Origin of the sequence: Akkermansia sp. N21116 (genome assembly GCF_029854705.2) — a bacterium.
Lineage (GTDB): Bacteria > Verrucomicrobiota > Verrucomicrobiia > Verrucomicrobiales > Akkermansiaceae > Akkermansia.
In genome coordinates this window covers 1,440,872-1,556,214 of sequence record NZ_CP139035.1, presented here as the reverse complement: position 1 = coordinate 1,556,214, position 115,343 = coordinate 1,440,872, and the positions used below count along the sequence as shown (strand labels likewise).

85 protein-coding genes, 3 tRNA genes and 3 rRNA genes (2 of these 91 running past the window's edge) are annotated in these 115,343 nt (G+C 51.1%); 40 read left to right on the top strand and 51 right to left on the bottom strand.

Annotated elements, in window-relative coordinates; genetic code table 11:
* The 8 genes from QET93_RS05965 to QET93_RS05930 form a co-directional block, all read left to right on the top strand.
* Nucleotides 1-3,578 carry the 3' portion of an RHS repeat-associated core domain-containing protein gene (locus QET93_RS05965; protein ID WP_322190145.1) on the top strand. The gene continues 2,437 nt to the left of window position 1, outside the view, so only the last 3,578 of its 6,015 coding nucleotides appear in the window; its start codon lies off the left edge, out of view; the stop codon is at nt 3,576-3,578.
* Between the two features lies 1 nt (nt 3,579).
* Nucleotides 3,580-4,239 (top strand): hypothetical protein, encoded by a 660-nt coding sequence (locus tag QET93_RS05960; RefSeq protein WP_280131501.1) that lies wholly within the window; start codon nt 3,580-3,582, stop codon nt 4,237-4,239.
* Nucleotides 4,240-4,427: 188 nt separating this feature from the next.
* The gene (locus tag QET93_RS05955; protein WP_322190144.1) at nt 4,428-5,264 is read left to right on the top strand and encodes a hypothetical protein; all 837 of its coding nucleotides are present in this window, start codon (nt 4,428-4,430) and stop codon (nt 5,262-5,264) included.
* Between the two features lie 40 nt (nt 5,265-5,304).
* Complete coding sequence (locus tag QET93_RS05950; protein ID WP_280131503.1) at nt 5,305-6,117, top strand: hypothetical protein; 813 nt, start codon at nt 5,305-5,307, stop codon at nt 6,115-6,117.
* Nucleotides 6,118-6,472: 355 nt separating this feature from the next.
* A complete protein-coding gene (locus QET93_RS05945) occupies nt 6,473-7,063 on the top strand; it encodes a hypothetical protein (protein ID WP_280131504.1) in 591 nt (196 codons plus the stop codon).
* 98 nt (nt 7,064-7,161) lie between these two features.
* On the top strand, nt 7,162-7,950 hold the full coding sequence (locus QET93_RS05940) for an ankyrin repeat domain-containing protein (RefSeq protein WP_280131505.1): 789 nt from the start codon (nt 7,162-7,164) through the stop codon (nt 7,948-7,950).
* 199 nt (nt 7,951-8,149) lie between these two features.
* A complete protein-coding gene (locus QET93_RS05935) occupies nt 8,150-8,443 on the top strand; it encodes a hypothetical protein (protein WP_280131506.1) in 294 nt (97 codons plus the stop codon).
* Between the two features lie 1,439 nt (nt 8,444-9,882).
* Nucleotides 9,883-10,833 carry an SEL1-like repeat protein gene (locus tag QET93_RS05930; protein ID WP_322190143.1) on the top strand — a complete coding sequence of 317 codons (951 nt, stop codon included), beginning with the start codon at nt 9,883-9,885 and terminating at the stop codon, nt 10,831-10,833.
* A gap of 5 nt (nt 10,834-10,838) precedes the next feature.
* On the opposite strand, the gene tyrS is transcribed toward QET93_RS05930, so the two are convergent.
* From tyrS to tdh, 5 genes are all read right to left on the bottom strand, one after another.
* Nucleotides 10,839-12,023, bottom strand: a complete 1,185-nt coding sequence (gene tyrS, locus QET93_RS05925) for a tyrosine--tRNA ligase (protein ID WP_280125310.1) — start codon at nt 12,021-12,023, stop codon at nt 10,839-10,841.
* A 73-nt stretch (nt 12,024-12,096) separates the two neighbouring features.
* A complete protein-coding gene (locus QET93_RS05920) occupies nt 12,097-13,413 on the bottom strand; it encodes a tetratricopeptide repeat protein (protein ID WP_322190142.1) in 1,317 nt (438 codons plus the stop codon).
* A gap of 81 nt (nt 13,414-13,494) precedes the next feature.
* Nucleotides 13,495-15,198 (bottom strand): pseudouridine synthase, encoded by a 1,704-nt coding sequence (locus QET93_RS05915; RefSeq protein WP_322190141.1) that lies wholly within the window; start codon nt 15,196-15,198, stop codon nt 13,495-13,497.
* A 237-nt stretch (nt 15,199-15,435) separates the two neighbouring features.
* Nucleotides 15,436-15,591, bottom strand: coding sequence for a small basic protein (locus QET93_RS05910; protein WP_280125307.1), 156 nt, complete (start codon nt 15,589-15,591; stop codon nt 15,436-15,438).
* A gap of 102 nt (nt 15,592-15,693) precedes the next feature.
* Nucleotides 15,694-16,725 (bottom strand): L-threonine 3-dehydrogenase, encoded by a 1,032-nt coding sequence (tdh, locus tag QET93_RS05905; protein WP_322190140.1) that lies wholly within the window; start codon nt 16,723-16,725, stop codon nt 15,694-15,696.
* A gap of 204 nt (nt 16,726-16,929) precedes the next feature.
* Between tdh and glgP the strand changes: the two genes are divergently transcribed.
* Entirely contained in the window at nt 16,930-18,597 is a 1,668-nt protein-coding gene (gene glgP, locus QET93_RS05900) for an alpha-glucan family phosphorylase (protein ID WP_280125305.1), read from the top strand.
* Between the two features lie 233 nt (nt 18,598-18,830).
* Here glgP and QET93_RS05895 read toward each other — a convergent pair whose 3' ends face one another.
* From QET93_RS05895 to QET93_RS05860, 8 genes are all read right to left on the bottom strand, one after another.
* A complete protein-coding gene (locus QET93_RS05895) occupies nt 18,831-20,414 on the bottom strand; it encodes a trehalase family glycosidase (RefSeq protein WP_280131510.1) in 1,584 nt (527 codons plus the stop codon).
* 493 nt (nt 20,415-20,907) lie between these two features.
* Nucleotides 20,908-22,800: a membrane protein insertase YidC gene (yidC, locus tag QET93_RS05890; protein WP_280131511.1), complete on the bottom strand. Its 1,893-nt coding sequence runs from the start codon at nt 22,798-22,800 to the stop codon at nt 20,908-20,910.
* Nucleotides 22,801-22,850: 50 nt separating this feature from the next.
* Nucleotides 22,851-23,132, bottom strand: a complete 282-nt coding sequence (gene yidD / locus QET93_RS05885) for a membrane protein insertion efficiency factor YidD (RefSeq protein ID WP_280125302.1) — start codon at nt 23,130-23,132, stop codon at nt 22,851-22,853.
* Entirely contained in the window at nt 23,129-23,521 is a 393-nt protein-coding gene (rnpA, locus tag QET93_RS05880) for a ribonuclease P protein component (RefSeq protein WP_280125301.1), read from the bottom strand. The genes yidD and rnpA overlap by 4 nt, the downstream gene beginning before the upstream one ends.
* A gap of 63 nt (nt 23,522-23,584) precedes the next feature.
* Nucleotides 23,585-23,770 (bottom strand): 50S ribosomal protein L34, encoded by a 186-nt coding sequence (rpmH, locus tag QET93_RS05875; RefSeq protein WP_280125300.1) that lies wholly within the window; start codon nt 23,768-23,770, stop codon nt 23,585-23,587.
* A gap of 194 nt (nt 23,771-23,964) precedes the next feature.
* Nucleotides 23,965-25,074 (bottom strand): DNA adenine methylase, encoded by a 1,110-nt coding sequence (locus QET93_RS05870; protein WP_280125299.1) that lies wholly within the window; start codon nt 25,072-25,074, stop codon nt 23,965-23,967.
* A gap of 97 nt (nt 25,075-25,171) precedes the next feature.
* On the bottom strand, nt 25,172-26,488 hold the full coding sequence (locus tag QET93_RS05865; protein WP_280125298.1) for a bifunctional UDP-3-O-[3-hydroxymyristoyl] N-acetylglucosamine deacetylase/3-hydroxyacyl-ACP dehydratase: 1,317 nt from the start codon (nt 26,486-26,488) through the stop codon (nt 25,172-25,174).
* A gap of 64 nt (nt 26,489-26,552) precedes the next feature.
* Nucleotides 26,553-27,311, bottom strand: coding sequence for a hypothetical protein (locus QET93_RS05860; RefSeq protein ID WP_280125297.1), 759 nt, complete (start codon nt 27,309-27,311; stop codon nt 26,553-26,555).
* A gap of 158 nt (nt 27,312-27,469) precedes the next feature.
* On the opposite strand from QET93_RS05860, the gene QET93_RS05855 reads away from it, so the two are divergent.
* Together QET93_RS05855 and QET93_RS05850 are read left to right on the top strand one after the other, a co-directional pair.
* On the top strand, nt 27,470-28,483 hold the full coding sequence (locus QET93_RS05855) for a phage capsid protein (RefSeq protein ID WP_280125296.1): 1,014 nt from the start codon (nt 27,470-27,472) through the stop codon (nt 28,481-28,483).
* 14 nt (nt 28,484-28,497) lie between these two features.
* A complete protein-coding gene (locus tag QET93_RS05850) occupies nt 28,498-28,947 on the top strand; it encodes a hypothetical protein (protein WP_280131512.1) in 450 nt (149 codons plus the stop codon).
* Between the two features lie 92 nt (nt 28,948-29,039).
* Here the strand turns inward: QET93_RS05850 and QET93_RS05845 are convergent, their stop codons facing one another.
* From QET93_RS05845 to QET93_RS05805, 9 genes are all read right to left on the bottom strand, one after another.
* Nucleotides 29,040-29,975 (bottom strand): hypothetical protein, encoded by a 936-nt coding sequence (locus QET93_RS05845; RefSeq protein WP_322190139.1) that lies wholly within the window; start codon nt 29,973-29,975, stop codon nt 29,040-29,042.
* A 326-nt stretch (nt 29,976-30,301) separates the two neighbouring features.
* A 5S ribosomal RNA gene (rrf, locus tag QET93_RS05840) occupies nt 30,302-30,417 on the bottom strand.
* 267 nt (nt 30,418-30,684) lie between these two features.
* A 23S ribosomal RNA gene (locus tag QET93_RS05835) occupies nt 30,685-33,523 on the bottom strand.
* A 231-nt stretch (nt 33,524-33,754) separates the two neighbouring features.
* Nucleotides 33,755-33,831: transfer RNA gene (locus QET93_RS05830), tRNA-Ile, on the bottom strand.
* Between the two features lie 84 nt (nt 33,832-33,915).
* A tRNA-Ala gene (locus tag QET93_RS05825) sits at nt 33,916-33,991 on the bottom strand.
* Nucleotides 33,992-34,190: 199 nt separating this feature from the next.
* A 16S ribosomal RNA gene (locus QET93_RS05820) occupies nt 34,191-35,701 on the bottom strand.
* Together the 16S, 23S and 5S rRNA genes with 2 tRNA genes alongside form the textbook arrangement of a ribosomal RNA operon.
* A 647-nt stretch (nt 35,702-36,348) precedes the next feature.
* Nucleotides 36,349-37,656 carry a GTPase HflX gene (gene hflX / locus QET93_RS05815; RefSeq protein WP_280131912.1) on the bottom strand — a complete coding sequence of 436 codons (1,308 nt, stop codon included), beginning with the start codon at nt 37,654-37,656 and terminating at the stop codon, nt 36,349-36,351.
* Between the two features lie 25 nt (nt 37,657-37,681).
* On the bottom strand, nt 37,682-37,813 hold the full coding sequence (locus tag QET93_RS05810; protein WP_322190138.1) for a hypothetical protein: 132 nt from the start codon (nt 37,811-37,813) through the stop codon (nt 37,682-37,684).
* A 144-nt stretch (nt 37,814-37,957) separates the two neighbouring features.
* Nucleotides 37,958-41,467, bottom strand: a complete 3,510-nt coding sequence (locus QET93_RS05805; protein ID WP_280125796.1) for a DEAD/DEAH box helicase — start codon at nt 41,465-41,467, stop codon at nt 37,958-37,960.
* A gap of 291 nt (nt 41,468-41,758) precedes the next feature.
* Between QET93_RS05805 and QET93_RS05800 the strand changes: the two genes are divergently transcribed.
* From QET93_RS05800 to QET93_RS05785, 4 genes are all read left to right on the top strand, one after another.
* Nucleotides 41,759-42,244 (top strand): Lrp/AsnC family transcriptional regulator, encoded by a 486-nt coding sequence (locus QET93_RS05800; RefSeq protein WP_280125795.1) that lies wholly within the window; start codon nt 41,759-41,761, stop codon nt 42,242-42,244.
* A 21-nt stretch (nt 42,245-42,265) separates the two neighbouring features.
* Nucleotides 42,266-43,438 (top strand): aminotransferase class I/II-fold pyridoxal phosphate-dependent enzyme, encoded by a 1,173-nt coding sequence (locus tag QET93_RS05795; RefSeq protein WP_280125794.1) that lies wholly within the window; start codon nt 42,266-42,268, stop codon nt 43,436-43,438.
* 11 nt (nt 43,439-43,449) lie between these two features.
* The gene (locus tag QET93_RS05790) at nt 43,450-44,103 is read left to right on the top strand and encodes a YdcF family protein (protein WP_280131914.1); all 654 of its coding nucleotides are present in this window, start codon (nt 43,450-43,452) and stop codon (nt 44,101-44,103) included.
* Nucleotides 44,104-44,183: 80 nt separating this feature from the next.
* Nucleotides 44,184-45,761 carry a glycine--tRNA ligase gene (locus QET93_RS05785; protein ID WP_280131915.1) on the top strand — a complete coding sequence of 526 codons (1,578 nt, stop codon included), beginning with the start codon at nt 44,184-44,186 and terminating at the stop codon, nt 45,759-45,761.
* Between the two features lie 73 nt (nt 45,762-45,834).
* Here QET93_RS05785 and QET93_RS05780 read toward each other — a convergent pair whose 3' ends face one another.
* Together QET93_RS05780 and QET93_RS05775 are read right to left on the bottom strand one after the other, a co-directional pair.
* Nucleotides 45,835-48,027: a hypothetical protein gene (locus QET93_RS05780; protein ID WP_322190137.1), complete on the bottom strand. Its 2,193-nt coding sequence runs from the start codon at nt 48,025-48,027 to the stop codon at nt 45,835-45,837.
* Nucleotides 48,028-48,122: 95 nt separating this feature from the next.
* A complete protein-coding gene (locus tag QET93_RS05775; RefSeq protein ID WP_280131917.1) occupies nt 48,123-48,833 on the bottom strand; it encodes a pirin family protein in 711 nt (236 codons plus the stop codon).
* 166 nt (nt 48,834-48,999) lie between these two features.
* On the opposite strand from QET93_RS05775, the gene QET93_RS05770 reads away from it, so the two are divergent.
* Both QET93_RS05770 and QET93_RS05765 read left to right on the top strand, forming a co-directional pair.
* Nucleotides 49,000-51,483 carry a two-component regulator propeller domain-containing protein gene (locus QET93_RS05770; RefSeq protein WP_280131918.1) on the top strand — a complete coding sequence of 828 codons (2,484 nt, stop codon included), beginning with the start codon at nt 49,000-49,002 and terminating at the stop codon, nt 51,481-51,483.
* Between the two features lies 1 nt (nt 51,484).
* Nucleotides 51,485-51,982 (top strand): hypothetical protein, encoded by a 498-nt coding sequence (locus QET93_RS05765; protein ID WP_280131919.1) that lies wholly within the window; start codon nt 51,485-51,487, stop codon nt 51,980-51,982.
* 29 nt (nt 51,983-52,011) lie between these two features.
* Here QET93_RS05765 and QET93_RS05760 read toward each other — a convergent pair whose 3' ends face one another.
* Nucleotides 52,012-52,827, bottom strand: a complete 816-nt coding sequence (locus QET93_RS05760) for a MerR family transcriptional regulator (protein ID WP_280131920.1) — start codon at nt 52,825-52,827, stop codon at nt 52,012-52,014.
* Between the two features lie 274 nt (nt 52,828-53,101).
* Here QET93_RS05760 and QET93_RS05755 point away from each other — a divergent pair, with 274 nt between their 5' ends.
* Nucleotides 53,102-54,253, top strand: coding sequence for an efflux RND transporter periplasmic adaptor subunit (locus QET93_RS05755; RefSeq protein WP_280125788.1), 1,152 nt, complete (start codon nt 53,102-53,104; stop codon nt 54,251-54,253).
* A gap of 22 nt (nt 54,254-54,275) precedes the next feature.
* A complete protein-coding gene (locus QET93_RS05750; RefSeq protein WP_280131921.1) occupies nt 54,276-57,374 on the top strand; it encodes an efflux RND transporter permease subunit in 3,099 nt (1,032 codons plus the stop codon).
* A gap of 156 nt (nt 57,375-57,530) precedes the next feature.
* Here QET93_RS05750 and QET93_RS05745 read toward each other — a convergent pair whose 3' ends face one another.
* The 20 genes from QET93_RS05745 to ispE form a co-directional block, all read right to left on the bottom strand.
* A complete protein-coding gene (locus QET93_RS05745) occupies nt 57,531-58,316 on the bottom strand; it encodes a hypothetical protein (protein ID WP_280131922.1) in 786 nt (261 codons plus the stop codon).
* Nucleotides 58,317-58,471: 155 nt separating this feature from the next.
* Nucleotides 58,472-60,682 carry a glycoside hydrolase family 3 C-terminal domain-containing protein gene (locus tag QET93_RS05740; protein WP_280131923.1) on the bottom strand — a complete coding sequence of 737 codons (2,211 nt, stop codon included), beginning with the start codon at nt 60,680-60,682 and terminating at the stop codon, nt 58,472-58,474.
* A 426-nt stretch (nt 60,683-61,108) separates the two neighbouring features.
* Nucleotides 61,109-61,618, bottom strand: a complete 510-nt coding sequence (locus tag QET93_RS05735; RefSeq protein WP_280131924.1) for a flavin reductase — start codon at nt 61,616-61,618, stop codon at nt 61,109-61,111.
* A 29-nt stretch (nt 61,619-61,647) separates the two neighbouring features.
* Complete coding sequence (locus QET93_RS05730; RefSeq protein ID WP_280131925.1) at nt 61,648-63,018, bottom strand: MFS transporter; 1,371 nt, start codon at nt 63,016-63,018, stop codon at nt 61,648-61,650.
* A 31-nt stretch (nt 63,019-63,049) separates the two neighbouring features.
* Nucleotides 63,050-63,125: transfer RNA gene (locus QET93_RS05725), tRNA-Glu, on the bottom strand.
* 13 nt (nt 63,126-63,138) lie between these two features.
* Entirely contained in the window at nt 63,139-63,324 is a 186-nt protein-coding gene (locus QET93_RS05720) for a hypothetical protein (protein ID WP_322190136.1), read from the bottom strand.
* A 4-nt stretch (nt 63,325-63,328) separates the two neighbouring features.
* The gene (locus tag QET93_RS05715) at nt 63,329-65,308 is read right to left on the bottom strand and encodes a hypothetical protein (protein WP_280131926.1); all 1,980 of its coding nucleotides are present in this window, start codon (nt 65,306-65,308) and stop codon (nt 63,329-63,331) included.
* On the bottom strand, nt 65,305-67,308 hold the full coding sequence (locus QET93_RS05710; protein WP_280131927.1) for a hypothetical protein: 2,004 nt from the start codon (nt 67,306-67,308) through the stop codon (nt 65,305-65,307). The genes QET93_RS05715 and QET93_RS05710 overlap by 4 nt, the downstream gene beginning before the upstream one ends.
* 3 nt (nt 67,309-67,311) lie before the next feature.
* A complete protein-coding gene (locus QET93_RS05705; RefSeq protein ID WP_280131928.1) occupies nt 67,312-69,303 on the bottom strand; it encodes a hypothetical protein in 1,992 nt (663 codons plus the stop codon).
* Nucleotides 69,304-71,283: a hypothetical protein gene (locus QET93_RS05700; protein ID WP_280131929.1), complete on the bottom strand. Its 1,980-nt coding sequence runs from the start codon at nt 71,281-71,283 to the stop codon at nt 69,304-69,306.
* Between the two features lie 15 nt (nt 71,284-71,298).
* Nucleotides 71,299-72,855: a hypothetical protein gene (locus QET93_RS05695; RefSeq protein WP_322190135.1), complete on the bottom strand. Its 1,557-nt coding sequence runs from the start codon at nt 72,853-72,855 to the stop codon at nt 71,299-71,301.
* 443 nt (nt 72,856-73,298) lie between these two features.
* Nucleotides 73,299-75,269, bottom strand: a complete 1,971-nt coding sequence (locus tag QET93_RS05690; RefSeq protein WP_280131931.1) for a hypothetical protein — start codon at nt 75,267-75,269, stop codon at nt 73,299-73,301.
* Complete coding sequence (locus QET93_RS05685; protein WP_322190134.1) at nt 75,266-76,120, bottom strand: hypothetical protein; 855 nt, start codon at nt 76,118-76,120, stop codon at nt 75,266-75,268. The genes QET93_RS05690 and QET93_RS05685 overlap by 4 nt, the downstream gene beginning before the upstream one ends.
* 542 nt (nt 76,121-76,662) lie before the next feature.
* The gene (locus QET93_RS05680) at nt 76,663-77,253 is read right to left on the bottom strand and encodes a hypothetical protein (RefSeq protein ID WP_280131933.1); all 591 of its coding nucleotides are present in this window, start codon (nt 77,251-77,253) and stop codon (nt 76,663-76,665) included.
* A 19-nt stretch (nt 77,254-77,272) separates the two neighbouring features.
* Entirely contained in the window at nt 77,273-79,333 is a 2,061-nt protein-coding gene (locus tag QET93_RS05675; RefSeq protein WP_280131934.1) for a hypothetical protein, read from the bottom strand.
* A 137-nt stretch (nt 79,334-79,470) separates the two neighbouring features.
* On the bottom strand, nt 79,471-80,559 hold the full coding sequence (locus tag QET93_RS05670) for a hypothetical protein (RefSeq protein ID WP_322190133.1): 1,089 nt from the start codon (nt 80,557-80,559) through the stop codon (nt 79,471-79,473).
* A 1,041-nt stretch (nt 80,560-81,600) separates the two neighbouring features.
* Nucleotides 81,601-82,530, bottom strand: a complete 930-nt coding sequence (locus QET93_RS05665) for an alpha-1,2-fucosyltransferase (protein WP_322190132.1) — start codon at nt 82,528-82,530, stop codon at nt 81,601-81,603.
* 166 nt (nt 82,531-82,696) lie between these two features.
* Nucleotides 82,697-84,688 (bottom strand): helicase C-terminal domain-containing protein, encoded by a 1,992-nt coding sequence (locus QET93_RS05660; RefSeq protein WP_280131937.1) that lies wholly within the window; start codon nt 84,686-84,688, stop codon nt 82,697-82,699.
* Between the two features lie 14 nt (nt 84,689-84,702).
* A complete protein-coding gene (locus QET93_RS05655) occupies nt 84,703-85,239 on the bottom strand; it encodes a hypothetical protein (protein WP_280131938.1) in 537 nt (178 codons plus the stop codon).
* 11 nt (nt 85,240-85,250) lie between these two features.
* Nucleotides 85,251-86,126 (bottom strand): 4-(cytidine 5'-diphospho)-2-C-methyl-D-erythritol kinase, encoded by an 876-nt coding sequence (gene ispE, locus QET93_RS05650; RefSeq protein ID WP_280131939.1) that lies wholly within the window; start codon nt 86,124-86,126, stop codon nt 85,251-85,253.
* Between the two features lie 334 nt (nt 86,127-86,460).
* Here ispE and gmd point away from each other — a divergent pair, with 334 nt between their 5' ends.
* The 18 genes from gmd (at nt 86,461) to QET93_RS05560 (ending at nt 102,533) form a co-directional block, all read left to right on the top strand.
* On the top strand, nt 86,461-87,528 hold the full coding sequence (gene gmd, locus QET93_RS05645) for a GDP-mannose 4,6-dehydratase (protein WP_280131940.1): 1,068 nt from the start codon (nt 86,461-86,463) through the stop codon (nt 87,526-87,528).
* Nucleotides 87,529-87,540: 12 nt separating this feature from the next.
* Nucleotides 87,541-88,611, top strand: a complete 1,071-nt coding sequence (locus QET93_RS05640; RefSeq protein ID WP_280131941.1) for a GDP-L-fucose synthase — start codon at nt 87,541-87,543, stop codon at nt 88,609-88,611.
* A 128-nt stretch (nt 88,612-88,739) separates the two neighbouring features.
* A complete protein-coding gene (locus QET93_RS05635) occupies nt 88,740-90,581 on the top strand; it encodes a DNA topoisomerase IV subunit B (RefSeq protein ID WP_280125767.1) in 1,842 nt (613 codons plus the stop codon).
* Nucleotides 90,582-90,619: 38 nt separating this feature from the next.
* Nucleotides 90,620-91,342: an isoprenyl transferase gene (locus QET93_RS05630; RefSeq protein WP_280131942.1), complete on the top strand. Its 723-nt coding sequence runs from the start codon at nt 90,620-90,622 to the stop codon at nt 91,340-91,342.
* A 27-nt stretch (nt 91,343-91,369) separates the two neighbouring features.
* Nucleotides 91,370-92,431: a sugar phosphate nucleotidyltransferase gene (locus QET93_RS05625; protein ID WP_280131943.1), complete on the top strand. Its 1,062-nt coding sequence runs from the start codon at nt 91,370-91,372 to the stop codon at nt 92,429-92,431.
* Between the two features lie 9 nt (nt 92,432-92,440).
* Nucleotides 92,441-92,851 carry a Holliday junction resolvase RuvX gene (ruvX, locus tag QET93_RS05620; protein WP_280125764.1) on the top strand — a complete coding sequence of 137 codons (411 nt, stop codon included), beginning with the start codon at nt 92,441-92,443 and terminating at the stop codon, nt 92,849-92,851.
* Nucleotides 92,852-92,928: 77 nt separating this feature from the next.
* A complete protein-coding gene (locus QET93_RS05615) occupies nt 92,929-93,285 on the top strand; it encodes an arsenate reductase family protein (protein ID WP_322190131.1) in 357 nt (118 codons plus the stop codon).
* Nucleotides 93,286-93,308: 23 nt separating this feature from the next.
* The gene (gene truA / locus QET93_RS05610) at nt 93,309-94,076 is read left to right on the top strand and encodes a tRNA pseudouridine(38-40) synthase TruA (RefSeq protein WP_280125762.1); all 768 of its coding nucleotides are present in this window, start codon (nt 93,309-93,311) and stop codon (nt 94,074-94,076) included.
* Nucleotides 94,077-94,149: 73 nt separating this feature from the next.
* The gene (locus QET93_RS05605) at nt 94,150-94,821 is read left to right on the top strand and encodes a M23 family metallopeptidase (RefSeq protein ID WP_280131945.1); all 672 of its coding nucleotides are present in this window, start codon (nt 94,150-94,152) and stop codon (nt 94,819-94,821) included.
* A 12-nt stretch (nt 94,822-94,833) separates the two neighbouring features.
* Nucleotides 94,834-95,406: a nicotinate (nicotinamide) nucleotide adenylyltransferase gene (nadD, locus tag QET93_RS05600; RefSeq protein ID WP_280131946.1), complete on the top strand. Its 573-nt coding sequence runs from the start codon at nt 94,834-94,836 to the stop codon at nt 95,404-95,406.
* Between the two features lie 55 nt (nt 95,407-95,461).
* Complete coding sequence (gene hisA, locus QET93_RS05595) at nt 95,462-96,235, top strand: phosphoribosylformimino-5-aminoimidazole carboxamide ribotide isomerase (RefSeq protein WP_280131947.1); 774 nt, start codon at nt 95,462-95,464, stop codon at nt 96,233-96,235.
* Nucleotides 96,232-96,507 carry a DUF167 domain-containing protein gene (locus QET93_RS05590; protein WP_280131948.1) on the top strand — a complete coding sequence of 92 codons (276 nt, stop codon included), beginning with the start codon at nt 96,232-96,234 and terminating at the stop codon, nt 96,505-96,507. Before hisA ends, QET93_RS05590 begins: the two co-directional genes overlap by 4 nt.
* 68 nt (nt 96,508-96,575) lie before the next feature.
* Nucleotides 96,576-97,142: a nucleotide exchange factor GrpE gene (locus tag QET93_RS05585; RefSeq protein WP_280125757.1), complete on the top strand. Its 567-nt coding sequence runs from the start codon at nt 96,576-96,578 to the stop codon at nt 97,140-97,142.
* Nucleotides 97,143-97,157: 15 nt separating this feature from the next.
* Complete coding sequence (dnaJ, locus tag QET93_RS05580) at nt 97,158-98,321, top strand: molecular chaperone DnaJ (RefSeq protein WP_280125756.1); 1,164 nt, start codon at nt 97,158-97,160, stop codon at nt 98,319-98,321.
* A 31-nt stretch (nt 98,322-98,352) separates the two neighbouring features.
* The gene (locus QET93_RS05575; protein WP_280131949.1) at nt 98,353-99,090 is read left to right on the top strand and encodes a 16S rRNA (uracil(1498)-N(3))-methyltransferase; all 738 of its coding nucleotides are present in this window, start codon (nt 98,353-98,355) and stop codon (nt 99,088-99,090) included.
* Nucleotides 99,091-99,104: 14 nt separating this feature from the next.
* Entirely contained in the window at nt 99,105-100,094 is a 990-nt protein-coding gene (locus QET93_RS05570; protein ID WP_280125754.1) for an HAD hydrolase-like protein, read from the top strand.
* Between the two features lie 109 nt (nt 100,095-100,203).
* Nucleotides 100,204-101,670, top strand: a complete 1,467-nt coding sequence (gene gatB, locus QET93_RS05565) for an Asp-tRNA(Asn)/Glu-tRNA(Gln) amidotransferase subunit GatB (RefSeq protein ID WP_280131950.1) — start codon at nt 100,204-100,206, stop codon at nt 101,668-101,670.
* Nucleotides 101,671-101,780: 110 nt separating this feature from the next.
* Nucleotides 101,781-102,533 carry a class I SAM-dependent methyltransferase gene (locus QET93_RS05560; protein ID WP_280131951.1) on the top strand — a complete coding sequence of 251 codons (753 nt, stop codon included), beginning with the start codon at nt 101,781-101,783 and terminating at the stop codon, nt 102,531-102,533.
* Nucleotides 102,534-102,597: 64 nt separating this feature from the next.
* On the opposite strand, the gene QET93_RS05555 is transcribed toward QET93_RS05560, so the two are convergent.
* The 3 genes from QET93_RS05555 to QET93_RS05545 all read right to left on the bottom strand — a co-directional run bounded on the left by QET93_RS05555 (nt 102,598) and on the right by QET93_RS05545 (nt 105,691).
* A complete protein-coding gene (locus QET93_RS05555) occupies nt 102,598-103,191 on the bottom strand; it encodes a DUF417 family protein (protein WP_280131952.1) in 594 nt (197 codons plus the stop codon).
* A gap of 73 nt (nt 103,192-103,264) precedes the next feature.
* Nucleotides 103,265-104,293 carry a cytochrome d ubiquinol oxidase subunit II gene (gene cydB, locus QET93_RS05550; RefSeq protein WP_280125750.1) on the bottom strand — a complete coding sequence of 343 codons (1,029 nt, stop codon included), beginning with the start codon at nt 104,291-104,293 and terminating at the stop codon, nt 103,265-103,267.
* Nucleotides 104,294-104,314: 21 nt separating this feature from the next.
* Nucleotides 104,315-105,691 carry a cytochrome ubiquinol oxidase subunit I gene (locus tag QET93_RS05545; protein WP_280131953.1) on the bottom strand — a complete coding sequence of 459 codons (1,377 nt, stop codon included), beginning with the start codon at nt 105,689-105,691 and terminating at the stop codon, nt 104,315-104,317.
* A gap of 184 nt (nt 105,692-105,875) precedes the next feature.
* Between QET93_RS05545 and QET93_RS05540 the strand changes: the two genes are divergently transcribed.
* From QET93_RS05540 to QET93_RS05530, 3 genes are all read left to right on the top strand, one after another.
* Entirely contained in the window at nt 105,876-106,760 is an 885-nt protein-coding gene (locus QET93_RS05540; protein WP_280131954.1) for an SDR family oxidoreductase, read from the top strand.
* A gap of 33 nt (nt 106,761-106,793) precedes the next feature.
* A complete protein-coding gene (locus tag QET93_RS05535) occupies nt 106,794-108,077 on the top strand; it encodes a class I SAM-dependent rRNA methyltransferase (RefSeq protein WP_280131955.1) in 1,284 nt (427 codons plus the stop codon).
* 129 nt (nt 108,078-108,206) lie between these two features.
* Nucleotides 108,207-110,675: a hypothetical protein gene (locus QET93_RS05530; RefSeq protein ID WP_280131956.1), complete on the top strand. Its 2,469-nt coding sequence runs from the start codon at nt 108,207-108,209 to the stop codon at nt 110,673-110,675.
* Here QET93_RS05530 and QET93_RS05525 read toward each other — a convergent pair.
* The 3 genes in view from QET93_RS05525 to QET93_RS05515 are tightly spaced (at most 17 nt apart) and all read right to left on the bottom strand, a layout consistent with a single transcriptional unit that may run on beyond the window.
* A complete protein-coding gene (locus QET93_RS05525; RefSeq protein ID WP_280131957.1) occupies nt 110,672-113,638 on the bottom strand; it encodes an ABC transporter permease in 2,967 nt (988 codons plus the stop codon). The two genes, QET93_RS05530 and QET93_RS05525, sit on opposite strands and share 4 nt — an antisense overlap.
* Nucleotides 113,635-114,393, bottom strand: a complete 759-nt coding sequence (locus tag QET93_RS05520) for an ABC transporter ATP-binding protein (RefSeq protein WP_280131958.1) — start codon at nt 114,391-114,393, stop codon at nt 113,635-113,637. The genes QET93_RS05525 and QET93_RS05520 overlap by 4 nt, the downstream gene beginning before the upstream one ends.
* A 17-nt stretch (nt 114,394-114,410) precedes the next feature.
* A protein-coding gene (locus tag QET93_RS05515) for a TonB-dependent receptor plug domain-containing protein (RefSeq protein WP_280131959.1) crosses the window boundary here: on the bottom strand, nt 114,411-115,343 show its 3' end. Its footprint extends 1,134 nt past the window's final position; 933 of the gene's 2,067 nt are visible here — the last part of the coding sequence; its start codon lies off the right edge, out of view; its stop codon occupies nt 114,411-114,413.

The window sequence follows — 115,343 nt, the reverse complement described above, 5'->3', positions numbered from 1 at the left end:
CGGAATGGATGTGCTGCGGCCCCCGCCGACAGGTGGATGAAGACGGCGTCGTCACCGAGTTCGAGTACGACTCCGCACGCAAGCTGGTCGCCATCACCCGCTCCGCAACGGAAACCATGCCGGAAACGATCACGAGCTTCATCCGGGACGGACTCGGCAGAGCCATCACGACACGTATTGATGCCGGGCCGATGACCACCACCACATCCCGTACCTACGATATCCTCGGACGCCTGACGACGGAAACGGACGAACTGGGCCGCACCACCCGCTACTCCTATAGCAAGGATGACCTGACAATCACCAAAACGCTGCCTTCGGGAGCCACGGAAATCACGGTCAAAAACTCCGACGGAACTCTCCGTGAAGAGCGCGGTACCGGCCGCCGGGCCATTTCCTATTCGTATTATCCAAGCTCGGACGGAATAATCCAGGAAGTGTATGCCATGACGCCTTCAAGAGAATGCTTGAAGCGGACCGTGGTCAATACCTTCGGCGACACCACCAGGGAAGAATTGCCCACGACACAGGTCAACGTAACGCTGGACTCCGTCTACTCCTACAACGCCGCCGGGCAAATCGTCCAAACTCGGGTCGGCAGCATGGCCCCCACCCTGTACGAATACGATGACATGGGGACTCTGGCAAAGAAAACACTGGCTCTCGGCGACCAGCCGACAGTCCGGAATTCCGCCATCACGGAAACCTCTCGGCAGTACAAACTCATCGACGGTGAGGTTTACCGGGAAATGACGCAAGTCAGCTGGGATGCGGACGGAAACTCGTTGACGGAGGTTCAACGCGAGCTAATATCGCAAATGAGTCCAACTTTGGACAGCAAAGTAATCATGATCGATGCTCGTGGAAATTCTTCGGAAACATGGACGGAATTCTCCGCCCCGCGGAAGCGTACCCGCTTCTCCCGGATCCCGGCTTCCGACAACACCGCCTGTGAAATCATCAAGGATGGATTCGTCGTCGAAAGCACCGACTTCGCCGGAATCACAACCTCACAGAACAGGCAATACACCGCCAACGGCATTACCCACGTCGCATGCGATGGCAGGCACAATCTGACTGTCACCGATTACGACCTCGCCAAACGCGTCGTCAAAGTCGCGGATAGCGGCGGTTCCTCCACCACAACCGAGTATTCACGGCTCTTCGACCTGCCCGTCAAAATCACCGACACCCTCGGCAAAACCATCTGCTACGCCTACGACAATCGCGGTCGCAAAATCGCGGAGTTCGGCACCGGCATTCAACCCGCTCGCTTCGACTACGACGATGCGGACAGGCTCACGTCCCTGACGACCTTCCGCGCCGCCGACGGCGATATCGTCACCAACCCCGCCGCCCGCTCCGACGGCGACACCACCACATGGACCTACCACAACGCCTCCGGCCTCGTCACCCGCAAGACCTACGCAGACGGCACCCATGAGGACTTCACCTACGACGCCCACAACCGCGCCGTCACGAAGACCGATGCCCGCGGTATTGTCACCACATGGGCCTACGCTCCGATGACCGGGCTCCTCACCGGAGTCTCCTTCAGCGATGCCACCCCGCCGCAGGGCTTCACCTGGAACCACCTCGGGCAAATGGTATCCGCCACCGACGCCTCCGGTACCCGCAGCTTCAGCTACAACACCTATGGCGCACTTGCCGCGAACAGCTTGAAGGATTTCCAGAACGTCGTTCACTCCGTCACGGAAACCTACGACTCCATCGGACGCAGCGCAGGATACACCTGCACCACGGGCAACACCGCCATCCAGCAGGTGTCATGGGCTTACGGCACGGATGCCCGCCTCTCCCAAACGGTCCTGATGCACAACGGACAGGAAAAAGCCTTCACCTACGGTTACCTCGACGGCACCCATCTGCTCCGGACGCAAACCATGCCCAACGGTCTGACCATGGAAAGGGACTTCGAAACGACCCGGGATCTGATCTCGGAAATCACCGTCAAACGAGGCAACGGCGCCGTTCTCACGTCGAAGGCACACACCTACGACGCCCTCGGCCGCCCCGGCACCCGGACCTTCACCCGCCATTCCACGACGCATACCGACTACATCGGGCACAACAGCCGCGATGAACTCGCCATCGCGGAATTCAACAGCAAACTGTTCCAATACTCCTACGACAACATTGGCAACAGGAAGCAGGCGCAGGAACCCGCCGGGACGACCGCCTACACGGCCAACCAACTCAACCAGTACTCGGCCATCACCGTCCCCGGCTCCGCCTTCCTACCCTTGCACGACAACTCGGGCAACCAGACGAAGATCAAGACGGGTACGGGCATCTGGACAGTCGCCTACAACGCGGAAAACCGCCCCGTGCTCTTCACCAGCGAGAACGGCAGCGTCACCGTCGCGTGCGAATACGACTACCAGGGCCGCCGCATCTGGAAGAAGGTCACCCGCAACGGCACCGTGACCCTCCATCACCAGTACCTCTACCGGGACTTCCTCCAGATCGCCGCCCTCGACCTGCTCAACAACCGCGAGGTTGTCCGCACGATCGCCTGGGATCCCCTCGAAGACGTAGCCACGCGCCCCCTGGCTCTCGTGCAAGGCGGCCAACTCTACACCTACGGCCTCGAACTCCCGAAGAACATCACCGAAGTGTACGACGAGTCGGGCAACCTGGTCACCAGCTACGACTACACCCCATTCGGCGCCGTCACCTCAACCGGTTCCCTCAACCAGCCCATCCAGTGGAGCAGCGAAATCTACGATGAAGAACTCGCCCTGGTCTACTACAACTACCGCCACTACAACCCGGCTGATGGAAGATGGATCGCAAGAGATAAATTGCAGGAAGTTTCTTCATACAATTTATATCGAATCCTGGACAACAGGTGTGTAGATCAATTTGATAGACTGGGGTTGGAGAATGGTGAAATACCGTTATCCACTCCAAGGACATCAAAAGACTGTAAGTCAGAAACGTATATATTCATTGGAGGTGCGTGGGATAGTTCAACTGGCGCAATGAAACAATGTTACAATAAAAACCGCGACCAAACACAAACCAACTCCTATTACCCATGGACCGTCAATGCCAAAGAAATGGCGAAGACGATTCAGGATTACCAAAAGAAATGCCCAAAGACGAAAATAATACTAGTTGGGCACAGTTATGGAGGAGATACAGCTATGGATATTGCTGAAGCCCTTGAAGGAACTGGGCAAAAAGTTACATTAGTAACATTAGATCCAGTCAGTTCATTCGATTCACATAACCTATCTTCAGGAAGACCCGAAAGTGTTGATTATTGGATTAACGCCTATGTAGGCAAAGGAGTATTTGATATGGCCGGAGTCGTACCTATTGCTGGTCAACTTGTTGCTGGCGTAGGGACCTTGATAACCGGAGGAGGACGAAACAATACAGTGGCTTCACTTGGAGGAAAATGGGGACATGAATCAGGAGCAGATGTAAATATCAAGTTCCCTTTTTACGGTAAAATTGATCACGGCTACGCTTCGTCTCTATTTTCGGAAATTGCTCCTCGACACACTAAATCAGCCCAACAATACCTCCAAGACTATATAAGACAATAATATGAAAATATTACTAGCAACATCTATCATAACATGTACACTCTTAACAGGATGTTGGTCGGTAAGAACACAAAAAGAGTTATTAATAACTGACGATTTGAATCAACCTGTTGAAAATGCGGAAATTTATATAATATGGCATGGTGCACCAATATTATTTGGCGAGACAGATGGAGAAAAGAGAGATAAAAAAGAAGTTCTATCATACTCATTCCGATCAAATAAAGATGGAATCATCCATACCGATTTCAAATTGGTTTGGCCAAGAGACTATAATTTCTTCATCACAAAAAAAGGGTATTACCCAACAGTTTTGCCTGTCAAGACAAAGCAAAAAAACATAACACTACTCAACAAGAAAAGAATAAATTGCAAAATAATTGACCAAAATCGTCGCATAACAACATTCTTCAACTCTTATATATCATTATCAGGAATAACTTATGAAGGATTCAGGCTAAAACACTTTTATGATTTCGCGAACAGAATGGACAAAATAGACCCATTAAATTTATCTCAAAATCTTAGCAAACAAAGAAATAAATACATTAAACTAGATAAATACAATTGCTATAATATCTACAAATCACAATCCGAAAGTGATGGCGTATTCATACAAAACGACCCTCAAAATGCTTATTTCATAAAAAACAAGCAATAATCATCCTACACATCTCTAACTAATTCGTCATTGTTTAATCCAAGGGCTACCTCTTCAAACCGAGGTAGCTCTTTTTGTGTTCCCATCAAATGACGCAAGTCAGTTGGGATGCGGACGGAAACTCGTTGACGGAGGTTCAACGCGAGCTAATATCGCAAATGAGTCCAACTTTGGACAGCAAAGTAATCATGATCGATGCTCGTGGAAATTCTTCGGAAACATGGACGGAATTCTCCGCCCCGCGGAAGCGTACCCGCTTCTCCCGGATCCCGGCTTCCGACAACACCGCCTGTGAAATCATCAAGGATGGATTCGTCGTCGAAAGCACCGACTTCGCCGGAATCACAACCTCACAGAACAGGCAATACACCGCCAACGGCATTACCCACGTCGCATGCGATGGCAGGCACAATCTGACTGTCACCGATTACGACCTCGCCAAACGCGTCGTCAAAGTCGCGGATAGCGGCGGTTCCTCCACCACAACCGAGTATTCACGGCTCTTCGACCTGCCCGTCAAAATCACCGACACCCTCGGCAAAACCATCTGCTACGCCTACGACAATCGCGGTCACAAAATCGCGGAGTTCGGCACCGGCATTCAACCCGCTCGCTTCGACTACGACGATGCAGACAGGCTCACGTCCCTGACGACTTTCCGCGCCGCCGACGGCGATATCGTCACCAACCCCACCGCCCGCTCCGACGGCGACACCACCACATGGACCTACCACAACGCCTCCGGCCTTGTCACTCGCAAGACCTACGCTGACGGCTCCCATGAGGACTTCACCTACGACGCCCACAACCGCGCCATCACGAAGACCGATGCCCGCGGCATTGTCACCACATGGGCCTACGCTCCGATGACCGGGCTCCTCACCGGAGTCTCCTTCAGCGATGCCACCCCGCCGCAGGGCTTCACCTGGAACCACCTCGGGCAAATGGTATCCGCCACCGACGCCTCCGGGACGCATAGCTTCAGCGACAACGTTATTTTAATTCCAATAAACTATTTATATTAAATGAAAATATAAATTAAAATTTTCAACACAGCAAAAAAACATGACAAACACTAATTTACAAATATGGTTGCTTGGGGATAATTTTATCCCAAAACAATTAAGCAAAGATATAATAAAACAACTTGGAATTACATATTGCTCAAGAAAAAGCGACACAGATCACATTATGAATAATTATAATAATTTCGGATATGCGACAATTGACACAGGATTCAAACCAATCACTTTAGTAAAATCTTGTGATATCATAAAAAAATTAAATTCTCATTACGAATATCTAAAAAAAATGAATGTTTCGACAATACGCATTATATTAAATATTGATGAAATTAATCAGTCATCACTTACATTTGACCCTGAAGATATTGAACACATTGATAATATAAACGCAGAATTAATAACAACAGCACTAATTAGAGAAAAAAGCGAAAACGAATTTTCGTACCAAGATCTGCACACATCCGCAATCATGACTCTCTATGGAGAGAATTTCTTTCCTTCTGAAATCGATCATGTACTATCAAAAATATTTCACAAAGGAAAATCACATAATCCAAATGACATAAACATTAGAACACACAAACCATATGATTTTGGCTTTATAAGCTTTAAATTTTCCAAGGAGACATTCCCCTGGAATAAACTAATTGATTATATTGATTTGATCTGCGATAATCATGAACAAATACAATCTGCCGGAGTAGATGAAATATTCATCTATATCGACACTTTTGACTCTCCTCCGCATTACATTAAATGGGATCCTGAAGTAATCCATAAATTAGCATTAATGAAAATAGGGATCGGGTTGAGTTGTTATGGATATAAAAACACACCCCAGAAAACCATTTAACCTTGATGCCTCATAGCCTTCATAGCAATCGAAACACAATCCCTTGCTTATCGTTTTCCGGGATTGCCCCCCCTTAGGAGACATTCACCGCAACCGTCCCTCTTCACCAAATGCAACAACGTCAGATACGACCTGACCATCATCAAGCACTCAAAAAAGAAAACATAAGAAAATCAACAATAATAAGGTTTCATTAAAGGATATCTTTCATCACAATAATACAAAAAGACAGAGCGGAAAAGTAAAACATTGAATGACAAGCAAGATCTCGAATGACAAATCAAGGGACAAAAACATTGTTAAAATTCCATTTTCAAGAGCAATTGTAAAAAACCGAATAATTATATACTAAAATATGTTAATACCAATATTAATATCCATCATTCAATTATGTATTTTAGAAAGCACCGAAACAAAAGAAAAATCAATCAATATAATTATATCTGAAAAATCAAAATTCACTCACCCTGAATTTATAAAAACCAAAAAAACTCCTGATTACATGCCTTCCTTTATGTCATATAAAGGAAATGAAAAAGAAGCAAAAGAAAATCATTATAAAAAAAAACAGATATTCAACGGAATCATTCTCATAATAGGGATTAAAAGAAACGGAGAATACGAAATACTAGAAAGAAAAGAGCCATTTAAAATCGATAATATATTAGCAGATTTACTCTTCCACCCAAATAGTTCAAAATACTATCCACAAGGCAGCCCCGAAGATTTTAAATACAATCTCACTGGATGTGATAAAATAGAAATCATATTTGCCCCATGGCAAACAAAAACAAAAAATGTATATTCACGCACAATAAAAACAATACCAAAAAATGATATTTTTGTGTTTGTAGATGATATAGATAAAGAAAAAAAAGCAGACAAACAATTAATAGAATTTATTAATAAAAAAATAAACACAAAAGGCTCATCGTTAAAACCATAGATATCATCGATATATAATTAGAATATCATCTTGCTTTGATCCACTGACTACTTCTATCATCTCCTTATCTCTTTTTATACTAAAATTAATCGGCAATTATGGAAACTAAAAAAACAACTAAACATCAAATACTTCCTTTAAAAGATCCATACAAATTACGATTCATCCGGAAATATGGAAATAAAATTGATTCATGTGATGAAGAAAACAAAACACTTCTGATCAATATTATTGAATGTGGATGTTCTACATCTAAGGAATTCCATGATTTATTCTATGCTCTCAATCATGGTTGGGATATTAATCGACAGGATGTTTATGGAAACACAGCTCTGGATCATGCAATAGACATGGGAAATCTGGACATCCTATACATTCTCTTGAAATACAATCCTTCGTATTTTTCTCTCCAAAAAGCAACAAAAACAATATTGCAAAATTATAGCAGAGATAATATTGAATATTGTAAAGCTATGATTCATCTAATTCATATCCTTGATGGCATATCAAAACAACAAAATCCAGACCTCATGAAATACGCTATTGAAGGATCGGCCTACCCAATGATCATACCCTTATTGAAAGCAGGGTATTCATTACCGGAAAATATGGAAAATCATGTTCCCATGTATTTATACGGCCATCATGAATTCGAGCGTTTCTTTCAATTCTATGCAAATGTTAATAAATGGGCGGATGAATTCGATTTTGCCGAAAACAGTCCTCTCTATGTAAAAGATGGAATATTAAAATCGCGACCCCAATATGCGCAATTATTAGTACCACATTTTTCTCGTAAATATAAAATACGAATCAAAAGAAATAACTATACATTGTCATACATGCATGCCATGGCAACAAATTCATTAGTCCGTATAAATCAATAAAATGCTGTTACAAAATGTAATATTGATTATATGAAATAACCCTATGTGAAAATTTTATCTTAACAAAACTTTAGAATAAACGATCAGAAAAGTAGCAATTAATATGAAATATGTATGGATCTATATCCTGATCATAATCAACATTATCTTGTTCTATGTATCTTACAATAGATTTAAAATAAGATCAAATTTTGAATACATGTTAGGATCTACAGAATTAATCGATGCAAAATTGTATGAGCAAGGTAATTTTTCAATCATCTTATCAAAAGGTAAAAATTACCAGCAAGAGAACACTGAATATTATAGAATTATTATTCATACAAAAGCAAACCCTGTTATCCCATTATCCGTATCGTTAGATTCAGACTACAATCCAATGCATTTTCTTATACCTCGAAAAGAGGAAACACGTGAAATGCTCGTAGACAAGAATGGCGACGGCATCATTGATGGCATATTAAACAATAATTCTCATTCATTTAAAAAATAATGATAAAAATACGCATTAACCCAAGAACAATAATCATAGGCTTATCAATCCTATTATGCACTCAAATCATATTTATCAGCTATAATATCTATTGTGTCGAAAAAAAATTGTCCAATAACGGATCCATCAAATTCACAGTGAAAAAGATCAAACACGATGACATCTTCTCCATTGATTGTTATACGAAAAAAATCCAATCTTTTCCATCACACTAAAAGACAGGAACTTGCTTGACATTACACTCAACGGTCACTACTACACCAGAAGCGACCTGGAGATACCTGGACACCAAAAATAATCTAACACCCTTTCCTATTGATTGTCTCTATTTTATAAACTATTTTCCATATTCCAATAGATTCAATAATGACAAGTTATAAAAAAATAATGTAAAAATGAAGACAAGAGAAAAAACAGTTTTTTATTTTTGGATCTTGAGCTTATTTTTATATTTCCCATTTTTTATTGCGATAAATAACATAGGATCTGACAAATCGATTCCCATATTATATACATTTTATATTATCACAAATTTTTCATTATTCCTATATTCTTTTTCCAAACGGCATTATTTCTACCGCAAGACAACAATAAAATTTAAATACATTTACTGGATTTCCTGTATTCTAAATTCAATAATTTTTATTTATTTTATCACTGCTATTCTATTGGTTCTATCGGGCATTAGCTAGAATCCGAATTGAATCAATAATCCGCAATGATGTCCTTTTCAAATCAACAAGATACGATAGTCATATCTACCCCTGAAATGAGATAGCATTATAATGCAAGATGAAAAATCATTCATTATGAAATTAAAATATATAACAGGTATATCCCATTAAATAAAATAACCTCATTTCATACACATATAATATGCAATATATTGACTCCAAATAACCCAATATATTTTTTAAGATTCATTCCGATCAATACTGAGTATTGTTTCATATCGAACCGGCAGGCAATTACAATTCAACATGTTGAAAGTTTTACTTTTCCTCACAATCTTCCTCTCCACAGAACAATCTTTGGAGATAAATAAGAATCTCAGCTCTTATGAGATCAGAAGGGCCGTCTCCGAAATCCGGATGGACGCGACAACTACACACGATGTATTCGAACAAATCAGGGTGTATGCTGAAACAGGTGACCCTGTTTCTCAATATAAAATGTGGCTTTTCAATGATGAAGGAACATTAATCCCTAAAAATCAACAAATGGCTCTTGCCTGGCTTACGCTTTCCGCAGAACAGGGGTACCCTCCCGCTATGTATCGTTTAGGAAGATATTGTCATGACAAGGGAAAAAACCAGGAAGCCTTTTTGTGGTTTCTGAAAGCAGCGCTTCTGGGAAACACGGATGCACAAGTGTGCACCGCGATTTGTTATCGCAGTAACACAGGAACATTTACAAATGACAAAATTGCCCAGCAATGGATGATAAAAGCCGCACACCAGGGTAATGCTCAGGCGCAGTATGATGTGGCAGTCGGTTATCAATCTGGAAAAGGGGGAAGTGAACTCAATATCGACAAGGCAATTTACTGGTATTCCAAGTCTGCAGATCAAAATTATCCTGACGCATGCACAACTTTAGGAGAATGTTATCTGAAGGGAATCGGAGTCGAAAAAAATCCACAAAAAGCACGCGAATTGTATCTCAAGGCTGCCGAACAAAACGACTCTCTCGCCATGTGCAATCTAGGAATTCTCTACTATCAAGGAATCTTCGAAAAAGTAAACCCGCAAGAAGCCGCCAAATGGTTTGAACAAGCCGCAAAACTTGGACACCCCGATGCCCAATTTGCCTTCGCCGCTCTACTGGAATCCGGAGAAGACGGTATCGAACAAGACCAGCCCCGAGCTTTCGAATTGTTTCAGAAAGCTGCAGATCAGGGCCATATCCAGGCTCAATTCCACCTGGCTACCTGCTATGCTTCGGGAAGCGGTACTTCGCAAGACAACGAAATGGCTTTTCGTTGGTATAAGAAGGCCGCAGATCAAGGATTCAGTGAAGCAGAATATATGACGGGAGTCTTCTACCTCGCAGGAAAGGGTGTAGAAAACAACCCTCAACTCGCCTTGGAGTACCTCACCAAAGCAGCTGCCCAGGACATGAAAAAGCACAGGAAACACTCGATAAAATCCGTGAAGAAGAAGCAGCGAACTCTGATCAACCATCTGCAACCCAAGATTCACCGGAACAACAAACTATGCACAAAGAAGATTAACTTCACCCCTCTTCGTCCACGCACAATATCCGTGCCATTCCCCGAATCAATGAATCGGACGCAACCGAGCCCTTGCAACAGGGGAATCGGGTTGCGTCCGGAAAGTATTGAGGCTAGCTCGCTCGCAGAAAGCCAGAAGAACAAGAGCTCCCCCTAGCCGTGTCAGCCGATGAAGCGTACAGCGTGTTTTTTGCTGAGACGGAGGATATCGCCTTCCTTCAGCTCAAGAGTGGCATTCGGGTCGGTGACCTTTTCATCGTTCACTTGAATGGCTCCGGGTATGAAGTGTTCTTTGCGGAGGACACCGTTGGACTTCTGCACGTTGAAGGACGTCTGGAAGACGTAAGCTACGAGCCCGATGGCATTCAATCCGGCAGGAAGAGCGGCGAGTGAAAGTTCCGGCAGTTCAGCAGCGGCAAGATCTCGCTTGGAAAAGCGTGTTTCCCAGTCGTTGCGTGCGGCATCCGCTGCCTCTGGGGAGTGGTAACGGGCAACGATCTTCCAGGCGAGAAGCTTCTTGGCTTCCATAGGGTGCAAGGAAGCATCGCGGTGCTCGCCAAGGAGGACGGTATAATAGCGATCCATCAGTTCATCGCTGACGCTCATCATCTTGCCGAACATGGTTTCAGCGGCTTCGTCAACGCCAACGTAATTGCCATAGGATTTGGACATTTTGCGAACGCCGTCAAGGCCTTCCAGCAAGGGAAGAGTCATGGCGATCTGGGGCAGCAAGCCTTCTTCCTTCTGCAGGTCGCGGCCGACGAGAATATTGAACAACTGGTCGGTGCCACCCAACTCGACATCGGCCTGGATCATGACGGAGTCCCAACCCTGCATCAGGGGATACTGCAATTCATGCAACCGTACTTCCTTGCCGCTATCCACGCGGGCGCGAAAGTCTTCCCGGGCCAGCATTTGCTGCATGGTTGCACGGGAATTCAGCTTGAGAACATCATCGTAGCTCATCTTGCGGAACCAGTCGCCGTTGTACACGATTTCGGTCTTGGCGCGATCGAGAATCTTAAAAGCCTGCTGGGTATAGGTTTCCGCATTGGCGAGAACCTGTTCGCGACTCAGGGGGGGGCGGGTTACGGATCGTCCTGTAGGATCGCCGATCATCGCCGTAAAGTCGCCGATCAACAGGATGGCCTGGTGGCCCAGTTGCTGGAACTGGCGGAGCTTTTCAATTGCCACCGTATGGCCGAGGTGGATGTCCGGAGCCGTCGGATCAACGCCCAGTTTTACTCTCAGAGGGCGCCCCAGAGAGAGGCGTTCCTTCAATTCTTCCCTTCCGATCACCTTGGCGGTGCCGGCCATCAGGAAATCCAATTGTTCATCAATGGTCATCGTTGGGAGTTAGACTGCCCGCGACGACTCCGGAGTTCAAGCCAGATTAACGCGAATATGCGCCATATCCCGCTCATTTCTCTTCGACAGCCCATTTCCGGTTGATCCAGCGGTTCATCCAAATAAGGAAAGTCCCCACCGCTATCAGAAGAAATCCCCCGCCTCCCCATAGAAGCCAGTTCGCCCGGAACCGGGCAGGAGCATTCCCGCCTTGGGCGGCAGCATCCCACCACTGCCATGCGGCAACGGGGTTCCACGTCACTCCGCTGAAGGGAATAAGGGAAAGGGTACCCATACGAGCCATGGCAGGAGCATAGCCCCCCATGGCTGCCGTACGAATCCAATACACACCGGATTCCTTGTCGCCGTGTTTCCAATCAAAAAGCCCCAATTCATATTGCCCCAGCGGAGAACGGAAACGATCCGCTGCGGCAAACAGAATTTCGCGAGCTTTTTTGACATCATCGTCACTAGCATTCTCGTCGTCCGCCAGCATGCGGGAGGCTTCGACAGCCGATAAAGGTTCCCCATAAGAAGCAGCCTGGATATAGTAGGCTCGCGCCTGGGGGATATCTTTTTCTCCCCCCTCGCCAGCCCTCATCATCCCGGCCAATTCGCGCAGGGCATAAGGGTTTTTGAGATTGGCAGCCTTGGAAAACCAATGACGCGCCTGGGCGAGATCGCGTTCCACGCCAATCGCGTTTTTGTAAGCGAGGGCGGTTTCCATCATGGCATCACCCTGCCCCTGCTCCGCCGCCTTGAGAAACCACCTGAAAGCTTCCCCTTCATTCCGCTCCGTCCCCAGGCCCTCACGATACATCCTGGCCAGCAAAACGGCCGCCATTTTGAACCCGAGTTTTGCCGACTTCTCCATCCACTGCAGGGCCAGTTTTTTATCTTCCGGCGTCCCCTCACCCTTGAAATGCATAATTCCGACCCAGAAAGCCGCCTCTCCGTCACCTCCGGCAGCACGAGCTTCCATATTCTTCCGGGATTCGGCATACCACTTGGCAGACAAAGCCTCATCCTTGTTTCCACCCAGCCCATTCCGGTACATAAAGGCCAGCTGGTACTGGGAATCCGCCTGGCCGGCCTGGGCAGCCTTTTCAAACCAGGCGCGGGCCTGTTCCAAATTTCTAGGATATGAAGGAGTCCCCCGGTACATCAACTTTCCCAATTCGACCATGGCTTCCGCATCGCCCTGATCCGCATGGCTCTGCAATGCCTGGACGTATTGTTCACAATACCGGCGGGAATCTGCTAGTTGGCCGGCAGCTTCCGCCTTCTTCCAGGCCTCCCGAAGCACGGCAGGAGAAGAGGATACCGGATCAAGCGTCGACAACGCCTCCAGGCCGGCAGCTTCATCTGCAAAAACAGGAAGGGCTGCCATAGACAGCCCTCCCACTCCGGCTATTACAAACCAAAGGTTCAGCAACTTCATACCGGATTGTAGAATATTGTGGATCGGAAATCAACGGTCTCCACCACGACTGCCACGGAAGCCACCATCACGGTTGCCACGGAATCCGCCTTCACGGCGTTCCCCGAAACCTCCTTCGCGACGGCCTCCAAAGCCTCCTTCGCGGTTGCCACGGAATCCGCCTTCACGGCGTTCCCCGAAACCTCCTTCGCGACGGCCTCCAAAGCCTCCTTCGCGGTTGCCACGGAACCCGCCTTCACGGCGTTCTCCGAAACCTCCTTCGCGACGGCCTCCAAAACCACCTTCGCGGTTGCCACGGAACCCGCCTTCACGGCGTTCTCCGAAACCTCCTTCGCGACGGCCTCCAAAACCACCTTCGCGGTTACCACGGAACCCGCCTTCACGGCGTTCTCCGAAACCTCCTTCGCGACGGCCTCCAAAGCCTCCCTCGCGGTTGCCACGGAACCCGCCTTCACGGCGTTCTCCGAAACCTCCTTCGCGACGGCCTCCAAAGCCTCCCTCGCGGTTGCCACGGAACCCGCCTTCACGGCGTTCTCCGAAACCTCCTTCGCGACGACCTCCAAAGCCACCTTCGCGGTTGCCACGGAACCCGCCTTCACGGCGTTCCCCGAAACCTCCTTCGCGACGGCCTCCAAAGCCTCCTTCGCGGTTGCCACGGAATCCGCCTTCACGGCGTTCTCCAAAGCCTCCTTCACGACGGCCTCCAAAGCTACTTTCGCGGCGAGCAAAAGGCCTGTCCGAACGTCCTTCAAAAGAATTATTTCTAGGTTTCCGTTCCGGAATTTCCTGATCGGAGAATCTCGTCTTCATTTCCGGAGACAATTCATACGTATCCTCGTCCAGATCAACTCCTTCAAAGTCTGCCGGATTAAATTCGTAGTTTTCGTCGCCATCATTGGTTTCCGAAGCACGGAACGTAAAGGGAGCCCCAGCACCCTGTTTGCGGGATGTTCCCTTATAAGCGGCCAATTCCTTTGCACCCAAATATTTGCGAGGACGCTTGGGATTGACTGAGGCAAGAGCCACTTCTGCCGGATCCATGAATTTCCAACTTCCCGGTTCCAAATCTCCTCCCCAGAGGGAACCGATACGCACGCGTACCAGTTTCCTGACACGCAATCCCAGGCAGGCGAACATCTGGCGGATCTGTCTCTTCAATCCCTGTTCCAGGACAATATATGCCCGGCGTGCAGATGCACGGCAGACATACTTGGCCTTGGCCTGGCCTTCCGCAATGCGAACGCCCTTCAGCAACTGCATCAGCACACTGTTGTCAAAGTTCTGATCCAAAGTCACCCAGTATTCCTTTTCCACTCCTTCGGAGGGATGGCTCAATTGCTGGACGAGTTCTCCATCATTAGTCATGATAAGCAAGCCTTCCGAATCGGCGTCAAGGCGTCCCACATAGTTCAAGTGGCGCAACTTGGGAGGCAGGAGATCATAAACCGTACCTTCCGCCCCCTGAGCCTCGCGGCTGCATACAAAACCACGCGGCTTGTTGAGCAGGACAACGGAATGTTCTTTGGGAACCATGTGGTGTCCGTCCAGTTTTACAAAATCTTCGGAGGAAACCCTTATGCCGGGCGTTTCAACAACCTGGCCATTCACTTCCACTCTACCTTCTACGATCAGCTGATCCGCTGCACGGCGGGAATCAACTCCGCATGATGCCAGAAACTTATTCAATCTGATTTTACCGGCATTGTCATCAGAGGCACCTACGGCCTCATTCATATCTTCATTCATATTATTTTATTATTGTCTATTTGGGAACCGCTTCACAGCGGCATCGCGCCACCGCCCTGTCACTAAGGAAAGAACGACGGCAATCTGTATGGTTCCTCCCGGACAATACCTCGCGGCGTCATCCGGGAGAAAAAAAGCCCCTCGGACAAACCAAGGGGCCTTTCCTTAAAGGAAATCTGTTAAAATCCCGCTCCTGCCAGGCAGGGACAGAGATGAGAAGACGGATCAGTCTTCGTGTTTGGTCTTGGGGAGACCGATGGGGCTCTGCCCCTTCTTCCACTGACCGCGTTCCTTCATCAGTTTAACGCGTTCAAATCTTTTGAGAACGGAGCGCTTGCCGCCCACAGTGCCGGTAGCTTTGAGACTGGAATGCTTGGACATAATCTTATGTGTGTAAAAAAGGTTCGCCTATCCGCTCATGCGGGGTGAGGGCGGAGCTTTATACACACCCGCCCTCACTTTGGCAATACCTATTTTAAAAAATTATAGAATCCAGTCCATAACGACCTTGCCGGAATTGCCGGAAGCCATTGCTTCGAAGCCTTTGGCAAAGTCCGTATACGGGATACGGTGAGTGATAATCGGGCTGATATCCATGCCGCCGCGAACCATCTTGCTCATCTTGTGCCAGGTTTCAAACATTTCACGGCCATAAATCCCTTTCAGCATCAATCCCTTGAAGATTATTTTATCCCAACTGACGGCAACCTGGTCGGGCATAATGCCAAGCAGAGACACCTTGGCGCCGTTACAAGCATTATCCAGAATATCGTTCAATCCGGAGGGATTGCCGCTCATTTCCAACCCGACATCGAAACCTTCTTCCATATCCAGCTCATTGCGCCAGACATCGGTTACTTTTTCGCGAGTTACATTGATAGCGCGCGTCGCCCCCAGGCGGAGAGCAATCTCCAAGCGGTAGTCATTGACGTCGGTGACGACAATGTTCTTGGCACCGGCATGCTTGCAAACTGCAGCAGCCAAGCTACCGATCAGGCCTGCCCCTGTAATCAGAACGTCTTCCCCGACGAGATCCCATGACAGGGCCGTATGAACGGCATTGCCAAGAGGATCGAAAATCGAAGCAATTTCCATCGGGATTTCCGCGGGAATACGATACACGTTTTCCTGAGGAATGCTGAGATATTCGGCAAAACAACCGGGACGGTTCACGCCTACCCCTTGGGTGTTGGGGCACAAATGGCGGCGTCCGGCCTTGCAATTGCGGCATGTTCCGCAAACGATATGGCCTTCGCCGGAAACGATTTCCCCGGGCTTGTAACTCTTCACGGCACTGCCTACTTTTTCGATGATTCCGCAGAATTCATGTCCGACCTGCATCCCAACCGGAATCGTCCTTTGAGCCCAGGAATCCCACTTCCAAATGTGGAGATCGGTACCGCAAATGGCGGTCTTGTAAATGCGAATCAAAACATCGTTCGGTCCAACTTCGGGCATGGGAATGTCAATCAATTCCAAGCCCGGTGCAGCTTGAGTTTTCACCAGTGCTTTCATGGTGATATTCATGCTCGCAGCAGGATGCAAAGGCAAGCCAAAAGCTCGCACGCCGGACAATTTCCGTACCAGAATATTCCCAATGAAAACGGCCTCTGAAGGCAAACATTACGTCAAATGATCATTTTCGGCTTCCATAAATGGATTTGAGGTGATATTGCCAGAAGACATTCCATAAGCTTTTCCGATAAACACCACACAAATATGGCAACTTCATTTCTCCCGAAACTGTTCGAACATCCCTACGAAATCGATCCGAAATACGCCAAAAGCGTTGCATACTTTTCCATGGAATTCGCAATCGACAACGCCTTCAAGATCTACTCAGGCGGTCTCGGCTATCTCTCCGGCTCCCATATGAGGAGTGCGCACGACCTGAGACAGAACCTCGTCGGCGTCGGCATCCTTTGGAGTTACGGCTACTATAATCAGATCCGTGCGGAAGACGGTTCCATGGCCACTCAGTACGTCCATAAAAACTACTCCTTCCTGGAAGATCACAACATCAAGTTCCTCATTCGCGTCTGCGGGGCGCCCGTCTGGGTCAAAGCCTATTTCCTGCGCCCGGAAACCTTCGGTTCCGCTCCGATGTTCTTCCTCTCCACGGATCTGGAAGAAAACGACGAAGAAAGCCGTAACATTTCCCGCCGCCTGTATGATGCCAACGGTTTCACCCGCATTGCGCAATATGTCCTGCTCGGCAAGGGTGGAGCCCGCCTCTTTGAAGAACTCGGCGTCGAACCCGAAATCTACCACCTTAACGAAGCTCACGGCCTGGCTGCCGCCTTCCACTTACTCGCCAAAACCAAGAGTGTGGAAGAAGTCCGCAAGCATCTTGTTTTCACCACTCATACTCCGGAAGAAGCCGGCAATGAAAAGATGGACATCAACACGATGAATACCTTTTCCTTCTTTGATGGCCTTTCTCTGGACGAAGTACGTTCTGCCATTCAGCTGGACGGCAACGACAACACCTTCAACTACACACTCTCGGCCTTGCGGCTCAGCCACAAAGCCAACGGAGTCTCCAAGCTACACGGCGATGTCTCCATCGACATGTGGAAGGGTTACGACAACATCTGTCCGATCACCTCAATCACTAATGCTCAGAACCAGAAATACTGGCAGGACCACGAACTTGCCGAAGCCTTCCACTCACGGGACAAGGAAGCCTTCCGGCGCCGTAAACGCGCTCTGAAAAAAGACCTCTTCCGCATCGTTGGCGAACAAACTGGTCGTGTCTTCGATCCGAACTGCCTCACCATCGTCTGGGCTCGCCGTTTCGCCGCCTATAAACGTCCCGAACTTATCACGGGCAATCCCACCTGTTTTGAGCGCATGCTGCAACGCACGAACCGCCCGGTTCAATTCATCTGGGCCGGCAAACCCTACCCCACCGATCATAAAGCTATTGAAATTTTCAACAACCTCAACAAGCTTTCCGCCAAATATCCCCGTTCCGCCGTCCTCGTCGGATACGAAATGGGATTGAGCCGCGTGCTGAAAAATGGCTCCGATATGTGGCTTAACAACCCCGTTGTCACTCGTGAAGCCTCTGGAACCTCCGGCATGTCCGCCGCCATGAACGGCAGCGTCTCTATCTCCACCTTCGACGGTTGGATCTGCGAGTTTGCCAAAGACGGAGAAAACAGCTTCGTCATCCCCACCGCAGCCCCCAACCTCTCCCCGGAAGCCCGCGACCGTTCCGACCGCGACAACTTCTACAACATCCTCGAAGACAAAGTCCTTCCTACCTATTACGAAAACAACGACGCATGGATGGACATCGTCTTCAATGCCATGAACGATATCTATCCCTATTTCGACGCAGATCGCATGGCCGACGAATACTACGTCAAACTCTACAATTAACCCCACCCAGGAGCCATCTTCCAGAAATCGGGGTTCATCCACCCTTTCCGGATTGATGTAGGACATCCCTCCAGATCAAACCGCTGCTTCCCACCACAGGAGCAGCGGTTTAAGTTTACCCGGAATCATGCGGCCTGCCGAGCACATACAGAATATCCATCTATTAACAACCTTCTCTCAGCTCATTAGGACAACAAAGAATAAAACTATCCATACTCATTAGATAACACGCATTATTCATCTGTCTCCGCTTTGACGGCAATTTCTTCAGAACCACCTCCCCAAATCACTTTAAGCGTAAAATCCCGATTAGACTTAACTGTTATTTCTGGTTTTTGGAGTCCATTGGGGCGCAAAGCACAATAAAGGTCCAAAAGGCCATCTTTGCCAAAAGGATATTGTTTAACGCCAAAAGAATCCGTAAGACGTATGTCCCAAATCAGAGTATTGTGAGGAACATCCGCCCGGAGACCGAAAACATATTCAAAAAGGACGGCAATGGGAACCAGACCAGTCCAGCCTACCATCCCGGGACGGCACCGTCCCTTGGTAATTTCAGGATCATAATTTTCAAAAAATGTTCCCGTTTCTTGAAAGACCTGTGTAACGTTATTCAAATGGTTCAAGCCTATATCAAAAGCTATTTTGTCTTCCCCTATTCTGGAAAGGCCTCGCAAAACCATGTAATTTGTAGGAGCCCAAACGGCACCACACCAGTATCCTCCCCCATTTTTAACATACGCGGGATCATCGGCCGAAAGAGTCGGCACCCGATGAGGTCGCTTGAATTTGGTTGGATTTTCCAAATGAGAAACAAAAGATTTTATACGGTCTGCGGGAATGACATCAGCTAAAAGCGCCCAATAGGCACCTATGGTTTGCACGCCGGAAATACTGCCATCACGAAAACGGTCTGCGTAACATTTTTTATCCGAATTCCACATTTTTTCGTTCACGAATCTACTAAGAAAATCAACTTCCTTCTGTATGTCTTTCACATCCGCTTCGCGCCCAAGTTCCCGTGCCATGGACACAAGAATTTTACCGGACAATATTTGTTGCATGTTGGCGTCTATCCACGACATATGACCATGGCTGAATTCTCGATGGTAATTGCCGCGTAATCTCGGTTGATTATCCATTCCGCATCCCCAACCGCTAAGATAGTAAGATCCGTCCTGCCAAGTTCGGTTAAGGTTCATCCACTGGTAATAGGCAAGTAACGGAGGAAATACCTTCTCCAAACGCTTCCTGTCATTAAAATTGAGATAATATTCCCACTCGGCCCACGGCATAATATTGGGGCCTGTACTGGAAGGATCATATTTTTCAAAACAGTTTTTCCCGCTGGTACCATATATTTCCCGGCAGATAAAACCGTCAGGTAACTGTTTGCAGTAGAAATTGTCCAAGGTCCCCTGAAAATGAAAAGCATGAGCACCATACTTTCCGAACATTGTCATAAAACTGCAGTCCCACATGAAAATATTACCGTTGAATACCGGATCAATATATGGGGAAATAAAACCGTTCTGAGGAGTCGCCGCCTTAATATTGCTAAATCCCATTTCCCATGCTTTCCAGTAACTCGAAATAACATCCGGTCGGGCATCCCATTCAGGACGAGGTAATTTTTCTTTAATTTTCGCAAATTGGGGAGGATGCATCAGATTTTGATGTTCCTTGAGAAATCCGTTTTCTTGAACGTATTTATTCGGAACATAGAAAGAAGTGTAGGGTTCCTGGTCTGAGGCAACTCCTTTTGAAAGAGAAATAATCGAAAGAAACAATATACAATTCAATACCCTGGAAATCATACTACATGGTTTCCAGAAACATTCAATATGTCAATATCATTCTAAAAATATTTTTTAAATATCAAGACTTATCATCCTAAAAGCATATAACCATAAATACAAAAAACATTATAAATAATAATCTTATATAAAACTTATCGTTTCATTTTTTATTTGAATTTATATTCTGTTCCGGATCTGATTTTCCTCAAAACAATCTTCTGACGAATCCTTCTCCATACGAAACCATGCGGGAATCCGACATGGCACATGCAAGCCACCCGACGACAAAATCAGGTCAGGCTTGGAAGAAAAAACAAACCTGAAAAATGAAATCATTCCGCTGCTATGTCGAAGAGGGCAAACAAACAATTGACTAGAACATCTTCCTAAACTCTCCTAGTCCCTACCCCGCCTCAACAACAAGCAAATGCCAGAGCTCTTTATTATTTGGGGCTATCTCTCTAATCCGAGATAGCCCCTTGAAAAATTATACGTTATAGCAAGACTCTGCCTATTTCTTCCTCCTTCCGGGAGTTACGTTACGCATACCTCCTCCCTGTTGCTTTTGCTGTTCGGCAAGAATACGTTGCTGCTCCATCATGCGTTGCAAAAAACCGGCTTTCTTTTTCTTTGTCTTGGTCAGTTCCGGCTGGGGCAAACGACGGATCAACAAGGTTTGTCCCATATTAATCAAGTTCTGAGCCGTCCAGTACAAAGCCAAAGCCGATGCAAAGTTGTAGCAGAAGAAAAAGAAAATCAGAGGCATAAACGCCATAATCCGGCGTTGCATCTTATCCCCGGCCTGCGGCGTCATCTTCATCTGGATTACCATCGTTACCGCCATAATCAGAGGAAGAATGTTAACCGGAAGAGTCGGAAACGAGCTAAAGGGAAGCGGGATTTCATACACCGTATCCGGCAATGACAAATCCTTAACCCACCAGAAAAAAGGCTGACCGCGCAACTCCGCCGAGTACTGCAGAACACGGTAGAAGGCAAAGAAGATCGGGATTTGAATCAGCATTGGCAGACACCCGCTGGCAGGATTGATGCCGTATTCCTGATACATCTTCATCATCTCCACATTGACCTTTTGCGGATCATTCGGGTACTTTTCCTTCAATTCCTGCATCTTGGGCTGGACGAGCGACATACGCTTCATCGCCATGTAGGACTTCTTGTAAAGAGGCCAGATGACAATGCGCACCACAATCGTCATGCAGATAATGGCAATACCCCAGTTACCGACAAGGCCGAAGAAAAAGTTGAGCAACCAGTTCATCGGAGCACTCAGGATAGTTAGCCATCCGTATGCCATGACTTCATCCAGTTTATAGGGCAACTCGTTGAGAACCTGGTTCTTCTTCGGGCCCGCATAGATCTCATACGAAAGCACCTTCTCGGCCTTGGGCTGAAGATCCACCACCGGAGCCCCCATCGCCAAAATGACCCCGGGTACTTCATGGTCTCCTTCATGTTTCAGATGGAACAACTGACGCTGGGCGTAAATCATCGAACCGCGGGAATCCTCCGCCGGTATCAGTATACTGGCATAATACTGACTCATCACCCCACCATAGGTCAGGTTAACCAGATTAGCCACCTCGCGCGGCTTGGCAGATGATATAAAGCCCCCTGTAAAATACGATGGCGTTTCCTGAACGAATTTACCATCCGTCATATAGAAAAAGTGAGTGAACGCCTCGGCCATTTCACTCTTGGCAATTGGGTATCCCGCACCGGCAAAAACGCCCATATCCGGAAGACGCACGGCATGATCCATGGGATTAAAAAGCGTTATCTTCAGTTTCAGCATATATTTGCTGCCTGCCAAAAGAGCGCCGTTCTCGTCCTTTAACGGATCAAACGTATATTCCTTCTTCACGGCAAGTCCATTGGCAAGCCGTGCAACAAGGGTCAGTTTCTCATCGTTGCTCTCAGAATCAACCTTCGAATAAACGGACGTATCGTAACTGGGATCCGCCGCGGGAGTAATCCCGAACACGAGTGTACCGATCCCGTACGTGCCATTCTCATTGATCTTCACGTCGACATCCGGTACATGGCGACTATCGACCAGATCTCCCTCCATCTCCACATTGCGGATTGAACCGCCAATATTGGCAATCGAATACGTCGCTACCGGCTTTCTATCCTTTCCTTCTCCGGCATAAGAGACCATCGGCCAGGTTTCCAGCTTGCTTTCGTCAACAGGCGGAACAACCGCCATATCCCCCGGAAGAGCAGGAGAGTTTGACGCCGCATCGGCAGAAGCCGTTTTCGTTGCGGGTTGAGATACAGACTGAGGTGCTACGGGAGGCTTGGGCTGAGTACTTGAGTAGTAGTAGTCAGCACCCAGCAATACCGCGCAAAGGGCTATAATAATCCATGATTTGCGATCCATAGTAGTTGATTGGGAAAATGTAGATAAAAAGTAATGTGTTGAAATGGGTCTTATTTGGAAGCGTCACCATCCCCAGGAAAATGAGAACTGCCGGACGAACAACGCGGAGGCACGGGATCGAACCCGGAGCCACCCCAGGGATTGCAGCGCAAAATCCTCCAGATACCTAACGTTGTTCCCTTCCATATTCCATGTATTTCTACGGCTTCAATAAAATATTGCGAACAAGTCGGGGAAAAACGGCATCCACTCATCGGTCCGCCAAGAAAATGCAAAGGCCGGCTGACAAAGCGTTGGTAAAACCGCACGCACGCAATAACCAGCTTCTTCATACGGGCGCCTCCTCCTGTTCAGCAGAGTCTCCCTTCATCCTTTCCAGCTCCCGTAACAGTCGGGAAAGAGTCTTAAGCCAGTCTTTTTCCAAAGCTGAGAAAGGAGCCGTAGCTGCACGCCACCTCAAGACACAGACGACATGCAAACCGCATGCAAGGGAATCCCCGTGCATGCGAATAAGCTCCCGAATACGTCTCTTCAACGTATTACGGAGAACGGCACCACCGACCTTCTTGGTACAAATAATGCCAAATGCGGAAGGCTCATCCGCGTGATCCAAAGGACATGCGCTCAAAACAAGAAGCCGACCTGCAGTAGATGCACCCTGACTACGCACACGGGCAAATTGGAACGCCCGATTCATGCTTTGTTGACGAGTCAAACGCATCTCCCCGCGGGGCGGCCCGTGAAAAGAAATCGTAATATGGCCAGCCTCTCCGGCCACAGCCGATTAACGACCGTGCTGGATCGTGTGGCGCTTGTACTGAATTTCAGCACCCTTCGGAAGAAGGCGCTTACGGCCCTTAGCACGACGACGACGCAAAATTTCGCGTCCATTCTTGGTAGCCATACGGGCACGGAAACCAAACTGGTTCTTGCGGCAACGCTTGGAAGGTTGATAGGTCCTCTTGCTCATAATAAAAAGGTAACTGTTTGGTGAATGAAATGTCCCGCGCCTCTTTCGGACTGCACGCAGGGAAGTGTGTGGGGAAGTAGAATAATATTTATCGCAGCTTTGTCAACACGTCTGATGCGTTTTTTTCATTTTTCCGGTTCAGCAACGTAATATATGCTTCGTATTCCACGTTTCCGACAATAATCTCCGTTCCACTAGAACCTCTCCAAAAGATAGAGATATTCATTCACAACCAATGATCGATTACGTAAGTTACGGCTTCCGCGGAATGTCAGATACGGGATTTCATACGTTTCCAATCTGCCCTGAGATTGCAAGAATGCCGCAAACTCATCCTGGGAAACAAACCCCTCGGAATTGTAAGAAATCAGAATATGGGATGCCTTGCAGGCAGATACCAGAGAAAAAAGATTCTCCTTAGCTTTTCCCGACGAATTATAGGCCGAACGAGTCCAATCCCCGGGAATGCCAGAGACATCGCTAATCTTCTCCGGCCGTCTGTAATCCGCAATCAAGTTCAACATAAAATAGTTGGAGCCATAGGGGTGCTGGTTGTAGGGAGGATCAAGATACACCAGATCCACCGGATCCAACCTATGCACCAGAGTATTGGCATCCTCGCGGTAAACCGTCGCCGGACACGAAAAACGCGACCAGACGGGCATGGACAAATAAATCGGACTCGTAATCCGAGACAAGGCATCTCCCTTCCTGCCGCCAAAACTCCCAATCCCTGCCGCATCCTTGTAAAATCCCTTGAAAACTCCGGACGTATTGGCATGAATCGAAGCCTCCGACAACAAAGGTCCCAGTAAAAACGGCCTCATCCATTCCGGACGCCGGCCAATGGCACGACAGGCGGCATCCAGATACAGCGCATTGCGACGCGTATAAAAAACACGTTCCCCAGGCTGGATATTCTCATCGTCGGCCGGAGCGTACAACTCGGAAATAAACCCTCCCTCCCGGTCTGAGGCAACCTCGGGCAAAAGCTCGGTCAAAGCCTCTTCGAGAGCCCGGATATTCACCTCGCGGGCATTAGTCAGGTAACATTTCCCGAGAATGCGGGCATATTCCTCAAGATCATTGGAAATCAAGCGTGTCGCATGAGCCTTGAAATACCGGGAAACAATTCCGCTCCCGGCAAAGAGATCGGCAATATCCAAAGCATGCTTGCCCAGGCGTTGCTTAACCCGGCGCAACGGCGTATCAATAAATCCGAGCAACGCCCGCTTATTGCCGATACAAGTAATCAGCTGGTTGGCCAAATAGTCCGGATTCTCTCCTGAATCACCTGCCGGCATAGATCTATTCCAATCTCGTAAGCACTTTGCAACAGGCAGCTCCTTTCCGTTACCCCGCCTAACGGGAAAACCGGAAAGGAGCTATCCTAAAAAGGCATCAGCCGTCCAGAAGACCGAACTTCAATTCAGCCTCGGAAACAACCTGACCATTAACCAGACACTGCCCGATCGCCTGACCGATATTACCTCGCATCTTAACCATTTCAGCCTCGATAATCAGGGAGTCGCCAGGGAATACGGGACGGCGGAACTTCACCTTGTCGGCACTCATGAAATAACCGATCTTGCCGACATTACCCGGCATGCGCAGCATCAAAATCGATGCCAGCTGCGCCATCGCTTCCACCTGAAGCACTCCAGGCATCACGGGATGCCCCGGAAAATGTCCTTGGAAAAACGGTTCGTTGATCGTCACATTCTTCATGCCGCGGCACTTCGTTTCGCCTTCAAAACCGATAATGCGGTCAATCATCAGGAACGGATAGCGATGGGGAAGCAGCTTCATCACTTCCTTCGTCTCAAGTACGGCATCTCCATAGGGAATATCCGTACTCTGAGGCTTCATCTGCTGCATCCTCGTATATTCTTTCTTCAATCGGGAGGCCAGTTCCGTATTCGGACCATGCCCCGGCTTGACAGCAATCACATGACCGAGAATCCTCTTACCGGCCAAAGTCAAATCTCCGATCAGATCCATGGCCTTGTGCCGGGCAAACTCATTGTTAAAACGCATCGGCTCCTTGCTGAGGAGTTCCTCTCCGCGGATAACGACGGCATTCTCCAGACTCCCACCCTTGATCAGTCCCTTTTCCAAAAGAGGCTTAATATCTTCGTAAAACGTAAAGGTACGGGCGGGAGCCAGTTCCTTTTCGTATGTCTCCGGCGTAATAACCGAATCGAAATACTGAGTAATGCGGCCTTCCGGTCCAACACACGTCACGGAAAGCCTGTAAGTTTTGGAAGGAAGAATCGTCAGGATAGAACCGCTCTTCGTTTCCACCGTCACCGGTTCACGGACTTCCCATACACGGACGGGAGCATCCTGTTCCACGATTCCGGCACTCTTGATCAGCTCCACATAAGGTTTGGAAGAACCGTCCGCAATGGGAGGTTCATTGGCATTCATCTCAATCACCACATTATCAATCCCCATCCCAGTCAAAGCAGAAAGAATATGCTCTACCGTATGGACTTTGACCGACCCCTCGGCCAGAGACGTTGCTCGTTCAACAGTCTGCACCTTCTCCACATCAGCCGAAATAAAAGGCTGATCGGGCAGATCAACCCGGCGGAATTTAATGCCGTAATCAATCGGTGCAGGTTTCAATGTCAAGGTGACGGCCTGCCCGGTATGGAGAGATGTTCCTTCAAGCGTTGCCGGGCTGGCGACTGTTCTCTGATTTCCAAAAGCCATAGGTGAATTCTAGAAGAATTCATCTTCCTTGGAAAGCACAAATCCATGAGTTTCTCTCCCAATTTCAGGAAACTCCCATTCCTTCTTCCACAAGGACAGGATTAATGCCAAACGCCGATAAAAGCATCCGGAAACAATCCGTACATCTCTTGCGTATCGTCGTATCAGTCTCCATGTCGGCAACGACTTTTTGGTAGAGCTGGTTTCTGGCTTCTCTAGCAATAGCAGCCCGTTCCTCTGGCAATAAATTATCAACCTCGCGGCCCTCTGCATCCGTAATCCGTCCAGGCAATACCAGCAACCCGGCAACCTTCAGCTTAGGTACCGACACCTGAAGTTCCGATGTCATCGGATAATACTCCCAAATCCGTATCGAAGAAGCCACAATCCCATACGACGCGACATAAGCTCCACTCACCTGCAACGTCGCAGACTGAGCTTCAGAGCCATCACCCCCCTTCCGGGAACAAGTCACCGTAATTCCTTGAAAACTCTTGCCATCATCGATTCTAACAGCTTCGCAAATCTTTTCCTTCTGCACATTCAGCCTCACCGAAGAAGGCTCTTCCTGTTGCAACGTACGCGGCAGCCACCCCAATTCCTGGAAATAGGCATAACCGAACGCACCACAGAACAGACATGCCAGGCACATGAATGCAGCAAGCACCACAATCACACATCCGGCACGCCTTCTACGTGTAGCACGCATCTTTTCCCTGTTCGGAAGAGGCGTATTCACTTGTTCCAACCGCTTGGGAACCGGGGACGGTTCCAAGTCTGGCAGTGTAATCGACGGATCGTCCGGAGAGAGAGGCTCGTTCATGACTCCGCAATCTACATGCAATTCTCTCCAAAGAAAAGATCATTTCCCTGTCCCGTCCACCATCACGTATCGGAATGGATGCGAGAAATACAGTTCACTCCATAATGGCACAGCAACCGTGACACGGACAAATCCGGCAACACCGGATCCCGCATCCCATGGAGCGACAGGACCACCTGCTCGCTACCCAATCCCGGGCAGAAACCAGGTTCAATCCAACAGCCGCAGCAATCATCTACAACACCATTTCAATTATGGCTACAACAATCAACGAAAACTATCAGATTAAATACACCAACAAATGGGGGACCCTCCTCCAGCAGCAAACTTCCCGGCTGGAAGATTACGTCTCCGTTGCCAGGGACCTCAGCGGAAAGGTCGTCTTCTTCGACCAATTCGGCGTCCTTGATTTCGAGGAAAAAACCACCCGGGTCGGCAAAACCATTCTGGACGAAGCCCCCACTCTGCGCCGTTCCATGAGGCCGCGCGTCTTCACCAAGGCCATTGGCTATGATGAATTCGACGCCAAACAGCTCGGAAACATGGATGTCCCCGTCTCCAAAACTATTGAGGGACTCAGGGCCGCTGCAGGTCGTCGCATGGACGACGTCATGATCACCGGATTCCTCGGCACCAACTATGTTGGAGAAGACGGTCTCCAGGCAGTCGAACTCGGCAACGCCCAGACCATCGCCGTCAACTATGTCGAATCCGGCTCCGCCAAGGACGACAATCTCACCGTCGCCAAGTTGCGAGCCACTTTGCAGCTCCTTGAAGAAAACGAAGCCTGGCATCAAGACTCCTCCCATTTCGGGGACCAACTCGTCCTTGCCGCCACCAGCTCGCAAATCATGAGCCTGCTCCGGGAAACGGAAGTCAGCAGCTACGACTTCAACAACATCAAAGCCCTCGTCGAAGGAAAAATAGACACCTTCATGGGGTTCAAATTCGTCCGTACCCAACGCCTTCCCATCACCTCCGGCAGCGTCAGAACCTGTCTCGCATGGGTCAAGAGCAAAGCGCAATTCGGCTTCTGGGATGACTTTAAAGTCAAACTCTCCGTGCGCGACGACATGGACGAAGCCCTGCAGGTACGTGCCAAATTCAGCTGTGGCGCCACACGCCTCCAAGAAGAAGGCTTCGTCAAAATCATGTGCAAAGAAACCAAATAACTTAATCGGACAATATGACTACATATTACTCAGACACTGCGGAACTACTCCAGGCTACCCTGACAGGTCAATCTGCCAACTTCACCCCAGGCAATGTCCTGGGAGGCAGGATTGCATTCGCTCGCTCCACCATCGAAAGCAATGGAGGCATGGTAGCCAACGATACCATCCAGCTTGCCTTCCTGCCCAAAGGAGCCGTCATCGTCCCTCATCTCTGCAAAATCTGCAATGAATCGTTTGGGACAACATTCTCCATCAAAATCGGCAATGAACAAAGTGCAAATGCCTATGCCAATGCCATCTCGTTAAAAACAGCCGGGGAACAATCGTTCACCGGAGCCTCCTCGGCTCTAGCCCCCGTCGCATTGGAAAAAGCGCAATGGGTTACCGCCACTATCACGGAAGCCAGCGCTGTCATCGCCCAGAAAAAGGCTGTCGTCTGGCTCGCCTACATCATCCCATAAACTCGCCATTCCGGCTCGACTTACGAGACCGGCTCGGTTAGAAGCACTAACGATTGCCTCGTTCCGCTCCATGGCGGAACGAGGCAAAATGTTTATTCGGGATTGACTGCCTCCTTGAGGAAATTCGGAGTATCCGCAAACGATTCCATCCAAGAAACAACCACCTTCCCCTCATCATTCGTACCCAGTTGCAGAAATGCCGAATTCCTGCCGGAAGAAATACGCAGAAACATCCTTCCCTCTTCCCAGGAATAACGGGGCCTATTCAACTTATACTCAGGATTCATCAAATCGAATCGCAACAGTTTCCTGACCTCATCACGTGTCAACCCGCGTAACGCCACATCATCGGCAAACACCCTCCTGGCCGCCTCGACAGCCGGCACAGAAGCCACAACCGTTCCATCCGGCAACCTCACTGTCTCCCACATCAATTCAACATCCCGTTCGTAAATACCTTGGGAGCCTCCGGAAAGCGTAAAAACCAGAAGAGGCCATGCCAGCAAGATAACAGCAAACACAGCAACCCGGCGGCGGCGCGTCTTAGACAGAGCAATAATCGCCTTTCCCACCATCCCCCAATGCGCTACAAGCTTCTCATCCGCCTTGCCAAACAAAAACTTGCGCGGCTTATAATTAATCCCGTTCTCGGCAATCTGTTTGACCGTCTTCCCCTTTGTCGGATTCACAGCGTCAATGCCGACACTCCCTTCCGCATTCTTCAACATGCGAGGCCACAAAACAGGCACCACCACATAATAAAGAACTGCACTAGCCAGATAAATCAACAGGATCAAACGGCACATTTTCAACATGTCGGAATCAGCAAGAGCCGGAAAAAAGCAATAGACAATAGGGAGCAGCCCCCACACCCCCAAACAGAACCACGACATGCCACGCATCCATAACTTCCAGCGGTCTTGACCGGATATGACAATCAACATGGCAAAAACAATCCACCACGGAGGAATCAAAATATCCTTCACTGGCCCAGTCAATCCGCTTTCCGTCCACTGAGCTACGTACAAACTTCCGGGAATCCATTCCTCATACCCAGTCGATATCGGGAAAAACGAGCGCAAACAAATTGCAGCATCCCCCTCTCCGCGCAACAGCAACGATACACCCACTCCAAACACCGCCAGGAGAAAACAAACCAGCAAAGACAAGAATCTAAGCTTACGTGGAAATCCATCATTCATGATACGTTATCATACCTTTGGATGAGCGCATGTTCAAGCATTTGAGAGAATTTCATCTCACAGATTTCCTGCCTCTTTCGCGGGGATGAGGATTCGAGTATAAACAGAGAAGCCCCGCCTTGCATGGTGACAAGGCGGGGCTTCATAATCAATCCCGGCGACGACCTACTCTCACAAGAGCTATACTCTCACTACCATCGGCGCGCCAGCGTTTCACTGCCGGGTTCGGAACGGGACCGGGTGGGACCACTGGGCTAAGATCACCGGGCTTCAGGGCGGAGGCTCCCGTTTTCTGGGGAGGGGGGTGTCCGTTCTGCCTGCCCGGGGGTCTCTCGGGGGGGGGATGATGGGGATTGATCTTCTTCTGTTTTGGACGCGGAGGCAAGGGAAAAAGGGGAGGAAGCCGGGCTCGAAGCCTGACATCCGCGTGGCGGGGTGTTTCTGCTGTTATGGGTCTTACTTTCCACTCTTTCATACCATGCAAGGCTTCTTCACAATACCTTCACATGAGGATTGCTCCCTTTCCTAAAAGGGAGGAATCAAGTCTTTCGGAGTTTAGTATCGCTCGGCTCAACACATTGCTGCGCTTCCACCTGCGACCTATCGACGTGGTCGTCTTCCACGTTCCTATGGGGAAAATTCATCTTGGGAGGGACTTGGCGCTTAGATGCTTTCAGCGCTTATTCCTTCCGCACTTAGCTACCCGGCCGTGCATTTGACAATACAACCGGTGCACCAGTGGTGCGTCAGACCCGGTCCTCTCGTACTAAGGTCTGAACCCCTCAATTTTCCAACGCCCACAGAGGATAGAGGACCGAACTGTCTCGCGACGTTCTGAACCCAGCTCGCGTGCCGCTTTAACCGGCGAACAGCCGGACCCTTGGGACCTTCTCCAGCCCCAGGATGCGACGAGCCGACATCGAGGTGCCAAACCACGCCGTCGATATGAACTCTTGGGCGTGATCAGCCTGTTATCCCTAAGGTACCTTTTATCCGTTGAGCGACGGCAATTCCACTTTCTACCGCCGGATCACTTGGGCCTGCTTTCGCATCTGATCGACTTGTCGGTCTCACAGTTAGGCTGGTTTATGCCCATGCACTCGTCACGCGGTTGCCAACCGCGCTGAACCAACCTTCGCGCTCCTCCGTTACTCTTTGGGAGGATACCGCCCCAGTAAAACTGACCGGCTGACACGGTCCCCTGGCCGGTTTCACGGCTCAGCGTTAGATTCTCCAGTCTCAAAGGGTGGTGTCTCATTGATGACTCTTCCGGCCCCTAAAGGCCGGCTTCAACGTCTCCCACTTACTCTGAGCATTGAGACCGAAGAAACAATGACAGCTTACAGTTAAGGTCTATAGGGTCTTTCCGTCCTTCTGCGGGTAGGCGGCATCTTCACCGCCACTACAATTTCACTGAGCGTCTGGTTGAGACAGTGCCCAACTCGTTTCACGATTCGTGCAGGTCGGAACTTACCCGACAAGGAATTTCGCTACCTTAGGACCGTTATAGTTACGGCCGACATTCACCGGGACTTGGGTTCAGAGCTTCGCCTTGCGGCTAACACCTTGCCTTAATCTTTCGGCATTGGTCACGTGTCACACCCTATACTTCGACTTGCGTCTTTGCAGAGTGCTGTGTTTTTGATAAACAGTCGGTTGGGCCATTTCTCTGCGGCCTGCATCTCTGCAGGCACCCCTTCTTCCGAAGTTACGGGGCTAATTTGCCGAGTTCCTTAACCAGAGTTCACTCTTGCGCCTTGGTATATTCTACCCACCCACCTGTGTCGGTTTGCGGTACGGGTTCCTTAGCATACGCTGGGGCTTTTCTTGGCACTCGCTTTGATGGTGCGGCCAGTCCGTAAACCGGCCTCGGAATTCAATAACCTGTCCATCTCTACTCATGCGTCCCCCCAGTTTAAGGGTCGGAAGCTCAGGATTATTAACCTGATGTCCATCGCCTACGCCTCTCGGCCTCGGCTTAGGTCCCGGCTAACCCAGGGACGAATCTCGTTGCCCTGGAAACCTCGGGTTTACGGCGGCCGGGGATTTCACCCGGCTTAACGTTACTCATGTCTGCATACTCACTTCCGTGCTCTCCAGGGTCAGTCGCCATCGCCCTTCAACGTACACGGAACGCTCTTCTACCACTCCTCCCTTGCAGGAGAAATCCAGAGCTTCGGTACAACGTTTCATCGCCAATCATTTTCGGCGCAGGATCACTCGATGAGTAAGCTATTACGCATTTTTTAAATGGTGGCTGCTTCTAAGCCAACATCCTCACTGTCTGTGTAATCCCACATCCTTTCCACTCAACGTTGTTTGGGCACCTTAGCTGCTGGTCTGGGTTGTTTCCCTCTCGACAATGAAGCTTATCCCCCACTGTCTCACTGCTACGCTCCATTGTGCGGTATTCGGAGTTTGATAAGGGTTGGTAGGCGGGTGTGCCCCCTAGCCTTGTCAGTGCTCTACCCCCGCACATCAGCACGTAACGCTGCACCTAAATGCATTTCGAAGAGAACCAGCTATCACGGGGTTTGATTAGCCTTTCACTCCTACCCTCAGCTCATCAGAGAACTTTTCAACGTTCACCTGTTCGGTCCTCCACGGCGTTTTACCGACGCTTCAACCTGGCCAAGGGTAGGTCACCTCCGCTTCGGGTCCAGTACCTGCGACTAAAAACCGCCCTGTTCGGACTTGCTTTCGCTTCGACTCCGGGCCGGAAGCCCTTAGTCTTGCCACAGACACTGACTCGCAGACTCATTAAACAAAAGGCACGCCATCGCAGCTTGCGCTGCTCTGACACTTTGTAGACATACGGTTTCAGGTTCTATTTCACTCCGCTCACAGCGGTTCTTTTCACCTTTCCCTCGCGGTACTTGTTCACTATCGGTCGCCGACTAGTATTTAGCCTTGCGCGGTGGTCCGCGCGGATTCATACACCGTTCCACGTGTGGTGTATTACTCAGGAGTCCACTAGATCTCACAAAAGATTTCGCTTACGAGGCTTTCACTCTCTCCGGCCAGTCTTTCCAAACTGTTCTGCTATCTTTCATGATCGATCATGGCGTGGTCCTACAACCCCGAAAGAAGTACTTTCGGTTTGGGCTCTTCCGCTTTCGCTCGCCACTACTTACGGAATCGATTTCTCTTTCTTTTCCTCCGCTTACTGAGATGTTTCACTTCAGCGGGTCTCGCGATCGTTGTCCTATGTATTCAGACAACGTCAACCGGGCTTTCCCCCGGTTAGGTTACCCCATTCGGATACCCCCGGATCGTAGCTCATTTGCAGCTCCCCGAGGCTTTTCGCAGCTTATCGCGTCCTTCTTCACCTGTCGGCACCAAGGCATTCACCGTACGCCCTTGGTTTCTTGATTCCATTCCTTCAGAAAGGAAAGCAAGTCCCCATGTGATGATACTGTTAAATCTTGTATGCTTGCGTGTTATTCAATATGTGTTTTGTAGTTTCCCACTTCAGGGTTTTCTTGATCTCCTTTGAAAATGTCTCACGACTTTCTCCTAGGTACAAGAACCCTTTTGCCACGCGGATGTCAATCTTCGCTTCGCTTCTTTTCTTCTCCGGGCTTATGAGCCGGCTTGTCTTTATATGGTGGGCCTGACAGGACTTGAACCTGTGACCCCGCGCTTATCAAGCGCGTGCTCTAACCAACTGAGCTACAGGCCCATGGTTTTCTCTATAGGCCAAGTCTTCCTTACATGCCTTTTTCCTTAAACTTCCTACCTTTCAAGGGCTTTACGAGGTTTGGGGTGGTGGAGGCACGGGGACTCGAACCCCGGACATCCAGCTTGCAAAGCTGGCGCTCTACCAACTGAGCTATACCCCCAATTGGATCCGGTTACGGGTTGGTTTTTACAGGAAAGGTCGTCACGCACGTCGTACTTGCCTTGCGCTTGCGCTTCAAGGACTTCTTTTTCTTACACATCTTGTAATATCGTTGCCGGGCCTTGCGAACCCGGCTTTCCCGTCCCTAAAGAACGGGATCGACCTGGACAGGAACTCTCGCCCCTGTCTTTTCTCCATAGAAAGGAGGTGATCCAGCCGCAGGTTCCCCTACGGCTACCTTGTTACGACTTCATCCCAGTTACCAGTCTCACCTTAGGACCCTGCCTCCTTGCGGTTGGCTCTAGATACTTCGGGTGCGACCGGCTTCCATGATGTGACGGGCGGTGTGTACAAGACCCGGGAACGTATTCACGGCGCCGTAGCTGATGCGCCATTACTAGCGATTCCGGCTTCGTGTAGGCGGGTTGCAGCCTACAGTCCGAACTGGGCCCAGTTTTCAGGATTTCCTCCGCCTCACGGCTTCGGCCCCCTCTGTTCTGGGCATTGTAGTACGTGTGCAGCCCTGGGCATAAGGGCCATACTGACCTGACGTCGTCCCCACCTTCCTCCCAGTTGATCTGGGCAGTCTTGCCAGAGTCCCCACCATAACGTGCTGGTAACTGGCCACAGGGGTTGCGCTCGTTGCTGGACTTAACCAAACATCTCACGACACGAGCTGACGACGGCCATGCAGCACCTGTGTAACGCCTCCGAAGAGTCGCATGCTTTCACATGTTGTTCATTACATGTCAAGCCCAGGTAAGGTTCTTCGCGTTGCATCGAATTAAGCCACATACTCCACCGCTTGTGCGGGTCCCCGTCAATTTCTTTGAGTTTTAATCTTGCGACCGTACTCCCCAGGCGGCACGCTTAACGCGTTAGCTCCGGCACGAGGGGGTCGAGTCCCCTCACACCAAGCGTGCACCGTTTACTGCCAGGACTACAGGGGTATCTAATCCCTTTCGCTACCCTGGCCTTCGTACCTCAGCGTCAGTTAATGTCCAGGAACCCGCCTTCGCCACGAGTGTTCCTCTCGATATCTACGCATTTCACTGCTACACCGAGAATTCCGGTTCCCCCTCCATTACTCCAGTCTCCCAGTATCATGTGCAGTCCAGGGGTTGAGCCCCTGCCTTTCACACCTGACTTAGAAAACAGCCTACGTACTCTTTACGCCCAGTGATTCCGAACAACGCTTGAGACCTCTGTATTACCGCGGCTGCTGGCACAGAGTTAGCCGTCTCTTCCTCTTGTGGTACTATCAACATTGCTGCTTGCTCCCACATGACAGGGGTTTACAATCCGAAGACCTTCTTCCCCCACGCGGCGTCGCACCATCAGGGTTGCCCCCATTGTGAATGATTCTCGACTGCTGCCACCCGTAGGTGTCTGGACCGTGTCTCAGTTCCAGTGTGGCCGGACATCCTCTCAGACCGGCTACCCGTCATCGCCTTGGTGAGCCGTTACCTCACCAACTAACTAATAGGACGCGAGCCCATCTTCAAGCGCATTGCTGCTTTGATCTTTCGACCTCATGCGGTATTAATCCCAGTTTCCCGGGGCTATCCCCCACTCGAAGGTAGGTTGCTCACGTGTTACTCACCCGTGCGCCACTGAAGAATATTAGCAAGCTAGCATTCTTCCGTTCGACTTGCATGTCTTATCCACGCCGCCAGCGTTCGTTCTGAGCCAGAATCAAACTCTCCATCAAATAATCTATCTATTTGAAATTGCTGGACCAACAGGATCCATTTCCTGGATTCTGTCAGCGCCATGCCCTTTCGCTACACCAGGGATTCTCAACCCTGGCTTCTTCGCTGAAAACAAGCACGGCGCGCGTCACGACCTTCCCTTCCCCATTTCCTCCTCCAAACGCTCCCTCTCAGACAGGTTGTCCTTGTGCTCGAAATCTCGCTCACCTCGCGGCTCGCTCAACCCCTCGCATCTCGGCGTTTCGGAAGTCATTCCCTTTGACAAGCTTCTCTCCGCTCCGGACAAGCGCCCCTTTCTCGGAACCTTTTCCTTCGCTCTCACCCGGCCGGCCAGCCCTCCGTCCCTCTCGCTTTCTTCAAGCTCCGGGTCGTTGCAGGTCTGCCCTTTCGGCGTGATCCCCTCGGTTGGGGTGCCGAGAAATCTACATGAATCCCGGAAAACGTCAACATCTTTTGAAAGTTTTTTTCTCCACCAAATCTTCAATCACCGCAAAATACTCTCGATATCAATCAGATATAAAAAAATTATTTTTCTCCGACAACTCTGCCGTTTATACGATTCACGGCGATCATGAACAGGCAATTCGCATACAAAAAAGGGAGAGGCATCCGCCTCCCCTTTTTATCCATTGATTATCAATATTTATTAAACCTTCCAGTCATCCAGTTTACTATCCAGAGCTCTCGGCAAAATGGCCTGGACGATGATGTCGTTCTCCTCGTATTCCGTACTTAGGACCTTGCCTTCACGATGCATAACCGCCACAAGATCACTACGGTATTGAGGAATTTTATAAATGGAGGTATGAACGCGATGGGAAAGCATTTCCACACATGCCTCCATGAAGTCATCCATTCCCCAGGATTCACGTACGGACATGGATACCGTAGGCATCTGCATTTTCCGGGCCAGGGTTTCTGCGGTTTCGCAACGGACGGATTCCTCCAGCTTGTCCAGTTTGTTGAACACGACAACCATAGGTTTGTCCACAGCACCCAGCTCGGCAAGAACCTCAAGAGTCGTCTCAAAATGCCGGTAAGCATCCGGATCGGATACATCGACCACCTGAATCAGGAAATCCGCCAAAACGGCTTCTTCCAGAGTCGATTTGAAGGCTTCCACCAGCCGATGGGGAAGATTGCGGATAAATCCGACTGTATCGGTCAGCAAAAGAGCTTGCCCATCAGGCAGCGATATCTTTCTGGTCGTCGTATCCAGCGTTGCAAAGAGCATATCCTTCGCCATAACGTCCGCTCCGGATACAAAACTGAGCAAGGAAGACTTGCCCGCATTGGTGTAACCCACAATGGCAGCCGTCGGCATCCCCTGTCGTTCGCGATCCTTGCGCTGGGTTGCACGCTGGCGTCTGACATCTTCCAGTTCCTTTTGAATAGCCTCAATACGGGAACGAGCCAGCCGACGATCTACTTCGATCTGCTTTTCACCTTCGCCACGAGCAGCGCCAGAGCCCCCCTTTCCTCCGCCGGAGCCACCGCCCTGTCTGTCCAGATGCGCCCACATGCGAGCCATTCTTGGCAGGGAATATTGCATCCTTGCCAAATCTACCTGCAGGGTCGCTTCGCGAGTGCGGGCACGCTGGGCAAAGATATCAAGAATCACTTCTTCACGGTCGATAACGCATACGTCGATGAGGCGTTCCCATTCGCGTTGCTGGGACGGAGCCAGCATATTGTCGAAAACTACACAGTCCACGTCAAGGGAATGAGCCAGATCACAGATTTCCTGAGCCTTGCCTGTACCACATAAAAACTTGGCATGGATTTCCCGTGAACGGACAAGCTCCTTGCCAACGACCTGAATATCCAGATTGGAAACAAGATCGTCCAATTCTTCCAGCATTGCCCGAGTTTCAGGCAAATCCTTCTCGTTGAAATAAATGGAAACAAGCAATGCTCGTTCCACTTTCTGCGGTTTTTCTCTAACTTCAAACATGCATGCTCCTGGCGCAGTTCACTCCTTACTGGAACTTCTGGGTTGATGTAGGCTTATAATCGTTCAAAAGATCTTTGTTGATTTTATTACAGTTGCAAGAACAGGAGCTCAGCAGAGCAATCCCCAGGGAAGCGATCAGTAAAGATGTCAGTTTCATTATTTCCATTTGCTCCTGCAATCGGCTTTCAAGCAAGCAAAAAGCAAGCCATCCACCCATGGAAATAAAAGACAGGGCCGGTCCGGCATTTCTCCGGTCCGGCCCTTAGGAGGAAACTCAACGTTCGTTCGCAGAGCGCAAGGCTTAACCTTCTTCTTCGTCCCCGTGGTTAAGAATGAAGTTGAGGTCGTCTATACCCAGAGTAGAAGCAAATCCTTCGTCTCCCAGGACGTTGGCAACAAGCTGGTTCTTCTGGTGCTGGAGAATACGGATCTTCTCTTCAACGGAATCCTTCGTCAAAAGCCGGTAGGCGATAACCTTGTTCTTCTGGCCGATTCGGTGCGTACGGTCGATAGCCTGACTTTCCACGGCGGGATTCCACCACGGATCGTACAGGACAACATAGGACGCGGAAGTCAGGTTCAAACCGGCACCGCCAGCCTTGAGGGATAGGAGGAAAACGGAAGGTTCCTTGGAAGTCTGGAAGCGTTCGATTTCTCCCTTTCGGTCCTTAGTCTGACCAGTAAGATAGTTGAGAGGACGCGCTTCGGATTCGAGCCTGTTCTTGATGATTTCCAGCATGGAAACGAACTGGGAGAACACAAGCACCTTGTGCCCTTCCTCACGCAACTGATCCAGCAGGTAGAAAAGAGCGTTGAGTTTGGCGCTCTCTTCCTTGGCATACTTGGCATCTATCAAGCCCGGATGGCAGCAAATCTGACGAAGGCGCATTAATCCCTGGAGAATGGCAAAGCTGTTCTTTTTAACCGATTCATCGGAGTCTATTCCCAGCAAGGCCTTCTGAATTCGGCGCAATTCCGCCTTGTAGAGCTGGTTCTGGATACCTTCCATCTTGGCAAACACTTCTTCTTCCGTTCTCGGCGGAAGATCTCGGGCAACCTGGGATTTGGTACGACGCAAGAGGAAAGGCTTCAAGCGTGCCGCCAGACGAGTCTGGCTTTGCGGATCCTTGCGTTTGTCAAAACGTTTCTTGAAGTAAGCGCGAGATCCGAGAACTCCCGGCATGGAGAAGGCCATAAGAGACCACATGTCAAGCAGGCGGTTTTCAATCGGCGTGCCGGAAAGAACCAAGCGATTGTACGACGTGATTTCCCTGGCAGCCTTGGCAGCCTTGGAGTCGGGATTCTTAATCTGCTGGCCTTCGTCAAGAATCACGGTAAGCCACTTGATGGAATTGAGATTTTCCCCGCATACGCGCAACTGAGCGTAGTTGACAACAACCATGTCGTAGTTGGCAAGAATGTCATCCACCACAGCCTGATCCTTGCTACGAATCACAAGGACGCGAATATTCGGAGCAAACTTCTGCGCTTCACCCGCCCACACATCTAGCACGGATTTCGGGCAAACAATCAAAACAGGTGGCAATTTAACTTTTTTACGTCCCTTCTGCCTGTCGACAAAGTCATGACGCAGCCACAGGATATAAGCAATCGACTGAATCGTCTTACCCAAGCCCATGTCGTCAGCAAGAATACCACCGAAGCCGTTGGTTGCCAAATAGGCCAGGAATTGGAACCCTTCCACCTGATAAGGACGCAAGGTTGCCTGAAGTTCAGAGGGGACATCAGGCTTCACATCGATTTTAATCTCGGCAGTACGGTCTTTGATTCGCTTCCAGGCACGGGGATCAAACACTTCCGCCGCCTTCGGATCGGCCAGCTGCATGGCATGCATGCGGTGAGTTTCTCCGGAAAGATCGAAAGGATCCAGACCAAGACGAGTCACTGCATCGCGCTGGTCGTTATCCAGCTTGATTTCCAGACGCATCCATCCCCCATCATCCATACGAACATAGCCGCCGCGAGCGGCAACAAGAGCTCTAATCTGTTCCTTGGATAATTCAACTCCTTCTACGTCAATAACAATACGAAGATCAAACCAGTCAATTTCCTGATTGACGACTTCAAAGCGAATCGCAGCCGCCACCGGATCAGCCAGCAGAGTCTTGAGCTTTTCATCCATTTCCACGGTAAGATCCGAGGGAAGCACTTTGGCCCATTCGGCAAATTTTTCCGGGAACTGCTTGGTTACACGAGCTTTGAAGGCATCCACCTGAGGATCGTAAGAGAAGCCCATTTCCTCCAGAAGACCAGGAATGGAATAAAGATGTTCCCGGATGAAACGAAGAAGCACCTTGTCTCTCATCGGTTCCTGGTGGGTGACCTCCCAACCGTCCTTGCCCATTTTTTCGACACGACGTCCCAGATTGTCGGACGCCGTCACTTCGCAAAGGACATGTTCCGTTTCTGCCGATGTCAACCCGCGGACAATCTTCATCTTGAAGCTTCCCATCATCTCAATGTCGACCACACGTTCTTCCATGCTCTGTGGCAGGGAAGCTCCGATTTTCCGGAGAAATTCAACCCCTTCGAGACTGTCGATCACCTGTTTGGGGATAGAATAACGCGGTTCTACTTCCGTGGTTTCCAACCATCGGGGAGGACCGGGGAAAACAGTTTCGTCCGATTGGTACAACTCCTGAAGCCCCGGAAGCTGACGGACGGAGTGAGATACATTGATTCCGCCGGACGTCACCAGTTGCAAAGCAAAACAATCCGGATTAATCGGATCGTCATGGCATACCCACTGGAGAGGCTCCGTCACAACCTTGAAGTAATTTTCATCCAGATTGACGAGATACCCTTTCAGGGCGCTTTGATGGAAAAGCCTGTTCATCAGGCCACAGGCCGATTCCAAATCCAAATCCAGTACGAGGGAACCTTCCTGCTCCACATACTCAATCAGCATCTTCAGCAGCAATTCCGACTGAACATCCATTTTCAGGGCGGCACGCTGATACGCATCGACGATATGATCCATGTCCGATTTTTCACGGAGAGGAATCCATTCCTGTTTCAAATTGTAGCGGTACTCGAAATGCCCTTCGTTAATCGTCGAGACAAGGCGCATGTAGAAATCTTCACGCGGAGGCTGCGGCGGGCGTTCGTTAATGGATTGGATACGATCATACCAAATTCCAACTTCGCGATCACGTTCCCATGCATGGATTTTACTCTGCACCTTTTCCAGATTTGTCACGGCTTCCATGAAACTCGGGAACGGAAGCCGCCTCTTACTGAATGCATAGGCGATGTAGTTCCAGAATTCCAGAATGTTGGTAGGAGGCACCGGCCAGAGTTCCAACGGTTCGTAAGTCGTAATTTCCCAGCGGGGATTCAGACGCACCATGTCGTGATCATGGATTTCCTGCTCAATGGCGAACCGGCGGTAGCGCTTTTCGAGCTTGGTGACATATTCGGCTTCCTTGTCATCCAGTTCGCGTTTCAGCTTCTCTTCGAGAATATCCAGAAGAGGAACATCGTTAAGTTCATTTGGGGATTCGGGGAGATCCTGACCGCGGTACATACGCTCCATCATCGTCGCATACATCGCCGCTCCCGCTACGGAAGCATCGTCCGTCGAACAGGATCCGAACCAGCGGTTCCCCTGCAAACGAAGGCTTACACGGTGGATTCCATGTTCATCCTCCACGCGGCCTTGAATAAAGAGATGGTTTCCGAAAATTTGCGTTACGGCGCCATCTTTCTGTAATTTTTCGCCACGCGCCCGCACATCCTCTGGGAATGCATTCAGGAAATTGAGCGTCGCGCGGTCTGGATTAAGAGCCATGCTCATTGCAGTAATATATTGGGAAGTTGTTTACACATAAAGACAGTAGTCCCATGGACATACATTTTATGTTTGGCATAGTAGCACATAATCTGCCAGCTTTCAACATTTCTCTGAAAAAAATATGAGATAGAAACTCAGTCCACCAGAAGAGGGATGACACTGCCAGGCAGTTACCGAAATGGGATGTCTCCCATTTTTCGTGAAATATTTCCGTTCAAATTCACGGACGATGCGCCTCTTCCGGCTTGACAGACGCAGGAACACCCCCCCTTCTATACGGGTAACCCTATGTCTGCAGCATCCTTATTACAGCTTCTTTCCACCAATGCCCGCCTGAGCGACACCGAACTGGCAGAACGCCTCAACATGAGCGCCAGCGAAGTAACTGCCCTGAGGCAGGACTTGGAACAGGAACACCGTATCCTTGGCTACCAAGCCATTGTCAACGATGAGGATTTTCACGACGCCGGCGTCACCGCCTTTATTGAAGTGAAAGTAACTCCCGAACGAGAAGGAGGCTTCGACCATCTGGCCACGCGCATCGCGCGGTTTGACGAAGTGTCCTCCTGCTATCTGGCCAGCGGCGGCTTCGACCTGCTAGTCATAGTTGAGGGCAAGAGCATGCGCGATATTGCCAATTTCGTTTCCGGCAAGCTTTCCACATTGGAAGGGGTGCTTTCCACGGCTACTCACTTCCACCTTAAAACTTACAAGAAAAACGGATTTATCTTCGAGGCTCCTGCGGAAGACAACCGCCTGATCGTCTCCCCGTAATTCCGACCACCGATCAACACAATGGACTGGTCATCAAAAATAGCTAACCAAATTGCCGATATTCCCCGTTCGGGGATCCGGGAATTTTTCGATCTTGTCACCGGCCGCAAGGACATCATCTCCCTGGGCGTCGGCGAACCTGATTTCGTTACCCCCTGGCACATCCGCGAAGCCGCTATCTACTCTCTGGAAAAAGGGCACACCACTTACACATCCAACTACGGGTTGGAAAGCCTCCGCAAAAAGATTGTCCAATACGTCGAAAACTTTTTTCACGTTTCCTACGATCCCCTCCACGAAGTTCTCGTCACCGTCGGTGTCAGCGAGGCCCTGGATCTTGCCTTGAGAGCCATCCTCAATCCCGGAGACGAAGTCCTCTACCACGAGCCCTGCTACGTATCCTACTCCCCCAGCGTCACCATGGCGCACGGTACGGCCAAAGCCGTTCCTACGACCAAGGCCGACCTTTTCGCACTCAATCCAGAAGCACTGGAAGCCGCTATCGGCCCCAGGACAAAAGCGTTAATGCTGAATTTTCCGACGAACCCGACAGGAGCCGTTGCTCCGGTAGAAACGCTGGAAGCCATCGCACGCATCTGCATCAAGCACGACCTCATTGTCTTGACCGACGAAATCTACAGTGAACTCCGTTACGACGGCATTCCCCACGTCACTATCGCCTCCCTGCCCGGCATGCAGGAACGCACCGTTCTTCTGCACGGATTCTCCAAGGCATTCGCCATGACCGGTTTCCGCCTCGGATACGCTTGCGGACCGGAACCCATCATCTCTGCAATGATGAAAATCCACCAGTATTCCATGCTCTGTGCGCCGATCAGTTCCCAGGAAGCAGCCATCGAAGCACTCTCCCACGGTACGGACGCCATGCTTAAAATGAGGGACAGCTACCACCAGAGGCGCGACTACCTTGTCAATCGGCTCAACGACATGGGTATCGACTGCCACATGCCGGGCGGCGCCTTCTACGTATTCCCGGACATTTCCAAATTCGGATTCAGCAGCAAGGAATTCGCCACCCGCCTCCTGATGGAACACCAGGTAGCAGCCGTTCCCGGAGATGCTTTCGGGCCAAGTGGAGAAGGCTATCTGCGCTGTTGCTACGCCACGGCCTTCGAGCAAATCAAGGAAGCATGCAACCGCATGGAAAGCTTCATCAAGGATCTAAAATCCTAAGAATCCATCTCATGACCGAAGACGCAGCCATCGACATTCTGTGGGATTTTCATCACGTCGGTCATATCCCGGCTCCCTGCGACTTGATGTTCGTTCTGGGCAGCAACGATGTCCGGGTTGCAGAATATGCAGCAGAACTTTACCACCGCGGACTAGCCCCCCTTATCGTCTTCTCCGGCGGAGCCGGACGCTTCACTCAGGGATGGGAATTGACCGAAGCGGAAATTTTTGCACGAGCAGCAAAAGCAAAAGGAGTCCCTGCCAGTGCCATCCTCCTGGAAAACAAGGCTACCAACACCGGGGAAAACATCATCTTCTCCCGCCAGATCATCAGCCAGGCAGGATTGCCGCCCCCCACACGCATCCTCGCCCTGCAAAAACCCTACATGGAACGCCGAACCCTGGCCACACTGGAAGCCCAATGGCCCGGTCCCTCCTTCCTGGTATCCTCCCCCTCTTTTAGTTTTAAGGCGTATTTGACGGAAACGCTCACACGATCCTTCGTCATCAACGCCATGATGGGGGATTTCCAACGTATCATCGAATATCCCAAACAGGGCTTTTCCACTCGGCAACACATCCCTCAGGAAGCCCTGGAAGCCTTCCGTCTGCTGGTTCAAGCCGGTTACACCACACAGCTTCTTCCGGGAGTTCCCCTTCCCTGAACCGTCTGAAGTCAGTTTTTTTTCTTTTCCGGTCTTCATTCCGGATCCACAATCAAATCCACCAACAACCCAAGCTCATTATGGCTGACCGCAACAACACAGATCCCGCCCGTATGGAAAAAATCGTAAGCCTCTGCAAGAGGCGCGGTTTCATCTTCCAATCCGCCGAACTTTATGGAGGCTTGAACGGTTGCTGGGATTACGGTCCCCTCGGAGCAGAACTCAAGCGCAACGTCAAAGAATACTGGTGGCGTAAAAACGTTCAGGAACGCGACGATATCGTCGGCATGGACGGCTCCATCCTGACGCACAACTCCGTCCTTGTCGCCTCCGGCCACGTTGGAGGATTCACCGATCCAATGTGCGACTGCCTCCTCACCAAGGAACGCCTCCGCGCCGATCAGGTACCGGCCCAGAACGGTACGGTTTTCTGGTACACAGGTGCCTCCCGTCATGAAACAGCATGGTCCGTTGAAAAAACATTCGCCGTTCTCGTTCCCTCTGAAAAAAATGCCGACAAGGCGCGCAAAACAGCCTCCCAGTACTACGCCCAGCTCGCGGGCAAGGATGTCTCCCCCAAGGAAATCATCCTCGCCGGAGAACGTACGGAAGAAGTCACCGGCACCACACGCTTCAATCCCGCCAACGGCTCCCTGTTGACTGAAGCACGCGAATTCAACCTGATGTTCAAGACAAAGATCGGTGCGACCTCCGACGATGACGATCCCGCCTCCACTGGATGGCTCCGTCCGGAAACCGCCCAATCCATCTTCTGCCAGTACAAAAATATTCTGGACAGCTCACGCGTCAAAATCCCCTTCGGCATCGCCCAGATCGGCAAGGCATTCCGCAACGAAATCAATCCGCGCAACTTCACATTCCGCTCCCGCGAATTCGAGCAAATGGAAATCGAATACTTCTGCCGTGAAGAAGACGGGATGAACCTGACCGAAGAATGGCTGGAACGCCGCCTCTGCTTCTACGATGAGATCGGTATCCCGCGAGAACACATCCACATCCTCGACGTACCTGCCGAAGAACGAGCTTTCTACTCCAAGAAAACCTATGACCTGGAATACGAATTCCCCTTCGGCATTCAGGAACTGGAAGGCATCGCCTATCGCACGTGCTACGACCTCTCCCGTCATCAGGAAGGCTCCGGAAAAACTCTGGAATACTTCGACGAAGAAACCAAGGAACGTTTCATTCCCCATGTCGTCGAACCCTCCTCCGGCTGCGATCGTACCATTCTGGCCCTCATCTGCGAAGCCTTCGAAGAAGAACAACTCGTCGATGACAAGGGCAAGCAGGATATCCGCACAGTCATGCACTTCCACCCGCGGATGGCTCCTATCAAGGCAGCCATTTTCCCCCTTCTCAAAAAGAACGAAGCCCAGGTCCGCATCGCACGCGACATTGAGAGAACTCTCCAACCCTGGATGAATGTCTTCTATGACGAAGCCGGAGCCGTCGGTCGTCGCTACCGCCGCCAGGACGAAGTCGGCACCCCCTTCTGCATCACTGTAGACTTTGAAACACTCGGCGAAAACGATCCGTCTCTTCAGGGCACGGTGACCATCCGCCACCGCGACTCCATGGAACAGGAACGCGTCGCCATCGACGACCTCCTTCACTGGCTCATCAAGAGAATCCGCTGAAGCGGGATCTCCACGCTACCCTCATTTTCCACCCCGCAAGCTCTCCGGTCTCAATGCCGGAGAGCTTGTTGTTTTACTCGACATACCGATAATACATAGAGAGCACCAGCGTCCAAAACGCATGTGTCAAGGGAGGCATATCGTCACCGAAGGATACTTCCTCTCGTCCTTGAGCAGTCTTGCTTCTCTGCGTCTGACGCATAACATTGCCCATGACCCGACGCTCGAATCCCTGCCATTGGTTCCCTCCCTGCAGACGGGCAATCTGCCCGTGGTAATAGTTCACATACGCATTGGGAGGGATCGAATGGTAGTCCGATTTATTCACGTTGACCTCGGGAACGGATGCCACCAGCTTCTTCATGGCATTTTCCTCCGCCGGGGAATATTTCACCCCCAGCAGTTTTCCGCTGTAAACGCCGACGAATGGAATGCTGCAATTCGTCGATCTTTCCTGGGTTCTGTAGTGGAAGGTTCCCCGTTTCGGCAGCCAGCAGGAACGTACGTAACCGGCAGCTTTCGCCATGGCCTCATCATACCCGTCCGGATCAATCCCCGCCCTTCTGAGAGCACACAGGGCCTGGATGTTCCAGCAGGAAATGGAAATATCCCCCGGAGTCATCCCATACTGATAATCCCAGGAGCCTTCCCGGTTCTGGCATTTGAGGATGTACTCCGCAAATTGCAGCAAAATCTTTTCATCAAGGGGAAACTCCTCCCCTTTTTCATGACTGAGCCCATATGACTCCGCCAGAGCATAAACCGCCATCGCATATTCATACCCGGGCAAATAGACGCATGTCTTCCGGCTCGGATTCATACATGCCGTCGCCAGATAGGCAATAGCCCTGGCAACCGTCGTCCCGAATTCCTCAGACGTGACCGTTTCACAATGGGCGGAGAAAGCCAGCAGGCAAATTGCCGTCGTACCGACCGGATAGGCGGAATTGACAACAGAAGATCCCCCTTCGCCCCAGGCACCGGAATTCCCCTGTTTTCCCTTAAGCCACCGCAACATCCCAATAACCGTCTTCTCCACCGCTTCCGGATTCCCGCCTCCCTCGCGGATGCGAGCCATACGGCTCCCCGGAGAACAACGGCTTTCCACGATCGATGCAATCCCACCGGAAGAAGCCCCCCCTCCTAGCGATTCACCGAACATCATCTCCTCACTCCCGACCATGCCGGATACATCTACATCCAGATTCGGCAGAGAAACGTCCGCTGCCGCCTCCGCCGTCAACACGGGAGCAGAGGAAACCTCCGGCATGGAGAGCGTTTCCTCCTGTGCTGCGTGGTTCACCCGGGTAGATGTCATTTCGGGAACCGCTTCGCTTTCATCCTCCGATACCATGTACACGGAAATTTCTACCGGAGGTAACGGCACGGGAAGAATTTTCACGACAGAAAACACAAGCAGTAAGGCAGCGAGAATTCCCCCCGTCACATACAGAGTCGTCCGGCGCCTCTTCCAGACACTGGCGGCATTTTCTCCCGGCGGCGCCACCAGGCGTTCTACCGGACGAACGCTAGGCTGCAAGTCCTTGTGAGGTCTTGAAGAAAGCCTTCGTTTCCGTTCCCGGGGGAGAATCTTCTCTCCCCGAGCATTCTTCACCCCCTGGAACGGACGCACCGGCAAGGGTACCTTTTCCCTTTCACCGGGAGAAGAATGGACAGACAGAGCCGAATCCGTCTGCACCCCGCCCTCTTCCTCCGGGGCATCCTCTCCGACCACCCGTCCCCGTTCATCCAGAAACAAGGTCCGACAGCTCCCATCCTCACCATACTGGCAGACGAAAGCCGCATACCCGTGGGAATTCCTGCACCTCTTGCCGTCCAGTCCGTAACAAACCTGTTTCTCCAGACGACCTTCATCGTCATAGGAAAATTTCATGCAGTAGTACCCGCTATCTCCTAGAGCGGGACTCCCATCGGAGGATACATACTTCCTCTCTCCGACCTCCCCCCGGGCATTCCTCTTCACAATGCGGATACGGCCATCGCTCAAATACTCCTCTCTCCGGATTTCCTCACCGTCCGGATCATAAGAAAAAGCTCTTTTGACAATCCCCGCCGCATCCACACATGGCAACCCCTCCCCGCTATAATACGATTCCGACGCCACACGACCCTCGGCATCATATTCATAGACGACCTTATGCCACAAATCCGGTCCGGCGACGGCATCCCCCGCCTGGCTACAGTAAAACGCAGAGGCAACCCTGCCGCTGTCGTCGTAGATCTTGCGCATAGTCGGGGTATCCATAGGGGAAACCCTCCCCCGGTCCTGGGAGGGCGCCCCTCTTTCTACCACACTTCCAAGCATTTACAATCATACATTGCGCTTGGAAACGATGCACATCATTCTTCGGGGGAATATGGGACCTCAATAAGAAGGACATCCGACGGCACCAAGGCAGAAATACTCAACGACGACGTGTCATAGATGCCAGCTCCATCACGGGCGTGAAGAACGGCGTCTCCGACTTTCACCTCTCCCTTGATGACGAATACATACACGCCCGTACCATGCCCCTTCAACGAGTAAGAGGCCGACACTCCTTCATCAAGAGCCCCCCAGGAAAACCACGCCTGCTGGTGCAAACGAATCCGGCTGTCAGGAGCAATAAACACGGAAATTTCATTCTTCTTCAAAAGCGGCCTGATATTGTAATCGGCATATTGCGGGTCGATATTCATCTCATCGGGAATCACCCATATCTGGAGGAACTTCAAGATTTCATCCGGATCCGGATTGTATTCACTGTGGAAAATACCCGTCCCCGCACTCATGATCTGAATTTCTCCGGGCTGGATGACATGGTTGTTCTGCAAACTGTCTCCATGGCTCAAACGTCCATGGAGAGGGATGGAAACAACCTCCATATTCTTGTGCGGATGACGGTCAAACCCACGCCCCGGAGCCACCGTATCATCATTTAACACCCGGAGAGAGCCAAAGCCCATTCTGTCCGGATTGTAATAATCGGCAAAACTGAATGTATGCCATGTATCGAGCCAGCCATGATTGGCATGCCCCCTTGTTGCAGAGCGATCAATGATCATTTTCATATTTGGTCCTTCTTTCTGGTAAATATTGGACAAAGCCCCATCTGGAACAGTTCAGCATCATGACATTGGATTTGTCATAAATTCCTACCGGATAAGATATTGTTAAATTTATCCAAAAAAAATTGATTAATCTCAATTTTTAATTCATTCTTCTCTCACATAGCCTATGAAACTTTACCCGCTGTTATCCCTGCTATTGTTGACTTTTCAGGCAGCCTTCTCTCTTGATCTCTCGACATGCCCCGTCCAATTCGTTACGGGAATGCTGCAAGCCTCCGACGGGAAAATATGGGTCGTCGGAGAGGCGGCAGGGCCTGCATATCTGGATACCCGGCAAGCTGAAGATGGGTGGAAGTCTGCGGCGGAGAAAAAAGGATTTCCTGACAGAGTCAATTGTTACGCCCTGGCAGAAGACAAACAAGGACGCATTTGGGTAGGTACCGATCATGACGGGGTTGCTATCTGCAACGGTCTGGAATGGAAGGTATATGGAGTACAGGAAGCCCTCCCCGGAGAAAGGGTCTTTTCCATTGCCGTATCCCCTCTGAATGGAGATGTCGCCATAGCAACATCGGGAGGAATTGCCATTTATCAACCGGAAAAAGATAGTTGGCTCTCGGTAACACGTGCAAACAGCCTACCGGAAGATCAAGCCTACTCCGTACATTTTGATCATCAAGGGATTCTATGGGCCGGTTTTTCCTGTTACGGAATTGGCATGGCATCACCAGGTAAAAATTACCAAATCTGGAAGCATATCCATACAAACTGGTATTGGGATAAGGAACAGCATACTCCTCAACCTAAAGAACAGGCAGGAGAAGGCCTCCCCTCCAACCAGATCAACATCATCTCTTCGTTACAGGATGGCAGCATCTGGGTTGGTACGATTGCCGGACTCGGTTACAAACTCAAAAATTCCCATTGGCGTTTCTGCCGAGGTAAAGACTTCAAAGATAAAAATGCCGGACTTTATCAAGTAAAACCTACCGCCAACCGGACCAATACAAGTTATCCTAGAATCTTATTGCCTGAAGATTTCATCACCTCCCTCGCCCCCGCCGGGAAAAAACTTCTAATAGGCTTTAGACAACAAGGAGCTTGTCTTCTTGATCCTGCCAATTGGACACTTGAAAAAACCTATTATCAACAAAATCCGGCATCTCCGTCCAGATGGATTAACTGTTTCTTGCAAACGCCGGACGGATCCCTGTGGGCCGGCACTTTTGGAGGAGGGGTTGTCTGCCTTGATAAACAAGCTCCATTATCACTGAAACAGCCATCCCCAGAGGTTCCGCCCTCCCGAGAGAATCCATGCTTTCCATCGGCCGCCAGTCCCTCATCCGACCAGGATTTGACGGACGCATACCTCGCTCTTGTCAAGAAGGATGAAAAAGAGACTCACAATTCCGATGCCATCTTTTTCGGCGAGGACTGGAGCACGCGGGGCGATTGGTGCCTGCGTCATGGAAAAGATTACGTCCTGCTATGCGGTGCCAATGCACCATGGGACAATGTTCGATACTTCAACTCCATCATGTCGATGAACTATAGATGCTACGGAACCATCGGACCCAACCAGAAAAATGATGGATTGAGACATTGGGTCGAAACCATCAACGACAAAAATAACAGAAACGTCCTCGTAAGCCCGGATTTCTGCATCCGTACGGAATCGGAATGGGATGACCACGGTGAAGCATACCCACAGTCTTTTGACGGCCCCGATGTATGGATTGCCGTAGCTATCCCTCCGGGAAAACACATGCTGAGCATTTATTTTTATAACCCGAATGGGCGTAAGAAATTCAATAACTCCTTAAGAGATTATCTGGTCGAAATAAGGAAAATACGTCCCAGCCTGCAGGGACTAAAAGAATTCAGCACAGTGAAAGAAGATTACGCGCATACCAGTAAAGTCCGGGCTGAACATGCAGGCAACCATCTTTCTTCCCCTGTTTTGGCAAGAACGAGAGTCAATTATTTTTCCGGCTCAGGAGTCTATAAATCCTTCCTCGTATCCGGACCGGGTAGCTATTATGTCCGTGTGGCCCGTAACCATTCATTCAATACTATCGTCAACGGGATCTTTATCACATGCCTGTCCTATCCGGACCGGAGCAAGTGGAATACGACAACATCTTCCGGGAGAATTTATAACTTTTCGCTTTTGAAAACATTTCTTGATGCCCCGTATCCATACAATTTCTCCTGGATCTCAAATCCTTCCCCGTTTCTATCCAGCGAATACATGCCGGCTTCCGTAAATATCAGAACCATTGCCGCATATCGCCAGTACATGACTTCCTGCTTGCAATCGTTATCAAATAAAAAATCGCAAACTGAAACGGATCGTGAGTTGATTTCCCATCTCAAATGGTGTCTGAATCTCCATGAAAAGGAAAACGAAAAGAAATTCGACGATTATTTAATGGAGCTCTGGAATATATATCAGGAACTCTATCCCTGTTTCAGATCAGCAGAATGGGCTAAATATAGCCCAAATGTCATTCCATTTTCAATAAATGAAGTGAAAGCTATGGAAAAAATGCAGATAGACTGGAAACAATACCTACCGGGACACAGACCCCAAATTCCAGTCGATGCGATGAAACGAAAAATTCACCTTTTTATAACACAAAAAAAATAACATGTTAAAAAAATTAATTATACTTATTTTATCATCCTTGTTCTCTACAGAACTATTATCATCAGCCGATATAAGTCATGCTGGTTTTTCTGTTATCCATGAATTTGAAATTTTAGCCGATGCTAATCTTAGTAATACACAGCAAGGTTATTATATACCAGGCTATGGAAGTGTGCCTGAGTTATCAAGTGCCGGTTTTTCTGTTAAATTTACTCGTGACCCTGTTCCTGCTCAAGAATGGGAAATCATTGAAGGTCCAAAATACTATTGGAGTATCGAAGGTTCCAACCCTGACATAAGTAATTTTGTCGTCCAAAACTCTGTTCCGACATATGATTCGCCCAGAACAACTGTTTCACGAGTACTACATCCAAGTAGCAACAACAACAATGCTTCATTAAAATGTACTGTTTTATATATAGCTCAGAAACAAGGTACATCCCAGCATGATAATTCTCCAGTCGATCATTCAGTTTCTATTTGGTATGATGTCAAATAGAGTAGGAAGGGTTTATCAAAACTCGCGGTTTAGCTGTTCCCTCTATCGGGTAGAGAACATCTGATCTCGTACTGGGGATGGGAAAAATCGTAGTGATCGGTAAACAATTCCGTTTCCATCACCACTTTGTCGTAATCCTGAGAAAACAGATCGGGGAAAAGTCCGCGTACGTGTTCAATGTCATTGACGTCCGTCTTCATGCACGCAAAGGAAGAGGCCGGAAGCCGGAGCACGTCTCTTGGAAGCGGGACGGGCGCGCCGTCTCCTTCGATAGCGATGTATAGAAACCTTTCTTCTGCATCTCCCCGGTACAGCATCATAATCCCGCCCTCAATGCACATCCCTAGCTCCTGTCTGATAATTTCGTCAATTCCCTTCGTAAATTTCAGGTGATACTCGGAACTGCGCAATGCCCCCTTGTACGGGATTGTCCACAACAGCATATCCGGGAAATCCACCTTGATCGGACCATTGTGAAAGCGGTAATTCTCCGCATACTGGATGTGCTCCCGGATTTCGTCGAGCATGCGGAGCCGGGCATTAATTGCCTTGATCTTCTCATCGGCCAGCATCGTGCCATATGTAATCAACTTGCCGATGCGGATATTTTTCCTGTCCTCCGTCATAAACTCCGGGAAGCGATTTAAAGGAATGTCCAGTTCCACACATAATTGAATGGCCTGAACCAACGGGATCTGGGAATAGTCGTAGTAACGGTAGCCCGTCTCCGAGTCGATGTATGCCGGAGTCAGAATACCGATCCTGTCGTAGTAACGGAGCGATTTGACGTGTACTCCCGTTTGCTGGGAAACGTTGCCGATTGTCAGTAATTGTCTTTTGTCCATATTCAGCAAAATACGTCAAAGGGAAAATCGGAAACAGTCCACAGCAAAAAAAATTATAAACGATTCGCAATCAACACAATGAATATTCAAACCCAAATCTCATCTCAAGGTATCCTTCGTACTTGACGGAAGATTCACTGGCATGATTCCGATTTCCTATTGACTCTCCCATTATGGGATAGTTTATAGCATGATATCTTATCGGCGCTCCAGAGGAATGAGAGGCAATGACACAAGACCTCACCCCGGTTTGCCCAACAATCCGTTTCACCGAATGAAAATAGCATCTATCCTGCCCGTCCTTTTCGCAACGGGAATCACTCTTTCCTCCTGCCGTCAAGAAGACCAGGCCACACCTCAAATGCCTCCGCCCGAAGTGACTGTCGTCACGGTGAAGGGAACACAGGAACCCGTTACCACCAACCTCCCCGGACGGATGGAAGCTTTTCTACAAGCCGAAGTCAGAGCCCGCGTCACGGGCATCATCCAGGAACGCTGCTACCAGGAAGGACAAAATGTCAACGAGGGGGATATCCTCTTCAAAATCGACCCCGCCCCTCTTCAAGCAGCCCTCGACGGCTGCCAGGCCGCACTCGACCGGGCCAAAGCCATCCTGGACGACGCCAAGGACAAAGTGGACCGCTACTCCGCCCTCGTCACCAAGGGTGCCGTCAGCGGACGGGAACACACGCTCGCCCTGGCCGAACAAGCCAAGGCAAAAGCCGATTACGACGCAGCCGCTGCAGCCCTCGAACAAGCCAAACTCGACTTGGGATACGCCAACGTCACCGCGCCGATCAACGGCCGTGTTCGCCGAGCCCTCGTCACCAAGGGTGCCCTGGCCAACAAAAACGAATTCACCCACTTGACGACCGTTGAACAGATTAATCCCATTTACGTCCGCTTCAGCCAGCCTTCCACTCAGCACAGCAAACTCCGGCGCGCCGTCCTGTCCGGAGAATGGGAGGGTATCCCCCTCGACCAGGTCAAAGTCAAACTCCGACTTCCGGACGGAGACGAGTATCCCCTCCCCGGCAAGATACTCTTCAGCGACATGGCAGTAGATCCGAACACGGACACGATCGAAATGCGCGCCCTATTCCCCAACCCCGACCACGAACTCCTGCCTGGAGCATACGTCCGCGTCGTCTTCGACAAAGCCATCCGCAAAAACGTTTTCAGCATCCCGCGCGACTCGCTGATGCGAACATCGCAGGGAGCCTCCGTTTACGTCGTCGGACAAGATGACATGCTGGAAGTACGCCCCGTCACCGCTGAAACCATGAAAGGGAAAAACTGGCTCATCACCTCCGGACTCAAAGAAGGCGACCGGGTCGTCACCGGCAAACTCACCATGCTGCGCCCAGGGATCAAAACCATCGTCCGGGAAACATCCGCCCAGTCCCAGCAGCCGGACACCCACTAAACGCCCAGCCCCACATTAGGCTATGCCCGACTTTTTCATCCACCGCCCCATTTTCGCATGGGTTGTCGCCCTCCTGATCTCGCTGATCGGGACATTGGCCATCCCGATGCTGCCCGTCGCCCAGTATCCGGACATCGCGCCGCCCGTCATCAACATCCGTACGACCTACCCGGGCGCTTCCGCCCAGGTCACGGAAGAAGCCGTTACCGCCGTCATCGAAAAGGAAATCAACGGAGCCCCCGGCCTCCTTTACATGACAGCTACCAGCGATTCCAACGGCATGGTCGACATCGCCGTCACATTCAAGCAGGGCACCGATCCCGACATCGCCGCAGTCGAAGTTCAGAACCGTATCAAAATCGTCGAATCCCGCCTTCCCGAATCCGTCCGACGCGAAGGCGTATTCGTCGAAAAATCCTCCAACAACATCCAGGCCGTCATTTCCCTGTCTTCCACCGGGACATTGGACGGGACGGAACTCGGTGAACTGGCTTCATCACGCATCATCCCGGAACTCAAACGAGTCAAGGGTGTCGGTCGCGTCGACCAGTTCGGCGCGGAGACATCCATGCGCATCTGGCCGGATCCCGAAAAACTGGAGGCTCTTAAGCTGACGCCCAACGACATCGTCACGGCCGTCGCCTCCCAGAGCGAACGCATCATCGTCGGAGACATCGGCGGAGCCGCCGTCAACAAAGACGCCCCGATCAACGCCAGCGTAGTAGCGGAAGAAGCCTTCAGTACCCCGGAACAATTCGAATCCATCGCACTCCGCACGCTCGAAGACGGTTCGTCCGTCAAACTCAAAGACGTGGCTCGCGTCGAACTCGGAGCCAACAACTACTCCTTCTTCTCGCGGTGCAACGGGCAGGTCTCTTCCGGCATGGCCATCAAGATGGCGCCCGGTTCCAATGCCGTGGAAACCATGGGACTCCTTCAGGACAAAATGAACGAACTGTCGCGGGACTTTCCCGCCGGCGTCTCCTACCAGATCCCCTACGAAACCACCCACTTCGTCAAGATCTCAATCCAAAAGGTCATTTCAACTCTGCTGGAAGCCATCGCCCTGGTCTTCATCGTGATGTTCCTGTTTCTTCAGAACTTCCGGGCCACTCTCATCCCGACACTCGTCGTCCCCGTCGCCCTGCTCGGCACATTCGCCGTCATGTGGGTATCCGGATTCTCCGTCAACATGCTCACCATGTTCGGCATGGTGCTGAGTATCGGCATTCTGGTAGACGATGCCATCGTCGTTGTCGAAAATGTGGAACGCATCATGATGGAAGAAGGGCTGGATGCCCGCCGTGCCACCGTCAAAGCCATGAAACAGATCGGAGGAGCTATCGTAGGCATCACGGCAGTTCTCATTTCCGTTTTCATCCCGATGGCATTCTTCAGTGGCGCCGTCGGCAACATCTATCGTCAATTCTCACTGACGCTCATTGTGTCCATCGCCTTCTCGGCCTTCCTCGCCCTTTCCTTGACGCCGGCCCTCTGCGCCAGCCTCCTCAAACCTTCTTCCGTAGAACATCAGGAAAAGAAAGGCTTCTTCGGACTCTTTAACAGAACAGTCACCCGCGCTACCAACAGCTACGGCAAATCCGTAGGAGGCATCATCAAACGCCCCGTCCGCTCCCTCTTGATCTACCTGCTCGTCATCGCCGGAGCCGGCTACCTGTATGTCACCCTCCCCACCTCCTTCCTGCCGGAAGAAGACCAGGGCAACTTCCTCACCGTCATTTCCCTGCCCGCTGGAACTCTTCAGGAGGAAACCAGTGAACGCCTGCGCGAAGTGGAAGACTATCTGATCCGGAACGAACCCGTCGAATATACTTACTCCGTCGGAGGGTTCAGCTTCTTCGGCTCCGGAACCAACATGGCCATGCTCTTCATCGGCCTGAAGGACTGGGAACACCGGACGGAGCCCGGCATGGGCGTCAAGGACATCGTCGCCAGAGTCAATGCCCGGTTCGCGGCAGATCCTCAAATGAACGTCATGGCCATCAACATGCCCTCCCTGCCCGAACTCGGCAACACGTCCGGGTTCGACTTCCGCCTTCAGGACAAGGGAGACATCGGATACGACCGCCTCGTCGAGGCACGCGACGAACTACTCGCCAAGGCCAACACCACAAGCCCCGACCTCACCGGCGTATACTTTGCCGGGCAGCCCGACACCCCGCGCCTCCGCGTTGCCATCGACCGAGAAAAAGCATTCTCCATGGGAGTTCCCATCACGGAAATCAGCAATTCCCTGGCTGTCATGTTCGGTTCCAGCTACGTCGGTGACTTCATGCACGGCAACCAGGTTCGTCGCATTATCATCCAGTCCGATGCCAAAAGCCGCCTCGGCGGAGATGACATCGAAGACCTGCATGTCCGCAACTCGGCCGGCAATCTCCTGCCCCTCTCATCCTTTGTCGATCTCGAATGGACGGCAGGCCCCCCTCAATTGACACGCTACAACAACTATCCCGCGTTTACCATCAACGGCTCCGCCGCACCCGGCAAAAGCAGCGGCGACGCCATGAAAGCCATGGAGCAAATCGCCTCCACCCTGCCCCAGGGAATCGGGTTCGAATGGACCGGGCAATCCTATGAAGAACAACAGGCTGGTTCCCAGGCCACCATCCTGTTCTCCCTCTCCATCCTCATCGTCTTCCTTGTACTGGCAGCCTTGTATGAAAGCTGGTCCATTCCGTTCGCAGTCATCCTGGTCGTACCCCTCGGCCTCATCGGTGCCTTGCTGGCTGTCTTCTTGCGGGAAATGCCCAACGATATCTACTTCAAAGTCGGCCTCATCACCACCATCGGCCTCTCCGCCAAAAACGCTATCCTCATCGTCGAAGTCGCCAAAGACCTCTACCGGGACGGCATGGACGTCATGCAGGCCACCATCACCGCCGCCAAACTCCGCCTCCGCCCCATCCTGATGACATCCCTCGCCTTCGGCGCAGGCGTTATCCCCCTTGCGTTTGCCCATGGCGCAGGCGCAGGAGCCCAAAAAGCAGTCGGTACCGGCGTACTCGGCGGCATCATCACCGCCACCGTCCTCGCCATCTTCCTCGTACCCCTCTTCTTCCGCCTCACCGCAGGCAAGCGCAAGAAAATCGAGGAATAAGGCCTTCTTCCAAAAACAGGTTATCGACATTATTGAGCCTCACTCAGGAATTTCATCCCGGGTGAGGCTCTTTTCATCACTGGATATCAGTCCATCAAAAGGGTTGCCCCATACTGGATGAAGACAGCCCCATGTACGTTGATTGGTCAGATAAACTTATTTGTATTCTTCCATCATTTGCCGGACTTTTTCCCGAATTGCATCATCGTTTGATTGCTCCATCTTTTTGTAAAGATCAGTCATATCAAAATAGATTATCTGTGTATTCCCGGAAGACTTATCCCGTCCGACAATAAGCTGCAAATACAGTCCATACTGGTACATTTTATTTACACTATCGCTTTTCAAAAGATTAGGATAATTCTTCGCTATGTATTCATCTTGGGCTGCTTCAATTCCTTCCAAACTCGTCACATAGCTTAAATTAACTGCCTTGGACAACCGTCTGAATATCTCCTGATCCGTTGAAACATTTGAGCTAACATTCGGAAATAGTATCAAGGAATCATCTGAAGCCATGGGTTTGCACCCCACACAGGAACAATCCGATTTCAGACAATTACAAGAAAATGACGCTTGCCCGCATTCCTCTCTTAGCATGCACATTGCTGCCAATTCGACAATGCGCCTGGCTTCCGCAATAGCTTGCTTTTTGCGTTCTTCTTCAGACAAACCTAATTTACCATCAATGGAAAAGACATCCACTACGATGGGAAATAACGATTTGGTATATTCCCTTTCAAGTCCGTATACTCCAGAATGGTGACGGCATTGCATCCGGCATGATGCATGAACCGTATACACACCAGCAGTCCCAGGCAACAGTACTGCTTCCATATGCAGATTTTTAACATCTACCGAACATTCTCCAGCGTTCATCTGTCCAGTCCAAGTCACAGATGCAAGCATCACGCCCAACAGTAATCGTAAAATTGATTTCATACCTTTTTCTCATCATAGCTACTGTCTTTCATCAGGGAAAGACCGGATAGTAAATACTTGATCTGTCGTACTACTGGTAGCACGGTATAACAAAAAAAGGACTGTTCCAGAAAATTCCGGAACAGCCCCTGCATTCAATGAATATGCGGCAACCTTTATTTCCAGGAATACTGGACGGGAAGGTTGCGGGAAGAATTCCCGATCGAAACCTTGTATTCACCGGGCATCACATCCCAAGAATTTTTCGCTTCGCTCCAGTATTTCTTCTCTTCATCCGTCAGTTTGAAGGTAACGACTTCCGACTGACCTGGTTTAAGATTCACCTTCTTGAATCCGGCAAGTTCCCGAACGGGCATAGGCACTTCTTTTGATTCGGGTTTGGTGATGTAGCACTGCACGGTTTCAGCTCCTTCGCGGTCTCCCGTATTCGTCAGCTTCACGGAGAACTCACCTGCTCCGGGATTGGTACCGGCGGGGTCCATGGAAAACGTCGTGTACGACAAGCCGTAGCCGAAGGGGAAACGGGGTTCAATGCCTGCCTTGTCAAAGTGCCGGTAGCCTACCCATATATCATCGGAGTAGAATTGAACGGGATTGTCCTTGCTCCAGCGGATATCGCCCGGGTAGGAGAGGAATCCTTCCGAATGGCTCTTCCAATCGTTCAAGCGTTTGCCGAAGGTACAGGGCAGTTTACCCGAGGGGTTCACCTTGCCCGTAACCACTTCAGCAAGCGCCGTACCGGCATCCATGCCACCATACCATAATTCCAGAAGAGAAGGCACTCGGTCAATCCATTCCTCTACCTGGACAGGAGCGCCGTTGACAAGGGCTACCACCGTTTTCGGATTAGCGTCCAAAACCCTGTCGAGCAAGGCTACCTGGTCTCCCTTGAGGTTCAGATCCGGCTTGTCACCGCCTTCCAAGACCCCCCAACCGGCACATTCGCGGTCATAGGTATGATCGGTGCCTCCCACAAAAATGACCACGTCCGCCTCCTTGGCAGCTTCGACGGGATCCCATTCTTTCATGTCCGGGAAACTCTTTTTCTTCGGATCTTCGAAGCGGAATCCGGGAGCAAACAGGACGCGATCCTTGCCGAAGAGCTCCACAATGCCGGCCAGCGGCGTCTTCTCATAGGGGGGACGTCCTGCCGCAGCACCGCCACGCTGATGGACGCCGGAACCATCCACCATGGTCTGGTACTGGTCGGCATTAGGCCCGATCACGGCGATTTTGCCGATTTTTTGCGGATCCAGAGGAAGGAACTGCTTGTCATTTTTCAGCAAGACCACCGCTTCGCGGGCAACCTGGCGGGCAACCTCCTGATGTTCGGGAGCATTCAACCGGCCTTCCAGAGGCTCGGTAAACGCGCCGACACGCATCGCAAAACGGATATTGCGTTTGACGGCATCCTCAAAAAACTTGCGATCAATCTTCCCCTCATTGACCAGCTTGACAATATTCTTGTCCTTGTCCGCATTCTTTCCGCTGGGCATTTCCAGATAGCAGCCCCCGTTGACGGCATCCGCATCGCCATGCCATGCTCCCCAGTCGGACACCATAGTTCCATCCCACTTCCAATCGTCATAAAGAATATTGTTAAGACGATCTCTCTGGTGGCTCGCCCACTTGCCGCGCACCTTGTTGTAAGAGCACATGATCGTCCAGGGATTGGCCTCGCGTACGGCGATTTCAAACGGCTTGGCATAAATCTCGCGCAAAGCGCGTTCCGGAGCATCGACGTCGATAACCGTGCGGGACCATTCTTGATCATTGAAAAGCCAGTGTTTCAAAGATGTCGAAACACCATTGGCCTGTACGGCATTAATAAACGAAGCGGCTATCTTTCCGGCCAGGAAGGGATCTTCCCCGAAATATTCGAAGCTACGTCCGCCCAAAGGCGTACGCATCAGGTTGACTGCGGGGCCCAGAATAATGCGTGAGTTCGTCGCCTTGCACTCGCTGGCAATCACCTCGCCGACTTTTTTAATCAAATCCTGGTTCCATGTAGACGCCATGGCCGTCCCGCAAGGGAAATACGTTGAACGATTGTCTCCTCCGAGGCGTACTCCCAGCTGTGCATCCGACATAATGAACTTCGTGAGTCCGATGCGCGGCACATCACCGTATTCGTATCCGCTGCAGCCGTGAAGCAAGGAAGCCTTTTCCTCATCCGTCAACCGTTTGAAAAGATCCTCCACCCGCTGTTCCAAAGGTTGATTCTTGTCACGATACGGAGCATTGACCATGGAAACATCGGTCGGCGGTTCAATCTTACTCCGGACTACATCCTTGCTGCCCTCGGCATATTGCTCCGCCCAACCGGACGAACATACGGCACACAGCCCGAAGGCAGCAATTCTCATGAGGCTTCTTCCATTCATAAATCTATTGAAATGTATATGATTACCGTTGAGATACGTATACTCGCCAACCGTTCTTTCACAGAATACCTGTATTCGGGACAAAGGCGCGGCAACTTCGCCCCACGCCACTGAACATACCAAGCGGACGGGAAGAAAGGCCCCCCCTCGTTGGATCCATGCGATCCCCGCCATGCTACGATTTTCTGGAAGCACGCTTATCCTCCGAGGCGGAGCCGGAGTGGCCACGATCATCCTTGAAAAGCCTGACGAGGAATTTGAACAAATAACGATTTCTCATCTCAATGAGATTTGGATACCTAAACCGCTTTCTGCTTAGGGAAGAAACCATTGCCATGAAGCGGCTTCAACTTTTGAGACTCATAACCGCTGCGAAATGTTCACGATACAGGAAAGAATGTCCATGTATCACTCCTTGATCCATGCATGCATGATTTCCACCACATACATGCGATGCAAGGGATTATCCTCTGCGTACCACTTCTCCAGACAGGACTTGTCCACGAATCCGGACTCCTTCAGGGCATCGCTGTACAGTTTGCGACATTCCAACACGAGATCGGCGCCTTCGACAGCCACATTGCCCATCTCCGTCACTATGGGCGACAATCCGGCAGCGGCCATCTTGTCTCCGTTGCGCCCGGATGTCGTCCCACACACGCGCAAGGCCGAACGGAACTCTTCCCCCATGAAGGAGAGGGTCAGGTACTCCTTCTTTTCGATGAACTCATACGTATAGCGGTTGGGGCGTACCACCACAAAAGCTACAGGCTTACCCCACATAAACCCGATACCACCCCAAGAGGCCGTCATCAGATTGAAGGATTCCCGATCCCCCGCCGTAATCAGCATCCACTTGTGACCGATTAACTCAACGGCATTATCCGTAATGTTTACAGGACTGATTTCTTTCATCATCTTTTTTCTACAGAATTTGAATAATGAGATTATGACCGCATGGAACGGCCGATTTTCAACACGAAAAGAGTCATACCCAGGCTCATGACTCCCATGACAACAAACTGCCATGCCGGGGAAATCAACAGCATCATGACGTACTGGAACCCCACCGCCAGCAATCCCAGAAAGCAATCCACAAGATTCCCCGCCGCAATCACGTCGCCGCGCCTTCCGTTCTCCGCACGATCCTGAAGACAAGCATTCAACGGCACCAGATAAGCCGAGGCAAAAGCTCCCGCAAAAATCAGGAGTACCTGGAACAACCAGACATTCGGAGGCACGAGGCTCAATCCCAGGCATCCCAGAGTCATCCCCAGCCCTCCCCAAAAGGCTACTCCCATGCGAATGCCGTTGCGGCAAATGGAGGAAGCCACCACGCCACCCAGCACCATGCCGCCGCTCATCCAGGCCATGAGTTCAGCCCCCTGAGAGCCAAAATCATCTCCTGCTCCCGATACCTCCTTGGCCAGCTGAATCGTCATCAAAATGATCGTTCCTCCGAAAAACCAGAAATATCCGATACCGGCCTCGCAACGCCGCAGGACTTCATGCCGCCATAAATACCCCAATTGCTTAAAATGTTCGTACAGCAAACTCCACGCAAACGGACGCGCCTCATACGGACGATAGGCAGGCAGAGTAAACGTCCCAATCGCCGTCACCACGGCCAGCAGGAAAAACATGAAACAAGGAAACGATGCCGCATACCACCCGTCATTGATCCCGTTCGGTTTGAAAACACCGTCAAACCAGGCAAAAAAACCATCCCCAAGCATTCGGTGCCAGATCGTATTCGTCCCCGGCTCCAGCAGATATGAAAACCAGACAAACACCCCCAACTGGCCGATCAGCAGAGCCAGCACAGAAGCCATCTCCACAATTCCGCTGGCAAAGCCGATTCGTTTCGTACCTACGATATCCTTGATAATCCCCTTTTTGGACGGACTGAACACCGTCGCCTGTACGGCAAACACGCAAAACCACCCCAGCGCGGCATCAAGGTTGTGCCCTCTCAAGCTAAAAAACATCCCCATCAACACCACCAGCTGAGTCACGGCCATGGCCCGGATAATATACGTCTTGCAAAACCTGTCCGACAACCAGCCAGCCAGAGGGGAAAACAAAATAAACGGCAGGACGATAATCGCCCCCAGGGGATACTCCAGATTACCCTCTTCACGGTACAACCATACCCCCAGAGGAATCAGCAAAAACTGGGCGCCTTTTTCACTGAAGGAGTTCTGCGCCTGGATCAACACGAGCTTCCAGAACGAGAACCAGTCGATACGCTGCGGATCCGCGGTATTTGCCTCCTGCATGCCGCGCATTGTAGCCGTCCTCAAACGGGATACCAGCATTATTCCGGCAAAACCATCACCACAAGAGAAATGGCACTCCCAGCCGGAGTTGAACCGAGCCTTTGCCGTTGGAGAGACGGCCTTCCTATCCGCTAGAAGATGGGAGCATCAATCAGAAACTCAGGTCCGGAAACCTGATGTGGATTCATCAATACCACTTTCCCTCACGCAGTCAACTCCAAATTCGCCCATCAATTTTTTGGGATAACATCCGTCATTTTCCTTTACCATCATGGTCTTGAAAGAGTATTGCCAAGCTGTTTTTTGCTTCTGTGCCAACGGCATCTTTCCGTTGAAGAAGATCATCAGCTTACTTCTGCGACAAACGGTCCACTCCTTCCCCACAACCGGCATGATAGAAAAACCTGCCTTTTGCCCCACGTTTATAATACTCCAAGGCTTTATCACGATCCACAGGCGTCCCGATCCCGTCCTCATATACCTTTCCCAGAAAATAATTCAAACCGCCCGCCGTGTAGGACTGGGTATATTTGTCCAATTCTTGGGCTAAATCATACAGTTTTTTTTCATCCCTTCCCGGCAGGTCTGCATGCCGGAACGCGAGAGTTAACATGAAAACCGACGGAGCAATCTGCATATTGACATTGTTTCGTTTCCCTCCATTGAAAGGGTCGGAATAGAGAACCGAGCTACCTCCGAACACCCCCATGGCTTCCTTAGCTTCTGAATAACAATCCCAAGCCTTTTTCAAATCACGGGACACCCCCATACCATGCTCGTTGAGATAGCCTAGGACAAGTTTGCCGAGAGGATCACCTTCGCCTGCCAACTCCTTCACCTTATCCACATATACGCTGGTAACGCCAGGAGAAACATCCCAACAGGCAGGTTCTTCCAACAATTTGAGCAACAGACGATCAGCTCCGCACAGAGCAACCAGTTCATCCAACTGCCGGCGGGCTTTTTCAGCATTCTTCCCATCAATCAACTTCACAACGTCACACCAATACACCTCCTTTCTCCAATCCAGCTTTTCCAAAGCTTTGCTCATGGCTTGCCTCAAAAAACGGGGACGATAAAAACACTCCATCAACTTTGTTTCCATGGAGTCCAACTTGGAACGAAAAGCCATTCTCTCGATAAAAGGCACATACCTGCACTCCAGCAACGTGCGATAGTAACGAAACGCCTCTTCCCAGTCCTCACGGGTAAAATAATTCAAGCTCGACAACCCATGTGCAAGCCAGCAGTCCATACCGGCAAGGCTCCCCCTCCGGGCTGCCTTTCGGGCACAATCCACCCCCTCGTAGAATTCGTTCATCTCCTTCGCATCTTCGACTTTCAGCCCCCCCATCCGGACAAGACCATTCCACGCCTGGTCACTCGCTTCGTCAGGAAGCATCAGGATAGCTCTGCCCCAAAACGTTTCCTCCATCCCTTCCAGTATTGCCCTCTGTCTATCGAAAGAATCTTTGGGAGGGGAAAAAGTCAGGGTTGCCATTTTTTCCATCGCCCTCACATCCCCGGCTTTCACCTGCTTCCTCAGGGCATCCTGCAACAGGGATCTCTCCTCGTTGGAAAGAATCAGGTGGCAGGCGATCCGGCACATCAGGTTATAAGCCATCAAATCACCTCCGCGAAGACCATTCAGAAATTCATGATAACCAGGAAGACCCGTATAATCAGGACACTTTTTTGGGGAAATAAAGAGTGAACTACTACCCGTAATTTTAACAACATTCCTGTTTTCCGGAAGAGTCAAATGCACAAATTCCCTTAAAAAGCGAGCCCCCGGATGCTTAAATTCCTCTGCTTTCCCCAGCCAGTAATCCACATCTCTAGCCTGCCTCCAGCTTAACATTTCAGGAAAATCTCCCTTTTCCCATCCAAGATGCAACGCCATCGCCAGGCAAGCCTCCGCATCTCCGCTGTTTGCCCGGTGCAAACATTCCTCAAGCGACACCTGATCCGCAGGAAGTTTCCCGTGGGAAGTTACCGGATCCAACGTCACTTCATAGGGTAGATTCTCCTTGTCCCGAAGCTTGGCCTGCATCTCAGCCAAAGTCTTCTCTCGCTCTTCCCTTCGCGCAAATTCCTCCTTCACCGATGTCGCGTCCTTACCCGTAATCCGGCTTAAATACTTGCCGCCATCATTGCATCCACGTGCGATCTCCCACGTCAACGGGAAAAGAGCACGGCGTTCGTTCCACAATTTCCGTTGCTGCTCGGAATAGCTATCCCCATACTCGGAAACCGCTGGCCACAGAAACACGCTCGTCACCACTGCCAGTAGGACGGCAGTTATTGAAATCCACATTTTCTTTTTCATGGGTTATTCTCCTTGGAAATTCCTTTTGTTTCTTCTTGCAACAAGCGTTCAACGCCATCCGTACATCCGATATGATTCTTGCCTTTTTCGTAAAACTTCAAAGCCTTTTCCTTGTCTACCGGAGTTCCGATACCGTCCTCATACACACGACCCAGAAGATAACTCACATTTCCAGGAAGTGAAGAAGATACCGAATCTTCCAATTCCTGAGCCAGCGCATACATCAATTTTTCATCCCTGCCCGGGAAATCCGTGTGCCGGATTCCGAGAGACAAGAGGAAAAGGTCAGGAGCCTCCTGCATACTCGCAGAGCAAATTTCCTCTCCATTGTCAGGATCCATATAACCATCGGGCAACCTTTTAACAAAAAAACCGACAGTATCTCTCGATTCGAGATAATACCTCCAGGCCTTGCCTAAATCGCGTGGCACCCCCAATCCGTGTTCATGACAATACCCCAGGACAAGTTTTCCAAAAGGGTCTCCTTCATCAGCCAATTCCTGCACCTTGTCGGCATAAATGCGGGCAAGTTCAGGGGAAACATTCCAGAAGGATGAATCTGCCAGTAACTTGCTCAAAATGGCATCTGCCCCACTCATAGCAATCCATTCATCCAATTGGCGACGCACGGTATCTACATCCCCGATATCCATTCGTTTATTGATATTTTTAAACAGTTCTGCACCATCATATTCCTGTTGACCACGAATCTCTTTAATCGCATTTTCCAGCAATTTATAATCGTAAAAACCTGTGACCAGATCCAGATCCGATCTATCCTGGCGAAACAAGTCATCCCTGAGAGGCTGAAAAGGAATATAGTTGCGTTCCAACAGCGTGTGATAGTAGCGGAACACCTCATCCCAATCTTCTTGAGTATAGTAATCCGAGCAGATGACACCATTCCACAGGCAACAATTCATACCTGCGAGGCTACCTCTTCGGGCAGCCTTACGGGCACAGTCCATGCCTTCTCTCAATTCTTTCATCGTCTCGGTATCTTCCACATCAAGCAACCCAATCCTGACAAGACCATTCCATAAACTCCCCTGAGCCTTGAACGGAAGGAAGCCGACAGCTCGCCCCCAAAACGAGTCTTTCATTTCTCGGATCATATCGAAATTGCATCGATAGGTATCCTGTGAAACAAAGAAAATCAAATCAGACAGCTTTTCCATCGCTCTCACATCTCCTGATTTGACCTGCCGCCGAAGAGATTCCAGCAATAACATCCTTTCCTTGTCAGGAAGAGTGAGATTCCAAGCCATTTTTACTATCAGGGAATACGCCACCAAATCGCCATTCCGCATACAATTCAGGAACCCTTCATAACCCGGCAGATCTTCATAATTCGGGCAAGCTTTTCGCACACAATATATCGTAGAACCCGAAATTTCAGTAATTGTTTTTCTGCTTTCCGGCAATGTCATTCGTAGGAATTCTTTTAAGAAACGCGCCCCCTGATGATTCAACTTCTCGGCCCTGTCCAACCAATAACCGACATCTCGAGCGCCTCTCCAGCCCAACTCTTCAGAATACTCTCTGTTACCCCACCCCAAGTGGCATGCCATCACCAAACAGGCCTCTGCATCGCCGCCATTTGCACGACGTAAACATTCCTGAATCGGTACTTGCTCTGCCGCCAAAGATGCCCAGTCTTCATGAATAACAGAAGGTACGGGATAGGCTAACTTCTCTTCCCATTTAATCTTAATCCTTTCATTATCGATCGATTTTATACATTCCTTTCGCCGTTTCCATTCATCCTTCACCCACATTTTATCCTTGCCCAACACACGACTTAAAAACTCAGCATCAACATCCGGGATACCATCTGCCAATGCCCAGATCCAAGGTAAAATAGCCCGACGCTCATTCCACAGCTTCCGCTGTTGCTCGGAATAGCTGTCCCCATACTCGGGAGCCGTCGGCCACAGGAACCAGCCTGCCACCGCTGCCAACAACACGGCAGCTATTGATATCCATACTTTCTTGTTCATGGCTTACTTTTCCCCGGAATTTCCTTTTGCCTCCCGTTGCAAACGTTCCGCCCCTTCTGAGCAACCGAGGTGACCACTTACGAGACATTGATAATACTTCAAGGCTTTTTCATGATCGACAGAAGTACCGATGCCCTCCTCATAGACTCTCCCCAAAAGGTAGCGCAAATGACCAGTATAGGGGGAATTATCAACGAATGGCTCCAATTCCTGAGCAAGCTCATACAATACGTGTTCATCTCGCCCCGGAAACTCCTTATGGTGGATCCCCAGAAACAGTATGAACACTGCCGGGGCATTCGGCATACATGTTGTACTCGATTTTCCTTCATTCGTGGAATCCTTGAAGCTAACAAACCCTCCTCCATAATTCACAGCAATCTCCCGGGCTTCCCGATAACAAGCCCAGGCTTTCCCCAAATCACAAGGGACGCCTGTTCCATGCTCATAGCAAAAACCCAGCACCAACTTGCCAAGGGGATCCCCCTCGGCAGCCCATTCCTTCACCTTGCCCACATAGGCATCGACCTCATCCGGAGAATCTTTCCATGAATCATACAAACGCAACATTTGCCGTAAAACAGCATCCGATCCTCTCTCAGCTATCTTTTCTTCCAATTCGCGCCGAATTCCCTCAGCATCCTCAGCATGCGTTAATTTCTTTTCGCCGCCATCTATCCACCAATACTCGCCGCTCATATAGCGTTTTACAAAATCAGAGCTCACCTTATTCAACGACTCCGGCTCGTAATAACATTCCAGCAAATTCCTGTCCAGGGTAGGAGACCACTTTCCCGACTCCCATCGATCAAAGGCAGGAACATACCCGCTCTCCCACAAGGTGCGATGAAATCGAAAAACCTCCTCCCAATCTTCTTTCGTATAATAATCCACGCTCGCCAATCCATTCGCAAGCCAACAATCCATACCAATCAAACTCCCTCGCCTTGCCGCCACTCGGGCACAATCCAAACCTTCGCGCCATTCGCGGTCTGCCACCGTATCGGCCGGATTGATCAATCCCATTTGTACCACCCTCTTGCCAAGAGGCAGGTGCATGGACCTTGGAAGTTTCTGAATCATCTCATACCAGAATGATGCCTGCATCTCCTTCCAAACATCACTTCGCCTCCTTCTGGTCTCTCTTGTACAAATAAGCTGAGCCATCTTCTCCATCGCAGCTACATCGCCGGCTTTCACTCCATTCCTCAGTGTTTCCATCAGCAAAGCTCTTTCTCCGGGCGGGAGATCATGAGTTCCAGAGACAAAACTCATCAGGCGGAATGCCATCAAATCCCCCTTGCGCAGGCAATCCTCAAATTCTTCGTAGCCGGGAAGCCCCGTATAATCCGGGCATGTAGCACTACGACTAGCACTTGTCGCGTATTCATCAAGACTGAGAGCCTTCCTGCTTTCCGGCTGCATCATCTGGAAAAAATGTTTGAGAAACAGGGCTCCCGGACGCCCCAAATCCGTTGCCTTGTTCAGCCAATAGTCCACATCACGAACCTCACGCCAACTCCACACCCCGATGCCCAGAACAGAATTCTCACCAACTCTCCATGCCATTGCCATGCACGCGTCAGCATCACCATTCCGGGCTCGCCTCAGGCATTCCCAGAATGGAACCAAATCAACGGGAAGAGATGTAAAATCCGGTTGGGCAGGCAGATTTCCCTGGAAAATAAGTTTCTCCTGGTCGCGAAGAACATTCTGGGCGCTGACTAATTGTTCATTCTGTTCCTCCTTCTGCGATCGAAGTTGATCAACCTCTTTCCAATCCAGTCCGGTCATGAATTGCAAATATGCAGGATCGAACACAATTCTGTTTCCATCCATCCAATCCCATGGCAAAAGCGCCCGCCGTTCATTCCACAGCTTCCGCTGTTGCTCGGAATAGTTGTCCCCATACTCTGGCGGAGATAACCACAAGAACCAGCCAGCCACTGCCGCCAACAACACAGCAGCTATTGATATCCATACTTTCTTGTTCATTCAATTTCCTTTTGACGATTTATCATCCGTCAACTGTTGCAACAAGCGTTCAGCACCTTCGCTACACCCGGCGTGGTTTCCACCACGTTTGTAACAACTCAAGGCTTTTTCCTTGTCCACGGGTGTACCAATACCATCCTCGTATATTCTTCCGAGCAGGTAACTCAAGTCAGACAATCTGGAACCCAAGGTCGGTTTATCGAGACTTTGAACGAGATCATACAATTCCTTCCCCTGCTTCTTCAGTTCATCCGCATGTCGTATCCCCAGCGACAGCATGAAAATTGTCGGCGTAAACTGGAGATAGGAACAGGAATACTTCCCCCCATTCGTTGGGTCGGGATACGAAACCGATATACATCCATAAGAACTCACTGCATCCCTTGCGACAGAATAATAGTTCCATGCCTTGTTCAAGTCGCGAGGCATACCCCGCCCGTATTCATTCAAGTATCCCAGAACGAGCAGAGCCAACGGATCCCCTTCGTCTGCCATTTCCTTCACTCGGCTGGCATACATACGGGCAATTTCCGGAGCAACATTCCAGCATCTTTCATTCTTAATCAATTTCAGCAAAACAAAATCAGCCCCCATCGTCGAAATCAGCTCATCAAGCTCGCAGCGAGCCTTCTCCACATCGCTTTCCGACGTCAATTGGTCGGAATAAAACCGTGCCATATCCTCCGTCAACTTCAGCTTTTCCAAAGCCTCATCGTAGGACTTCCTCAGCGTAGCAGGTGGATAAAAACAAGCAACCAGTTCGTCCCCGATGGGCTTCGGAAAAGATTCCCATAACTTTCTCCGTACAAAAGGTATATAGCCACGTTCCATCAAAGTTCGATGGTAGCGAAGCGCCTCTTCCCAATCTTCTCTGGTAAAATACCCCAGACTCGATATCCCCCATAAAAGCCACCAATTCATCGCGATCATGCTGCCAGACTGCGCTGCCTTCCGGGCATATTCCGCCCCTTCGCGGAATTCTTTCATCGCCGCAGTCTGCTCAGCATCCCATACACCTAGCCAAATGAGAGCATTCCACAACTGAAGCTTCCTTTCTTGAGGGAGCTTGACCATAGCCTTGCTCCAAAATGAATTTTCAAGTTCACCGAACATCTTTTTGAGTCGATCCTCATTGTCCCTCGGGAAGGAAAATACCAGTTCTGCAATCTTTTCCATCGCCTTCGTATCTCCACCCTGAGCCTTTGTTCTCAGCGCATCCAACAACACAAGGCGTTCCCGATCAGGAAGTTTCAGGTTGCCAGCCAATGCCACCAACAATCTGTAAGCCATCAGATCCCCACTGCGAAGGCAGGTCATAAAATCCTCGTACCCCGGGAAATCGGTATAGTCCGGGCATGGTTTGTAGAACGATATGAAAACCTCACCGGCAAGCCTCACCGTTTCCCGACGCTTCGGCTGCATCTTCCGTGCAAAATACCTCAAAAAGTGTGCTCCCGGATGCTTCAGGTCCTCAGCCCTGCCCAACCAATAATCCACATCTTGAGCTGTCCGCCAAGTCAATGCATTACCTTGCTGTAACACAACACAAACCATCGCCAAACAGGCATCCACATCGCCCGCCCGGGCTCGCCTCAGGCATTCCTTCCGAGACACATGGTATACAGGGATATCCTCCTGCAATACATCTTCCGTCAGAATTATCGGGCAAGGACTGTTCTCCTGATTGGCAAGCTTAAGCTGTTCTTTTTCCAGACCGGAATCCTGCTGTTTCTTCATCTCCATCGTCTTCTTCGTCCATTTTTCATCTTTTCCCAAAAAACGACTCAAAAACGTGATATCGACACCTCCGCGGACTCGAGCAAGTTCCCACACACCGGGAAAAAGTGCCCTCCGCTCATTCCACAGCTTCCGTTGCTCCTCGGAATACCCCGTACCATACTCCGACGGAGAAGGCCACAGGAACCAGCCTGCCACCGCCGCCAACAACACGGCAAGCAACACGATCTTTTTCTTCTTCATCTCGACTCCACTTCATCAATTTTGTTCGGAAGAATCAAGTTCGTCTTCCCCCAATCTCTCTAATCGTTCCGCACAGCCTGCATGCCTGTACCTTCCCCTTTCATAATGCATCCGCGCTTTTCCCAGATCAACTGGCGTGCCGATCCCGTCCTCGTACACACGTCCCAGAAGGTAACTCAAATAGTCATTACTAATCGAAAATAATTCCAATTCCTGAGCCAATGCATACATTTGAGCTTCATCCCTGCCCGGAAAATCCGCGTTACGTATCCCCAGAGAAAGCATGAAAAACGAAGGCATCATTTCCAAATAGCTACAGGAAACATGTTTATCTCCTTCTAGATTCAAATAAGTCATTAATTTAACTCCGAATATGCCCATGGCCACCCTGGCTTCCGAGTACAAGTTCCACGCCATTCCCAGATCGCGCGACACACCCAGCCCATTCTCATAGAGATAGCCTAAAACGAGCTTCGCCAAGGGATCGCCCTCTGTAGCCAACTCCCTTACCTTGGCAGCATACGCCTCTGTAATTTCAGGAGCAACATTCCATGATCTACGCAGTACCAATACCTTTTCCAAAACATAATCCGCCCCCAGAAAAGCAATTTGCTCATCCAGATCACAAAGAACTTCAGCCGCATTCTTGCCTTTCGCCAAATAATCCCCCCCACTAACAACATCTTCATCTCTCATCCCGGATTTTGCCCAAGTCAATCGATACGCAGTCCGCAAGGATTGAGGAGAATAATAGGATTCCATCAATATCTGATCCAAAGGAAGAGGGTAATACTTCCCCCAATCTCGAACATAAGGGACATAAGCCCGCTCCCACAGGATACGATGATAACGAAAAACCTCCTCCCAGTCCTCACGAGAATACTCCTTCAGACTCTCCTGACCATACCGAAGCCAAAACGCCATTCCTACCATGCTCCCCCGCCGTGCCGATTCACGAGCACACGTAGCAGCTTCGCGAAACTCTCGCATTGTCTCCGTATTCTCAGCATCTACGATTCCCAGGCGCACAAAACCCTGTATGGCTGGCTCCTGCACAGATTCGGGAAGCATGCTAATCATCTTGCCATATATGCTCTTGGACATCTCATCGTTGGCCGAATGACGCCAATCAGTCTCCCTGTAAGGTTCGAAAATAAGTGAACACATCTTTTCCATTGCCAGGACATCACCGGATTTCGACCGACTCCGCAAGCCCTCCAACAACAGTTTCTTTTCCCGGTCCGGGAGTTCATGGTCCGCCGCAAGCCAACAAAAGAGTTGGTAGGCCAACAAATCCCCATCCCGGAGGCATTGCTGCCACTCGGCATAACCGGGAAGTCCCGTATAATCCGGACACAATTTGCTTCTAATACTCAAGCCGCCTGATTGAAAAACAGCATTTTTCCGATTCTCCGGCAAAATCATCATCATGAAATTCTTTAAAAACCGGCATCCCGGATGTTTCAACTCCTCTGCCTTATCCAACCAGTACCTGACATCATGAGCACGGCGCCACGTCAATAATTCCGACCTGAACTTCCCTCTCCATCCCATGTGAAGAGCCATCATCATGCAGGCATCCACATCCCCGTCCCGAGCTCGCTCCAGACACTCCCGGACAGATACCTGACTCACTGGGAGGGGGGAACAATCCGAAGGTACATTCTGATCCATTTGAAAACCCAGCTTCTCCCTATCGCGAAGTTGTATCTGTTTCGCAGCCAATTCTTCATCTCTCTTTTTCTTCTGTTCAAACAGAAGCTGAGCATCGCTCCTATTCAACCCCGTCAAAAAAACACTTCCCCAACTATCTAAATCATAATTCATTCCCTGTCCCCACGCCATCGGATACAACGCCCGCCTCTCATTCCACAGCTTCCGTTGTTGCTCGGAATAACTATCCCCATACTCTGGTGCTGTCGCCCACCAGATCATAACCGCAGCCATGGCAAGCAAAGAGACAACGACAATCCGGACAATTTTCTTTCTCATCGCCAATTCTCATCATCCTACGATTATTTTGCAGAAATGGAAGCCTGCAATTTTTCCCAACGTTCGGCACAATTAGAATTATCAGCCTTTCCCCGTTCATAATATTTCAGAGCTTGGGAAAGATCGACAGGTACCCCGATACCATCCTCATACATCCTCCCCATCAAATAACAAAGAGAACCTGAAGAATCATCTTTCGTAAAATCCTCCAGTTCATGAAGAAGGTCCGGCACCCGGCTCAAATCTCTGCCCGGAAATTCCGGATGTTCCAGCAACAAGGAAAGCATTGCCATCCTGATAGCTTCCGGGAGCATAACAAGGAAATTCCCACTTCTTCTTTTATTCGCCACATTAGGCACATATGTCATATCCTTGGGATCTACACGTTCCAATGCTCGTTCATAGCACCTCCATGCCTCTCCATGATCAACATGCAGCAATCTTTCCTGTTCAAGCAAATATCCCTGCACAAAAGCAGCACAGGGATCTCCCTTATCCGCCTGCTGCCGAACCTTTTCAATGTAGGCGCCGGCCAATTCCGGACGGATTTCCTCCGTTCTCATCATCAAGTAGCTCAACACCTGATCTGCTCCATATACGGCAACGGCATCATCCCACTGTTTTTCAATATCCTCAGCATTTTTTGCAACATACAAAGGAGAAAGATCATAGCCTGTCACCCGTTCCTGGAATAATTGTTGTCCTCTGGCAAATCTCTCATTCCAATTCTTTTGATCTATATAATAATAATTCAGAATTTTCCCATTATAGTTGTCCAAACATATCAGAACATTGAGCCGGCAGATATACGGAGCATACCCGCGTTCCACCAGCAAACGACTGTACCGGAATACATCTTCCCAATCCTCACGAGAAAAATAGTCCAAACCATTCAATCCATACCCCAGCCAAGAACTCATACACGCCAAACTTCCCCTCCGGGCTCCCAGCCTAGCGTATTCAGCCGCTTCACGGAAGTTGCGCATGGCAACCGTATCCTCGGCATCCAGCACCCCCATGCCAACACATGCGTGCCAAACGCTTTCCCTCGCAAATCCCGGCAACAACTTGATTATTCTGGAGCATAACGATGCTTTCATCTCTCTTTTGATCTCCCTGCTATACTCATCTATCTGTCCTCCTTCAAAAGCGATTGCCGCTAGATCCTCCATTGCCCTGAGATCACCTGATTTCGCACGTTCCCGCAAAACATTCCATAAAATATCCCTCTCTTTTGGAAGAATTGAGGCAGAAAACACGATATCCCTCATCATCCTGTACGCCAACGCATCTCCGTTCCGTATACATCCCATGAAATCTCCATATCCGGGGAGCACCGTGTAATCGAAACCTGATGGAGTCGTGTAACTGCATCCGGACATTGACCGAGTAAGGTTCTTTCTGATTTCCTTTTGATAAATGGAAGAACAATTCTTCAAGAACTTTGCCTCTGGACGCCCCAATGACTCCGCTTTGTCCAGCCAGTAATGGATCGTCCGTGTCCGGTTCCAACTCCAAACTAATTCCGGAACCATGCCTCCCCCTCCCATTCTCCACGCCATCACCATGCACGCTTCCGCATCACCTCCTCGAGCTCGCTGCAGACATTCTCGGATACTGATCTCATCAAGACGCAAGGATTCTGTATCCGGCAGTTTTACCTCCATCTCCGGGTAGGGCACTTTCTCCCGGTCACGAAGGTCTTCCTGCTGTAACGCCAACGCATTATCTTCCTCTCTCTTCCGCCTCAGCACATGTTCCAGTACCTCTTTCCGCATGGGAGTAATCGTACAAATAGCATCTGCATACTCCGGCCTGACATCCCCTATCATTATATTCCAAGCAGCCGGATAAAGAGCTCGGCGCTCATTCCAAAGCTTCCGCTGCTGCTCGGAATAGCTGTCCCCATACTCGGGAGCCGCAGGCCACATCACCACGCCTGCAAGTATTGCCAGCAGGAGGACAAGTACTGTAATGATCGTTTTCTTCTTCATTTCTTTTCCTTCTGATCGTCGCGACCAAGCTCGGTCTGTAACTTTTCCCAGCGTTCACTACATGGAGCGTATGTTCCACCTTGGGAGTAACAATCCATAGCCTTCTTTTTATCCGGCAGGGTACCGATGCCATCCTCATACACCCGACCAATCAGGTACAACAAGATGCCAGGCCTATCCCATTTCACCAATGTTGACAAATCTTCCGTTACATCAAACACAAACGAAGGATCCCTGCCCGGAAACTCGGGATGTCTGATCGCCATAGAAATCAACGCCATTTTCGCGGCCTCCGGCAATCTGGCCATTGAAAGATGTCCATTTACACAAAAATCACGGTAAAAAAGATTCGTTAAATCTTTGTTTGAACTCCTGCGCGTCGCTTCCACATAGCAATCCCAGGCTTTCCCCAAATCGCGGGTTCTCCATATACCCTCCTCCAAAATGCAACCCAGAACATACAATCCGAAGGGGTCTCCCTCATCAGCCAAAGCCTGTACCTTATCCGCACAAACAGCAGATACATCTGCGGGAATAAATGAGGCGTTGTTCTGAATCAATTGAAGCAAAATCTGCCTCAATACGACGTCACTTCCCCGCCAGGAGCACCATTCAGCCAGCTTCTTTTTTGCATCACCGTTTTTCTTAACGTCTTCTAAAAAATCTTGAAACCAGATCTCTTCCCCTCGAATAAATGCATCCTGCTTCCCCAACAAGCTTTTCCCCACGGCATCGGAACCATAACAACACTCCAGTATCTCACGATCCAGCTTGGGACCTTGCATGACTCTGGATATTGTGAGATAAGGCATATAGCCCTTCTCTATCAACGTACGGTAATAACGGAACACATCCTCCCAATCCTCACGGGAATAGAAATTCCGGTTCCAAAGTCCATAACTCAGCCAATAGGACATCCCTGCCAAACTCCCCAATCGGGCAGCCCTCCGTGCATTTTCGACACCCTCACGGTAATTTTGCACCGTTGATGTGTCCGCAACATCCAACACCCCCATGCGAACGAGTATATTCCGCCCGTCTTCCTGCCACTTCCCCGGAATATTCCTCTCCAAAAACCTACTCCAGGTAGAATGATCAAGTTCCCATGAAATATCCTCCTCCCAATGAATATTGATCTGATCCAAGGCCAAAGCCGCCAAATCCTCCATCGCCTGTACATCACCCGTTTTCACTTTCCGCCTCAATCCCTCACGCAGGAGGTCGATATCCCGGTCGGGCAGTCTATGGCAAAACACAATGTCCCGCACCAAAAAGTAAGGCAGGATATCCCCCTGACGCATACTCTCCTCAAATTCCCCATAACCCGGCAAGCCCGTATAATCCGGGCAAGCCACATTCGAGTAACCATATCCGGTAAGAGAATCCTTTTTAATCAGTTTGCTGGATTCTCAACTTGAATCATTCGGCAAAAGTTCTTCAAGAACAACGCCCCGGGACGTTTCAATGCTTCCGCTCGAGAAAGCCAGGCATCCAAGTCTCGCATACTTCGCCAACTAAGCAGATTTTCTGAATTATTCGTGATAGACCTCCATGCCATCACCATGCAGGCATCAGCATCGCCCCCCTGCGCCCGTTGCCAACATTCCCTCCTGGAAAGTTCAAAAGCCCGTAGAGAAGCCAGATCCAACTCTTGGCCGGGAGTATATCGAAAGACGGGCTTCTCGCGATCCCGAAGCGCCACCTGCTCCTTCTTCAATCCCTCATCCTTTGCCTTCTTTTGATCTCGAATACCCGTCCATGAGGCATCATCCTTTGGGGCAATCATGTTCAGATAACGGGTTGAGTTCAGCTCAAGCGTCCACATTGACCAAAGAGCCGGAGAAAGCTGCCTCCTCTCATTCCACAACCTCCGTTGTTGCTCGGAATTGCCCGTCCCATACTCTGAAGACTCAGGCCAAAACACCACACCGGCTAGAACGGATAACAGGGATAAAATCAGAATCCATAAGTTTTTCTTCTTCATTTTAATAAACTGTATGAGATTACCTTTCTTGAGTAAAAACAGAAGATTTTCCCAAACTTTTGCACGACTCGGCGCAAGCGGGGTGATCTTGCTGTCCTCGCATGTAGTATTCCAAGGCCTTGTTCTTATTCGGAGGCGTACCGATGCCATCCTCGTACACCCGGCCAAGCAGGTAGTTCAGATACGCATTGTAATCCGGTCTTGAAAATTCCTCCAGATATGTTGCCAGGGCATATGCTACCTTCTCATCACGCCCCGGAAAGTCATGGTAGCGAACCACCATGGAGAGCATGAATTGAGGAATATATTTTTGTAAATATCCATTTTCAGTCTTAAATCCATGAGTCGGATCGGGGAATCGTATAGAAAGGAGCCCAATTCCAGCCATACTATCGTAAGCTTCCGAATAAGAAGCCCATGCTTTCCCCAAATCCTGAGGCACTCCTCGCCCCTGCTCGTAGAGAAAACCCATCACAAATTGAGCCAAGGGATCGCCCTCTTTCGTTAACTCCTCGACCTTATTGGCAACAATAGCTTGTTTCTCAGGCGAAGTCTTCCAGATTTCCAGATCCGACAATGCTTTCTCCAGAACAGAATCGGCACCATATAAAGAGATCGTTTCATCCAGTACCGACTGAAGATCTCTGACGCTTTTTTCGGCAAAATCGGGGAAATTACTTTGTTGGCTTTCTCCACGAAGCATCAGTAGCATCCTTGCTTTTTGTTCGCACTGCCTCCTTGATGTCGAATCATAATACACATCGACGGAATTCAAGAAGCGGGAATAGTGAATAAAGCCACCAAATTCATCGATTTGGCGTACATAGGGGACATACACATGCTCCAACAAACATTTATCGTACGACAACATAGCCTCCCAGTCTTCGCGCGAAAAATAATCTCGGGTCAACTGCCCAAAACGAAGCCAATAGTCCATCCCCGCCAGACTTCCATGTTGAGCACCCAAGAGCGAGAACGCTGCTGCTTCGTGGAAATCTTTCACTGTCGCCGTTCGGTTCACATCAATGATTCCCATCCTGACCAACAAATTACGGACATCATACTGTTTTTTCCTGGGCAAGATAGGAATTAGATTTTTCGACCAGAATGAAGATTCCATATCCGTCATTATATCGCGTTTCACATCATGGACATCCCGGTCAAAACACAGAGAAGCAAATTTTTCCATGGCTCGGACATCTCCATTTCTAGCCTTTGCTCGCAATACCTCCTTCAGTTCAGAGAGAAACGGATTCTTATGGTAGTCGCTTATCAATTCCTCCATAACGCGGTATGCCAGCAAATCCCCATTTTGCATACACTGCCGGAATTCCTCATAACCAGGTAGAGATGCAACATCCGGGAGCCTAGTCCCTGTAATATAAATACCATCCTTCATAATTTTCACAGATTCAATAATCTGCTTCATCCTTATGTCCCCGAAATGCTTCAAAAAAAGAGCACCGGCGCGTTTGGCGATGAGTGCCTGTTCCAGCCAATACTTCATATCATGGGCAGTCCTCCAGCTCATTGAGTCACTCCGAAAACCATTGCCTCTGCGAACATGTAAAGCCATTTCCAAACAGGCATCTCCATCGCCACGCCGGGCTCTTTCCAGACACTCGCGAATCGTTATCTCCCAAGCTTGTAAAGAAGCAAGATCCGGCTTTTCCTTGAAATCCAGGGTGAAGCCATGTTTTTCACGTTCACAAAGCTTCTTTTGCTGTGCCTCAAGATCACGATCCTTTTTCGCCTTTATTTTTTCCAGCGCATTGAGTTTTCCGAAATCCATTCTCATGGTCTCTCCCAAAAAATTGAACTCGGATGAAATTACCATATCACACCTATCCAGCATCCACACCAAGGGATAAACCTCTCGCCGTTCATTCCACAACTTCCGCTGTTGTTCCGAATAGCTATCTCCATAACTCAAACGATCAGCATAAAACAAGCCTCCCGCCACCGCGGCGACAAACAATACGCCGCAGAGGATAAGGATGACTTTCTTCCTTGAGGGATACATTTGTGTCCACCTTATCACGATTTTCCCGGATGAACAGATTTTTGCAATATCTCCCATCTATTAAAACAGCCAGAATGATTCCCTCTCCCTTTTTCGTAACAGGCTCGGGAATAACACGCCAAAAAATTGCTTTCATCGCCTTAAGTTCCCCGTTTTGAGTCCGCTTCTTCAAGACTTCTCGAAAAACAGGCAATTCATTTTTTATCCTTAGGGGATTGCAATTTGGAAGGAGTATCTTTCTTCTGGAGTTTCTCCCAGCGTTCCGTACAGGCCGGATACTTTCCCTGCCCCCGGCTGTAGTACTCCAAGGCCTTTTCCTTATCGGGTGAAATCCCTATTCCATTCTCATAAACATAACCCAAGCAATAATTAATAAGTCCTGCATAATTGTGTTTACTTTTGCTGCATGCATTCAATTTGTCCACTAACACAGCCGTAATCCCCGGATCATTGACCGGGGATTCAGGATATCGCAGCAACACTGACAACATACTCGCATGGAGGGCAACATCCAACCGACATCTGAGGGAATCACCCTTATTCAGGGCATCGAAAAAAAGTATCTCCGCCAGGCCATAGCCATCCTCTTCCTTGATTTCCTCACTTCCTTTTACATAACAACTCCACGCTTTTCCCACATCCTGCGGTACGCCCCATCCCTGCTCATAAAGTCCTCCCAGCACCAAATTGGCATAAGGATCACCCTCTGCCGCCAATTCCCGAACCCAATCAACATAAACAGCAAGCACTTCAGGAGAGAACATTTGTAATGACATTTTCTCTACCATCAAAAGCAACACTTGATCGGAACCGTACATAGTTCCCCGTTCATTTAGAATTTGTTCCAAAATCACAGGATTCGATTCCTTGGGAAGTTTCCCCGCCAAAGTACTTAGGTCCCCCCGTTTTTCCAACATTTCACCTATTCGTCCAACGTATCCATTCAATACAGATTCCGGATAATAACAGTAGAACAATTCGAGAAAAGTATTGGTATGCAACCATGATTTCATATAAGGCACATATCCTTCCTCCAGCAGGATCCGATTGTACCGGATGACATCCTCCCAATCATCACGCGTTAAAAAATTCTGGCTCAATAAACCGAAGCGCAACCAGTAATCCATTCCGATCTTGCTCCCCCTGCGTGCAGCCACTCGGGCACATTCCAACGCTTCCCGTAAATTCTGAGCCTCCCGGCAATCATCCACATCCAGAAATCCCACATGATAAAGCATATCGCGACATTCCTTCGATATCTGATCAGGAAGAGCCGCTAACATCCTCATCCACCAAGATTGATTCAAGTCTCCCAAAAAACGTCCATACATATTCCGTCTCCAGACAAGCTGCAAGGTGATCATCCCCTCCATCGCCCTGATATCACCGGACCGGATACGCTGCCTCAAAACCTTCCTCAAACCGGCCTCTTCCCGATCCGACAAATCGTGCCATCTGAGCATATTCCGCCAAACGGAATAAAGCAGGACATCACCATCATTTATCGCATTCAGGAACTCACCATAACCGGGCAGGCTCGTATAATCCGGACACATGCGTACTGACGAAAACATGTCTCCGGAATCGAAAAAAGCATCTTCGACGGACTCTTTCTGCAACAATTTTCCAAACTGTTTCAAAAAACAGGCTCCCGGCCTCCCCAATGACTCCGCTCTGGATAGCCAATACTCCCTATCGCGCGTTTGCCTCCAAGTCAATATATCAGCAAAAATCAACTTGGAAGACGAAACATTGGTAACCATGGCAAGACAGGCATCCGCATCTCCTCCCCTAGCCCGCTCCAGACATTCCAGGGACGATATCCTATCCACAGGAAGAGAAGATAAGTCCGGCTCCCTTGTCAAATCGAGCATGAAAGGCGTTTTTTCAGAATCCCGCAGATCGAGTTGTTTCTGTCTCAGCACTTTATCGCGCCTTATTGTTTGTTCAAATGCTTCTTCCTTGACAGGGAGGAAGCCGCCACTCCTCAGAATGTCAAGGAATACATACACCTCCGAACTTTTACCATCGTATTGAGTATCTCTGCCATCGTATTGCCAGAATACCGGGAACAAAGCTCTCCTCTCGTTCCAAAGTTCCCTCTGCCTCTCCGAGTAGCCATCGCCGTATTGAGACCGGCATAACCAGCACACTATACCCGATATCGCGCCCAACAGAACGATCGATGCAAACAACACGGTCTTCTTCATTCCTTCTCTCCTTAACACCCACTCTACCATATCTTTTCGAATTGAATACATTTTAAAGTTCCTGACACGATCTTATCCATGAGTACCAATAGGGGAGAAAAAACAAAGGATCGCCTATTGATCGTCAATAATCAGTAATTCTCCCTTTGTCGCGGCACGGTAAAAGCCTTCTTCATTGCCGGATAAATGGCAGGAAGGATTGTAAAGCTGTTTCGGAAAACACACCGTATGACGGTCCGATACATAGCGGTGCAGGAACGATGCCCACCAACTGAAAGTACTGGGCGCCCCAACCAAATGGTCGTAGGCAGTCAAACGAACAAAATCATCCAGATCGCTGCCATCCCGAACAACTTGAATATCCATCCCCATCCCATGCAAGGCGCGATCGACAAGACAGCAAGCCATATCCACGGAATCCCTGTCGGTAAACACATCTACCCTGCGTGAAGCTCCCCGTTTCAACTGAAAACTCACGGCACGCCGAATGTAATCCGGCGTCACCAGGTGAAAACGGTTCCTTAATTTGCAATAATCACCCAGCCGAAGATGGAGTCCGATCCTTTCTGTTTCCTGAGTATCCGCCGCAAGAGAAGCAAATTGCTCGGCCACGAAGTCAAGGTCACTCGAAAAGTATCCTACATTTTGCCAATACCCATCCATCAGAATCAGTTTTTCAGCACAGTCCGGGATGTCGATATATTGTTTAGAGTGTAACTGTACGATACGGCACGTACTCGTTTCTTTCCTGTTCCAAAGAATAAAACGACTCCGGACGATACGCCGGACAGCCTCATCAGTACTGTGCTGGTGCGAGTGAAATATATTGCCGGGCTGGACAACAAACAGACGCTTTAATTTCAAGGCTGTCCCCAATCCGGAAGCAAGTTGGAAAAGCTGATTGCCCAGACCGCAGTACAATTTGACAGTTAAAAGCTTTTCCGACAAACAAGACTCCGGGGCATGATCATCTTTCCTCTCTGAATTCAGACTTCCCGATATGGTCGGACATGCTGGCGTAGAATAAATTTCTTCTTTCATCATTCTTGATTCCGGTATGGCCCGTTCACGACCATACCCAATCACAACATGCCCCAATCGTCCGAACATTCAACACGTGTAACACGGTCAAAACCACCAGGACGAATAAGCGGCTTCTTCACAGATAGAACAAAGAAAATGCCACCCGGCAACATCGGATGATAAACCTTTACACAAATTCAACGGCAGCGTCGGGCAAGGCCTTGAGGAAACGGAGACCGTACCGGCGCGTCGAAACCCGGGAATCAAGAATCACGACCATCCCTTTGTCTTTTTTGGTACGAATCAGCCTTCCAACACCTTGCCGGAGTTTGAGAATGGCCTCCGGAACAGAATATTCCATGAAGGGATTGCCTCCGCGGGCAGTAATACGCTCGAACCGGGACTCCACCAAAGGGTGATCCGGTACTTCAAACGGCAGACGCGTCACGATCACGTTGGAAAGAGCTTCGCCAGGCACATCAACCCCTGTCCAAAAACTGTCCGTACCGAACAGGATACTATGAACATCGCGACGGAACTCCTGCAATAAGGCATCACGGCTCATTCCCTGCCCCTGCACCAGAAGACGCCAGCCGCGGGATTCGCAAAACGCCGCGACCTTGTCCGCAATCTCGCGCATCAGCCTGTAACTCGTAAACAGGACAAATGCACGCCCCTGCGACTCATCCAGATAGCGGGTAATCCAACCGGGAAGTTGTTCGGCATATTCCGGACGGTCGGGCTCCGGCATCGAACGGGCAATAACCAGGCGCATTTGTTCCCGGTACTCAAAAGGACTGCCGATCTGCACACTTTCCACATTTTCGGCGCCGACACGCCCGGCAAAATATTTCATCCCGGCATCGCCCGTACCGAGCGTCGCAGACGTCAGCACGACGCCTCTTCCCACGGAAAACAATTTCTCCTTCAGGATGGCAGCCACTTCAACGGGAGCGGAACTGACAATCGTATTCTTACCTTCCATCCCGGTCTTTTCAGCCCAATAGACGGAACCTTCGTCCCCTAGTTCAAGCAGGCTCTTCAACGCGACACGGTACTCTTCCATCTTGATGGCGTAATCCTGAAGTTCAGCCTTTGAAATGTCGCTTTCCATCTCTTCCGACGCTTCTTTGAGGGCGACTACAAGTTCAGCCAGAGGCAGACTAAGGAGATCCTGGGACCAATCCGGCGTCATTAACCGCAAGGGACGGGACTTGTTTTCCAAGCCCAAATCCTGCCGGACATTTTCAAAAAAGAGATCGCAGGCATCCAGCGTCTCCTGAATACAGGTGAACAGCCCCACATTGCCAGTCGGACGGAGCAGCCCCTTTCTGGTCTTAGGGTTGAAAAGACGCATCAACTCGTACTTCAATTGAGCCTGCGACACCTGGACGCCAAGTTGTCTGGCAGCAATATTTTCAATCGTATGGGCTTCATCCAGGATGACGAAATCTCCCGGATAGATGAATCCTCCCGGTCCGTCTTCCTCTTCATCACCCTGTCCCAGAAGACCGAAAAACAGCGTATGGTTCAACACAACTACCTTTGCTTCCTGAACCATGCGGCGGGCGGCCTGATACGGACAATTCGGGCCGCAATTACGCATCGTACAAAGATGGGGTTCGCTGCACACCATCGACCAAACTTTCGGGGAAGGCTTGAATTTAAAATCGCTCAGGCTTGTGTAATTTCCCTCGCGGAACAATTCGTAGATACGGCGGACTTCTTCCGTTTCCGTAGATGAAAACAAGTCGTCCGTCTGTTGCAGGGCGCGTCTCAGGCGAGTATGGCACAGGTAATTCTGCCTCCCTTTCAGCAAAGCGGCGGAAAAATCCTCTCCCAAGGCATCCCTCAAAATAGGAATGTCTTTGCCGAACAGCTGTTCCTGCAAATTAATCGTATGGGTTGAAATAATGGCCTTCCGGTCATAGTCCAAAGCAAACCGAAGGGCAGGCAGCAAATACCCCAGCGATTTGCCTACGCCGGTACCGGCCTCTACAAGCAACGGAGAATCCGTAACCAGAGCCCGGGCGACAGCCTCCGCCATCCGCTGCTGCTCCGGGCGGTACTCAAAATCCTGAGCTGCGGAGAACAGCCCATTCGGAGAAAAGGCATCGTGAACGTATTTCTCCAATCCGGCAGTCGGCCCACCGCAAAAAACATCATGGATTCCGATCACCGGAAACGAAAAAATCAGGGAAGAATCTTCTGGGAAACCGGCGGCTGAACAATATTCAACGGAACATCGTAGATCAGATTCCGCAAGTCATTCAAATTAATCGTCGTACCATCGATAAACGACCAGGCATCAGTCCCGATTTTAGCAATGGCATACAGGAATCCTTTTTTTTCCACGCGTACCGTTTGTCCCGTCTGGGGGTTCTTGACGGAAACCACCGTGCGCGTCGGAAGAACAACCAGTTTCTCCGTATTCCCCTTCACGGAATATTCACCGACCGGAGACATGACATCGAAAGCCTCAAGCTTGATTCCCTGCTGCTTGATGGTCTCGCCCATCTTGCGGTAGGTATCCTCCAATTCCTTCATTCCTCCGTTGAGATTATGGGCCAGCTTGTTTTTCAGCGCCGGATACATTTTCTCCACCATCCACATCATGTCACCTGTTTTCACGGCGCCCGACAACTCGCGGGCCGCTTTCTGAGCGGAAGCGGCATCCTGTGCCAGAGAAAGCCCGGCGAACATCAACATGCAGAAAAAAATCTTGATCATAACCATGGGAACTACCTTGTTTCTCCTTCGGAGTCAAGAACGCAGCCCGCACCGCACATTCCGCACCATGTCCACAAGGTGGGATCCAATTCTTCCAGAGCCTTCCCGGCGATCTCATATCCCCTCTCTACGGAATCCACCAAGGCGAACATCGTCGAACCTGAACCGGACATCATCGCCACGCGCACGCCCTCCCGAGCAAGCAGCCAACGCTTCACCTCGGCAAGGAACATAAACTTCTCAAAAACAGGACGTTCCAAATCATTAACAAACTCCACCCCCTGCCAATCCACAGGGCCATACGGTATCCCCGGCAAATATGAAGAAGACGCCCAGCGCCTGTATGCATCAGGAGTGGAAACTCCAAAGGACGGTTTCAACAAAAGAACGGGAGAGGAAAAACCGCACTCGGATGCCGATGCTTTTTCCACAATTTCCCCACGCCCTGTACAACGGCATATTGATTTCAGAACAAAAAATCCGACATCGGAGCCCAATTCCCCCGCCAGCCCGACGAGATGTTCATCGGACATTCCAGCGTTTTCCAAACGGTTCAACGCCATCAACACAGCAGCAGCATCACTGCTGCCTCCTCCCAATCCCGCACCGTGGGGAACGTTTTTCATGAGAGAAACCGTCCAATTCAGTGTTCTCCCCAATTCCTTTTCCATCATGCGGGCAGCCTTCATCACCAAGTTGGATTCATCCACCGGCACACCGGGCGTATCGCACACGAGCCGCATTCCCCCCAAAGAATGTTCGAACGCAAGTTCGTCAGCCAGTTGCAACGGTGCCATCAGCGTGTCAACAGCATGGAAACCGTCCTCCCGCTTACCCAGGACTCGCAGGGATAGATTGATTTTACAGGGGGCCTTGCAACGGAACATGCTCCTTGTTTGACCTCCCGCAACGCTTCCGTCAAGCCTGCAATGCACGCAGATTCTCCACAAAACGTCACCAAGACAATCTATTCCTCAACACGGAAACACCTATGTCATACGCTCACAATCAGAGTATTCCGCCTTTCCTAAACATGTACCGTACATGAAGCCTTATTCATACTTCCTCAGAAAAAACTACGAGAAAAATACCCGTAAGTACAATTTTTCAAAAACAATAAGATTATTTCATAATATGCTTATTATTATGTTTTTATCAATAAATATATTTTTAACTTATTGACAATTTCAAACAAGAAAACAATCATCATCCCCATCAGTCATGCAAAAAGTAGCACTCATCTCCGGCATCACGGGTCAGGACGGATCGTTCCTGGCGGAATTTCTTCTTGAAAAAGGTTACGAAATCCATGGGATCATGCGACGTTCGTCCTCCTTCAACACGGGACGCATTGAGCATATGTATCTCAATGAATGGGTTCGGGACATGAAACGCCACCGTGCCATCAACCTTCATTACGGCGACATGACCGACTCCAGCTCGCTCATTCGCATCATCCAATCCATCCAGCCGGACGAAATCTACAACCTGGCCGCTCAAAGCCACGTAAAAGTCAGCTTTGACGTTCCGGAATACACCGCGGAAGCAGATGCCATCGGCACGCTCCGCATGCTGGAAGCTATCCGCATGCTCGGCATGGCAGACAAGACAAGAATCTACCAGGCATCCACCTCGGAACTCTTCGGCCTCGTCCAGGAAGTGCCGCAAAAGGAAACGACTCCCTTCTATCCCCGGTCCCCCTACGGCGTCGCCAAGCAATACGGCTTCTGGATCACAAAAAACTACCGGGAATCGTACAATATGTTCGCCGTCAACGGAATCCTCTTCAATCACGAAAGCGAACGTCGAGGGGAAACATTCGTCACCCGTAAAATCACACTCGCGGCAAGCCGTATTGCCCAGGGATTGCAGGAAAAACTCTACATGGGAAACCTGGATGCCAAACGCGACTGGGGTTACGCCAAAGATTACGTCGAATGCATGTGGCTAATGCTCCAGCACGATGACCCGGAGGACTTCGTCATCGCCACGGGAGAAATGCACAGCGTCCGGGAATTCTGCACACTCGCCTTCCGCGAAGCCGGTATCGACCTGGCGTGGATCGGGGAAGGAATCTCCGAACAGGGTATCGACCGGGCCACAGGAAGAATCCTCATCGAAGTCGATCCGAAGTATTTCCGACCGGCGGAAGTGGAACAACTCCTGGGAGACCCCACCAAGGCGAAAACGCTCTTGGGATGGAATCCCAGGAAGACCTCGTTTGAAGAATTGGTTCGCATCATGATGAATCACGACATGGATTTTGTCGCACGCCAGCAACGCGTCTAAGCCTCCGAAACCATGGACAAAGACAGTAAAATCTACGTTGCCGGGCATCGTGGCCTGGTCGGCTCCGCCATCTGGAATAACCTCCGGCAAAAAGGGTTCTCCAACCTGGTTGGAAAAAGCCACGCCGAATTGGATCTGATGGATGCCTCCGCCGTCAGGGAGTTTTTCCTCCGGGAGCGTCCCGAATACGTATTCCTGGCTGCCGCCTATGTCGGTGGGATCATGGCCAATAGCACCTACCGGGCGGATTTCATCTACAACAACCTGCAGATCCAGCAAAACGTCATCGGAGAAAGCTTCCGAACGAATGTCAAAAAGCTCCTTTTCCTAGGTAGTACCTGTATCTATCCCCGGCATGCGGAACAACCTATCCGCGAAGATGCCTTGCTCACGTCACCTCTGGAATACACCAACGAACCCTATGCCATCGCCAAAATCGCAGGGCTGAAAATGTGCGAAAGCTTCAATATCCAGTACGGTACCAACTACCTGGCAGTCATGCCGACCAACCTCTACGGGCCTCATGATAATTTCGATCTGGAACGAAGCCACGTTCTACCGGCAATGATACGTAAAATCCATCTTGCACGATGCCTGGACAAAGGCGACAGGGATGCCGTCAAGCATGATCTGGACAAACGCCCCGTCAACGGCGTTACCGGACAATCCTCCGAATCGGACATCCTCCAGGCTCTTGCCGCCCATGGTATCACTCCCGGAACACTCCAATTGTGGGGAACGGGTTCCCCCCTCCGCGAATTCCTCTGGAGCGAAGACATGGCGGACGCCTGCGTCTACATCATGGAGCATATCGATTTCCCCGATCTGGCTTCCGATCGTACAGAAATCCGCAACTGCCACATCAACATTGGCTCCGGCCATGAAATCACTATTCAGCAACTCTCCGGTCTCATCTCCCAAACTCTCGGATACACGGGTGAAATCATTTTCGATTCATCCAAACCGGATGGCACCATGCGCAAGTTAACGGATGTTTCAAAACTCCATCATCTCGGGTGGCGCCATACTGTTGACATAGAGGAAGGCATCCGGAGACTTTGCCGATGGTATCTGGACAACTGATTCCTTCGTTTGTCGAAAGAGCAGGGAAACGGCTTGTTTTTTTTATTTCGTTCCATCCCGGCGGACAGTGATTTTGCTTCTCAATGCCAAGTCTTACAGATATATTCAGCCATCCCATTACGTAATTCATGGCCTATAACGAAGACAGCATTCGCACACTCGACTGGAAGGAACATATCCGGTTGCGCCCCGGCATGTACATCGGCAAACTGGGCGATGGTTCCTCCCCCGACGATGGCATTTACGTTCTTCTCAAGGAAGTTCTCGACAACTCCATCGACGAATTCGTCATGGGGTTCGGCAAGAAAATCACCATCGACATCTCTCCGGACGGCACCTGCGAAGTCCGGGACTTCGGACGCGGTATCCCTCTGGGCAAACTCTTCGACTGCGCCTCCCAAATCAACACCGGGGCCAAATACGACAGTGAAGCCTTCAAAAAATCAGTCGGCCTCAATGGTGTCGGCATCAAAGCAGTCAACGCTCTCTCCTCATTCTTCGAAATCCAGGCCTACCGGGACGGAGAAACGCGTTCCTTCCAGTTTTCTCTAGGAGAAGAAATCCCCGAAGCCAGTAAGGAAGGCCCCACAGACGAACCGGACGGTACACGCGTCGCCTTCCGCGTCGACACCACCACATTTCCCGTCGGCACCAACATCCGCATGGAATATGTGGAAAAAATGTGCCGCTACTACAGTTATCTCAATACTGGTTTATCCCTCATCCTCAACGGCAAAAAGTTCACATCCAAAAACGGCCTGCTCGACCTTTTGGAAGAAGCCATGAGCGACGAACCGCTCTACCCCATCATCCACCTGTCCGGCCCCGACATCGAAGTCGCCTTCACCCACGGAGGACAATATGGGGAAGAATACTACTCTTTCGTCAACGGTCAGCACACCACACAGGGAGGAACCCACCAGGCGGCCTTCCGCGAAGCCATCGTCAAAACCTTCCGGGACTTCTTCCACAAAAACTACGAAGCGAGCGATATCCGCTCGTCCATCGTTGCTGCTATCTCGATCAAAGTTACGGAACCCGTCTTCGAATCCCAGACGAAAACCAAACTCGGGTCCAACACCATCTCGCCGGGAGGCGAAACCATCCGGACCTTTGTCGGCAACTTCATCTCACACGAACTCGATAACTATCTCCATAAAAACCCGGATACGGCCAAGGCTATCGAAAACAAGATCAAAGATGCCGAACGAGAACGCAAGGATCTCTCCGGCATCCAGAAACTTGCTCGGGAACGTGCCAAAAAAGCGAAAATCCACAATAAAAAGTTGCGAGACTGCCGAGTCCACTACGATACCAAGCACAAAAGGGCGGAAGAGACAACTCTCTTCATTACGGAAGGCGACTCCGCATCCGGCTCCATCACCACCGCCCGCGATGCGGAAATCCAGGCCGTTTTCTCCCTGCGGGGCAAGCCTCTCAACTCCTTCGGACTGACCCGGAAAGTCGTATACGAAAACGAGGAATTCAACCTTCTCCAGCACGCGCTCAACATTGAGAACGGCTTGGATGACCTCCGCTACAACCGCGTCGTCATCGCTACCGACGCCGATGTAGACGGCATGCACATCCGTTTGCTGCTCATGACCTTCTTCATCCAGTTCTTCCCGGAACTCCTACGCGAAGGCCATCTCTATATCCTGCAGACTCCCTTGTTCCGCGTCCGCAATAAACAAACGACCCGCTATTGCTACACAGACGAAGAACGGGAAACAGCCATCGCACAGCTGGGCCGCAACCCGGAAATCACCCGGTTCAAGGGACTGGGGGAAATTTCGCCGTCAGAGTTCAAATATTTTATCGGAGAAGACATCCGGCTGGATAAAGTCCGGCTGGAAGACTCCCACTCCATCAAACAGACATTGTTGTTCTACATGGGTAAAAACACACAGGATAGACAGGACTTCATCGTCCGCAACCTGCGTGTAGAATCCGATCCCGTCGGTGCCTGATCTCCCCCTTCTTCCTAAGCCCCCTGTTCCTTACCCTCATGGACAACCGTCTTCCAATCCCTTCTCCCCTCCCCCGGCATGTCGCCTGTATTATGGATGGCAACGGACGATGGGCCAAAAGCAGAGGAATGATGCGTCATAAAGGTCACAGAGCCGGAGCGGATGCCGTCAATCGGATTCTTGATTCCTGCCTGGAAGCCGGGATCCCCTGGTTGACTTTGTACGCCTTTTCCTCAGAGAATTGGTGCCGGCCGCGCGTTGAAGTAGAAGCACTCATGCACCTTCTGCACGAATTCTTGAAAAAGGAACTCAAAACACTCATGTCCAAGGACATCCGCCTCCACGCCATCGGAGATTTGTCCCGCCTTCCAGAGAAAACCAGCATATTGCTTCAGAATACCATCGACCAGACAGCCGGCAATACATCTCTCAACCTCGTTCTGGCCCTCTCCTACGGTTCCCGCGCGGAAATCCTCCGAGCTGTTCGAAAAATCGCCGAAGAATCCCGGAACGGCAAGCTGGACCCATCCGACATCACCGAAGAACTTTTCTGCTCCCACCTCTACACGTCCGGCATGCCGGATCCCGACTTATTGATCCGTACATCCGGAGAAAACCGCATTTCCAATTTTCTCCTCTGGCAAATCAGCTATTCCGAGATTCACGTTACTGACACGCTCTGGCCGGATTTCACTAAAGAAGATTTTTTTGAAGCCCTCCGGGACTATGCCGGCAGGCAGCGCCGTTTCGGCGGCGTTTGATTCCCGACTGTATCCTACCAATATTCCATGAATAACTACGCCCTGATTCTGGCTGGCGGCAGCGGCACGCGCTTTTGGCCTCTCTCCCGTAATTCCCGCCCCAAACAACTCCTGAATCTACTCGAAGACACGAGCATGCTCCAACAGGCGGTCAACCGCCTCCAGGGACTCGTAGACCAGGACAAAATCTTCATCCTCACCAACGAGCTCCAGCTCGAAGAAGTCCGGAACCAGCTCCCCGGCATCCCTCAGGATCACATCATCGCCGAACCTTGCCGCCGCGATACGGCGCCGGCCATTGCCTTGGGCATCGGCCTCATTGCTTCCCGGGATCCGGAAGCCTGCATGATGGTTATTCCCTCCGACCAATTAATCCGTGACGAAGCTTCCTTCCGCGGGTTGATGAAAGAAGCCCTCATGATGGCCTCCCGCGAGCCCGTCCTGATCACCGTCGGCATCAAGCCGACATGGCCCTGCCCCTCGTACGGTTACATCGAAACCGGAGAACAGGCAACCGCGCCCTTCCTGACCAAAACATGCCGTACCGTCAAACAGTTTCGTGAAAAACCCGATGAAGAAACGGCACGCGACTACCTCGCCCGCGGGGGATTTCTTTGGAATGCCGGCATGTTTGTCTGGTCGGTTCCCACCATCCGGCAGGAACTGGCACGGCACTGTCCTCAGCTTGCAACGTTCATCACCTCGTTAACGACGGCCAGTTCCAAAGAGAGACTGATCCAGGCCCAATTCCCCGGACTCGTCCCCATTTCCATTGATTTTGCCCTGATGGAAAAAGCGGAACGCGTGCTGACCTTTGAAGCCGCATTCGATTGGGATGACGTCGGTTCCTGGATATCCGTCGCTTCCTATCTGCCCCAAAAAACAGGTAATGCAACCAACGCCCCCATCATTCCCAGAAACAGTTCGGGCAACATCGTCTTCACCACGGACAAGGGTAAAACCGTCGCTCTTCTAGGCGTCAAAGACCTTATCGTTGTCGATACCGGAGATGCCATCCTCGTCGCTAACAAACACCAGGCGGATTCTATCAAAAAAATTGTGGAACAACTTCCCCAGCAACTTCTCTGATCCCCCTCCATGCAACACCCAGCCCTCGGAATTGATTACGGAGACGCCCGCATCGGCATTGCCGCCACGGATCCGGAAGGCATTCTCGCCTATCCGGTAGAAACCGTCCAGCAAACCCGGAGCAAACCGATGGAGCGCATTGCGGAACTCGCACGTATCAAACAGGCACGAACCCTCGTACTCGGACTTCCCGTCCGGATGGACGGCACAGAAGGAACCGCCGCCTCCAAAGTGAGAGCGTTCGGAGATCAGCTTCAATCTCTCATCCCAGACATCCCGCTTGTCTATGTCGATGAATGCTTGACTACCGTTGCCGCACAAACAAAACTGCGCCAGGCGGGGAAAAAGGCGAAAAACCAGCGCCAAATCATCGACCAGGCCGCTGCCGTCGAAATTCTCAACGCCTGGATGGGTTATTAAATGAGAACCTTCATCATTGCGGCAACGAACCTTCTTTTCACTTTTCCCCGTATTCGCCCGCTGATAGCATGATGGACGTGAAACAGCTCCTTTTCATCGAATACCCCAAGTGCTCAACCTGCCAGAAAGCAAAACAGTGGCTGGATGACCACGGCATCGCTTACGAAGATCGCCATATCGTCGAAAACCGCCCGAAACGTGACGAACTTGCAGCCTGGTTCTTCCAAAGCGGCCTTCCCCTGAAAAAATTCTTCAATACGAGCGGGCTTCTTTACAAAAGTATGGGACTGAAAGACAAGCTCCCCTCCATGACGGAAGACGAACAGCTCGACCTCCTGGCCACCAACGGCATGCTTGTCAAACGCCCCCTGGTCATCGGCAATTCCCGTATCCTCGTCGGCTTCAAGCCCAAGGAATGGGAAAGCCTCATCTAATCTCTCTTCCCCGGCCTTCCGACATGCCCCGCATCCGCTTCACCGTTGCCTACGATGGACGTCCCTACGCCGGCTGGCAAATTCAGCCCAATGCGCCTACCGTCCAGGCAACCCTGCAGCAGGCTCTAGCCATCGCTCTGGGCAGTCCGATCACCGTCCACGGTTCCGGCAGAACGGATGCAGGAGTCCACGCCTGGGGACAGGTCTTCCACATTGAGACGGAGCGAGCCTCCATCCCGGAAAACCGATGGCCTGCGGCACTCAATGCCCGCCTCCCGCATACCATTAGAATTCTGGACGCCCGGTATGTACCAGACGACTTCCATGCCCGGTTCAGCGCAACAAGCAAAACATACTGCTACAAGATACGGAGAACTCCCTTTCTGAATCCATTCGAGCCGGGCCTCATCTGGCATTGCCCGCGTCCCATGGACGAATCCGTTATGGAAGACTGCCTCGGCCTGTTGCAAGGAGAACACGACTTCCGCGCCTTCGCCGCCCTTCGGGGCAACGAACCGACTCCCCTGCCGGACAGCTACTTCGTCCGCACCATTTACAAAACATCCTTTTCCAAAGAGGAAGATTGCCTAACGCTGACATTCACAGGCAGTGGATTCCTGTACAAAATGGTGAGGCTTATGATCGGGGGACTCTACACTGCTGCAGTCGGAAAAATCACGCGACAAGAATTCAAACGTCTCCTCAACACTCCGGCCACAGGAGACAAAAGCCCGCTTTGCGCTCCGCCGGACGGCTTGTACCTCATGCAGGTTTACTACGGAGAAGAGTGAAATTGTGTCTGTTCGCGCCGATTGGACTTGATGATTACCAGGGTCTCTTTAGAATAATTTTCCATAGTCCTGCATGTCTCGGTTTCTACTCTATATCCTTATTCTGGTTTTCGGTGCCTTTTTCACACCGGAAGCGGAAGCCGTCTTCATGGCAAAAAGAACCAACGAATGGGCTTATGTCCCTCTTTGCGATGGCTTTGACTTCCCTGTCGGAAAACCCAATGCCGATGGATATTACCGTTCCCGCGGACTGCGTTTGAAAAGTCCCCGCCATCTCGGAGAAGATTGGAACGGAATAGGCAAAGGGGACAGTGACTTGGGAGATCCCGTCTATTCCGTCGGTCATGGAGTCGTCACCTATGCTGCAGATGCCAGAGGAGCCTGGGGTAAGGTCGTCATTGTCCGCCATGCCTTCCGCGATCCGAAATCAGGCAAGGTTCTTTGCTGTCAGACTCTTTACGCCCACCTTCAAGATATCAACGTCATTCTCGGGCAACTCGTCCTCCGTGGCACTCAAGTAGGCACAATCGGAAATAACCGAGGTATGTACGCAGCCCACCTCCACGCCGAACTCCATTTCAATATCAGTGTCAATTGCGGACAGCAGGGCATCCCGAAAACGGCTCAGAACTACGGGGATCTTTCAGCCTTCATTAAGCGGTTTCGTCGTCTGCCAGTCGAACGACGGATGGCTCGCGTTCCCATCGGCACCTTCCTTCCCTATAAAGGTACGGAAGGTATGTAAATTCTACCGGAGATGAATATCTGTCTTTTCGGAGGATCCTTCGATCCCGTTCATGCGGGGCATTTAGCCATTGCTGCCAAAGCCGTTGAAGCTTGTTCCCTGGACAAAGTCATTTTTCTGCCCTGCTCCCTCTCTCCTCTGAAAACAGACACCCCGGATGCCACCGGAGACCAGCGCATGGATATGCTCCGTCTGGCAACGGCATATCTCCCCTGGGCCGAAGTCGACGCAACGGATCTTTCCCTGCCCCCTCCGTCCTGGTCCTGGCGGCTCGCCGAACACTTCTCTCTCCAAAATCCGGGTGCCCGTCTTTTCTGGCTCATGGGGACGGATCAATGGACAGACCTTGAAAAATGGAACAACTGGCAATACTTTGTTTCCCTGGTCACCCCGATCGTTCACCACCGCGGAACAATCCCCCAACCCCGCTCACGCGTGCAGGCTGCCTTTATCGACGGTTACCATCCGGCATCCTCTACGAAAATCCGCCAGGATCTCGCCGGGCATCGGCTCCCGCCGGAGGGATGGCTATCCCCTGATGTTCTGGAATACATCCTTCGCGAGCACTTGTACGCCGTCTGTTAACACGTTCCCGTCAAGCTCGCTTGACGGAATCTCCCGAACATGTAGGATGCCTTGCGTGACAAGATTCCGTCCCTGCATCGACCTCCACCGCGGCCAAGTCAAACAAATCGTCGGAGGAACACTCTCCGATTCCGGTCAATCCCTGAAAACCAACTTCGTCTCCGACCATAGCGCCGGATGGTTTGCCGAACTTTACCGCAAAGACAACCTCACCGGGGGACACGTTATCAAACTCGGCCCCGGCAACGACGCCGCAGCCCGCGAAGCCCTCACTGCCTGGCCCGGAGGCCTCCAGATCGGAGGAGGCATCGACATCGGCAACGCGGGAGAATGGATCAACGCAGGAGCCAGCCACGTCATCGTTACCTCATGCCTTTTCTCCACTGACGGCATCTTCCGGGAACGAAAGCTCAGAGAGCTCGTCCAGGCCGTCGGCGCCGATAAACTCGTTCTGGATCTCAGCTGTCGCCGGCTCGGTTCCGGCTGGGCCGTCGCCATGAACCGCTGGCAAACCATCACATCGCTACGCATCACGCGCGACACTCTTGACTCCCTCGCCGAACACTGCTCCGAATTCCTCATTCATGCCGCAGATGTCGAAGGCCTCTGCCTGGGGATTGATGAAGAACTTGTCGCCTTCCTCGGCGAATGGAAAGGTCGCCCCATGACCTATGCGGGGGGCATCGCCTCCCTCAAAGATTTCGACCGAATCAATACCCTCAGTCAGGGTTCTATGGACGCCACCGTCGGCAGCGCGCTTGACATCTTCGGCGGAGAAAGCATCCGCTATGCCGACCTCGTCCAACGCCAGTCCGTTTCCGCCTCATGAAACTGGCCCTCAAAGTCACCCCCAACGCCAGGAAAAACGAATGCCTCGGCTGGGAAGACAATCCCCTTGCCGGGCGTGTCCTTAAGCTCCGCATCGCCGCTCCGCCGGTCGAAGGTAAAGCCAATAAGGAAATCATCTCCTACCTGTCCAAACTCCTGGGCATTCCGAAATCCAGTCTGGAATTCTTCCGGGGAGAAACAGGCCGCCTTAAAATCGTCGAAATCCCCGATACTGCCGGAAAAAAACTCGAACACCTGGAATTTCCAAAGTAAGAGTCAGATATGTGCCATGTCTCAGGGAGCCATTGACTGCAATTGACGAGAATACTAAAAATCGGGGTATGAATAACGACCCGCAGAACCCCAATCTGGACGAGGAACTCCCCGCCGCCGAAACGGGAACGGAAACTCCCGAAACGCAGATGCCCGAAGAAGAAAGCATCCCCGGAATTGAAGAGGAGATGCTCAAGTGGCGCGATACAGCCCTGCGCACCGCTGCGGAATACGACAACTACCGCAAACGCATGGGCAAGGAACGCGAAGAATGCATCCGCTACGCCAACCAACGCCTCATGGAGGAACTCCTTCCCGTAATCGATAACTTTGAAATGGGCATGCAAGCCGCCAGTGCGGACACATCGTCCATGATCTACATCGGAATGAGCATGGTACAAAAACAACTCGACTCTTTCCTTGCCGACCAGGGTGTATCCCCCATCGACGCCGAACCCGGCACGGCATTCGACCACAACCTTCACGAAGCCATCCAACGCGAAACGTCCGACCAGCCGGAAGGCACAATTCTCCGAGTCATCCGCAAGGGATACCGCATCAAAGACCGCCTCCTTCGCCCGGCCAATGTCGTCGTCGCACATAACGAACAACAGGCCGGAGAACAAAACGCCTAATCCACACCTCGCGATATGGCTTCAAAAAAAGATTACTACGAAATCCTGGGCGTTGCCAAGGATGCCTCCGATTCCGATATCAAAAAGGCATATCGGAAACTCGCCCTTAAATACCACCCGGACCGCAACCCCAATGACCCCGGAGCCGAAGAAAAATTTAAAGAACTCGGAGAAGCCTATGATGTTCTCTCCGATGCCGACAAGCGTGCCGCTTACGACCACTATGGTCACGCTGCCTTCGAAGGTGGCGGTGCAGGCGGCCCGGGAGGATTCGGCGGAGGCGGATTCCAGGATCCGATGGACATTTTTGCCCAGATGTTCGGAGGCATGGGAGGATTCGCCGAAGCCTTTGGCGGCAGACAGGGCCAGCAACGCCGGAAAGCCTCCGGAAAACGCCCAGGTTCCGACCTCAGGTACGACCTTGACATTAGCCTCGACGAAGCAGCCGCCGGTTGTATCAAGGAACTTGAAATCGAACGCCTCGTCCCCTGTTCCACCTGTCATGGATCCGGCAGCAAATCCGGCAAGCCCGATTACAAAACCTGCCCCTCCTGCCAGGGGCGCGGTGTCATCACCCGCCAATCCGGCTTCTTTATCCAGCAGACGGAATGCTCCAACTGCCACGGTACCGGGGAAATCATCGCAGACCCCTGTCCTTCCTGCCACGGTGAAGGCCGCGTCCGGGAAGATTCCCACATTTCTATCCGCATCCCTGCCGGGGTTAACTCCGGTGACAAACTCCGCTCCTCGGGCAATGGAGATGCCGGCATCCATGGCGGCGCCACGGGCGACCTCTACGTTTTCATCGACGTCCTGCCCCATTCGATCTTCACGAGACAAGGTGGAGACTTGAACTGCACCGTCCCCATCCCGTTGACCACCGCCATCCTGGGCGGCAAACTGACAGTTCCCTCCCTATCCGGTTCTCAAACCATCAAGATTCCTTCCGGTACGCAATCCGGCATGATCTTCCGGCTCAAAGGCAAGGGAATGAAAACCCTCGGCAGCGACTCGACGGGAGACCTGCTGGTAGAAATCGAAGTTGAAATTCCCAGTAATCTCAGCAGCGACCAGCAATCCAAACTGGAATCCTTCAGCTCATCCATCGTTCCCGAAAAAAACCAGCCAGAATGCCAGGCCTTCAAGGAAAAGGCCAAGCGTTATATGTCCCCTCAATAATCAACTGCGCCGCCCTCACTCATTCCGAGCCATGCCACGCTTCTACCTGCCCAAAAACCGCTGGAACACTTCCATCTGGGAATTGGACGGAGACGAAGCGAAACATGCAGCCAAAGTACTGAGGATGAAAGAGGGAGACGCATGTACGGTCTTCGACGGAGAAGGGAGGGCCTCCCGCGCCATCATAGCGGCTCCTCCCTCCTCCTCATCCGTTCTCTTGAAACCCGACGGAGAATGTTCCGCCGCTCCGGGCATTGCTTCGCTTACCCTCTGCCAGTCCATTCCCAAAGGCAGCAACATGGATTTGATCATCCAAAAATCCGTGGAACTCGGAGTCGGTAGAATCATCCCGCTGATTACGGAACACACCATCGTCCGACTTACGCCCAAAGATGCTGAAACTAAACAGGCCAAATGGCAAAGGACCGCTCTCGAAGCCTGTAAGCAATGCGGACAAAACACTCTTCCCTCCGTCGAACCTCCCCGCTCGTTCCGCGAATGGTTGAATGAAACGAAATTGCCGGAAGTCCCTATCATCGCCTCTCTGGCTCCGGGAGCTCTCCCCATTCGTAACGTCCTGGAAGAAGCTCGTTCCAAAGGCTGCCGTAGTGCGGCCGTCCTCGTTGGTCCGGAAGGAGATTTCACGGCCGGGGAAACGACTCTGGCCCTTGACGCGGGCTTCCGTCCCGTGACTCTCGGTCCTATCGTCCTGCGGGTCGAGACAGCCACCTTTTTTTGCCTTTCCGCTATGCGGTACGCGCTGGACTAACCCTCGATTCCATCATGTTCAAAAATCTCATTTTCGATTGGTCAGGTACCCTCGTCGACGACCTGGACCTGACGTTGGAAGCCTCCAATTACGTTTTCTCCCAGTACGGCAAGGCCAATATGGACCGCAATGAATTCCGCTCGGAATTCCAGCTTCCCTATCCGGATTACTACGCCCGCGTCCTCCCGGAGGCGGATCTCAACGAGCTGGAAGACCACTTCCGCCATGCCTTCAGAATCTCGCGGGAACCCGTCTGTGTCCTCCCCCATGCTCGTGAATTTATGGAATTTTGCCGGTCCCGAGGCATCCGCTGTTTCGCTCTAACCAGCGTCGATGCTAAGGAATTCGACATTCAATGCCGTTCCCTAGGCATGTTCGACTACTTCGAGGCCATCCATGCCGGCATCCGCCACAAAACGAGCCACATTCACAAGTTACTCGACCAACACGGCCTCATCCCCTCGGAAACGGCCTTTATCGGAGACATGCAGCACGACATGGAAACCGCCCACCACGGCGGCATTACCTCCATTGCCGTCCTCACCGGCTACAACGATGCCTCACAGCTGGAGAAATCCCAGCCGGACATGATGGTGCCCCATCTCGGAATCCTTCAGAATCTGTTGCGTAAATTCCCCTCCGCCACTGCCTGCGACCACCAGGATTCCATGAAGATTAAGGGACTCGTCCTGCTCTGCCGCATCGGCGTGCCGGACGAAGAACGGGCCGTCCCCCAGGAAGTACGCGCAGATATTACTCTGAAACTCTCTCATCCCCTTTCCGGGCTGCAAGAAGATCTTGCCGCCACAGTTAATTACGACACTCTCGCCCGAAACCTTACGGAAGAAGCCGCCCGCACTCCCCGGAAGCTCATCGAAACGCTTGCGGAAGACTTGGTTGCCGTCTGCATGGATACGCCTCATGTCTCCTGTGCCTCCGTCACCATCCGTAAATACATCCTTCCCCAGACGGAACATGTCTCCGTCACCGTCCATTCGCACTGACACAGCTTCGTCAATCCGCAAGTAACGGGCTTTTTGCTCGACACTCCGCTGGCTGCGGCCTAGGTTAACGTCATCGTTTTCAGGTATCCTCAAGCAGACCATTTTCCCCATGCCACTCTCCGATTACATTGTTACCATAGGTCTTGAAATCCATTGCCAGATCAAAACACAGAGCAAGATGTTCTGTTCCTGCAAGGCAGGAGCGGGCGACGAACCCAACACCAACATCTGCCCCGTCTGCATGGGACTCCCGGGAGCCCTGCCCGTCCTCAATAAATACGCCATCGAACGCACGGTATTGACCGGCCTGATGCTCGGCTGCCATTCTCCGGAAATTTCCAAGTGGGATCGCAAAAGTTACTTCTACCCGGACATGCCGAAGAACTACCAGACCACCCAGCTGGACCTTCCCCTTTGCATCGGAGGCGGCATCCCTCTCTATCCCTGGTGCTACCCCAGCGATATCGTTAAAAAAGGCTTGCCCGAACTTCGCACTGCCAAACTCGATCACATCCATCTGGAAGAAGACGCCGGCAAGCTCACCCACTTTTCAGGCTATTCGCTGATCGACTACAACCGCGCCGGGACGCCTTTGATGGAGATCGTCACTGCCCCGGACATGCATACGCCGGAGGAAGCGTACGCCTGCCTCAAATCACTTCAGCAAATCGTTATTTATGGCGGCGTCTCCGATGCCGACATGGAAAAAGGCCAGATGCGCTGCGACGTCAATGTCTCCATCCGTCCCAAGGGCCAGGAAGAACTTGGGGAACGCATTGAAATGAAGAACATCAATTCCACCGGAGCCGTCCGCCGTGCCTTGGAGTATGAAATCCGCCGTCAGTGCGAAGACCTCGATCGAGGCATCACCCAGGTACAATCCACTCGGCGCTGGGATGACGAACGCGGGGAAAGCATCCTCATGCGTACCAAGGAAAACACACATGACTACCGTTACTTCACCTGTCCCGATCTCGTTCCCATCCATACGGCATCTACGGTGGAGGCTATGCGAAAAATCGTCCCCGAACTGCCCCTTGAAAAACAGCACCGCTTCGTCCATGAATTCGGTCTGAGCGACTACGACGCCAACGTACTCGTCTCCGATGTGAAACTCGCCCGCTACTTCGAAGAAGCCGCATTCGATCCCAAGCTCGGTAAAAAAGTCGCCAACTGGGTCATCAACACCATCCTCGGCATCCTTAACGAAAAAGGCATGACCCCGGACGAATGTCCGGTACAACCCCAGGCTATCACCGGATTGATTACGATCATCGAAGATGGTACGGTCTCCAACAACCAGGCCAAGGAGGTCTTTACGCTCCTCTGGGATCAACCGGAACTCTCGCCTGCCGAAGCAGCGAAAAAACTCGGTTTTGAAAAAGCCGACACATCCTTTCTCGACGCTATTGTCGAAGAAGTCGTCGCTGCCAACCCGGAGAAAGTTGCTGAAATCGTCGGAGGCAACGATAAGCTCCTCAACTGGCTTACCGGCCAAGTTATGAAAGCAGCCAAAGGCAAAGCCAATCCTAAAATCGTCACGGAAGCTCTACGCGGAAAGCTCGGACTTTCCTGACCCTTGTTTCTGCCACCTCGAATTTTCCACCATCAGCCATTCGGTGCCGTCTCGGGTCCGAATGGCTTTTTTGTCCCCCTACTCCCACCATGAACAACAATGGAAAAACAATGAAATGGGATTCCGCATTCTATCAGGACAAACACGGATTTGTCGCGGAATACGGAAAAGAACTCCTGAAATACATCTTCGATAGCGCTCCCGGGCATATCCTTGATATCGGATGCGGCACGGGTACTCTCACCGGCATCATGTCAGGCCTGGGGCACCAGGTAACCGGCATCGACGCCTCCCCGGATATGGTTCTCAATGCCCGGAACCATCACCCTGCCATCGACTTCTTGGTTATGGACGCTTGCGATATTCCTTGGGAAAACACTTTTGACATCGTTTTTTCCAATGCCGTCTTCCACTGGATCTCCAACCAGAAAAAATTACTGCCCAGCATTTACCGGGCATTGAAACCCGGAGGAAAACTCATCGCCGAAATGGGAGCCAGCGGAAACATCGAAAGTATCCAAAAAGCGTTCGAAGCTACCTCCAGGCAGTACGGCTATCAATATCAATCGCCTTTTTTCTTTCCTTCCTCCACAGAGTACGGTTCCATGCTTGAACATGCAGGATTCCATGTAATCTTCCTCGAAGAATTCGATCGCCCCACCCCATTGGAAGAAGCCGAAGATGGGCTGAAAAACTGGATACGGCAATTTTTTGCAAACGATCTGGAATACTTCACTCCCGAAATATGCAACGCCACCATCCGGCATGTCGAAGAAACATTGAAAGGCAAGTTCTGGAATGGTACCCGCTGGATTGCCGATTACAGGAGGCTTCGCATCATTGCGGAAAAGCCTGTTCCATAAGAATGCGGGGGCGGAAATCCATCTTTCATGGGCTCCACTCCCTATGATTCAAAAAGATGGCAATTTAGGCCTTATGCCGGCGTGCAGCCAGAATGCGGCCCGCATCCACGGACAACAGGATAAACGCTCCGGCCATCATCGCGATATCCTTAATAACAAGACGTCCGGCTCCAGAAAGATACGGAAATCCATGATCCGGTCCTCCTAGGTTCGGAACCCAGGTTTCCGGAGTTGTCACTAAAAACGACAATGTCCCCGCTGTCATGACAATCACCAAAAGATCGCCGACAAGACCTATTTTCGAAGAAAAAAGCCCCAATAGAACAAGCGTACCGATTCCGACAATCAGTGTCCCCAGCCCATAGGCAAAACCATAAGTATTGTTTTTCTCGTGCCACTCGATATTGGTCGGGACAACCTCGCCTTCCTTATTCATGTGGCTTTTATAAGCCGGGGCTTTTTCCGTATAGAAAAAGCTCATGAAGGGGCTGTTGGCGACAAACGGAACGATACCGTCTGCTTCATATTGAGCTACTTTTAATCCTCCGATCCAGGCAAAAACGATGAAGATGGCAATACGGAGAAAACTCACTCCGAACCAACGGCATGATGCAGCTGTTTTTAAAAATACTTCCAGAAGTTGGGATGTTTTGGACATGAAGCCATGGAACACTCAACAGGAAAAATTGCAAGAACTTTTTATAATGATTTTAAATTTTATTCATTCAATCCTAGTAGCTCGATTCATTAATGTGGACTTTCCCGCGGAAAATCCAGTAAATCGCCGCAGAATAAGCCAGGACAAGCGGCACCCCGATCAAAGCTATAACCGTCATGATTTCCAGGGAAAATCTCGTTGAAGCCCCATTGTAAATGGTGAGGGAATACTGTGGATTCGGCATGGAATAGAGCAGATTCGGAAACATGGATGCCCCGAACATCGCCATCAGGCATGCCATCAGGGAACAGGAAGAAATAAACGCCCAGCCTTCGCGATGTTTCTTCAACAGAGGGGGAATGAACGCCACACTGGCAACTGCCAAAACGAGGACGGCAAACATCCAGGGCCTATTCTCCAAAGCAACACGCACATGGTCAATGTACAAGAGTGTCGCCGCAGCATGGCAGATCAGCAGGAGGATAAAAAGCACCATCGTCGGTCTCAGGATGCGGCGCAGATGCATCTGCACATCGCCTTCTGTCTTCATCACCAAGTAAATAGTACCGTGCATGGCGAACAAGGCGACCGTCGTCACCCCCAGCAACAGGGAATAAGGGTTCAGCAAACTCCAGAACGTCCCCGTAAAGTTGCCGTCGGCATCAATCGGAATCCCTCTGACAACATTGCCCATGGCAACTCCGATTAGCAAGGCGGACAAAAAACTGCCAACGGAGAAGCAAATATCCCACAAGGATCTCCACCACCCCATCGGCTGTTTACTACGGAATTCAATGGAAACGGCCCGCAAGATCAAAGCCAGCAACAAAAGCATGAACGCCAGATAAAATCCGGAAAAAACGGTCGCGTACACATACGGAAAGGCAGCAAAGAGAGCTCCGCCCCCGGTAATCAGCCATACTTCATTGCCGTCCCATACCGGGCCGACGGCATTAAGGAGGATACGACGATCCATGTCCTTCTTGAAGAAGAGATGGACGATGCCCGTTCCCAGGTCGAAGCCATCCAGAATGGCATATCCTGCAAACAGAACCCCCACGATGATGAACCAGAGAGCATTCAAGTCAATTCCTTCAAACATAATATATCGATGGGTTGGTAGTTATTCCTTGATGAATGGGATATGCAATCTTCCCTGCCCGGTGTCGTCGAATTCGTCCACACCGTCCGGCCCCTTGTGGATCTTATGGCTGATCTGGTAAATGAACAGGGCCAGAAGAAGGGCGTAAATCACGCCAAACATCGCCAGCGAAGCAATCGCCTGCCCGGAAGTCAGCGTCGGAGAAACGGCATCTTTCGTCCTCAGCATACCGTAAACAATCCAAGGCTGCCGGCCCAGTTCCGCCACGGCCCAGCCGACCTGATTGCCGATCTGAGGAGCCAGCACGGAGAACACAAAACACCACATCAACCACTTGCTCCGAAAGAGCCAGCCTTTCCACCATCCCAACAGCCCCAAGGCCATCAGACCGGCCAGCATGCAACCGATCAGGATCATGATATGGAACGAATAGAAAACAGGAGCGACAGGAGGTAAATCCTCTTTAGGAAAGGCATTCAACCCCTTGATCTCCGCATCTGCGCTTCCGTGTGTCAGGATACTCAGCATATCGGGTACGGAAAATCCCGTAAAATCATGATTCGGTCCGTGAAGAATACCGAAAATATGGAGAGGAAGATGAGAGCCTGTCTCAAACACCCCTTCCATAGCAGCAAACTTGGTCGGCTGCTGGAGGGCCACTTCGCGGGCGCTGGAATCCCCTGTCAATCCCATGCCGGCAACTGCGATCATTCCGATCACCAAGGCTATCTTCATTCCGGCCTTCGCAAACGGAACAAAACGTCCGCGCAGAATGTACCAGGCGCTCACACTCAGGACGAGTGTCGCACCAGCCAGCCAGCAGCCAGACAAAGCATGAGTCAGACGGTCGACCGTGGACGGATTGAGCACGACATCCACGAAACTCGTCATCTCGGCACGCGGTCCCGCCGCCGTCTCAACAATCTTGTAACCGTCCGGCGTCTGCATCCAGGAATTGGCAACAATAATCCAAATCGCACTGAAGTGAGCCCCCAGGCTGACCATGCAAGTCGAGAAAAAGTGCAGCTTCTTTCCCACCTTGTCCCATCCGAACAACAGCAACGCCAAAAAGCCCGATTCCAGGAAAAAGGCAAAGATCCCCTCCGCTGCCAGGGCACTCCCGAAAATGTCCCCCACGTACCGTGAATAATCGGCCCAGTTCGTCCCGAACTGGAACTCCATCACAATGCCGCTCGCCACCCCTAGGGCAAAAATAATCCCGAACATGCGCGTCCAGAACTTCGCGAGTTTATGATACAGGTCATTGCCTGTCTTCAACCACATGCCCTCCATGACTACCAGCAACACTCCCAGTCCAATTGTCAACGGGGGAAAAATGTAGTGGAACATGACCGTCAGGGCAAACTGCAACCGTGAGAGAATAACGGGATCGTCCATAATATGATTTACATTACTGCGCGCTCATTCGTTCAACGCAATCTAAAAATAAAAAAAATTTAATTGGTTCAATTATCGTCCCTATCCGGGAAACACACGTGAACGATTCTCTCACGATTTCAAATATCGTTCCGGGAGAAGGATAAGGCTCGCTTCCTCCCGGGCGAACCCCTATAACGTGCACATGAACTTGTGCCTTGTTCTTGGCGCGCGCGGACGCGTCGGCAGTTACCTGGTCCGGATGTTGGAGGAAAATGACATTCCCTTCATTGCCTGGGGCAGAGCCGACTGCGATATGTACAACCCCGAAGCAGCCGGAGAACTCGTTGCCAACAGCCCGGCAGGTACAGTCATCAACTGCGCCGCCGTCAGCGGAATTGAGGAATGCCTGGACGATCCCGTCTCCGCCCACTACATCAATGCCATGTCTCCCCAGCACATAGCACGGGCTTGCGCACGCCAAGAGAAAAAATTCATTCACCTGAGTACGGATTATGTCCTGGACGGTACCCGGCCCGGTCTTAAGAATGAATCCTCCATCTGCAAGCCTGCCAACACGTACGGGGAAAGCAAATGGGAAGCCGAAATGCGCATTGCCGACGAAATGCCCGATGCTTTGATTGCCCGAGTATCCTGGGTATTCGGTAACATGACCCGGCCTTCCTTTCCGGAAATGGTGTTGAAAAGAGCCATGGAAGGCTCCCCCCTGTCCATTATCGGAGACAAGGATTCCATGCCGACCTTCGTAGACGATCTCTGCCAATGGCTCATCACGCTGGCCCAAGGAGACACTCCGCAGGGAATCCTCCATCTGTGCCAGTCGGGCACACCCGTCACTTGGGCGGATTATGCCCGGGAAACCATTCTGGCTGCCGATGAAGCCGGTCTCCCCCTCCGTTCGAAAGAAGTCACGGAAACCCGGCTCGACGATCAGGCCGGATTCCGGGAAACGCGTCCTCGCCATACTGCCATGGATTCCGGGCGCCTGGCCAGCCTTCTAGGCCATCCCGTACGCTCCTGGCAGGATACCCTCCGCCAGTACATCCGTACCTATGCCCAGAGCTTGTAACTTTTCCCTAAATTTTTCACTACCTTTTTTATCATGTACAACGACAAAAAGCCCTTCCGCCGCGATTCCCGCCCCCCGCGCCGAGACAACACTCCGCCCGCCCGCAAGCGCCTTACCTACCGGGACGGTACACCACTTGGCAGCGAAGCCTGGATATCTCCCTGGGTGGAATTGAAATACTTTTCCTACAATCCGGCCGTCTTCCCCCGCATGATCGGCGCAATCAGTCCGGAAGCTGGTCCGGGAGAATTGGTACACGTATATGATAAAAACGGAGAACTCTTCGGAGCCGGATTCTGGAACGAACCCAGCCGGACACCGCTCCGCATGGTATATCACGGCAAAGACGCCTTTTCAGAAACAGGACTGGACAAGGCCATCGCCGCCGCCGTACGGCTCCGCCGAGAAGTCTTGAGACTGGATGAAACCACCAATGCCTACCGTGTCATCCACGGGGATTCCGACGGTATCGGCGGTCTGATCGTGGATCGCTACGCAGATGTTCTCAGCCTCGAAGTCAGTACGCTGGGTGCATGGCAACGCCTTGAACGCTGGCTGCCTATGCTCCACAAATTGTGCGGTACCAGCCGTCACGTCATCCAGGTAGACGAAGACATCGCCCGCATGGAAGGCATTGATGCCCGCAATCTCCCCTGCCCATCCGCCCCCGTCCGTATCGTTAAAATCCACGAAAACGGCATTACCTATGAGGTAGACTTCGCCCAAGGACATAAAACGGGATTCTTCTGCGACCAGCGTGACAACCGTTTGAAATTTTCCACGATGGTCAAAGGAGCCTCCGTTCTGGATCTTTGTTGTTACAGCGGAGGATTTTCCATTGCAGCCAAAATGCTTGGAGAAGCAGGAGACGTCACTGCCGTCGATCTGGATGAAAAGGCAATTGCCATGGCCAAACGCAACGCCAACATCAATAACCAGCGAATTAACTTCGTCCATGCGGATGCTTTCGTATACGCCCGCCAGATGGTGAGGAACGGCACTCTATTCGATGCCGTCCTGCTGGATCCACCCAAATTCATCATCGGCCGCGACGGCTACGACGAAGGCATCAAAAAATACCATGACTTGAACATGCTGGGTCTGCAATGCCTGCGCCCGGGGGGCCTGTTCGTCACGTGTTCCTGTTCCGGCCTGCTGACTCCGTCCGACTTCGAGAGAGTCATCATCAAAGCAGCCCAGCGCCAGGGACGCAAGCTTCAGATTATGGCCATGACAGGGCCCGGTTGGGATCATCCCTTCCTCAGTACCTATCCGGAAGGACGCTATCTGAAAGTCCTCTGGGCAATTGCCCTGTAAGGCAGCAACCATCCTTCAGTTCCCGGTCCGGGCAGGAGTTTCTCCGTCCGGGCCGTTTGCTGTGGGCACATATTGCGCGCTCCGTTTATCCATTGCCCATTTCGGCAACCTTGCGGTAAACAGGCAGGAATGACTACGCAACCATTCCCGAGAATCAACTTTTCAGCGGGGGAACTGACACCCCGCCTCCAGGCCCGCCAGGACGTCGAAACTGTTTCCCACGGAGCCTCGCACCTGAAAAACATGATCGTTACTCCCTTCGGTGGACTGGAAAGGAGAAGAGGAACTCGACTTGTCTACCGGGCGGGCAAGGATACAGGCGGCATCCGTCTGATTCCTTTCATGTCGTCGGAAAACGACCAGCTCCTCCTTGAACTGGGGGCTGGCTACATGCGTTTTATCATGGAAAGCGGCCCTCTGCTGTCTCCGACCGGCACCCCTCTCTCCATCACCACGCCCTGGCTCACGGAAAAAGTACTTTCCGAACTCCAATACCAGCAGATCAACGATTACGTTTACTTCACACACCGCGATATCCCGCCCCAGCTTCTCGTCCGCAGAAACAACTACAACTGGGAATTGGGAGACCTTGTCCTCAACACTCCCCCCTGCGAATCCATGCTGGAAAGCGAAGCCCTGCTGACATTTTCTCCCGATACGGGAGCATCCGGTGCCTCCTATAAACTCCAGAGTTCCCTCCCTTTGTTTTCGTACGCCATGTTCGACCACGAGATCGTCAGAATCACCACCTTTCATGACGAACAGCTCGTCACTCCGACCTGCGGGGTTCCTCCCTGTTTCAGCACGCTGAACGCGGTTATCCTGGCCGATACCGCCTTTTGCGTCGAACGCGACGGATGGTCCTACTGCTACCGGGCTATCCGGCATTTCGTCCCCGGCAATTATACCGGATCGGACAACCCGGCAGACTATCCGGACTTTTTCCAGCCCGGAGTAATCGCCCATGATCCCATCACCGTACAAGGTAAATGGAGCCTGCAGACATTTGAGGAATGGACGGCGGAATGGGCCTTGCAAAAAACGCAGCTTTTCGGGTCGCAAGGTACCCCGGCCAATTGGAAAAGCGTTAAAAAATTGGTTCAGAATTCCGATCGGAGACAGAATTACTCCATTTCCGGGGAAGAAGAAGTACCTACGGCCCTACGCCTTCTCCTCATCTGTTGGAAAACCGGACAAAAAACCGGAGTTCCCGAACTCCGTGCCGAAGAATGTTCCCACGATCATTTCCTTAACATCGTCTTCATCTCCGATGATTACACCGCCTATGCCGCTCCCTGCCGGAAGCCGGAACTCTTCCCCCTGGGATCCGGCTCGACGATGAATTGGAGTTTCGGTGCTTTCGGCTTCCGCAATGGTTATCCCGGATGTGTGGAATTCCATCAAGGCAGGCTCTGGTTCGGGGGCACCCGCCGGCAACCGCAAACAGTATGGGGAAGTGCCGTAGACGACTTGCACAACTTCACACCCGGAACGGCTGACGATGCCCCCTTAACGTTGACTCTCGCTGCCTCACAGCAGAACAACATCACATGGATGCTCTCCATGAAGGGACTCCTCATCGGAACGAACGAAGGAGAATGGGTCCTGAAAACAACGGATTCAGCTCCCGTCAACCTGCGCAACTGCGCATTTGAACGACAGTCAGGGCTGGGATCGGCCTGCCGCGATTCCATCCAGGCGGAAAACTCGGCATTCTTCATCCAACGGGGCAGCAATAAAATCCGTGAATTCATCTACTCGCTGGAATCCGATGGCTACATGGCCCAGGATGCCAGCCTGCTGGCCGGGCACATGCTTGAGAAAGGCGTTACAGACTGGACCTCATGCCAGGCGGAATCCCTTCAAATATGGTGTCTTCTTCAAGATGGAACGCTGGCCTGCATGACCCATAACCGAAGTCAGAATATCGTCGCATGGCATCCCCATGAAATTGCCGGAGGCAAAGTTCTGGCTCTTGCCCGCCTTCATCAACAGGACTCGACTATGGATAACTTGTGGATGGCTGTCCTCCGGCAAATGGACGGACAGCCTCTCGTCTGTCTGGAACGCATTTCCCCGTCCTCTCTCTGGCTGGACTGTCACATGACGCTTGCGGCCGAACAAGGACAATTCTCCACACTCAAACACCTGGCCGGTATGACTGCCAGGGCAATTCCCAGTTCCAACCTGCAGGAGTCCGTTGATATCACTGTCGATATCAACGGTCATGCGCTTCTTCCGACACCCTATGCCAATTCATCCGGCTACTGGACGGTAGGCATACCGTATTCATCGGAAATCGTCACGATGCCTCTGGAATCGGCGGAACTCGCCGGTATCCGCAAACATCAGGTCAAAGCCAATATCCTTCTACTGGAAAGTTGCCTGGATTTCTCCTTCGGAACAGGAAACGACGATGACTGGCTGCCCTTCGAAGCAGAACGCCACAACATGACATCCCGGTTCTCCGGCTATGTCCCCGTGACACATGCCCACCCGGGCGGCAGGCAAATCAGGCTGGGATTGAAAACCGACTCCTCCGGCCCTTTCAACATTCTGGCCGTCGTACCCGACATGTCGCTGATCCTGGAAGGCTAACCGGGAATATCTTTCATGAGCTGATCCGGAGGCCGCCGGACAATCCGCACCGCGGCAACCGTCCCCGCAAGAAGACACAGGAACAGAGTCATCACAGACCCGAAAAGAATATGCAGCCAGGGAATATGCAACGGAGGAACAATCGTTCCGAAGACAAAACCGAAACGCTGAATCTCCAAAGCCCCCCACGACACCAGGGAAGCAAACGCAAAGCTCAGGAGAATAGCGGCTCCGCCCAGCAAAAGACTTTCGGCCCACACCATGCGCACCACCATGCCCCGCGTCACGCCCACGGCACGCATTACACCAATGGCATGACGACGGGATCTGACGGAGGCCATCACTGTGTTCATCACAGCCAGCATGGCAATTGCCAGGGCAATCAACGGCAAGCGACTCATGGCATCCAACACGCTGTCCGCTCGCGCACCAACGCTTTGAGTCAACGTTTCACGCGAAGAAACTTTAACCATGGGTTTAATCTCAACACCTCTGCCAACAATCTCACCGGCCTTCCCGTGGTTCCGTTTTTCCAAGACACCTTCCAGGGCAAAACGGAACATCTCCGCCGACATATCCTCCGGTGCATCCCCCCAGAAAAAACGGACGCGATCCACTCCATACGTTTCCCGGACGCGGGCCTCGTCGGCAATCAGCAAACCAGCAATGAAGCTCCCCGTCCGCACCCGGATACCACTCGTCTTGGTCAGCCAATGCCATCCCGGCATGGCTACAACTCCCGCCACCTCCCAGGGCTTGATCTCGCCGGGGGAAGAAGGATTATCCAGCATCAACATGTCCCCTACCTTCAAATGAGCCGTATCGGCAAAAGTATTCGGAATCAGGACAGCCCGGCCGGACTCCATTTTCTTGAGCGCCTCGTCCCTGCCACCCTGGATAAACTGCAGATTCAACGAGGCATCCGGGCCATCCATCATGTCGCGAAGCGGAACTCCGGCAACGACGACCGTCTTCTGCTTCACTACGGCAAAAGCGGGAGACGCCAACTGGGCTTCGGCAATCGAAGGTTCCTCAACGTAAATGGGATATACCTTGTCCGGATCCATCCCTATTTCACGAATCACCTCCCGACACTCGTCAGGTGCAAAATCCGCATGCAGTACGGAAACAAGCGTATTGGGCAAAGTCCGGTCGGGAGTAAACGGAACCAGCATGGAATATCCCCACATCTGAATCGCCATAAACAGCCCCAACCCTACCGTCATCGAAATGACCGTCCCCGCACTCTGCGCCAGATTACTCGTCAACTGCAAACGCAAAAACGCTCCAGGCAGACGAAGAAGATACGCCGTAAACGGAGCCAGCACTCGCTCCGCGACAATTGCAAACGCCGGGGCAAGACACAAAGCCCCCAAGATGAGGCAAGGATATCCCGCCAGCGTAAACACGGGTTTGACAATCTCCTCGCCCAAACCGGGAATAAGCAACACCACCGGCTGGACACTCCATGCCAAAATCCCGATGACGAATAAAAGCGGCAGGAAATTCCTTCCTGAGCGGGCGGCCGATTCAAAGGGAGACTCGCACATCTCCATCGGAGAAAGACGAGTCGACCTCCATGCCGGAATCACGGCAGCTATCAAGCCTCCGGCCAAGGCACACGCCAGTGCAAGCAGGACGGCATCCCACGACGGACAGGATGCCCACCATCCGTGGCGGGTATCCATAACGGCCAGCAATACCCACCCGGCCAAAAGGCCTCCGACCATGGCGGGAATACTCAGCATCAGGCTCTCTCCGAACACAAGTCCCGCTATTTGGCGCTTACTGACACCCAGGGCCCGCATCAAAGCCAGCTTCCGGGAACGCTCGCGGACACCCATGCTCAGAGTCGTAAAAATAATGAAGATACAAGAGAACAGAACGAGGCCGACTGCTGAATTGGCACTGCTCTTCATCATGGAAACGGAGCGGTTCCTTTCCATGGAACGACGAACTGCTTCCGTATCGGCAAAAGCCGCCCCGGATGATTCGAGAACAGGTTGCCATTTTCTCATGAACGCAGTCTTGTCCACGGATTCTCGAAGGCGCAGGTACACCAAATTGGGCTGCCATTCCTCCCCGGTAATTGCTTTGAACACAGGACGGGGAATAAAGAAGGAAGCCAATGCCGGACCAGCCGACCCCGTCCCGACTCCGACACTGCCCTGAGGTTGTTCGACAATGCCGACCACCTTCACATGACTCACCCTTTCTCCGGACCGGATGGACAGCATGTCCCCAACGTGAATATCGAACATCTTCGCACTGCCACTGCCAAGAACCCCTTCCATCGCATGAGACACCGCCATGTCCGGCCAACGCCCAGTCTCCATTTCAAATGGACACCAGGAAGCATCGGAAGCAACCAGCATGGGACTGGGGGAAGGAGTTCCCATCCTGGAACGGATAAAATCATCGAAAGTTTGTCCGGTACGGGTATCATTCTTGCCGATAGGCACACGCACCTGGCAGGCAAGATGCATGGTTTCTATGGAAGGTTCCTTCTTCAACTCTGCCACCAGACTGTCGGGCAACGTTCTGCCCAGAGACGGAGCTGACGAAAAAGCGGCGCTTTCCCTCCCCGGCTTACCTCCGGAGCGGCCAGATCTTTCCGGACGCCCTTGTCCCGGCATGCCGGAACCGGTCTTCCGGGCAGCCTCCTTGTCTTTCAATCCCGTACCCGTACCTAAAAAGCCGAATCCCAAGCCATCTCCATCCTCCCCTTTGGCGCGGCTACGATTGCTTCCGGGCATACCTCCTCGAGAAACCGGGCCGATACAAAGATCATACACCCCCATATAGGAATCCGCCTCTTCATCGAAGCTGCGAATCATGCTGTCGTAACTGCCGACAAGCCACACGATCAAACACACGGACACCAGCATGGCGCCAATACCCGTCAACATGCGTCCGGGCTGATCCACAGACTCTGCTCTCAGGAGGCGTAGCAAGAATCTCATATCTGATCCTTCTGCAAAACCTGTTGGTAAAAAGCGGACAACTCGACCGGGGAACTGAATTGCCCGGATCCGACATCGGCAGCAATCCTGCCGTCCTTCAGGATGATAATGCGCTCTCCCCACAATGCAACGGAAGGTTCGTGGGTCACCAGCATCATGGTAATACCGGTATCGTCATGCAGAGAACGGAAGATTTCCCCGATTGCCCCGGTAGTCTCCGAATCAAGGTTGCCGGTCGGTTCATCCGCCAGGACGAGGTGTGGCCGATGCAGAAGAGCCCTGGCGATAGCGACACGCTGCTGTTCCCCTCCGCTCAACTCACGTGGTCGACGCTTCTCTTTCCCTTCCAGACCGACACGGGTCAGAAGCCGGCTACATGCCCTGCGTTCCTCATCGCCAAAGGATCCGCCGGCCGCCAGACCGGGAAGCATGACATTTTCCTCCACCGTCAGGCCGGGGACGAGGTTAAACATCTGGAAGACAAACCCCAGATCATTCCGTCGAAACAAAGTCAGAGACCTGTCATCCAATCCCGTCAATTCCTTGCCGGCAACACGGACAAGTCCGGAATCGACCTGCAGCAGGCCTCCGATCAAATTCAACAAAGTCGTCTTACCGGAACCACTGGCCCCCATGACCGACACAAACTCGCCGGTTTCCACCCGGAGCTCCACATCGTTCAATACATGGGCTCTTCCTCGGCCTGACGGATACGATTTGCAAACATGCTCCAAGTGGATAACAGGATCGTTCATAGATGAAAAATAAAGGATTAAAATCTGGAACGGAAGCAGATTTCGAATGTCCGTGGATCCCCGACAAAACACTGTACGGCGTGACGGGATGACGCTACATACTTCTCATTAAAAATGTTGTACACAGCAAACCGGATACTCGACTCGGCAAACCAGCGCGTCGCGGGAAGAGGCACTTCCACGGAGCAGTCAAATACATTGTAGGAGGGAATCGTATAATTGTCGGCAATTTTCTCACCGCGAAGCGTCGCCAGGCTCGAATCGCGGAATCGGTAGCCGAGACCCAGCTTCGTTCCCGTCAGGAATCCGCCTTGGACTTCATACTGCTGCCACAGGGAAACGGCATGGGGAGCATAACGGTCGAACGACTGCCCGGCGTCGATGTCCTTATACTGCATGAAGGTATACGAAGCATAGGAGCTCCAGGCTTTCGTTATATTGCCAGTCAGGGAAATTTCCACCCCCTTGGAGCGGCTCTTGCCGTTGTCGTAGTAATGAGAACGATCACCGGGCAGGAGTTCCGGCGTATGGCTCTGTTCAATCATGAACCAGGAAGCATTCATCCAAAGAGATCCGAAAGGATTGAAACGAAGTCCCGATTCATACTGGTTGGCTTCCCAACTGCTCGTCATCTCCTTGTCGGACGCATCCTTGTAGTTGAAGTTGGGAGCTTCCGTACGGGCCAAATTGCCGAACCAGACGATACGATCCGTGATCTCTTTGGAAATCCCTGCCCTCGGACTTACGGAAAATCCCGTGTTGCCCTCGGCACTGAAATGGGCATCCACACGCGTACCCGCCAGAAACTTCCAACCGTTCCACGAAGCCAGTTCCTGCAGGGCCAGGCCCGTTCTATGCAGCGTCCGGGAACTTTTGGTTCCCACTCCGTAATCACGACCGGTGGGAACAGGAGGTTCCGGATTCCACAGGTCAAAAAGTTGGTTCGTCGT

What these genes read in the sequence shown, in the direction of transcription:
- QET93_RS05960 (WP_280131501.1), top strand. Translation starts at nt 3,580, where the DNA reads ATGAAAATATTACTAGCAACATCTATCATAACATGTACACTCTTAACA.
- QET93_RS05955 (WP_322190144.1), top strand. Translation starts at nt 4,428, where the DNA reads ATGATCGATGCTCGTGGAAATTCTTCGGAAACATGGACGGAATTCTCC.
- QET93_RS05950 (WP_280131503.1), top strand. Translation starts at nt 5,305, where the DNA reads ATGACAAACACTAATTTACAAATATGGTTGCTTGGGGATAATTTTATC.
- QET93_RS05945 (WP_280131504.1), top strand. Translation starts at nt 6,473, where the DNA reads ATGTTAATACCAATATTAATATCCATCATTCAATTATGTATTTTAGAA.
- QET93_RS05940 (WP_280131505.1), top strand. Translation starts at nt 7,162, where the DNA reads ATGGAAACTAAAAAAACAACTAAACATCAAATACTTCCTTTAAAAGAT.
- QET93_RS05935 (WP_280131506.1), top strand. Translation starts at nt 8,150, where the DNA reads ATGTTAGGATCTACAGAATTAATCGATGCAAAATTGTATGAGCAAGGT.
- QET93_RS05930 (WP_322190143.1), top strand. Translation starts at nt 9,883, where the DNA reads ATGATAAAAGCCGCACACCAGGGTAATGCTCAGGCGCAGTATGATGTG.
- tyrS (WP_280125310.1), bottom strand. Translation starts at nt 12,023, where the DNA reads ATGACCATTGATGAACAATTGGATTTCCTGATGGCCGGCACCGCCAAG.
- QET93_RS05920 (WP_322190142.1), bottom strand. Translation starts at nt 13,413, where the DNA reads ATGGCAGCCCTTCCTGTTTTTGCAGATGAAGCTGCCGGCCTGGAGGCG.
- QET93_RS05915 (WP_322190141.1), bottom strand. Translation starts at nt 15,198, where the DNA reads ATGAATGAGGCCGTAGGTGCCTCTGATGACAATGCCGGTAAAATCAGA.
- QET93_RS05910 (WP_280125307.1), bottom strand. Translation starts at nt 15,591, where the DNA reads ATGTCCAAGCATTCCAGTCTCAAAGCTACCGGCACTGTGGGCGGCAAG.
- tdh (WP_322190140.1), bottom strand. Translation starts at nt 16,725, where the DNA reads ATGAAAGCACTGGTGAAAACTCAAGCTGCACCGGGCTTGGAATTGATT.
- glgP (WP_280125305.1), top strand. Translation starts at nt 16,930, where the DNA reads ATGGCAACTTCATTTCTCCCGAAACTGTTCGAACATCCCTACGAAATC.
- QET93_RS05895 (WP_280131510.1), bottom strand. Translation starts at nt 20,414, where the DNA reads ATGATTTCCAGGGTATTGAATTGTATATTGTTTCTTTCGATTATTTCT.
- yidC (WP_280131511.1), bottom strand. Translation starts at nt 22,800, where the DNA reads ATGGATCGCAAATCATGGATTATTATAGCCCTTTGCGCGGTATTGCTG.
- yidD (WP_280125302.1), bottom strand. Translation starts at nt 23,132, where the DNA reads ATGAAGAAGCTGGTTATTGCGTGCGTGCGGTTTTACCAACGCTTTGTC.
- rnpA (WP_280125301.1), bottom strand. Translation starts at nt 23,521, where the DNA reads ATGCGTTTGACTCGTCAACAAAGCATGAATCGGGCGTTCCAATTTGCC.
- rpmH (WP_280125300.1), bottom strand. Translation starts at nt 23,770, where the DNA reads ATGAGCAAGAGGACCTATCAACCTTCCAAGCGTTGCCGCAAGAACCAG.
- QET93_RS05870 (WP_280125299.1), bottom strand. Translation starts at nt 25,074, where the DNA reads ATGCCGGCAGGTGATTCAGGAGAGAATCCGGACTATTTGGCCAACCAG.
- QET93_RS05865 (WP_280125298.1), bottom strand. Translation starts at nt 26,488, where the DNA reads ATGGCTTTTGGAAATCAGAGAACAGTCGCCAGCCCGGCAACGCTTGAA.
- QET93_RS05860 (WP_280125297.1), bottom strand. Translation starts at nt 27,311, where the DNA reads ATGAACGAGCCTCTCTCTCCGGACGATCCGTCGATTACACTGCCAGAC.
- QET93_RS05855 (WP_280125296.1), top strand. Translation starts at nt 27,470, where the DNA reads ATGGAGCGACAGGACCACCTGCTCGCTACCCAATCCCGGGCAGAAACC.
- QET93_RS05850 (WP_280131512.1), top strand. Translation starts at nt 28,498, where the DNA reads ATGACTACATATTACTCAGACACTGCGGAACTACTCCAGGCTACCCTG.
- hflX (WP_280131912.1), bottom strand. Translation starts at nt 37,656, where the DNA reads ATGTTTGAAGTTAGAGAAAAACCGCAGAAAGTGGAACGAGCATTGCTT.
- QET93_RS05810 (WP_322190138.1), bottom strand. Translation starts at nt 37,813, where the DNA reads ATGAAACTGACATCTTTACTGATCGCTTCCCTGGGGATTGCTCTGCTG.
- QET93_RS05805 (WP_280125796.1), bottom strand. Translation starts at nt 41,467, where the DNA reads ATGGCTCTTAATCCAGACCGCGCGACGCTCAATTTCCTGAATGCATTC.
- QET93_RS05800 (WP_280125795.1), top strand. Translation starts at nt 41,759, where the DNA reads ATGTCTGCAGCATCCTTATTACAGCTTCTTTCCACCAATGCCCGCCTG.
- QET93_RS05795 (WP_280125794.1), top strand. Translation starts at nt 42,266, where the DNA reads ATGGACTGGTCATCAAAAATAGCTAACCAAATTGCCGATATTCCCCGT.
- QET93_RS05790 (WP_280131914.1), top strand. Translation starts at nt 43,450, where the DNA reads ATGACCGAAGACGCAGCCATCGACATTCTGTGGGATTTTCATCACGTC.
- QET93_RS05785 (WP_280131915.1), top strand. Translation starts at nt 44,184, where the DNA reads ATGGCTGACCGCAACAACACAGATCCCGCCCGTATGGAAAAAATCGTA.
- QET93_RS05780 (WP_322190137.1), bottom strand. Translation starts at nt 48,027, where the DNA reads ATGGATACCCCGACTATGCGCAAGATCTACGACGACAGCGGCAGGGTT.
- QET93_RS05775 (WP_280131917.1), bottom strand. Translation starts at nt 48,833, where the DNA reads ATGAAAATGATCATTGATCGCTCTGCAACAAGGGGGCATGCCAATCAT.
- QET93_RS05770 (WP_280131918.1), top strand. Translation starts at nt 49,000, where the DNA reads ATGAAACTTTACCCGCTGTTATCCCTGCTATTGTTGACTTTTCAGGCA.
- QET93_RS05765 (WP_280131919.1), top strand. Translation starts at nt 51,485, where the DNA reads ATGTTAAAAAAATTAATTATACTTATTTTATCATCCTTGTTCTCTACA.
- QET93_RS05760 (WP_280131920.1), bottom strand. Translation starts at nt 52,827, where the DNA reads ATGGACAAAAGACAATTACTGACAATCGGCAACGTTTCCCAGCAAACG.
- QET93_RS05755 (WP_280125788.1), top strand. Translation starts at nt 53,102, where the DNA reads ATGAAAATAGCATCTATCCTGCCCGTCCTTTTCGCAACGGGAATCACT.
- QET93_RS05750 (WP_280131921.1), top strand. Translation starts at nt 54,276, where the DNA reads ATGCCCGACTTTTTCATCCACCGCCCCATTTTCGCATGGGTTGTCGCC.
- QET93_RS05745 (WP_280131922.1), bottom strand. Translation starts at nt 58,316, where the DNA reads ATGAAATCAATTTTACGATTACTGTTGGGCGTGATGCTTGCATCTGTG.
- QET93_RS05740 (WP_280131923.1), bottom strand. Translation starts at nt 60,682, where the DNA reads ATGAGAATTGCTGCCTTCGGGCTGTGTGCCGTATGTTCGTCCGGTTGG.
- QET93_RS05735 (WP_280131924.1), bottom strand. Translation starts at nt 61,618, where the DNA reads ATGATGAAAGAAATCAGTCCTGTAAACATTACGGATAATGCCGTTGAG.
- QET93_RS05730 (WP_280131925.1), bottom strand. Translation starts at nt 63,018, where the DNA reads ATGCTGGTATCCCGTTTGAGGACGGCTACAATGCGCGGCATGCAGGAG.
- QET93_RS05720 (WP_322190136.1), bottom strand. Translation starts at nt 63,324, where the DNA reads ATGATCTTCTTCAACGGAAAGATGCCGTTGGCACAGAAGCAAAAAACA.
- QET93_RS05715 (WP_280131926.1), bottom strand. Translation starts at nt 65,308, where the DNA reads ATGAAAAAGAAAATGTGGATTTCAATAACTGCCGTCCTACTGGCAGTG.
- QET93_RS05710 (WP_280131927.1), bottom strand. Translation starts at nt 67,308, where the DNA reads ATGAACAAGAAAGTATGGATATCAATAGCTGCCGTGTTGTTGGCAGCG.
- QET93_RS05705 (WP_280131928.1), bottom strand. Translation starts at nt 69,303, where the DNA reads ATGAACAAGAAAGTATGGATATCAATAGCTGCTGTGTTGTTGGCGGCA.
- QET93_RS05700 (WP_280131929.1), bottom strand. Translation starts at nt 71,283, where the DNA reads ATGAAGAAGAAAAAGATCGTGTTGCTTGCCGTGTTGTTGGCGGCGGTG.
- QET93_RS05695 (WP_322190135.1), bottom strand. Translation starts at nt 72,855, where the DNA reads ATGATGATGGCTCTTCACATGGGATGGAGAGGGAAGTTCAGGTCGGAA.
- QET93_RS05690 (WP_280131931.1), bottom strand. Translation starts at nt 75,269, where the DNA reads ATGAAGAAGAAAACGATCATTACAGTACTTGTCCTCCTGCTGGCAATA.
- QET93_RS05680 (WP_280131933.1), bottom strand. Translation starts at nt 77,253, where the DNA reads ATGAAGAAGAAAAACTTATGGATTCTGATTTTATCCCTGTTATCCGTT.
- QET93_RS05675 (WP_280131934.1), bottom strand. Translation starts at nt 79,333, where the DNA reads ATGGGAGATATTGCAAAAATCTGTTCATCCGGGAAAATCGTGATAAGG.
- QET93_RS05670 (WP_322190133.1), bottom strand. Translation starts at nt 80,559, where the DNA reads ATGTTAGCGGCTCTTCCTGATCAGATATCGAAGGAATGTCGCGATATG.
- QET93_RS05665 (WP_322190132.1), bottom strand. Translation starts at nt 82,530, where the DNA reads ATGATGAAAGAAGAAATTTATTCTACGCCAGCATGTCCGACCATATCG.
- QET93_RS05655 (WP_280131938.1), bottom strand. Translation starts at nt 85,239, where the DNA reads ATGATCAAGATTTTTTTCTGCATGTTGATGTTCGCCGGGCTTTCTCTG.
- ispE (WP_280131939.1), bottom strand. Translation starts at nt 86,126, where the DNA reads ATGTTCCGTTGCAAGGCCCCCTGTAAAATCAATCTATCCCTGCGAGTC.
- gmd (WP_280131940.1), top strand. Translation starts at nt 86,461, where the DNA reads ATGCAAAAAGTAGCACTCATCTCCGGCATCACGGGTCAGGACGGATCG.
- QET93_RS05640 (WP_280131941.1), top strand. Translation starts at nt 87,541, where the DNA reads ATGGACAAAGACAGTAAAATCTACGTTGCCGGGCATCGTGGCCTGGTC.
- QET93_RS05635 (WP_280125767.1), top strand. Translation starts at nt 88,740, where the DNA reads ATGGCCTATAACGAAGACAGCATTCGCACACTCGACTGGAAGGAACAT.
- QET93_RS05630 (WP_280131942.1), top strand. Translation starts at nt 90,620, where the DNA reads ATGGACAACCGTCTTCCAATCCCTTCTCCCCTCCCCCGGCATGTCGCC.
- QET93_RS05625 (WP_280131943.1), top strand. Translation starts at nt 91,370, where the DNA reads ATGAATAACTACGCCCTGATTCTGGCTGGCGGCAGCGGCACGCGCTTT.
- ruvX (WP_280125764.1), top strand. Translation starts at nt 92,441, where the DNA reads ATGCAACACCCAGCCCTCGGAATTGATTACGGAGACGCCCGCATCGGC.
- truA (WP_280125762.1), top strand. Translation starts at nt 93,309, where the DNA reads ATGCCCCGCATCCGCTTCACCGTTGCCTACGATGGACGTCCCTACGCC.
- QET93_RS05605 (WP_280131945.1), top strand. Translation starts at nt 94,150, where the DNA reads ATGTCTCGGTTTCTACTCTATATCCTTATTCTGGTTTTCGGTGCCTTT.
- nadD (WP_280131946.1), top strand. Translation starts at nt 94,834, where the DNA reads ATGAATATCTGTCTTTTCGGAGGATCCTTCGATCCCGTTCATGCGGGG.
- QET93_RS05590 (WP_280131948.1), top strand. Translation starts at nt 96,232, where the DNA reads ATGAAACTGGCCCTCAAAGTCACCCCCAACGCCAGGAAAAACGAATGC.
- QET93_RS05585 (WP_280125757.1), top strand. Translation starts at nt 96,576, where the DNA reads ATGAATAACGACCCGCAGAACCCCAATCTGGACGAGGAACTCCCCGCC.
- dnaJ (WP_280125756.1), top strand. Translation starts at nt 97,158, where the DNA reads ATGGCTTCAAAAAAAGATTACTACGAAATCCTGGGCGTTGCCAAGGAT.
- QET93_RS05575 (WP_280131949.1), top strand. Translation starts at nt 98,353, where the DNA reads ATGCCACGCTTCTACCTGCCCAAAAACCGCTGGAACACTTCCATCTGG.
- QET93_RS05570 (WP_280125754.1), top strand. Translation starts at nt 99,105, where the DNA reads ATGTTCAAAAATCTCATTTTCGATTGGTCAGGTACCCTCGTCGACGAC.
- gatB (WP_280131950.1), top strand. Translation starts at nt 100,204, where the DNA reads ATGCCACTCTCCGATTACATTGTTACCATAGGTCTTGAAATCCATTGC.
- QET93_RS05560 (WP_280131951.1), top strand. Translation starts at nt 101,781, where the DNA reads ATGAAATGGGATTCCGCATTCTATCAGGACAAACACGGATTTGTCGCG.
- QET93_RS05555 (WP_280131952.1), bottom strand. Translation starts at nt 103,191, where the DNA reads ATGTCCAAAACATCCCAACTTCTGGAAGTATTTTTAAAAACAGCTGCA.
- cydB (WP_280125750.1), bottom strand. Translation starts at nt 104,293, where the DNA reads ATGTTTGAAGGAATTGACTTGAATGCTCTCTGGTTCATCATCGTGGGG.
- QET93_RS05545 (WP_280131953.1), bottom strand. Translation starts at nt 105,691, where the DNA reads ATGGACGATCCCGTTATTCTCTCACGGTTGCAGTTTGCCCTGACGGTC.
- QET93_RS05540 (WP_280131954.1), top strand. Translation starts at nt 105,876, where the DNA reads ATGAACTTGTGCCTTGTTCTTGGCGCGCGCGGACGCGTCGGCAGTTAC.
- QET93_RS05535 (WP_280131955.1), top strand. Translation starts at nt 106,794, where the DNA reads ATGTACAACGACAAAAAGCCCTTCCGCCGCGATTCCCGCCCCCCGCGC.
- QET93_RS05530 (WP_280131956.1), top strand. Translation starts at nt 108,207, where the DNA reads ATGACTACGCAACCATTCCCGAGAATCAACTTTTCAGCGGGGGAACTG.
- QET93_RS05525 (WP_280131957.1), bottom strand. Translation starts at nt 113,638, where the DNA reads ATGAGATTCTTGCTACGCCTCCTGAGAGCAGAGTCTGTGGATCAGCCC.
- QET93_RS05520 (WP_280131958.1), bottom strand. Translation starts at nt 114,393, where the DNA reads ATGAACGATCCTGTTATCCACTTGGAGCATGTTTGCAAATCGTATCCG.